The sequence below is a fragment of the Streptomyces sp. NPDC006332 genome, from assembly GCF_040612855.1.
Classification (GTDB): Bacteria; Actinomycetota; Actinomycetes; order Streptomycetales; family Streptomycetaceae; genus Streptomyces.
Window position 1 is genome coordinate 57436 of record NZ_JBEXRA010000018.1, and the last position, 98559, is coordinate 155994.

The 98559-nt window shown below is 69.8% G+C and carries 72 protein-coding genes and 1 pseudogene (1 of these 73 only partly in view); 29 read left to right on the forward strand and 44 right to left on the reverse strand.

Annotation, left to right across the window (positions count from 1 at the left end):
• The 3 genes in view from ABZ027_RS18385 to ABZ027_RS18395 are tightly spaced (at most 52 nt apart) and all read right to left on the reverse strand, a layout consistent with a single transcriptional unit that may run on beyond the window.
• On the reverse strand, positions 1–254 hold the 5' end (the start) of the coding sequence (locus ABZ027_RS18385; protein ID WP_356769436.1) for an amino acid ABC transporter permease. Its footprint begins 397 nt before the window's first position; 254 of the gene's 651 nt are visible here — the first part of the coding sequence; the start codon lies at positions 252–254; its stop codon lies off the left edge, out of view.
• Positions 254–997: an amino acid ABC transporter permease gene (locus ABZ027_RS18390; RefSeq protein ID WP_356769438.1), complete on the reverse strand. Its 744-nt coding sequence runs from the start codon at positions 995–997 to the stop codon at positions 254–256. The genes ABZ027_RS18385 and ABZ027_RS18390 overlap by 1 nt, the downstream gene beginning before the upstream one ends.
• Before the next feature lie 52 nt (positions 998–1049).
• The gene (locus tag ABZ027_RS18395; protein WP_356769440.1) at positions 1050–1838 is read right to left on the reverse strand and encodes a transporter substrate-binding domain-containing protein; all 789 of its coding nucleotides are present in this window, start codon (positions 1836–1838) and stop codon (positions 1050–1052) included.
• Positions 1839–2164: 326 nt separating this feature from the next.
• Here ABZ027_RS18395 and ABZ027_RS18400 point away from each other — a divergent pair, with 326 nt between their 5' ends.
• The 3 genes from ABZ027_RS18400 to add all read left to right on the forward strand — a co-directional run bounded on the left by ABZ027_RS18400 (position 2165) and on the right by add (position 4616).
• On the forward strand, positions 2165–2992 hold the full coding sequence (locus ABZ027_RS18400; protein WP_356769442.1) for an IclR family transcriptional regulator: 828 nt from the start codon (positions 2165–2167) through the stop codon (positions 2990–2992).
• 264 nt (positions 2993–3256) lie between these two features.
• Positions 3257–3577: a hypothetical protein gene (locus ABZ027_RS18405; RefSeq protein ID WP_356769574.1), complete on the forward strand. Its 321-nt coding sequence runs from the start codon at positions 3257–3259 to the stop codon at positions 3575–3577.
• A 1-nt stretch (position 3578) separates the two neighbouring features.
• Positions 3579–4616 carry an adenosine deaminase gene (gene add, locus ABZ027_RS18410; RefSeq protein WP_356769444.1) on the forward strand — a complete coding sequence of 346 codons (1038 nt, stop codon included), beginning with the start codon at positions 3579–3581 and terminating at the stop codon, positions 4614–4616.
• A gap of 138 nt (positions 4617–4754) precedes the next feature.
• Here add and ABZ027_RS18415 read toward each other — a convergent pair whose 3' ends face one another.
• From ABZ027_RS18415 to ABZ027_RS18470, 12 genes are all read right to left on the reverse strand, one after another.
• Positions 4755–7853: an alpha-N-acetylglucosaminidase gene (locus ABZ027_RS18415; RefSeq protein ID WP_356769446.1), complete on the reverse strand. Its 3099-nt coding sequence runs from the start codon at positions 7851–7853 to the stop codon at positions 4755–4757.
• A gap of 20 nt (positions 7854–7873) precedes the next feature.
• Positions 7874–8770: a beta-glucosidase gene (locus ABZ027_RS18420; RefSeq protein ID WP_356769448.1), complete on the reverse strand. Its 897-nt coding sequence runs from the start codon at positions 8768–8770 to the stop codon at positions 7874–7876.
• Positions 8767–9711, reverse strand: coding sequence for a hypothetical protein (locus ABZ027_RS18425; protein ID WP_356769450.1), 945 nt, complete (start codon positions 9709–9711; stop codon positions 8767–8769). Before ABZ027_RS18425 ends, ABZ027_RS18420 begins: the two co-directional genes overlap by 4 nt.
• 5 nt (positions 9712–9716) lie before the next feature.
• Entirely contained in the window at positions 9717–11141 is a 1425-nt protein-coding gene (locus ABZ027_RS18430) for an alpha-L-fucosidase (protein ID WP_356769452.1), read from the reverse strand.
• Positions 11142–11176: 35 nt separating this feature from the next.
• Complete coding sequence (locus ABZ027_RS18435) at positions 11177–13321, reverse strand: GDSL-type esterase/lipase family protein (RefSeq protein WP_356769454.1); 2145 nt, start codon at positions 13319–13321, stop codon at positions 11177–11179.
• Between the two features lie 9 nt (positions 13322–13330).
• Positions 13331–14551, reverse strand: a complete 1221-nt coding sequence (locus ABZ027_RS18440) for an SGNH/GDSL hydrolase family protein (protein WP_356769456.1) — start codon at positions 14549–14551, stop codon at positions 13331–13333.
• Between the two features lie 10 nt (positions 14552–14561).
• Complete coding sequence (locus ABZ027_RS18445; protein WP_356769458.1) at positions 14562–16580, reverse strand: TIM-barrel domain-containing protein; 2019 nt, start codon at positions 16578–16580, stop codon at positions 14562–14564.
• Entirely contained in the window at positions 16580–20335 is a 3756-nt protein-coding gene (locus ABZ027_RS18450; protein WP_356769460.1) for a beta-galactosidase, read from the reverse strand. Before ABZ027_RS18450 ends, ABZ027_RS18445 begins: the two co-directional genes overlap by 1 nt.
• Positions 20332–23937: a beta-galactosidase gene (locus ABZ027_RS18455; RefSeq protein WP_356769462.1), complete on the reverse strand. Its 3606-nt coding sequence runs from the start codon at positions 23935–23937 to the stop codon at positions 20332–20334. The genes ABZ027_RS18450 and ABZ027_RS18455 overlap by 4 nt, the downstream gene beginning before the upstream one ends.
• A gap of 44 nt (positions 23938–23981) precedes the next feature.
• A complete protein-coding gene (locus ABZ027_RS18460; RefSeq protein ID WP_356769464.1) occupies positions 23982–25850 on the reverse strand; it encodes a glycoside hydrolase domain-containing protein in 1869 nt (622 codons plus the stop codon).
• A gap of 156 nt (positions 25851–26006) precedes the next feature.
• Positions 26007–28976, reverse strand: coding sequence for a TIM-barrel domain-containing protein (locus ABZ027_RS18465; protein ID WP_356769576.1), 2970 nt, complete (start codon positions 28974–28976; stop codon positions 26007–26009).
• Between the two features lie 416 nt (positions 28977–29392).
• Positions 29393–30292: an SIS domain-containing protein gene (locus ABZ027_RS18470; RefSeq protein ID WP_356769466.1), complete on the reverse strand. Its 900-nt coding sequence runs from the start codon at positions 30290–30292 to the stop codon at positions 29393–29395.
• A 174-nt stretch (positions 30293–30466) separates the two neighbouring features.
• On the opposite strand from ABZ027_RS18470, the gene ABZ027_RS18475 reads away from it, so the two are divergent.
• The 3 genes from ABZ027_RS18475 to ABZ027_RS18485 are packed head-to-tail and all read left to right on the forward strand — an operon-like array spanning position 30467 to position 33599.
• Positions 30467–31747: an extracellular solute-binding protein gene (locus tag ABZ027_RS18475; protein ID WP_356769468.1), complete on the forward strand. Its 1281-nt coding sequence runs from the start codon at positions 30467–30469 to the stop codon at positions 31745–31747.
• A 5-nt stretch (positions 31748–31752) separates the two neighbouring features.
• Positions 31753–32718, forward strand: coding sequence for a sugar ABC transporter permease (locus tag ABZ027_RS18480; protein ID WP_356769470.1), 966 nt, complete (start codon positions 31753–31755; stop codon positions 32716–32718).
• Positions 32715–33599 carry a carbohydrate ABC transporter permease gene (locus tag ABZ027_RS18485; RefSeq protein WP_356769472.1) on the forward strand — a complete coding sequence of 295 codons (885 nt, stop codon included), beginning with the start codon at positions 32715–32717 and terminating at the stop codon, positions 33597–33599. Before ABZ027_RS18480 ends, ABZ027_RS18485 begins: the two co-directional genes overlap by 4 nt.
• Positions 33600–33655: 56 nt before the next feature.
• On the opposite strand, the gene ABZ027_RS18490 is transcribed toward ABZ027_RS18485, so the two are convergent.
• Entirely contained in the window at positions 33656–34444 is a 789-nt protein-coding gene (locus tag ABZ027_RS18490; protein WP_356769474.1) for a DeoR/GlpR family DNA-binding transcription regulator, read from the reverse strand.
• 200 nt (positions 34445–34644) lie between these two features.
• Between ABZ027_RS18490 and ABZ027_RS18495 the strand changes: the two genes are divergently transcribed.
• Together ABZ027_RS18495 and ABZ027_RS18500 are read left to right on the forward strand one after the other, a co-directional pair.
• Positions 34645–35499 (forward strand): class II fructose-bisphosphate aldolase, encoded by an 855-nt coding sequence (locus tag ABZ027_RS18495; protein WP_356769476.1) that lies wholly within the window; start codon positions 34645–34647, stop codon positions 35497–35499.
• A gap of 420 nt (positions 35500–35919) precedes the next feature.
• Entirely contained in the window at positions 35920–37125 is a 1206-nt protein-coding gene (locus ABZ027_RS18500) for a globin domain-containing protein (protein ID WP_356769478.1), read from the forward strand.
• Positions 37126–37321: 196 nt separating this feature from the next.
• On the opposite strand, the gene ABZ027_RS18505 is transcribed toward ABZ027_RS18500, so the two are convergent.
• Positions 37322–38629: an MFS transporter gene (locus tag ABZ027_RS18505; RefSeq protein ID WP_356769480.1), complete on the reverse strand. Its 1308-nt coding sequence runs from the start codon at positions 38627–38629 to the stop codon at positions 37322–37324.
• Between the two features lie 299 nt (positions 38630–38928).
• Positions 38929–40440 carry an argininosuccinate lyase gene (locus ABZ027_RS18510; protein WP_356769482.1) on the reverse strand — a complete coding sequence of 504 codons (1512 nt, stop codon included), beginning with the start codon at positions 40438–40440 and terminating at the stop codon, positions 38929–38931.
• 153 nt (positions 40441–40593) lie between these two features.
• On the opposite strand from ABZ027_RS18510, the gene ABZ027_RS18515 reads away from it, so the two are divergent.
• The 3 genes and pseudogenes from ABZ027_RS18515 (at position 40594) to ABZ027_RS18525 (ending at position 43227) form a co-directional block, all read left to right on the forward strand.
• Positions 40594–41625: a LacI family DNA-binding transcriptional regulator gene (locus tag ABZ027_RS18515; protein WP_356769484.1), complete on the forward strand. Its 1032-nt coding sequence runs from the start codon at positions 40594–40596 to the stop codon at positions 41623–41625.
• 108 nt (positions 41626–41733) lie between these two features.
• The gene (locus ABZ027_RS18520; RefSeq protein ID WP_356769486.1) at positions 41734–42408 is read left to right on the forward strand and encodes a hypothetical protein; all 675 of its coding nucleotides are present in this window, start codon (positions 41734–41736) and stop codon (positions 42406–42408) included.
• Positions 42409–42455: 47 nt separating this feature from the next.
• Positions 42456–43227 (forward strand): annotated as a pseudogene (locus tag ABZ027_RS18525) (aminoglycoside phosphotransferase family protein).
• A gap of 81 nt (positions 43228–43308) precedes the next feature.
• On the opposite strand, the gene ABZ027_RS18530 reads toward ABZ027_RS18525, so the two are convergent.
• The gene (locus tag ABZ027_RS18530; RefSeq protein WP_356769488.1) at positions 43309–43989 is read right to left on the reverse strand and encodes a type III effector protein; all 681 of its coding nucleotides are present in this window, start codon (positions 43987–43989) and stop codon (positions 43309–43311) included.
• Positions 43990–44118: 129 nt separating this feature from the next.
• Between ABZ027_RS18530 and ABZ027_RS18535 the strand changes: the two genes are divergently transcribed.
• From ABZ027_RS18535 to ABZ027_RS18545, 3 genes are all read left to right on the forward strand, one after another.
• Positions 44119–44553, forward strand: coding sequence for an Hsp20/alpha crystallin family protein (locus ABZ027_RS18535; protein WP_356769490.1), 435 nt, complete (start codon positions 44119–44121; stop codon positions 44551–44553).
• 93 nt (positions 44554–44646) lie between these two features.
• Entirely contained in the window at positions 44647–45042 is a 396-nt protein-coding gene (locus tag ABZ027_RS18540) for a DUF2267 domain-containing protein (RefSeq protein ID WP_356769492.1), read from the forward strand.
• A gap of 115 nt (positions 45043–45157) precedes the next feature.
• Complete coding sequence (locus ABZ027_RS18545) at positions 45158–45592, forward strand: DUF2267 domain-containing protein (protein ID WP_356769493.1); 435 nt, start codon at positions 45158–45160, stop codon at positions 45590–45592.
• A 119-nt stretch (positions 45593–45711) separates the two neighbouring features.
• Here the strand turns inward: ABZ027_RS18545 and ABZ027_RS18550 are convergent, their stop codons facing one another.
• The 4 genes from ABZ027_RS18550 to ABZ027_RS18565 all read right to left on the reverse strand — a co-directional run bounded on the left by ABZ027_RS18550 (position 45712) and on the right by ABZ027_RS18565 (position 50726).
• Positions 45712–46494: a polysaccharide deacetylase family protein gene (locus tag ABZ027_RS18550; protein ID WP_356769495.1), complete on the reverse strand. Its 783-nt coding sequence runs from the start codon at positions 46492–46494 to the stop codon at positions 45712–45714.
• Positions 46495–46659: 165 nt separating this feature from the next.
• Complete coding sequence (locus ABZ027_RS18555; RefSeq protein ID WP_356769497.1) at positions 46660–48582, reverse strand: cellulase family glycosylhydrolase; 1923 nt, start codon at positions 48580–48582, stop codon at positions 46660–46662.
• A 175-nt stretch (positions 48583–48757) separates the two neighbouring features.
• A complete protein-coding gene (locus ABZ027_RS18560) occupies positions 48758–49783 on the reverse strand; it encodes an IPT/TIG domain-containing protein (protein WP_356769499.1) in 1026 nt (341 codons plus the stop codon).
• Positions 49784–49979: 196 nt separating this feature from the next.
• Positions 49980–50726, reverse strand: coding sequence for an IPT/TIG domain-containing protein (locus tag ABZ027_RS18565; protein ID WP_356769501.1), 747 nt, complete (start codon positions 50724–50726; stop codon positions 49980–49982).
• 941 nt (positions 50727–51667) lie between these two features.
• Between ABZ027_RS18565 and ABZ027_RS18570 the strand changes: the two genes are divergently transcribed.
• Both ABZ027_RS18570 and ABZ027_RS18575 read left to right on the forward strand, forming a co-directional pair.
• Complete coding sequence (locus ABZ027_RS18570) at positions 51668–52657, forward strand: right-handed parallel beta-helix repeat-containing protein (protein WP_356769503.1); 990 nt, start codon at positions 51668–51670, stop codon at positions 52655–52657.
• 36 nt (positions 52658–52693) lie between these two features.
• Complete coding sequence (locus ABZ027_RS18575) at positions 52694–53230, forward strand: hypothetical protein (RefSeq protein WP_356769505.1); 537 nt, start codon at positions 52694–52696, stop codon at positions 53228–53230.
• A 91-nt stretch (positions 53231–53321) separates the two neighbouring features.
• On the opposite strand, the gene ABZ027_RS18580 is transcribed toward ABZ027_RS18575, so the two are convergent.
• Positions 53322–54557 (reverse strand): acyl-CoA dehydrogenase family protein, encoded by a 1236-nt coding sequence (locus tag ABZ027_RS18580; RefSeq protein ID WP_356769507.1) that lies wholly within the window; start codon positions 54555–54557, stop codon positions 53322–53324.
• A gap of 762 nt (positions 54558–55319) precedes the next feature.
• On the opposite strand from ABZ027_RS18580, the gene ABZ027_RS18585 reads away from it, so the two are divergent.
• A complete protein-coding gene (locus ABZ027_RS18585) occupies positions 55320–56456 on the forward strand; it encodes an LLM class flavin-dependent oxidoreductase (RefSeq protein ID WP_356769509.1) in 1137 nt (378 codons plus the stop codon).
• A 231-nt stretch (positions 56457–56687) separates the two neighbouring features.
• On the opposite strand, the gene ABZ027_RS18590 is transcribed toward ABZ027_RS18585, so the two are convergent.
• Positions 56688–58688, reverse strand: coding sequence for a heavy metal translocating P-type ATPase (locus ABZ027_RS18590; protein ID WP_356769511.1), 2001 nt, complete (start codon positions 58686–58688; stop codon positions 56688–56690).
• Between the two features lie 96 nt (positions 58689–58784).
• Here ABZ027_RS18590 and ABZ027_RS18595 point away from each other — a divergent pair, with 96 nt between their 5' ends.
• From ABZ027_RS18595 to infA, 3 genes are all read left to right on the forward strand, one after another.
• Complete coding sequence (locus ABZ027_RS18595; RefSeq protein ID WP_356769513.1) at positions 58785–59165, forward strand: metalloregulator ArsR/SmtB family transcription factor; 381 nt, start codon at positions 58785–58787, stop codon at positions 59163–59165.
• Between the two features lie 269 nt (positions 59166–59434).
• A complete protein-coding gene (locus tag ABZ027_RS18600; RefSeq protein ID WP_356769514.1) occupies positions 59435–60226 on the forward strand; it encodes a GNAT family N-acetyltransferase in 792 nt (263 codons plus the stop codon).
• Positions 60223–60447 (forward strand): translation initiation factor IF-1, encoded by a 225-nt coding sequence (infA, locus tag ABZ027_RS18605; RefSeq protein WP_356769516.1) that lies wholly within the window; start codon positions 60223–60225, stop codon positions 60445–60447. Before ABZ027_RS18600 ends, infA begins: the two co-directional genes overlap by 4 nt.
• Before the next feature lie 153 nt (positions 60448–60600).
• Here infA and ABZ027_RS18610 read toward each other — a convergent pair whose 3' ends face one another.
• The 9 genes from ABZ027_RS18610 to ABZ027_RS18650 all read right to left on the reverse strand — a co-directional run bounded on the left by ABZ027_RS18610 (position 60601) and on the right by ABZ027_RS18650 (position 69300).
• Positions 60601–61188 carry a GNAT family N-acetyltransferase gene (locus ABZ027_RS18610; protein ID WP_356769518.1) on the reverse strand — a complete coding sequence of 196 codons (588 nt, stop codon included), beginning with the start codon at positions 61186–61188 and terminating at the stop codon, positions 60601–60603.
• Between the two features lie 72 nt (positions 61189–61260).
• Positions 61261–61890, reverse strand: coding sequence for a TetR/AcrR family transcriptional regulator (locus tag ABZ027_RS18615; protein WP_356769520.1), 630 nt, complete (start codon positions 61888–61890; stop codon positions 61261–61263).
• A gap of 216 nt (positions 61891–62106) precedes the next feature.
• Positions 62107–63045 carry an intradiol ring-cleavage dioxygenase gene (locus tag ABZ027_RS18620; protein WP_356769522.1) on the reverse strand — a complete coding sequence of 313 codons (939 nt, stop codon included), beginning with the start codon at positions 63043–63045 and terminating at the stop codon, positions 62107–62109.
• Between the two features lie 11 nt (positions 63046–63056).
• Positions 63057–64112, reverse strand: coding sequence for a maleylacetate reductase (locus ABZ027_RS18625; RefSeq protein WP_356769524.1), 1056 nt, complete (start codon positions 64110–64112; stop codon positions 63057–63059).
• A 51-nt stretch (positions 64113–64163) separates the two neighbouring features.
• Positions 64164–64760 carry a nuclear transport factor 2 family protein gene (locus ABZ027_RS18630; protein WP_356769526.1) on the reverse strand — a complete coding sequence of 199 codons (597 nt, stop codon included), beginning with the start codon at positions 64758–64760 and terminating at the stop codon, positions 64164–64166.
• 235 nt (positions 64761–64995) lie between these two features.
• On the reverse strand, positions 64996–66486 hold the full coding sequence (locus tag ABZ027_RS18635; RefSeq protein WP_356769528.1) for an aldehyde dehydrogenase: 1491 nt from the start codon (positions 66484–66486) through the stop codon (positions 64996–64998).
• 142 nt (positions 66487–66628) lie between these two features.
• Positions 66629–67033, reverse strand: coding sequence for a nuclear transport factor 2 family protein (locus tag ABZ027_RS18640; protein ID WP_356769530.1), 405 nt, complete (start codon positions 67031–67033; stop codon positions 66629–66631).
• Positions 67030–67992: a PDR/VanB family oxidoreductase gene (locus ABZ027_RS18645; RefSeq protein ID WP_356769532.1), complete on the reverse strand. Its 963-nt coding sequence runs from the start codon at positions 67990–67992 to the stop codon at positions 67030–67032. The genes ABZ027_RS18640 and ABZ027_RS18645 overlap by 4 nt, the downstream gene beginning before the upstream one ends.
• 9 nt (positions 67993–68001) lie before the next feature.
• Complete coding sequence (locus tag ABZ027_RS18650; RefSeq protein ID WP_356769534.1) at positions 68002–69300, reverse strand: Rieske 2Fe-2S domain-containing protein; 1299 nt, start codon at positions 69298–69300, stop codon at positions 68002–68004.
• A gap of 339 nt (positions 69301–69639) precedes the next feature.
• Here ABZ027_RS18650 and ABZ027_RS18655 point away from each other — a divergent pair, with 339 nt between their 5' ends.
• From ABZ027_RS18655 to ABZ027_RS18675, 5 genes are all read left to right on the forward strand, one after another.
• A complete protein-coding gene (locus ABZ027_RS18655) occupies positions 69640–70281 on the forward strand; it encodes a TetR/AcrR family transcriptional regulator (RefSeq protein WP_356769536.1) in 642 nt (213 codons plus the stop codon).
• Between the two features lie 131 nt (positions 70282–70412).
• Positions 70413–70835, forward strand: a complete 423-nt coding sequence (locus tag ABZ027_RS18660; protein WP_356769538.1) for a heme-binding protein — start codon at positions 70413–70415, stop codon at positions 70833–70835.
• Between the two features lie 196 nt (positions 70836–71031).
• Positions 71032–71847, forward strand: a complete 816-nt coding sequence (locus ABZ027_RS18665; protein ID WP_356769540.1) for a DUF899 domain-containing protein — start codon at positions 71032–71034, stop codon at positions 71845–71847.
• Positions 71848–72375: 528 nt separating this feature from the next.
• Positions 72376–77070, forward strand: coding sequence for an Ig-like domain repeat protein (locus ABZ027_RS18670; protein WP_356769542.1), 4695 nt, complete (start codon positions 72376–72378; stop codon positions 77068–77070).
• Positions 77071–77129: 59 nt separating this feature from the next.
• Entirely contained in the window at positions 77130–78011 is an 882-nt protein-coding gene (locus tag ABZ027_RS18675) for an endonuclease/exonuclease/phosphatase family protein (RefSeq protein WP_356769544.1), read from the forward strand.
• Positions 78012–78023: 12 nt separating this feature from the next.
• Here ABZ027_RS18675 and ABZ027_RS18680 read toward each other — a convergent pair whose 3' ends face one another.
• Together ABZ027_RS18680 and ABZ027_RS18685 are read right to left on the reverse strand one after the other, a co-directional pair.
• Positions 78024–79403: an MFS transporter gene (locus ABZ027_RS18680; RefSeq protein ID WP_356769578.1), complete on the reverse strand. Its 1380-nt coding sequence runs from the start codon at positions 79401–79403 to the stop codon at positions 78024–78026.
• A 266-nt stretch (positions 79404–79669) separates the two neighbouring features.
• Positions 79670–81091 (reverse strand): PE-PGRS family protein, encoded by a 1422-nt coding sequence (locus ABZ027_RS18685; protein WP_356769546.1) that lies wholly within the window; start codon positions 81089–81091, stop codon positions 79670–79672.
• 280 nt (positions 81092–81371) lie between these two features.
• Between ABZ027_RS18685 and ABZ027_RS18690 the strand changes: the two genes are divergently transcribed.
• Both ABZ027_RS18690 and ABZ027_RS18695 read left to right on the forward strand, forming a co-directional pair.
• Positions 81372–82664 carry a hypothetical protein gene (locus ABZ027_RS18690; RefSeq protein ID WP_356769547.1) on the forward strand — a complete coding sequence of 431 codons (1293 nt, stop codon included), beginning with the start codon at positions 81372–81374 and terminating at the stop codon, positions 82662–82664.
• Complete coding sequence (locus tag ABZ027_RS18695; protein ID WP_356769548.1) at positions 82661–82930, forward strand: hypothetical protein; 270 nt, start codon at positions 82661–82663, stop codon at positions 82928–82930. The genes ABZ027_RS18690 and ABZ027_RS18695 overlap by 4 nt, the downstream gene beginning before the upstream one ends.
• 35 nt (positions 82931–82965) lie before the next feature.
• Here ABZ027_RS18695 and ABZ027_RS18700 read toward each other — a convergent pair whose 3' ends face one another.
• Positions 82966–86085 (reverse strand): BTAD domain-containing putative transcriptional regulator, encoded by a 3120-nt coding sequence (locus ABZ027_RS18700; protein WP_356769550.1) that lies wholly within the window; start codon positions 86083–86085, stop codon positions 82966–82968.
• Between the two features lie 238 nt (positions 86086–86323).
• Here ABZ027_RS18700 and ABZ027_RS18705 point away from each other — a divergent pair, with 238 nt between their 5' ends.
• Positions 86324–86770 (forward strand): hypothetical protein, encoded by a 447-nt coding sequence (locus tag ABZ027_RS18705; protein WP_356769552.1) that lies wholly within the window; start codon positions 86324–86326, stop codon positions 86768–86770.
• Positions 86771–86797: 27 nt separating this feature from the next.
• On the opposite strand, the gene araD is transcribed toward ABZ027_RS18705, so the two are convergent.
• From araD to ABZ027_RS18740, 7 genes are all read right to left on the reverse strand, one after another.
• Positions 86798–87556 (reverse strand): L-ribulose-5-phosphate 4-epimerase AraD, encoded by a 759-nt coding sequence (araD, locus tag ABZ027_RS18710; RefSeq protein ID WP_356769554.1) that lies wholly within the window; start codon positions 87554–87556, stop codon positions 86798–86800.
• A gap of 29 nt (positions 87557–87585) precedes the next feature.
• Positions 87586–89103: an L-arabinose isomerase gene (gene araA, locus ABZ027_RS18715; protein ID WP_356769556.1), complete on the reverse strand. Its 1518-nt coding sequence runs from the start codon at positions 89101–89103 to the stop codon at positions 87586–87588.
• A gap of 78 nt (positions 89104–89181) precedes the next feature.
• The gene (araB, locus tag ABZ027_RS18720; protein ID WP_356769558.1) at positions 89182–90864 is read right to left on the reverse strand and encodes a ribulokinase; all 1683 of its coding nucleotides are present in this window, start codon (positions 90862–90864) and stop codon (positions 89182–89184) included.
• Positions 90865–90951: 87 nt separating this feature from the next.
• Positions 90952–91971 carry an ABC transporter permease gene (locus tag ABZ027_RS18725; protein WP_356769560.1) on the reverse strand — a complete coding sequence of 340 codons (1020 nt, stop codon included), beginning with the start codon at positions 91969–91971 and terminating at the stop codon, positions 90952–90954.
• Complete coding sequence (locus ABZ027_RS18730; RefSeq protein ID WP_356769562.1) at positions 91968–93608, reverse strand: sugar ABC transporter ATP-binding protein; 1641 nt, start codon at positions 93606–93608, stop codon at positions 91968–91970. Before ABZ027_RS18730 ends, ABZ027_RS18725 begins: the two co-directional genes overlap by 4 nt.
• Before the next feature lie 2 nt (positions 93609–93610).
• Entirely contained in the window at positions 93611–94756 is a 1146-nt protein-coding gene (locus ABZ027_RS18735; RefSeq protein WP_356769564.1) for a substrate-binding domain-containing protein, read from the reverse strand.
• A 599-nt stretch (positions 94757–95355) separates the two neighbouring features.
• The gene (locus ABZ027_RS18740) at positions 95356–96387 is read right to left on the reverse strand and encodes a substrate-binding domain-containing protein (protein ID WP_356769566.1); all 1032 of its coding nucleotides are present in this window, start codon (positions 96385–96387) and stop codon (positions 95356–95358) included.
• A gap of 550 nt (positions 96388–96937) precedes the next feature.
• Here ABZ027_RS18740 and ABZ027_RS18745 point away from each other — a divergent pair.
• Positions 96938–98437 (forward strand): arabinofuranosidase catalytic domain-containing protein, encoded by a 1500-nt coding sequence (locus ABZ027_RS18745; protein ID WP_356769568.1) that lies wholly within the window; start codon positions 96938–96940, stop codon positions 98435–98437.
• The last annotated feature ends 122 nt before the right edge of the window (positions 98438–98559 follow it).

A 98559-nucleotide genomic window follows, 5' to 3' on the forward strand; every position in this document is an offset into this window, starting at 1 on the left:
GTGATGCCGACGAGGCCCAGGTAGGCCGCGCCGAAGTAGAGGAAGAGCATCTGGATCAGCAGCGGAGTGCCGCGGAAGACCTCCAGGTAACCGCGGGCGAGTTGGGCCACCACCGGGATGCGGCTGGTGCGCAGGGCCGCGACGACCAGCCCGAGCAGTGTTCCGGTGGCGATCGCCGCGATCGACAGCAGTACGGTGGCCCACAGGCCGGAGACGTACAGTTCACGGTTCGACCAGATGACCGACCAGTCCATCAGGCCTCCTTCTGGACGGGACGCGCGGAACGGACCGGCAGCAGACGGCGTACGGCGCTCAGGGGACGGGGCCGTTCGGAAGGACGCAGCGGAGGCTTGAACGCGACGCGTCCGATGAGCCCGGCGACCAGGACGACCGCGTTGGTGAGGATCAGGTAGAGCACCGCGGCGATACCGAAGACCTGCACGGTCAGCAGGGTGCGGGAGTTGATGACCATGGCCGTGCCGGTCAGCTCGGGGACGGAGATCGCGGACAGCAGCGACGAGCCCAGGATGATCTGGACCAGTTGGTTCACCACGGCGGGGTAGACGTTGCGCAGGGCCTGCGGGAGCACCACGTACAGGAAGGTGCGCGGCGGGCTCAGGGCCAGCACCCGGGCTGCCTCGCTCTGACCGCGCGGGACGGCCTGGATGCCGGCCCGGAAGATCTCGGTGAGGTACGCGCCCACGTTCACGCCGAGGGCGAGCACTCCCGCCTGCACCGGGCTCAGCCGCAGGCCCGCTGAGGGAAGGGCGAAGTAGGCCACGAACATCTGCAGCAGCACGGGGGTGTTGCGCATGACCTCGACGTAGACGGCGGCGGGCGCGCGCAGGACCGCGTAGCGGGATCTGCGGGCGAGCGCGCCGAGCAGGCCGAGGGCGAAGGCGAGCGCGAAGGCCTCGAGCGACAGTTTCAGGGACAGCCAGGCCGCGTCGAGATAGGTGGCCCAGTCCCGGAGGGCGTAGGTCCAGTCAACGAACATGGGACTCCTCCATGGGGCGGCGGCCAAGGGGTGGCCGCCGCCCGGCCGGGACTCAGTAGGACGGGTTGAGCGGGTAGACGCGGTCCACGCCGAACCACTTCTTGTAGAGGGCGTTGGCCTGCCCCGAGGTGTTGAACTCCCGCAGCCATGTGTTGACCCACTGCAGCCAGGTGGCGTCGCCCAGCGGAACGCCGATGCCGTTGTACTCCAGCGGTACGACGGAGTCCTTGGTGACCTTCAGCGAGGGGTCGGTCTTGGCCTGGAAGTTGAGGAAGTTGGAGTCCTCGACCATGGCGTCGGCCTGACCCTGCTTGACGGCGAGCACGGCGGCGGAGGAGGTGTCGTACTCCTGGATCTTCGCCTTGGGGTTGCCGGCCTTGACGGCGTCGCCGTTGGTGGATCCCTTGGTCACCGCGACCGTCTTGCCGGTGAGGTCCTGCAGAGCGGAGATGCCGCTGGACTTCTTCACCAGCATCACCTCACCCGCGACGATGTAGGGGTCGCTGAAGGCGACCTGCTTGGCGCGCTCCGCGGTGGTGGTGAAATTGCAGACCACCGCGTCGACCTTCTTGGTCTGCAGGTTGGGAATGCGGTTTGCGGACGTGGTGTCCACGATCTTGACCTTGACGCCGAGGGCGGTGGCCATGGCGGTGGCGACGTCGACGTCAAAGCCCTGCGGCTTGTTGTTCTTGTCCATCGAGCCGAACGGCGGGAACGTCAGGCAGCTGGCGACGTTGAGGGTGCCCCGCTTGATGACGTCCTGGAGCGTCGAGGCCTGCTGGTTCGCGGCCGAGGTGCCGCTGCCGGCGCTGCAGGCGGCCAGTGATGCGACAGCGGTCACACCGATACAAATCGTCATCAGAGGGCGGGTACGGTGACGAAGTCTCATCACATGCATTCCCTTCCGGGGAGGGTTTGAGGGGGAGCCTGAGCGGCCGGAGAAGGGGGTGATCGCCATCGATCGTCAGTTACGTTCTGCTATGCAAAATCACGTTTCGCATAACGTTGGGGAGAAGCTAGCCGGGTGCCCCACGGTCGTCAACGGTCGATTTCAATATGTGACATTCAGTTTTGCTATGCAGTACGGTAAGGTGCCGTCGGGTCCCCCGCCCGGGACCGGCGGGGGCTGCACGCCCTCGCACCGCATCCTGCGCAGGAGGAACCGGCGTGGCTTCGCTCGACAGCGCGAATCAGACCCCTGACAGTCCTGGGGCTCCTCGCAACGCCTCATCGTCCTTGCGGCGTGCGCTGAGCATCCTGATGTACCTGGCCGAGGACGACGGCCATCCGCACGGCACCTCACTCACCGACCTCGCCACCGGGCTCCAGATGAGCAAGAGCACCGTGCTGCGGCTCGTCGGCCCGCTGCGGGAAGAACGACTGGTGGATCAGGATCCGGAGAGCGGCCACTATCGGCTCGGGCCGCAGAACGCCCTGCTCGGGCAGCTCTACCTGGAGCGCCTCGACATCCGGCGCACCGCGTCGCCGTTGCTGCACCAACTCGCCCAGGACGTGCGCGAAGCGGTGCACCTGGTCAGCTTTGACCCCCCGGAGATCGTCTACATCGACAAGGTCGAGAGCCCTCAGGCCGTACGCATGCACTCCAGGGTCGGCGGACGCCAGCCCGCCTACTGCACAGCCACCGGCAAGGCGTTCCTCGCACACGCCGGGGACGACGTGCTCGACAAGGTGGTGGCGGCCGGCATGCCCGCCCGCACGCCGGCCACCATCACCTCGCCCGAGCAACTGCACGCCGAACTCGCCCGCATCCGTGAGCGCGGGTACGCCGTCGACGACGTGGAGAACGAACTCGACATCCGCTGCGTGGCCGCACCCGCCTTCAACCACAGCGGGGCCGTCGTCACGGCGGTCAGCATCTCCGGCCCGGCCTCCCGGGTGACACACGACCGCCTCGCGGAGATCGGACGGCGGGTCGTCGAGGCATCCCAGGCGCTCACCGGCCGCTTGGGCGGGATCGCTCCGACACCTCGGTGAACGTCCACACGTATATCGCGTTGTGGGGCTGCGGGTGGCGACCCTAGTGCCGTGGCAGGCAACGTTTGCCCGTTGAGGAGCGGCGTCCGGTGCGTGCTCTCGGTGTGCCGGCCGGAAGCCCTCGTACTGGATGTACTTGGGCTTTCGGCCGGTGCGGCGAGAGGGCGTGCCGGACGTCGCGACGGGGTGAACGTTGCCTGTCGCGGCACTAGGCTCACCGGCATGTCTTTGCGTCTTCGTATGCGTCAGGCGCTGCCGGAAGCCATGCGCGCCCGTGACAAGGCGGCGGTGAGCGCCTTGCGCACCACACTTGCCGCACTGGACAACGCCGAGGCGGTGCCCGTGGACGAAGCGGAGCTCCGCGGCTCGGCCCTTGAGCAGTCGCCGGTCGGTGTCGGCGTCACCGAAGCGGCGCGACGTGAGCTGAGCGAGCGCGGTGTGGTGGAGGTCGTGTGTGCCGAGGCCGCCGAACGACTGGAGACGGCAGCGCGGATGACCGCGCCCGCGCAAGCTGACCGAGCCGCGCGCCTCCGCGCGGAGGCCGCCGTGCTGTTTCGTCTCCTCGAAGGTCGAGGTACCGCGTAGCATGCGAAGCTTGGCCCGGCTGCCGAAGGCCCATCTCCACCTCCATCTCGAAGGCGCGATGCGCCCCGCCACGCTCGCGGAGCTGGCGGACGAGCGCGGTGAACAGATCCCGGACTCAAGCCGTGGCAGGTCGTTCGAGGACTTCACGTCCTCGTATCGTGTCGCCGCGCGGCTGGTGCGTGAGGGCCCGCGGGAGAACCTTCTGCGGCTGGTGCGGGAAGTGGTCGAGGATGCCGCCGCAGACGGAGCGGTATGGGTCGAGCCGCACTTCAACCCCCTGACCTACGAGACCGATCCGGACGCCGCGCTGGACGTGATGGACCTGGTGATCGACGAGGGCCGCCGTACCGCTGCCGGGCTGGGTATCGGCTTCGGCCTCCTGGTGTTCGCCCGGCGTAACGCGGACCCGGCGGAGGGCGTCGAGGCCGCCCGCCTCGCGGCCCGGCGTGCGGGGACCGGCGTGGTCGCCTTCGGCCTTGCCGGGGACGAGGCCCGAAACGCCCCTGAGCCCTTCGCCGAGACGTTCGCCATAGCCAGGGGCGCCGGGCTGATCTCCGCTCCGCACGCGGGGGAACTCGCCGGTCCTGACAGCGTGCGCGCCGCACTCGACGTGCTCGGTGCCCGGCGGATCGCCCACGGTGCGCGGGCGGTTGAGGACCCCGATCTCCTGGTCCGCCTCGCCGCGGAGGGCGTGGTCCTCGACGTCTGCCCCACCTCCAACGTCGCCCTCGGCGTGGTGAAATCCCTGTCCGCGCACCCTCTCCCGCTTCTGCTGAACGCCGGAGTCAGGTGCACCCTCAACGCCGACGACCCCCTCCTGTTCGGCCCGGGCGTGCTGGAGGAGTACGAGACAGCCCGCACGGTCTTCTCCCTCACCGACCCTCAACTCGCCGCCATGGCCCGAACCTCGGTCGAAGCCTCTGGTGCCCCGCGCGCACTGGTGGAGGAGGCGATCACCGACATCGGCGACTGGCTGGACACCTCTGACCGAGCAACCACGCCTCCGGTCCAAGGGGCCTCGCGGCTGCCGCACACGTAGGCAGCCCCAGCCCTGAGAACAGGCGCCTCCTCTCAGGGCTGTCGGCCAGAGGAATGCCGCACGTCGAACACCATCTGGTCCACTGGCGGCTCGCTTCCGCCTGGTCGTGCCGACCGCCGGCGTCGCGGTCACGCCGGATCAGGTCACCGTGAATCCCTCGAACGTGGCGATGCCCCGCGCGCCGTTCCAGCCGTTGGCCGCGGTCATGAAGACCCCGACGTCCTGGGTGGCGGCCGCACCTCCCGGCGTGGCCGTGCCCACCGTCGCCCAGGTGACGCCGTCCGTGCTGGCCTCGCCGGTGTACGAGGCGCCGGACCTGGTCAGCCGCAGCCGCACCGGCGCGGTGAAGGAGCCCGCCAGTTCGATCGAGTCGAAACGGCCGTCGCCGTCGGCGTCCCAGCTCAGCGCGCAGCCGTTGGACGGTGTGATCGCCAGGTTCACATAACCCGCGCTCCCCTGAGTACCCAGGTCGTTGCGGACGATGAGGCCCGCCCGGGCCCAGCCCCCGGACGCGTCCTGGGACGTGACCGTGACCTGGGCCACCGTCCCGTCCTTGTACCCGCCCGCCCGGTACACCGCCCCGAACTCGTTGGTGCCGCCCCACAGGTCGGCCCCCGCGCCCTCGATGGCGATCTCGTCGCCGGCCTGTCCGAACACCGCGTCGTTGTAGGAGGCGGTGCGGTACGGGTCGCCGACCCCGGCCGCAGCCATCAGCCGTACCGGCGCCACCACCTTTCCGCCACCCGCGTACGCCGCCGCCGCGACCACTCGGCCGACCAGTTCTGTAGGCGCACCCGCCAGCGAGACCTCGAAGCGAGCGGCGAACGTTTCTCCGGATGCCACCGACGCCTTGCCCACCGGATCGAGCGGCTTCACCGCCAAGCCCTCGGGGGCGGTGACGGAAAGGGTCACGCCGCGTGCCGCCGTGAACCCGTTCCTGTTGGTGAAGGTGACCGTCACCGTGGCGGGGGTGCCCTCGGCCACCGCTCCCCGGTCGGCACTCGCTGTGAGGGTCGCCTGGTAGGGAGTGGAGGCGAGCAGGTCGCGCACGCTGCGGGCCAGGGCGTACGAGGAGCCGTGGGGATCGGTCGGGTGTGTCTCGTGTGCGTGCGACCAGCGGTCCTCCAGGGCGAACCAGTCGATCGTCGCCGGGTCCTTTCCCGTGGCGAGCGCGTCGAAGTACGTCTGCCAGCGGGTGCGGTACAGGCCGCCGACCAGCCCGGACCACTCCCGGTTCGCATAGTCGTGCAGGCCCTCCTCGCTGCTGGCGCGTCCGCCCCAGGTGGTGATGAGGGAGCGGACGTCGTACTCCAGGCGGTCCTTCTCGGCCCGGTCGGCGCCCCAGGAGCGTGCGTCGGCGAGCCACCTCCCGAGCAGGTGCGGGCCGGAGGTCGCCAGCAGGTCGTCGAGGAGGTCCATCCAGCTCAGCCAGGTCTTGGTCAGCTTGCCGAACAGGGCCTTGTCCCCGGCATCGTGGGCGGCCTTGATCTGCGGCAGCAGGACCCGGCTGCGGTTGGACAGGACCTGTCGGGCCACGTCGACGACGTCGTACCGGTAGGCCGAGCTGCTCCTCAACCCCGTTTGTACCGCGAGGAGTTCGGTGAGCGCGGCGTCGAAGGCCGTGGTGTCGTAGCGGTCCTTCTCCGGGCCCCAGGCGGCGGCCTTGTTCGCCGCCAGACTCGGGCGGGCGCCGAACAGGCCGTCGGGTGCCTCGCTCCAGGAGTCCGCGCGGGACATGCCGTACGCGGTGTCGCGGATCGTCTGCCAGGCCGCGGCCGCATGCCGGTCGGGGCCGCCGTAGCGGGAGAGGGCGTACGCGGCGAACCAGTCGTCCAGGTCCACGGTGCCGGGCGTCCAGGCCAGGTCGGTGAGGAGGGCGAGGGCGGGCGCGTTGTTGTCGGCGGCCTCCGGCATCGCCGCGATACCCGCGAGCGAACTTCCCGCCTTGTCACGCCACTTGGGGTACTGCTCCACCCAGTCCGGGGCGTTGGCGCCGATCGGGGTGTGGCCGCCGAAGTTCCAGATGCTGCCGAAGGCGTACGGGGTGCCGCCCCAGTCGCTCTCCCGGTCGGTGACGGTGGTGTAGCGGTCCGACAGACCGTCCACGATCAGCATCCGGCTCTTGTCGACGCCGTCGAGGAGCGCCTTGGACGGGTTGGTCTGCCAGCCGAGGATCGCCCAGACGGCCCCCGGGTGGGCCTTCTGCAGTGCCGACTCGACGGCCTTGGCGGCCTCGCCCACCGGCACGTCACCTGCGTTGCCGCCCTCGTGCAGCAGGTCCATCTTGTACATCGTGCTCTCGCCGAACCGTTCCTTCTGGGCCCGGTAGAACGTGGCGGCCACGTCCTCGAAGGCTGTCGTGCGCGGGTCGAGCCAGTCGGGGCGTTTGAAGGCGCCCCAGGTGCCCTGCGCCACCACCGCCGCGTCGCCGCCGTGCTTGGCGGGGAAGTCGTCCGGGACGCTGCCGTAGTAGCCCGGCAGAACCGGCGTCATGCCCAGGTCACGTACCCGGTCGATGATCTTCTCGGCGAGCGCGGCACGCTTCTCGATGAGCTGCCGGGAGATGGGCCCGCCGAAGCCCGACATGTTCTGCAGCAGCCACCACGGCTGTCGGGCGGGGGCCGGGATCCAGGCGCGCATCTCGGCGTCGGTGTAGTTGAACTGACGGAATGTGTCGTAGTAGACGGCGTCGCCGCCGATGTAGACGAGGACCCGGTTGACTCCGTGCACGGCCAGCACGTCCAACTCGTACTGCCAGGCGTCCCAGTCGCGGTAGGCGCCGGTGTACCCCTCGTTGGTGTCGTTGAAGGCGAAGCGGTGCGGCACATTGGCCGTTCCGGTTATCTCCGCGGCGGGCGCGGGGAGGGTGCGCGGCAGGTTCAGCTGCTCGCCGGTCCAGGAGACGGAGGCGTGCGCGGTCCGCCGCAGATAGGTGTGGAGGCCTGCGAGCAGCACGGCGGGGCTGGTGCCCTCGACCGTGATGTGCCCGGCCCGGCCGGTGACCCGGAAGCGGTCGGTGTCGTCGTTGACGGCCCGCAGGGTGAGCTGCTGGTAGTGGTCGGGAAGCAGCCGCTTCAGCGCTGCCGCCGCGGGCGCGGTGTCGAACAGGGTGCCGCCCGCCGCGTACGCGCCCTGCGGACGGGCCAGCAGCGCGGCGCCGCCCAGCGCGACCGCGCCCGTGAGGATCCGTCTGCGGGTGACACCTGTGAGGTCGAGGTCGCCTCGGTTGTCGTGCATGAACGTCCTTCCGACAGAGCTCAGTTGATCGTCATGGCGAAGATGTGCAGCGCGGGAACGCCCGACTGGAGGCCGTCGCTGACCTTGGGCAGGACCAGGGAACGCAGTTCCTTGCCGGCCACCAGATCGACGCCGAAGGTGAACAGGCTGACGGGGTTGTCGTCCCGGCCGGTGGTGATGTGGCGGTAGGGCAGCACCACGGCGGCGGAGGAGTTCGTCCCGTACCAGTCGGGGACGGCGACCGAGAACGCCTGCTCGGTCCCGTCGGCGTAGGCGACCTTGCCGTCGCCCTTGCCCTCGCCCCAGGTGCTGGTGCCGAGGAAGGACAGCCGGGAACCGGAGCCGGACAGCAGCACGGTCTGGCCGGAGGAGACGACGTTGTCCTTGCTGCCGGGCCGGGTGTCCGGCCAGGTGAAGGGCACCCCGTCGTAGGTGACCGTGGCGCCCGGAGTGAGCCCCACCGACGCCAGCGCCTGCGCGGAGAGACTGGAGTTCGAGCCGTCGATGTTCGCGACGGTGAGGGCGTCGTCGGAGGCGATCCCCGCGTTGTCGAAGGCCCCGGGCAGCGAGCGGTACGGCAGCGTGACGGAGGACGTGGCACGGGTGCAGTCGGACCCGTGGGGGTGGACGTCGAAGAGGGCGTGCGCGGTGAACACGATCCGGCCCTCCGCGTCGTCGGCGAGGCGGGTTCGCCAGGTGCGGGTCACCGACCGTCCGGGGGCGAGGTCGCCCAGGCCGTCCTGTTCGGCGGAGTCGTCCACGGCGAGGTAGAGCACGGTGCCGCGCAGCGTGATCGTGGCGGTGTTGGTGAGGGTGGCCGTCAAGGTCACGGACTTGCCGGCCTCGGGTGCGGACGGGGCGACGGTGAGCGAGACGGGCGGCGAGAGGAAGTCCTCCTCGGGACGGTAGACGGTCACGAATCCTCCACGCTGAAGTGGTCGAACACGGCCTGGACCGTCGTGCCGGGGTAGTTGAGGTTCACGGCGCTCGCCACCACGCCCGCGTCCAGGGCGCCGCTCGCGGAGGGAACGGTCGCGCTCGCGGTCTCGTTCCAGGAGAGGCCGTTGTTGGTACTCGTGTACGCGGTGTAGGTGGTGCCGGAGCGGACCAGGCGCAGCCAGGCGGGGTGGACGGAAGCGCCGCCGCCGGCCCAGGTGTCGAGGTGCCCGTCGCCGTCGCTGTCGGTCATGAACTCCACGCCGTACGACTTCGACATGGTGAGTACGGCGTAGCCGCCCTTCTCCGGCGCGGTCAGCTCGTTCGCGACGGCGATCCCGTACTTGGCGGTGGGGTTGTCGCTCCCGGTGAGGCTGACCGTCTCGACCTGCACCACGCTCGACTCGGCGGCGGAACCGGGAAGGAGGATGCCCCCCTTCTCGTCGGTGCCGCCGGAGAGGTCGCGGCCACCCGCCCAGATCACCAACTGACTGCCGTACTGGCCGAACTTCGCGTCGTCGGTGGTGGCGAACGTCCGGTACGGGGCCGGCACCTCATTGGGCTCGTAGGGCACGGTGAACGTCTTCGCGGACCGCGCGCAGTCGCTGCTGTGCTCGTCGACGTCGAAGACCAGGTGCGCGGTGAACGACACGTTCCCTGCCATGTCGGCCGGGAGCGTCGTCTCCCAGCGCCGGGTTGTCTTCGCGCCGGGCCGCAGGTCGCCGAGCGGGATGGTCTTCGCCGCCGTGGTGGCTCGGGGGTTGATCAGATGGAGCACGGCGTTGAGGAGGGGGAAGGGACAGCCGTTGGTGAGGACCGCGGTGGCGGTGACCGCGTCACCGCCGGCCGGCTCCGCCGGCTGCGTGGTGACGGTGAGAGTGGGGCCCAGGGTGTCGAACTGGGTACCGTTGCTGATTCCCATGCCGCTCACCGGGCCCAGTCGACGGTGAAGACGTTGGCGATGTCGCTGGGCAGGGAGGACGGAACGGTGATGTTGATCTTTCCGTCGCCGCGGGTCCACCTCAGACTGCCGCTCGTGCCGAGCAGCCGGACCCGGGACGTGGCGCTGATGGGGATGTCGCCGGGCACCGAGAGGGTGCCGCTGGGCTTGCCCAGCACGATGATGTTGAACTTGCCGGGGGAGACGGTGTAGCGGATGCCGGGCGAACTGCCCTCCTCCTCCGCCCGCACCCAGGGCGTCGAACCGTAGATCGCGGGGCCGTTGACCTTCAGCCAGGCGCCGATGTCCGTCAGCCGCTCCTGCATGATCTCGGGGATCGTGCCGTCCGGCTTGGGGCCGATGTTGAGCAGCAGGTTGCCGTTCTTGCTGGTGACGTCGGCGAGCAGGTGAACGAGGAACTCGGAGGTCTTGTAGTCCTCCTCGACCTCGAACTTGTTGTAGCCCCAGGAGTAGCCCATCGTGATGCAGCACTCCCACTTCTGGGGGTCCATCGTGGGGTTGGTGCGCTGTTCGTAGGTGGCGAAGTCGAAGTGCGTGTCGAAGCGGTCGTTGACCACGACACCTTTCGGCGTTCTCCGGTTCTTGGCCTGGTTGTAGTAGTGGGCGAGGGCCTCCTCGCTGCGCCACGGCGGCTCGCCGGTGGGCCGGAACCACTGGCCGTCCGCCCACAGCAGTTCCGGGTCGTAGCGGTCGATGATCTCGTACAGCTGCTTCAGTTCGTAGTCGCCGATGTAGTCGTCGACCGGCCTGTATCCCGTCATCGGGACCTCTTGACCGGTGTAGAAGTTCTTCATCGGCCGGCCGATCGACGGGTTGAAGAACTCGCCGAGCGAGTAGTACAGGCCGGGCCGTACGGTGCCGCGCCTGCGGGCGGCCGTCATCAGCTCGCCGACCAGGTCGCGCTTCGGGCCGTACTTTCCGGCATGACGGTCCGTCACCTCGCTGGGCCACAGGGCGAATCCGTCGTGGTGCTTGCTGGTCAGCGCGAAGTACTCGGCACCCGCCTGCTCGAACAGCCGCACCCAGGCGTCCGGGTCGTAGTTCTCGGCGGTGAACCGCGGGATGAAGTCGTCGTAGAGGAAGTCCTGGCCGTAGGTGTCGCGGTGGTACTTCCAGGTGGGATCGTTCTCGAAGCTCTGGTACCAGAGGTACCACTCGGCGGCCATCTGCCGGGCGGAACCGGCGGGGACCGAGTAGACACCCCAGTGCACGAAGATGCCGAACTTGGCGTCCTTGTACCAGCGCGGCACCGGGTGGGTGTCGAGGGATGCCTTGGTGGGCTGGTAGTCGGGGATGCCCGGGGCTCCGGACGTGGTACCCGAGGTGAGCGCCTGGGCGGTGCCGGGCGGGGCGAGCAGCACCGCGCCGCCGAGGGCGGCAGCGGTGGTCATGAAGTGTCTGCGGCTGACTGGCATCAACATGCCTCTCACTGGGTGGAGAAGGAGTCAAAAAGGGCGGTCGTGATCTGACCGGGGTAGTTGAGGTTGACCGCGCTCGCGACCAGACCTGCGTCGCCGGTTCCGCTCGCGGAGGGAACGGTGGCGGTGGCGACCTGCTGCCAGGCGGTGCCGTCGGAACTGGCGTACGCGGTGTACGCGGTGCCGTCGCGGACGATCTTCAGCCAGGCCGGGTGGTACGAACTGCCGCCCCCGGCCCAGGTGTCGAGCTTTCCGTCACCGTCGCTGTCGGTCAGGAACTCCAGGCCGTACTGCGCGGACATGGTGAGCACCGCGTACCCGCCGGCCTCGGGCGCGGTGAGGTCGTTGGCCACGGCGATCCCCGCCTTGGCGGACGGGCCGCTGCCGGTCTGACCGACGACCCGGGCGGTCACGGTGCCGGACGACGGCGCGGCGTCGGCGAGGTAGATGGCCGCCTTCTCGTCCTTCCAGCCGGACAGGTCCTGGCCGCCCGCCCAGATGGCGAACTGGTCGCCGTTCTGGGCGTATTGGGCCTTCTCGGTGGTGGTGGCGGCCGTCAGATACGGCGCCCGCACCTCGGACGGAGCGGGGGTCACCGTGGCGTCCACACTGTCGGAGTCGCGCCGTGTCCGGCCGTCCTGGACGAAGGAGGTGCGTACGCCGATCTGGTGGGTGCCCCAGGCCGCGTCGGCCGCGGGGGTCACCGTCCAGGTTACGGCGACGCTGTCGCCCGGAGCGAGGGAGCTGGTCCTCGTGCTGCCGGCCGGTGCGGCGGACCAGCCGTCGGGGAGGTCGAGGCGCGTGCTGATCTCGGTGACCGCTTTGGTGCCGGTGTTGGTGACGGTCGACGTGATCTTCGTGCCGTCGCCGCCGGCTTGCAGGGTCGGCCGGTAGGGGGTGAGCCGGACGCGGGCCGACGGGCAGTCGCGGCCCGCCCCGAGAGTGGTGAGGTCGACGGCGTCGGCGAAGGCCTTCATCCCGACGTCGTTGGGGTGCAGATGGTCACCGGAGTCGAACGCGGCGGCGTAGCGGGTGGGGTCGTCGGGGTCCCGTACGGCCTTGTCGAAGTCGGCGTAGCCGTCGAGGACGCCGCCGTCGCGCACGAACGTGTTGACCTTCTGCCGGTCGGCCTCCTTGGCCTCCGTCCACCAGTCGCCCCAGCCGCGATACGGCACGACCGTCGCGCCGATCACGCGCAGCCCGCGTTCGTGGGCGCGGCGCACGATCTCCTTCATGCCGTCGATCACCTGATCACCGGTGGCGCCGCCCCAGCTGAGGTCGTTGACGCCCTCGAAGAGGACCACCGTCCGGGCGCCCGGCTGCGACAGCACGTCGCGCTCCAGCCGGTCCAGCGCCGACGGGTTGCCGTCCACGCCGGCCGTGATCCGGTTGCCGCTGATGCCCTCGTTCAGCACCCCGGCGGTGGACGAACAGGCCGACAGCCGGCCCGCGAGATAGTCGGGCCAGCGCCGGTTGGCGTTCGAGGTGGAGGCCGCGCCGTCGGTGATGGAGTCGCCGAGCGCCACCACGGCGCCCGCCGCGTTGCCGCCCTGTACGTCGACACCGGTCAGGAACGGGAAGGTGGAGTCGGTCTTGGTGAAGGCGTCCCCGTCGGCGTCCGAGGCGTGGTCGCCGCCGCCGTCGGGCGTCCAGTAGACGGTCTGCAGGCCCATCCAGTGCTGGCTGATGTGGGTGAGCCGGCCGGGGAAGTACAGGCTGACGACCAGGTCGCTGCGGGCGGGCACGGTGAGCTGGGTCTGGTCGCTGGCGGCCTGCCCACCGGCCGCGATCGTCACCTCGCTCTTCCCGCCGAACCGCAGCTTCTGCGGCTTGCTGACGGCGGAACCGCCATCCCGAAGTCCGACCGTCGCGTGTCCGATCGTCACCGGCTCGGTGGTGAAGTCGTTGGTCAGGCGGATGCGTACGCTCGACCCGCCGGCGCTCACCCGCACCGGTATCCGAACCGTCACCTCCGAGGTGCCGGGGTCGTACGCGGCGTGCTGGGCGGTCGCCCACGTCCCCGTCCACCCCTGCGCTGTGGTCTCGGCCGCGGCCGGCGCCACCGGAAGCAGAGCTGCCACCATGGCCGCCAACGCTGTGGCCAGGAGCGCGAAGCTTCGACGCCCCCGCAGGTGTTCAAGCCGTCTGGACACGGTTCCTCCTCAGGAACAGCCGCGGCCGAGGCCGAGCGACGTCAGGTCGATGGAGTCGGCGAATGCCTTCATGCCGGCGTCATTGGGGTGCAGATGGTCTCCGGAGTCGTACGCCGCGCCCAGCCGTCGCGGATCCGCCGGGTCCCGGACGGCCAGGTCGAAGTCGGCGTAGTCGTCGAAGACCTTGCCGGAGCCCCGGACGAACGCGTTGACCTGTTGTCGCCGCGCTTCCGTCTCCTCGCTCCAACCGCCCCAGGTGAAGTCCTTGTACGGGGTGATCGTGGCGCCGACGACCCGCATTCCGCGCTGATGCGCCCGGGCGGCGATCTCCGTCATCCCGGCGATGATCTGCTCGGCACTCGCCCCGCCGAGATCGTTGATCCCCTCGAAGAGGATCAGAGTCCTGGCGCCCGGCTGGGAGAGCACGTCCCGGTCGAGCCGGTCGAGCGCCGAGGGATTCGTCGCGGTCCCGGCGGTGATCCGGTTGCTGGTGATGCCCGCGTTCAGCACCCCCGTGCCGGGCAGGCAGGCGTTCAGCCGGGCCGACAGCAGGTCGGGCCAGCGCTGGTTCGTGTCGGGCGTCGAGTAGGACCCGTCGGTGATCGAGTCGCCGAGCGCCACCACCGCCCCGGCCCTCGGCGCGGTCACGTCGACGCCGCTGAGGAAGGGCCAGCTCGTGGTGGTCCAGGTGTAGGCGGCGCCGGAGGTGTCGGCGGCGTGGTCGCCCGCCCCGTAGTCCGTCCAGTACACGGTCTGCTGCGCCCACCAGTGATCGGTGATGTGCGTGACCTGACCGGGCAGATGGAGACTGACGACCAGATCGGTCAGGGCCGGCACGGCGAGTCCGACCGGGTCGCTCACCGCCTGGCCGCCCGCCGGGATGGTGACCGCGCGCTTCCCGCCGAACCGCACGTCGTACGGGCGCGCCACTGCGGAACCGCCGTCGCGCAGGCCCACGGTCGCGTGCCCGATCGTCACCGGGTCGGTGGCGTAGGCGTTGGTCAGCCGGATGCGTACGGAGGAACCGCCGACACTGGTGTGCACCGGCATCCGTACCGTCGCCTCGGACATCCCCGAGACCTCGTAGTGCTCGCTGGCCGCCGCCGCCCAGGTGCCCGTCCAGGCGGGCCGACCGGCTTGCTGACCGGCCTCAGCGGGTGCCACCGTCCCGGCCACGACGGCCGAGACCGCCAGGAGCAACGCCGCGAGCCTGCCGCGTATCCCATGCATCTGACGCCCCTTACTGTTCCGCTTGCTGTTCAACGCCGGTGCGCGCAAGCGCCTGGTACGCCTTGGTGGCGCCCTCGGCCCTGAGGTTCACGAACGCCGGGGTCACCCCGAGCGGCGCCGCGTATCCCCTGAGCGTCACTGGACCGCGGACGACCTTGCCGTTGGTGACGTCCCGCCACGTTCCGGTGGGCAGGAAGACATCCCGGGTGGTGCCTTCGTCGAGCTTCGGCGCGGCCAGCACGGCCGGGCCGAGCATCCACTCGTCGGCGACCGTGTAACTCGCCTCGTCCTTCGGGAAGTCGAAGAACAGCGGCCGCATGATCGGATCGCCGGTCCTCAGGGTGCTCCGCACCTGGTCCCAGATATAGGGGGCGAGCTTCCCGTGTGTCTTGATCGCCTGCCGGTAGAGGTCGACCGTCTCGCGGTCGTAACCGACCCACTCGCCGGTCGTCGCGTCCCGTACGCCCGTGGGCGAGGCCGAGGCGTACATCAGCGGCATCAGGGAGGCCGCCTGCGCCCAGCGGGTCAGGACCTGCTTGGTGGGCGGCGGGTAGCCGAGCGAGCCGCCGATCATGTCGGTCTCGACGAACGGGTAACCGATCGTGGAGACCGCCAGATTGGCCGAGACCGCGGCATGCAACCCCGCGAAGGTGGTCGGTTTGTCGGCCGTGCGCGTGGCGAAGCCCTGGGGCTGCGCGGCGTTCCAGGCAACCCTCAGCCCGGCTCCTTGCTGGTCGAACTCGTCGGCCAGCTCGGTGCCGTACTTCACGTAGTCGGCGCGGGTGGCACCCGGGTAGGGGGCGCACCGATCGTCGAAGAAGGCGGTGTCGAACTTGAAGCCGGCCACCCCCAACTCGTCTGTCTGGGCCTTGAGATCGTCGGTGTACCACTGCCGGGCGGCCGGGTTCGCCAGGTCGATCAGCCCGGTCCGGCGGCCGTTCCACCAGGTGAACAAACACGGCTTGGACGGGTCGGCCGGGTCCTTCAGCAGATAGCCGTTGTCGACGGCTTCGGAGAAGCTGGCGGCCGTCTCGGGCATGTACAGGCCTGTCCACATACCGAGGTCGAAACCGAGGGCGCCGAGTTGCTTGGACAGGGCGGGCAGATCGGGGAAGCGTTCGCCGAAGTCCGAGGCGATCACGCTCTCCTCGATCTGCACCGCGTGCCCGCCGAGCCCGGCGCCGGCCAGCGCACGGGCCCAGGCGAGGACGTTCTCCTGGGTCTGCTCGCCGTAGAGCTGCGCCCAGGAGTTCCAGAGCGGGGTGACGTACTGCTCGTAGGGGGTGTCGGAGCGTTCGGGTTTGCCGACCAGCGCGATGTGGTCGCGGTACACCTCGGCGGGGGTGTCCTCGACGAACACCGTGGAGGCGGCGGGCCGGTCTCCGGTGACGGTGAACTCGCCGAGCCCGTTGCCGCCGGAGTTGATCCGCACGTCCATCGGGTCGCTCGTGTCCGCCCACAGTCCGGTGGAGCTGGAGGTGAACCAGAAAGGGGAAACCACCTGGTAGGACGCCGGGCTGAACCCGGTGTCCACCAGTTGCCCGGAGTCCAGCGGCCACGGCTGGACCGTCTGGTCGCTGTTCTCGCCGTGCCCGTACCAGTGCCCGGCGCTGCTCAGGTCGTACGCCGTGCTCAGCGCGTCGGCCTGTGCGCCCGACAGGGACCAGTTCATGTCGTACCGGTCCAAGCGCAGGGTGATCCGCAGATCGACGGTGACGCCCGGCAGGTCGGTGGCGGCGGTGACGCGCAGGGTGTTGCCGGTACGGGTGCTGCCGGTGACCTCCCGGACGATGTGCCAGTCGGCGCCGATCCGGAACCGGAACGCCGCGGGCGCGGTGGCCAGCACGATCCGGCCCCCCTTCACGGTGGTGACGGTCAACCGGTCCGTGGCGACGCGCAGTTCGTAGGCGGGTGCCGTGAAGGTGATCGGCCCGGAATCGGCGGCGACCGGTGCCGTGCCGAGCAGCGGGGCGGCCAGGGTCAGCGCCGCCGCGCCGCAACGTACGGTCCGTCTCGCCGTGGGCGGCATCAGGCACCGCCGCCGCACGTCAGCTTGGCGTCGGCCCAGTCGGCGTGGTCGAGTGCGTTGCCGTCCCCGGCGTCCGAGACGACGAGTTCGAGCCGCCGCGCACCTGCCACGTCGACGTCGATCTCCTTCGTCGCGGTGTCCCGGTCGACGGTGCCGCTCTCGTAGACGGGCGTCCCGTCGGCGAGGACGGTGTAGGTGACGGTGGCCGGGCCGTCGGAGCGGCCGTAGGTCTCCTGGTCGAGTCCGAGCGCGGCGTAGAACGTGGTGCAGGTGCCGCCGAGCCACACCTGGACGCTGCTGGCGGCGTGCGTGCCGAGGCCCTTGTCGTAGACGGTGTCGTGGAGAGTGAGCGGCAGGCCGTCGCCCTCGGCGTTCTCGCCGACGGACTGGTCGCGTTCGACCGGGCCCCAGCCGTTGCTGCTGGAGACGAACTGCAGATCGCTGACATAGTGTTCGCCGGCCGTGAGCGGCGGTGGCTGCGCCGCCATGACCTGTTCCCCGGTCACCGAACCGGGCTTGCCGGCCCGGGTGAAGCCGGCGGTGGCGCGGAGGACGGCGACGGTGCCGTTCTTCTGGTCGGCGGGCACAGTGACGGTCCACTGCGCTTTCGCCGAGGCACCCGGTTCGAGGGTGCCGAGTTTCACCGGGTCAGCCGGGGCCGCGGTCCAGCCGTCGGGAAGCTTCGGGCTCAGGGTGAGGTCGCTGAGCGTCTTGCCGTTGCCCGGTACCGAGGCCGTCGCCGTGACCTGGTAGCTCTTGCCGGGCTCGACGCTGTCGGGGGCGTCGACGGTCACCCGCGCCGGGGTGGCCGGGTCGGCGTAGGTGGCGGCGTCGTAGGCCGGGGCGGCCACATCGGCGACCCGCAGCGAGGAGGTGACATTGCCGAGCGTGGTGAGACCGACCTTCCCGAGGCCGCCGCTCTTGGCGTCCTCGCTCCACGAGGCGATGGCGATGGTGTTCTTGCCGTCGGCGCGCAGGATGCCGTCCGGAATGGGGAACGTGTGCTGCGGACCGGTGTCGTTGACGTACTGGCCCATCAGCCAACCGTTGACGTAGAGGAGGGCGCGGTAGTTGCGGTCGGGGTTGTCGGTGATGGTGACGCCGACGGAGACGTCCTGGCCCGCGGGCAGCTGAGGGGTGAAGGTGGTGCGGTACCAGGCGATTCCGGGGGTGGTGTCACTGGTCGGCAGCGTGGCGTTGTCCCAGGACCGGTCGGGGAATCCGGGCAGGGTCCAGCCCGAACGCTCCCCGTACAGGCCGCCGTTGTTCATGTGCCCGCGTACGGTGTCGACGGGCTGCTCACCGCCCCGGGCGCCCTGGACGCGCCAGGTGATCTGCGCGTCGGACCCCGCGAGATACGCCGTGGTCAGGCCGCGCGGCTGCTTGTGGTCGTCGCTGTTCCAGGTGAAGTCCTCGTTGTGGCCCATGGTGCCGACCAGGACGGAGATCACGTTCTCCTTGCCCTTGTGCAGCAGACCGTCGGCGATGGGGAAGGTCTTGCGGCCGGTCTGACTCGTCCCGGCGAACTTCCCGTTGATCCACACCGAGTACGCGCCCACCGCGGCGGAGCCGGTGTCCGGGTTGGTGGCGTAGGCGGTCAGGGAGAGGGACTTCTCGGTGCCGGTGGCCTTGAAGCGGCCCCGGTACCAGACGTAGCCGTAGTGGTAGCCGTACTCGTCCTGGTAGAGCACCGGCAGAGTCCCGGGCTTGGTCGGGTTGTCGGTGGTCAGCTTGTCGGCGTACGTCCAGGACGAGTCGTCGAAGCCGGGGGCGGCCTCGGGGGTTTCGGCGGACGTCTTCCAGCCGGTCAGGGAGGGGAGCCTGACGTCCTTCGGGCCAGGAACGGTGCCCGACAGGCTGCCGGACGAGGTCCGTTTCACGCTCAGGGGTACGCCGTTCCAGGTGACGTTCCGTACGCCGGACGGGGCGAAGACCTCCAGCGGGCCCGCTTTCTTCGCATCGCCGGTGAGGGAGAGCGTCGTTCCCAGGCCGGTGACGGACGCCGTGCGGACCAGTTCGGTGCCGCGTTCCAGGACCGGACCGGCTGCCGTGTCCTGCCGCCAGAAGTCGGCGGCCTGGTCGTCGGTGCCGATGAGCAGCAGCAGATCGGGGCGGCCGGCGCTCTGGACGAGGATTCGGGTCAGGCCGGAGTGGGTGTAGTCCAGCTTCAGGTCGCCGCGCTCGGCGTCCCAGGTGGCGTCCGCCTTGCCGTCCAGCACGGTGACCTTGGGCTTGGCGGAGTAGCGGAGCATCGTCTGCCCGGTGTCGCCCTCGCCGCCGTACAGCACGGTTTGTGTGCGGTCACCCGTCCGCGCGCTGGTGAGCAGCTCGCTGGTGGAGTAGACGAGCCGCTGGCCGCCGCCGAGGTCGTGGCCGGCGAGGAGGATCTTGCCGGTCTTGCCGTTGAGCCGTGCGGTGACCGGATAGGTGCCGTCCGGGGTCTTCCAGTCGAAGGTGGTGGTGGCGTCGGCATCGGCCATCGGGTCGCCGTGCCGGAGATAGAGGAACTGGGTGTGGGTGTCCGGGTTGGCACGCGCCTCGACGTGCACGGCGTCGTTGGAGGAAGCGGGGGCGTCGGCCGGATCGGTGGCCGTGAGCGGGGCCGTGGTGGTGTAGAAGAGGCCCTGTCGCTTCATCTCGTCGTAGTCGGCGCCGGTCTGGCGGGGCTCGCTGATCGGTGCGCCGTAGTCGTACGAGGTGTAGACCTGGCGCGGGTCGGCGAGCCAGCCCCAGTTGGTGCCGCCGTAGGTCATGTACAGGTTCTCGATGGTGGTGCCCTGCATGACCTCGTGCTTGTTGACGATCTTCTGGTAGGCGGGGCCCATCTTCTCGGGGCACTTCTCGTAGCCGGTGTCGCCCCAGGTCTGGAACCAGCCGGTGCCCGCCTCGAAGATCGACAGCGGTGCGTCGTCCTGCTGCCGCTTGAGGGTGGGCAGCCACCACTCGCCCTTGCAGAAGGAGTTGTACTGGTCCAGCTCACCGACGAAGTCCAGGCCCTCGCCGCCGGCGTACTGCGGCATCGGTTCGTTGCCGACGAGGGGCACGGTGATGCCGTCGGCCCGGACCTGCTTGGAGAGGTCGACGATGTAGTCGCGGCCTTGCGGGTCGTACAGCTCGTTCTCGACCTGGTAGAGCAGCACCGGACCGGTGCCGTTCGTGACCTGGTGGCGGACGAGGATCTTGTCGATCTCCTTGAGCCACTCGCGGGCGGCGCCGAGGTATTCGGGGTCGGTGGAGCGGGCCTGTCCCTTCTGCGTCATCAGCCAGCCGGGGAAACCTCCGCCGTCCGTCTCGGCGTTGATGTACGGGCCGGGCCGGGCGATGACGTAGAGCCCGGCCTCCTCGGCCATGTCGAGGAGCTTGTCGACGTCACGGATCCCGGTGAAGTCGTAACGGCCCTTCGCGGGGGAGTGGTAGCCCCAGTCGAAGTAGATCGATACGGCGTTCATGCCGCTCGCCTTGATCTTCTGGAGCACGTCGCGCCACAGGTCGGGGCTGGGCAACCGCCAGTAGTGGAACTCCCCGGACCAGACGAAGAGCCGTTTGCCGTCGACCTTGACGGAGTATTTGTCGTAACTGACCGTGTGGGGCGTGGGCTTGGCGGCTGTGCCTGTGGCCGCGCCTGTGGTTGAGGCCGCGGTGTCGGCCGGGACCATGGCGTGGGCGGGCACCGCGGCGGCGAGGACGGCGAGCAGCGCGGCGGCCAGTGCTGCGGCCAGGAGGGTACGCAGGTGTCCGGCTCGGGTAAGGATCACGAGGAGCCTCCCGAGCAGGTCACCTTGGCGTCAGCCCAGTCGGAATGGTCCGAGGAGACATCGCCGGCACCGTCGACCAACAGGTCCAGCCAACGGGCGTTCGTCACATCCACGTCGATGGCGGTGCCCGCGTCGGAGCCCCGCACCACCGGCGTCGTGGTGAGTGAGCGGCCGTCGGCGATCACCTGGAAGGAGACGCTGCCGCCGTCGCCGACCTCGTCGTCCACCCCGGCGGTGGCGGTGAAGCGGGTGCATCCGCCGCCGAGATACACCCGGACCTGGCTGTTCGCGTGGACGCCGAGGCCCTTGGTGTAGGTGGTGCCGCCGATGCTCAGCGGACGACCGTCACCCGCCGCGTCCTCCCCGTTGGAGGAGTCCTTCTCCACAGGCCCCCAGCCGTTGACCGCCTTGACCAGGGTCAGGTCGCTCACATAGGCGTCGGCTGACAGCGCGGGCGGTGGCACCTGCACAGCCCGCACACCGGTGACCGTTCCCGGACGGCCGGGCTGGGTGAGCTTGGCCGTCGCGGACAGGACGGCGTAGAGGACCGGGTCGCCCGGCGGGGTGACGGTGTAGTCCGCGGTCACGGTGCCGCCGGGCCGGACCTGGTCGAAGCGGGTCCTGTCGTCGGTGGTCGCGGTCCAGCCGTCCGGCACCTTCAGAGCCAGCTCGACGTTCGAGGCCGTCGGCGCGTCCTTCGGCACGCTGAGGGTGACGGGGACCTTGGTCGCGGTGCCGGTGGCCAGGAACGGCTCGGCGTCCACCGTGACGTGAGCGCCCGCGGCCGGCATGGCATAGGTCTTGGCGTCGTACGAGGGCGCCGCCACCGTACCGACCTTGATCCCGCCCGCCGAGGCACCGAGGTCGACGAGCTTCACCGAACCCGGGCCCGCACCGGCCTCGGTGGACCACACGGCCAGGGCGATGGTGTTGCTGCCCTGCTCACGCAGGAGACCCTTGGGAATGACGAACCGTGTCTGCGGTCCGGTGCTCGGCAGGTAGCGGCCGATCAGCCAGCCGTTGACGAAGATCTGGGCGCGGTAGCCGGTCTTGCCCCCGGCTTCGGCGAGATCCAGTGCGAGCGCGTTGTCCTGGCCCTGCGGCAGGTCGAGCGGGGCGGAGGTGCGGTACCAGCGCACCCCGGGCCCGGTCTTCCCGGTCTGCTGGGAGAGGGTGGTGCCCTTCCAGCTGCCGTCGGAGTATCCAGGCAGCGACCAGCCGGCCCGCTCTCCGTACAGCCCGCCGTTGTTGTACGGCCCCCGGGCGGTGTCCACCGGGTCCTCGCCGCCCCGGTCGCCCTGGATCTTCCAGGTGAGGGTGGAGGCCCCGCCGATCACCTCGGCACTGAGCAGACCGCGCGGCTCCTTGGAGTAGTCGTGGCCCCATTCCTCGTTGTGGCCCGCGTTCTCCACGAGGACGGAGAGGACGTTGTCCCCGCCGTCTCCACCGGCTTTCAGCGTGCCCGCCGGGATGTCGAAGGTGTGCGCGCCGTCGCCGGAGCTGCCGAGGTAGCGGCCGTTGAGCCACACCGCGTACTGGCCGGTGTTGCCGGTCTTGGCGTCGAGGGCGAGCGCGGTCGCCCCGCCGGTGGTCTTGAACCGGCCGCGGTACCAGACGTCGCCGTGGTGGAAGCCGTACTCGTCCATCGCCAGAACCGGCAGCGACCCGGCCAGCGCCGCGTTGTTGGCGGTGAGGTGGTCGGGGGTGGTCCAGGTGGAGTCGTCGAAGCCGGGAGCGGCCTCCGGTGCCTCCTCCTTGTACTTCCACGTCGTCAGCGCGGGCAGCGCGACCGGGAGCGGCGCCTGGGTGACGGCGACAGCGCGGCCGTTCCAGGTCACCTTCTGGGCGTCCGCGATGACCTCGATCTTCGCGGCCTTGGTGGAGTCGCCGGTCAGTTTCAGTGTGCCGTCCGCCTGTTCGGCCGTACGGACCAGGGACGGTCCGCGTACCAGTACCGGGCCCGCGGCGGTGTCCTGCCGCCACCAGTGGGCTGTCTCGGCGGTGTCGGCGATCAGCAGTTCCATGCCGTTCACCAGCACGCGGGCCAGGCCCTTGTGCGTGTAGTTCAGGCGGAGGTCGCCGCGTGCGGCGTCCCAGGTGGTGGTGACGTCGCCGCTGAGGACCTTGACCTGGGGGCGCTCGGTGTACCGCAGCACGGTCTCGCCGGCTTCGCCCGCACGCCCGTACAGCAGTGCCACCTCCCGGTCGCCGATCCGGGCATGCGTCATGATCTCCGAGGTGGAGTAGACGAGCCGCTGCTTCTCGCCCAGGTCGTAGCCCGCGACGAGGAGTTTGGCGTCCCGGCCGTCGACGGTGATCGTTCCCTGCTGGGGTACGCGCGGGTAGTCGCCGTCCTTGCCCGAGAGGGAGAGGGTGGTCTCGTCCTTGTCCTTCACGCGGGTGTCGGCGTGCCGCACGGTGAAGAACTGGGTGCCGTCGTCGGGGTTGACGCGCCGGTCGATGCGCAGGGCGTCGTCGGTCGGGGTCGGGGCTTCGGCCTTGTCGGTGCGCGCCAGCGAGGTGACGGAGTTGACCATGTAGCCGAGGCGCTTGAACTCCTGGTACTTGTCGGTCAGTTGGCGGGACTCGTTGATCGGGGCACCGTAGTCGTACGACGTGTAGACCGCGTTGGGGTCGGCGAGCCAGCCCCAGTTGGTACCGCCGTACGTCATGTAGAAGGACTGGCCGCTCACCCCGGCGGCGATGTTCATCTTGCTGAACACCCGGGTGAAGTCGGTGCCGGTGAGCTTCGCGCAGTCCTGGTATCCGGTGCCGCCCCAGGGGTCGAAGGCGCCTCCCTGTGCCTCCGGGATGATCAGCGGGGACTCGGGCTTCCACTCGTTGACGTACGAGTAGTCGGGGAGGTTCTTCCAGGTGTCGGGGTCCTTGCAGTCGAAGCCCTGCGGGTAGGCGTCGAAGCCGTAGATGTCCGGGGCGCCCTTGCCGCTGACCCAGTTCTGGTTGGCGCCGCCGTCGTTGACGAAGGTGGGCACATCGATGCCGTCCTCCTTCGCCCAGTCGATGAGGGTCTGCATGTAGTCGGCGTCGTGGCGACCGCCCTGGTACTCGTTCTCGATCTGGTACAGGATCACCGAACCGGTGCCACGGGTGAGTTGGTGGCGCGCGATGATCGGGTTGATCCGGCTCATCCACTCCCGGGCCGCCTTCATGTACTCCGGCTCGGAGGTACGGTTCACGCCGGCCTGTGTCGACCGCCAGGCAGGCATGCCGCCGCCGGAGACCTCCGCGTTGATGTACGGGCCCGGTCGGGCGATCACATACAGGCCCGCGCGCTCGGCCTCGTCGAGCAGCCGCTCCACGTCACGGGTGCCGGTGAAGTCGTACGAGCCCGGCTTGGAGGAGTGGTAGCCCCAGTCGAAATACAGCGAGACCGCGTTGAATCCGCCCGCCTTGATCTTCTGCAGGACGTCGCGCCACGCGTCGGGGCTGGGCAGCCGGAAGTAGTGGAACTCGGCGCCCCAGATGTACAGGGGCTTTCCGTCGACCCGCACGGAGTACTGGTCGTAGGTGACGGTGTGCCGCGCCGGGGTCTGCTGATCCGCCTGGGCCGATGTCACGACACCCGCGCCGGACAGGGACATGGCAGTCAGCGCTCCGGCAAGAAGCAGAGATCTCCACTTGCCCCTCATGACGTCAGCCCCTTCACGACTGCCGCCCGCGCGGTCTCGATGTCGCCCACGTCCTTTGTCCGGCCGTCGAGGTTCCGGGTCGCGGTGGTGAGCGCCTCGGTCAACGCGTCGCTGTCGGTGCCGCCGTCCTTCTTCCGCAGCTGGGCGACGAGTTCGTAGTCCTCGATGCCCTCCTTCAGCTGCTCCCAGCGGATGCTGGACATCGGGCCGTCCTTGCCCGGGTAGACCAGGTACTCGTCGCCCTGCGTGAAGATGTACACAGGCTGCTTGAAGGGATCGCTGGTCCAGCTGTTGTACGACCAGCGCAGGAAGCCGTCCATGTCCCGCTGGGCGGAGATCCAGGGCAGCATCCGCGACTCGACGGCGGGCGAGTAGGACAGCGTGTTCGGGTGGGCCGGCGAGCCGTACACGTAGAAGGTCGTGATCTTTCCGGCCTTGCGCCGTTCCTCCACCTTCTCCTTCGTCATCGCGTCGATGCCGCCCCAGTCGACCGACAGGTTGGACGCGACACCTTCGGTGTTGATCGAACCTGCCACGGAGATGCGGTCGTCGAAGGCCGGCGCGACCTCGTGGACGAAGTTCTTGACGACCGTCATGGTGTCGATGGGCCGCTCGTCGAAGGACAGGTAGGTGTCGTTCAGCCAGCCCTTGGCCCTCAGGTGCTTCTCGAAGGCCGGAAGGAAGGTACCCCACGCCTGACGCCAGCGGTCGCCGCCCAGGTCGACGTTCTCGTAGACGGTCTTGCCGGTGCTGGTGTCGGTGTAGGTGAGGTGCTCCTGGTCCTGGAAGGCCAGCATGGAGAAGGCGCCGATGTCTGGCCCGAGACCGGCACGTCTGGCGGTCTCGACGTACTTGTCCCAGCGGCTGAAGTCGAAGGAGAACGTCTTACCGTTCCAGGCCCAGCCCACCATGCTGGTGTACGGCGTGGCGGTCTGCGACTGTCGGGTGCCGAGCGACCACTGGTGGTGCCACGGGTTGTCGACGATGGTGGTGTTGATGACCTTCTGGCCGCGCGAGGCCAGATCGCGGTTGTACTTCTCGATCAGCTTCCAGTGCTCGTCGGACCAGAGCTTGACGCCGTAGTTCTTGGCGATCGTCTCCGGCTGTGCCCATACGTCGAGGAAGAAGCTGTAGTCCTTCGGGTCGGGCACGCTCGCGTCCGCGACCTCGATGGTCAGCGGGTACGTGCTCTGGGTACGGCCGTCGGCGTTGACCTTCACCGTGCCGGTGTAGGTGCCGGGCCTGGCCCCCTTGGGGATGTGGAAGGTGAACCACAGTGGCTGCGCCGCGTACGCGGGCACGTCCACCGAGGATCTCTCCTCCAGTGGGTCGCCGACCACATCGGGATTGCGGTCGCCGGACACCTCCTTGCCGGAGCTGACCTGGTCGATGGTGGCGGACCAGTCGACCTCGCTCTTGGAACGCTGCACGGGCACGTACTTCACGAACCGGACCTGGGTGTCGGCACCGGACAGCTTCGCACCGCCGGGCCCGGTGAGGTCGCCGACCACGGCATTGACGTCGTCGAGGTCCTGGCCGGAGGCGATCGCCAGCTGCGCCGAGACCTGCTCGTTGCGCACGGCGGAGAGCTTCAGCTCCTTGGTGTCCTTGCCCTGGACGGGAGTCATCGGGTAGCGCGGGACCCGCTCCTCCGCGGAGCCGGCGAAGGAGCCGGTGGGAACCCAGGTGATGGTGTCCCTGGTGCCCATGGCGTCGGCGACCTTGACGGTCAGCCAGGTGGTGGTGGCCTTGGAGTTGGGGTCGGTGCTGGTGGTCGCCGTACCGGTGACGGCGATCGCGGTGGTGCTCGCGGCCACGACGACGCCTGCGACAAAGCCGGCGGCGAGTGAGGACGTACGTGCCATGGGACTGGGTTCCCTCTCTCACGGAGGTGCGGGGAGTGGTCCCCGGCGGAACCCCGGGGCGGGAGGACTGTCGGGAAGCGGGGATGGTCCCCGGCAGGCCCTAAGGGGGAGGGGGCCTGCCTGGAGACCGGGGGTGGTGCTGGTGATACCGGTGTGTCAGGAGGTGACGGAGAATCCGCTGAAGACCGCTTCGATGTTCTCGCCGGGGTAGTTGACGTTGGCCGCGCTGGCGACCATCCCGGCGTCTTCGGTGCCGGCGGCCGACGGCACCTGGGCGGTGCCGACCTGCGACCAGGTCTGGCCGTCCTTGCTGGCGTACGCCGTGTAGGTGGTGCCGTCCCGGGTCAGCTTGAGGTACGCCGGGTGATAGGTGGAGCCACCGCCCGCCCAGGTGTCGAGCTTCCCGTCGCCGTCGCTGTCCGTCATGAACTCCAGGCCGTAACTCTGGGTCATGACCAGCACCGCGTAACCGCCCTTCTCGGGTGCGGTCAGGTCGTTGGCGAGCGCGATGCCCGCCTTGCCGACCGGTGAGGCGCTGTTCTGGGAGACCAACTGGGCCTGCACGGTGGACTTCTCGCCGGCCGCCTCGTCGCGGTAGATGACGCCCTTCTCGTCCTTCCAGCCGGACAGGTCCTGGCCGCCCGCCCAGATGGCGAACTGGTCACCGGCCTGGGCGTACTGGGGATCCTCGGAGGTGGTGTCGGTCGTCAGATAGGGCGGCTGCACGCTGCCCGGGGCGGCCTTCACCTGCGCCTGCACGGTGTCCGACACCTTCTGCGATCCGTTGGATCCGTTGTAGGTGGCGGTGCCGGTGAGGTCGTGGCTGCCCCAGCGGGCGTCCGCGGCGGGGGTCACCGTCCATGTGGTGGTGAGTGTGGCGCCGTTCTTGAGGGAGCTCGCGGTGGTCGGGCCGGCCGCCTTGGCGTTCCAGCCGTCGGGCAGACCGAGGGCCGCCTTGACGCTCGTGAGGGTCCCGGTGCTCCAGTTGGTCACGTCGGTGGTCACCTCGAACGGCTTGCCGGCGTCGGTGGCCGGGGCGTCCGGGGTGATCAGGACGGAGGCGGCCGGCGCGTCGGCGCGCTTGAGCGCCTTGATGGCCTTGTCCGCGCCCTGGGCCTTGAGGTTGACGAAGGCCGGGGTGACGCCGAGCGGCGCCGCGTACCCCTTGAGAGTCTGGGGACCGCGGATCACGGTGCCCTGGTTCACGTCGTACCAGGTGCCCGGCGGCAGATGGACGGAGCGGGTGGCACCGGTGCTCAGCTTCGGCGCGGCCAGCACGGCCGGGCCGAGCATCCACTCGTCGGCGACCGTGTAACTCGCCTCGTCCTTCGGGAAGTCGAAGAACAGCGGCCGCATGATCGGATCGCCGGTCTTCAGGGTGCTCTGCACCTGGTCCCAGATATAGGGGGCGAGCTTCTCGTGCGTTGTGATCGCCTGCCGGTAGAGGTCGACCGTCTCCTGGTCGTAGTCGACCTTCTGCCCGGTGGTGGTGTCGTTGGTGTCGACCGGCGAGGTCGAGGCGTACATCAGTGGCATCAGCGAGGCGGATTGCGCCCACCGCACCAGTACGTCCTTCGTCGGTGCGGGCTGGCCGCCGGAACCGCCGATCATGTCGGACTCGACGAACGGGTAGCCGATGGTGGAGATGGCCAGGTTCTGGGAGGCGGAGGCGCGCAGGGAGTCCCAGCCGGTGCCCTTGTCGACCTGACGGGTGACGAAGCCGGCCTCGTGGGCCGTCTTGTTCCAGTGCACCCGGATACCTGCGCCCTGGAGGTCGAACTCGTCGGCGAGCTGTGTGCCGAGTTTCTGGTAGTCCGTGGCCTCGGAGCCCTCGCGCGGCGCGCACTTCTCGTCGAAGAAGCGGGTGTCGAACTTCAGCCCGTCGATGTCGTACGTGTCCATGAGGGACTTGAGGTTGCCCTCGTACCAGGCCTTGGCCTCGGGGTTGGCCAGGTCGATGATCCCTGCCTCGCCGTTCCACCAGGTCACGTCACACGGCTTGGTCTTGTCCTTGGCGTCCATGAGCAGATAGCCGTGGTCGACCGCGTACTGGTAGTTGGCGGAGTCCAGGTTGATCCACAGGGTGACCCAGACACCGAAGTCGAACCCCATGTCGTGGATCTTCTTGGAGAGGCCCTTGGGGTCCGGGAACGTCTTGGGATCCCAGGTCAGATTGCCGTAGTTCGACTCCCACTTGTCGTCGAGCTGGATGGTGTGCCCGTCCAGACCGTTGTCGTGGAGGTCGGTGGCGTAGTCGAGCAGTTTCTCCTGGTCGACCTTGGTGTAGAACTGCGCCCAGGAATTCCACAGCGGCTTGGCGTACTGCTCGTACGGGGCGTCGGACTTGGTGGGTTTGCCGACGATGCCGATGTAGTCGCGGTAGACGTCCCGCGGGGTCGACTCGACGAACACGGTGGCCTTGTAGGTGTCGGGCGACTCGACGATGAAGGTGCCGAGGCCGTCCTTGCCCTTGTTGAGCGCCACGTCCATGACGTTCCCGGTGTCGACGCGCAGACCGGTCGACTTGGAGGTGTACCAGAACGGGTCGATCATGTTGTACGACGCCGGGCCGAAGGCCTTGTGGTCGACCTCGCCGGCCTCGAGCGGCCAGGGCTGGTTGACGCCGGGGCCGCCTTGCGGGGTCTCCGCCTCGCCGTGGCCGTACCAGTGACCGGCCGATGACAGGTCGTAGGTGAGGCCCAGCTGCGTCGGTGAGCCGCCGTGGACGTCCCAGTCGAGCTGGTAGCGGTCGGCGCCGGGGGTGATCCGGGCCTGAACCGTGGCGCCGTCGAGCGTGCTGTCGGCGGTGACGGTCAGGACGCCGTTCTTCCACGTCCAGTCGGTGACACCGGTCGCGTGCTGCCAGGTGCCGTCGGCCGTGGTGAAGCGCAGGGCACCGGTGTCGCCGGATGTGGTGGCGAGCACCGTCTTCCCGGCGCGGCGCGTGGTCAGGGCGAGTTCGTCGGTGGCCACGTCGAGGGTGTAGCCGGGGGCGCCGGCCGAGGCCGGCACGGAGACCGTGACGGCGTTCGCGGTGCGGGCCACCTTCGGCCCGTCGATGGCGGTGCCGGTGGGGTCGGCGGCCGTGGCCGCGGCGGTGGAGCCGGTGAGGGGCGCCATCAGCATGGCGGCGGTCAGTGCGGCAGCGAGCAACAGGCCGCCGGGACTGCTCAGTCGGGCGTGCACTCGTGTCCTCCTGTCGGACAGGACGGTGGCTCAGGAGCGGCGGTGCGTGGTGCCGGGTGGCGTGCGGAGCGCACGGTCACTGAAAAGCGCGGTGCCCGCCAGGGCTGCGGTCTGCTTGATACTGCGTGCAGATGCAAGATTCCAAGCGATTTCGCACATGCTCTTGCGAGAACCACCACCTGTCAACATGTGGGGAACGTGGCGCTCCGAGTGCCCCAAGGGGTGTCGTCGAGCTGCTGTTGTCCCTGGTGGCGGTCGGTTCCGGGTCCCGCTGACCGGCCTCGGCGGGCCCGGAAACCGTTCGTAACAGACGGGTAAATTCTGCGTGCCCCGAGATCCTTCCGGTGGACGCCCGGTCAGGCCAGGATCACGGAACGGGTCAGATGGCGGGGATTGTCCGGGTCCAGCCCACGCGTCGAGGCGAGGGCGGCGGCCAGCCGGTGCACCACGACGAGATCTGCCAGCGGGTCCCGGCCGAGCGCCACCAACTGACCGCCGGTGCGCGCGATCTCGTCGGCGAGACCGAGCGGCAGGGCGGCCGGGTCCCCGAACCACCACGCCACCCGGCCGGGTGCGGTGACGCTGATCGGGCCGTGCCGGTACTCCATCACCGGGTAGGCCTCGGTCCAGGCGCCCGCCGCCTCGCGCATCTTCAGCGCCGCCTCCTGGGCGATCCCGTACGCCCAGCCCTGCCCCAGGAAGGTGAACTGCTCGGCCTCCAGCACCCCGTCCGGCAGCGGTTCGTCCAGCGCCGAGTCCCCCTGCTCCGGCAGATTCCCGAGGTCCTCGCCCAAGTGCGCCCGCAGAACCACCAGTTCGGTGCTGGCGAACCGGGTCTGGACCACCGAGGTCTCGTCGGCGAAGTCGAGCACGAGGACGGCGTCCGCCGGCCCCGTCACAGGCGACCGCGGCACCGCGGTCACCGCGGTCGTGGGGGTGCGCCCGCGCAGTCGGCCGAGCAGCTCCAGCACTTCGGTCGTGGTGCCGGACCGGGTCAGTGCGACCACCCGGTCGTAGTTCCGCCCGTCCGGCATCTCGGAGGCGGGGAAGGCATCGGTCTCGCCGTGGCCGCCCGACTCCCGCAGTGCCGCGTACGCCTGGGCGATGAACCACGACGTCCCGCATCCGACGACGGCCACCCGCTCGCCGGGCCTGGGCAGCGAGGCGGAGACGGGGCCGTCGGGGCTCCCGGCCAGTGCCACGGCCTGCCGCCAGCAGTCGGGCTGGGTGGCGATCTCGATGTCGGTCTGACTCATCGGGGGACTCCCCTCTCGGCGCACGGTGTGACCGATACGTGATGTGACGGCCCTTGACACCGTGCGCGTTTCATTAAGCATCATGTCGTTAGATGATTGATAGCACTAAGAATCGAGCATAAACAAGCAAGCGAGCACGCAATCAGGCGAGCACGCGCTTGAACCAAGCACGCCATGCGTGCGGAGAGGTACTCCGTGAAACGGCACCTCGCGGGCCTCGCCGGGGGGCTGGCCCTGGCACTGGCCCTCAGCGGTTGTGGCAAAGGCAGCTCCTCGGACAGCGGCGGATCCGACGGCAAGACGATCAGGTTCGTCGCGGCGAAGTACGACGACGACACCCAGGCCTACTGGACTGCGCTGATCAAGGACTTCGAAAAGGCGAACCCCGGCTACCGGGTGAACCTCGAAGTCGTCGACTGGGAGCAGATGGACTCCAAGGTCAAGACGTACGTCCAGACCAAGCAGGAACCGGACATCCTCAACTACAACAAGTTCTCCGACTTCGCCCGCGACGGCCTGGTCCACAGGGCGCAGGACGTCGTCTCCCCCAAGGTGCTGGCCGACTTCCTCCCGCTGTTCCGGCAGAAGGCCCAGTTCAAGGGGGCCCAGTACGGCCTGCCCTTCATCTCCAGCGCGCGCCTGTTCTTCTACAACAAGGACATCTTCGCCAAGGCGGGCATATCCCAGCCGCCGTCCACCTGGGCCGAGGTCGAGGCCGACGCCAAGAAGATCAAGCAGGCCGGCTACATCGGCCTCGGGCTGCCCCTGGGCCCCGAGGAGGCCCAGGCCGAGTTCCAGATCTGGGCGATGAACAACGGCGGCGGCTGGACCGACGCCTCGGGCAAGTGGGCGATCGACCAGCAGGCCAACGTCGACACGCTCAGCTATCTGCGGAAACTGACGAAGGAGAAGGTCACCCAGCCCAACCCGGAGGCCACCAACCGCAAGGACGTCTTCAACCAGTTCGCTCAGGGCAAGATCGGCATGCTCAACGGGGCGGTCTTCATGCGGAAGGGCTTCATCGACCCGGTCAACGCCAAACTGAACTACGGCGTCGCGGCCCTGCCCAGCAAGGACGGCAGCACCCACAAGACGCTCGGCGTGCAGGACTACCTCGTCGCGTTCAAGAAGAGCGACGGGTCGAACAAGGCGGCGGTCAAGAAGTTCCTCGACTTCTTCTACCAGAAGGAGAACGCCGCCAAGTTCGTCTCCACCGAGGGGTTCCTGTCGGTCACCGACTCGGCCGGTGCGGTGCTCAGTTCCGACAGCAAGAACGCCGCCTACTACAAGCCGTTCGTCGACGCCCTCTCCAGCGCCGAGTTCGCCCCCACCGACGACCCGGCGTGGGCCGCGGTCGACGGCGCCGTGAAACAGCGCATCGGCACGGGGGTGGCGGGCGGCGACCCGGCGAAGGTCCTGGGCGAGATCCAGAAGACCGCACAGAAGGGCGACTGACTTCGGTGGCCGTACACGATGTCACCGCAAGCGCCACCGGGGCCGAACAACCGGCCCCGGTGGCGACGGCGCCGCCCCCGCCGCGCCGCCGTCGCAGGACATGGCGCGCGCTGGAACCCCTGTTGTGGCTCGGTCCCGCGGTCCTTCTCATCCTGACCATGGTCGTCTGGCCGATCATCGAGATGATCCGCACGTCCCTGACGCGGGTGAGCTCCACCGGACTGTCCCAGGGGTTCGCCGGAGTCGACAACTACACCGACCTGTTCGCCGAGAGTGACCTGCCCGGAGTACTGCTGCGCACCCTCGTGTGGGTCGTCGGAGTCGTCACCGTCACGATCCTGGTCTCTCTCGGCCTTGCCCAACTGATGAACGCCAACTTCCCCGGGCGCCGGCTCGTGCGGTGGGCGATGATCGTGCCCTGGGCGTCGTCCGTGCTGATGACGGCGCTCATCTGGCGCTGGATGCTCAACAACTTCTACGGCGTCATCAACCGGGTGCTCATGGACCTCGGCGTGCTGGACGCCCCGATCAACTGGCTGGCACATCCGGGGCAGGCACTGGCCGCGATGATGGGCGTGGCGGTCTTCGTCTCGCTGCCGTTCACCTCGTTCGTCCTGCTGGCCGGTCTGCAGAGCATCCCCGCCGAGGTGTACGAGGCGGCGCGGGTGGACGGCGCCGGCCCGGTCCGCGGCTACCTGGGCATCACCCTGCCGTTGCTGCGGCCCTCGTTGGTGGTCGCCGCGATCATCAACGTCATCAACGTCTTCAACTCGTTCCCCATCATCTGGGCCATGACGCGCGGCGGCCCCGGCTTCACCACCGACACGACCACCACTTACCTGTACAAACTCGCCTTCGACAACCAGTCGGTGGGGGAGTCGGCCGCCATGGCCGTCGTCAACTTCGGGCTGGTGATGGCTGTGGTGCTGGTCTATCTGCGCGTCGTCCGCCGACAGGAGGACACCGCGTGAGCAGAACCGACGTCATCACCCGCAAAGCCGCGCCGCGCAGGGTGCGGCCACCGATGAAGTTGCGTACGGTCCTGCTCACCGCCGCCGGGTGGCTGGTCGCGCTCGCGTTCCTCGCGCCCTACGCGGAAATGCTGCTCACGGCGCTCAAACCGACGCCCGAACTGATGGAGTCGCCGCCGTCCTATCTGCCCTCCCACTGGCAGTGGTCGAACTTCACCCACATCTGGTCGCTCACCGACCCGCGCGTCGCGGACGCACTGCTGTTCTCTCTGTACATCGCCGGGGCGGCGACGCTGCTCACCCTCGCGGTCGGGCTGCCCGCCGCGTACTACACCGCCCGGCACCGCTTCCGCGGGCGCGGCGCCTTCCTGCTGCTCGTCCTGGTCACGCAGATGTTCGCGCCCACCGCGCTGCTGGTCGGCATCTACCGGGAGATGGTCAGCCTCGACCTGACCGACACCGCCGAGGGCCTCATCCTGGTGAACGCGGCGTTCAACCTGCCGTTCTGCGTGTGGATCCTCAACGCTTACTTCGCCAGCATCCCCAAGGAACTGGAAGAGGCGGCCTGGCTCGACGGCACCGGGCGGTTCGGTGCCCTGACCCGTGTCGTCCTGCCGCTCGCGATGCCCGGTGTGGTGACCGCGCTCGTCTACACCTTCATCGGCGCCTGGAACGAGTACGTGGTGGCCCTCACGATCACCTCGTCCAGCAACCGGATGACGCTGACCAGGGCCATTCCCGGCTTCGTCACCTCGTACCACGAGCAGTGGCAGTACCTGTTCGCCACGTCGATCGTCGCGATCGTGCCCGTGGTGGTGCTGTTCGTCTTCGTGGAGCGCCACCTGGTCTCCGGCCTGACCGCGGGCGGCGTCCGGGGATGACGCCGGGATCGACATCGGAGCCAGGGCCGTGGCCGGCAGGGGAGAGGCACGCGCCGTCAGGCGCGGATGACCTCCACGCCGGCCGCCGCGAACGACTCGGTCAGTTCGTCCGAGGCGGCCTTGTCGGTCACCAGGACGTCGATGTCCTCCACCGGGCAGATGCGGGCGAAGGCCCGTCGGTCAAGCTTGGAGGAGTCGGCGACCGCGACGACCTGCTGCGCGCGGCGGGCCAGTGCCCGGTTGATGCTGGCCTCGCCCTCGTGGTGGGCGGTCGCCCCGTGAGCCACGTCGATGGCGTCCACTCCGATGAAGACCTGGTCCAGTGCGATCTCCGCGAGCAGTTCGGTGGCGAGCGGCCCGATCAGCTCGTAGGACGCCGGCCGGGCCACCCCGCCGGTCACCACGAGCTTGACGTGTCGCCGTACGACCAGCTCGTTGGCGATGTTCAGGGCGTTGGTCACCACGGTGACCGCCGTCTCCGCGCCGCCGGAACTCAGGTCGGCGCGGGTGGCCAGCGCCCGTGCCACCTCGGTGGTCGTGGTGCCGCCGTTCAGGCCCACCACGGCGCCGGCCTTCACCAGCCCGGCGGCCGCGTGCGCGATCCGCTCCTTCTCCGGGGCGTTGCGCGCGGCCTTGTAGCGCAGCGGCAGGTCGTAGGCGATCGCGTTGAGGACCGCTCCGCCGTGCGTGCGGGTGACCATCTGCTGGCGCGCCAGCTCGTCGAGATCGCGCCTGATCGTCGCGGCGGAGACCCGCAACTCCTCGGCAGCCGGCTCGACTTCGATCCGCCCGTCGCGCGTCAGCATCTCCAGCAGCGCGCTCCACCGGGCCTGCGGTGCCGCCATGTCACATCTCCCCGTCCGTGGTGTGCGCCACGATGTGCGCACCTCCATGAAACCACAGCGCTTGATTGGGTCTTTATGGTCGCCAAACGAGCAAAACCCTGCACTGCTCGCAAGCCCCTACCGCTGTCCTTGCCTCTATCGCTGCCGCTGTCGTTGTCCTCGTGTGCCGCGAACCTGGCCAGTCGTTCCGGAGGTCGTCCGTGCCGCTGACTTCCACCGCCGACGTGGTGAACTCCGCGTGCCAGGACAAGCGGGCCGTGGGCGCGTTCAACGTGATCACCCTGGAGCACGCGGAGGCCGTGGTCAACGGGGCGGAGGCCGTGGGCTGCCCGGTCATCTGCCAGATCAGCGAGAACGCCGTGCGGTTTCACGGCGGCCGGCTCGCCCCGATAGCCCGCGCCACCGCCGCGCTCGCCGAGGCGGCCGCCGTGCCGGTGGCCCTGCACCTCGACCACGTCACGGACGAAGCGCTGCTGCGCCGCGCCGCGGACTGCGGCTTCGGGTCCGTCATGTTCGACGCGTCCGCACTGCCGCACGCCGAGAACGTGGCCGCCACGCGCGCCGCGGTGCGGTGGGCGCACGCCCAGGGCCTGTGGCTGGAGGCGGAGCTCGGCGAGATCGGCGGCAAGGACGGAGTGCACGCACCCTCGGCACGTACCGACCCCGATCAGGCCCGTGACTTCGTGTCCGCCACCGGGGTCGACGCACTGGCCGTCGCGGTCGGCAGCTCCCACGCGATGACCACGCGCACCGCCCGCCTGGACCACGGTCTCATCGCCCGCCTCGCCAAGACGGTCCCCGTGCCGCTGGTCCTGCACGGCTCGACGGGGGTGCCCGACGCGGAACTACGGCAGGCGGTGGCGGCCGGCATGGTCAAGGTCAACATCGGTACGGCACTGAACGCCGCCTTCACCGGCGCGATCCGCGACACCCTCGCCGAGGCCCCGACGGCTGTCGACCCCCGGCCGGCCCTCACCGCGGCGCGCCGGGCGATGGCCGACGCCGTGACCTCGGCGCTGCGGACCCTCTCGGGCGGCGGATACGGGACGGGATGAACCGACCGGCGCCCCGCCGGGCGCGGTGGCGACCTGAAGCGCTCCGGGGCCCCGGCGGGTCCTGAATCGCTCCGGGGCCCGGCGGGTCCCGAAACGCTCCGGGGCCCGGCTGCCATCCGCGCGGAGGACCAGTCCGGTGCTACGAAGCGACTGTGCTGATCGCCCGTCGGTGTGTTTGGACTTCCGGTCGCTGGTGACCGGTCAGTGAACAAATGCCGACACTGTGAGGTGACTGTTGGCGGAGCCGCGCGGGGTAACTCCCGTGCGGTGACCGGGCCGACGGTCCCGGCCTCCGAGTGCCCGGCTGGATTCGAACAGACGGTGCCATCGCCAAGGCTGACGGTCGATCTGCGACACGGGCGGAGCCCGGCCGCGGTGATGCGCCGCGTTTCCCGCGTACACCCGATGTCGAGGAGATCCATGCTTTCGCCCGAGTCGGCACCTGTCGTCCGTGCCACCCTGCCCGCCGTCGGCGGAGCGCTGGACGAGATCACGGCGCGGTTCTACGACACCATGTTCGCCGAGCGACCCGAACTCCTGGACGGACTGTTCAACCGTGGCAACCAGGCCAACGGCGACCAACGTCGCGCTCTCGCCGGGTCCATCGCCGCCTTCGCCCAGGCCCTGCTCGCCGAGCCCGACACCCGCCCCGACGCGCTGTTGTCCCGGATCGCCCACAAGCACGCCGCACTTGGCGTGACCGAGGACCAGTACACGATCGTCCACACGTACCTGTTCCGCGCCATCGTGGAGGTGCTCGGCGACGCGGTCACGCCGCAGGTCGCCGCCGCCTGGGACGAGGTGTACTGGCTCATGGCCGGCGCGCTCATCGCCCAGGAGGCCCGCCTGTACCAGGAGGCGCAGGTCGACCCCCGGCGACCGTGGCGGCAGTGGACGGTGGTGGAGCGACGGGACGAAACACCCGACGCGGTCTCCTTCCTGCTGCGCCCGGCCGACGACGCGCCGGTGCCGCCCGCCCGCGCCGGCCAGCACGTCAGCGTCCGGGTGAAGATGCCCGACGGCGTCCACCAGTTGCGCCAGTACAGCCTGTCCAACGCCCCCGGCGACAAGCTGCGTCGCATCACCGTCAAACGGGTCGCGAGCGTGGCGGACGCTCCCGAGGGCGAGGTGTCCAACCAACTGCACCGAACCGTGTCGACCGGCGACGAACTGACCCTGTCCGCACCGTTCGGCGATGTGGTGCTTGACGAAGCCGACAGCCCGCTGCTGCTGATATCGGCCGGTATCGGCGGCACCCCGATGGTCGGCATGCTCGAACACCTCGCAGCCTCCAGCGCCGCTCGTCCGGTCACGGTGCTGCACGCCGACCGCTCACCGGCCGACCACGCCCTGCTCGCGGACACCCGCCGCCTCGTCGGCGAACTCCCGGACGCCCGAGCCCGGTTCTGGTACGAGCAGGACGCTGCCGGCGAAGCGGACGCCCGCCCCGGCCTGATGGACCTCGCCGACGTGGATCTGCCTTCGGACGCGGACGTCTACCTGTGCGGCTCGCTGCCGTTCATGCGCGCCGTACGAGCCCAGTTGCTCAAGGCCGGCATCCCCGCCCGGCGCATCCGCTACGAGGTTTTCGGCCCGGACCTGTGGCTGGCCCACACGGAAGGCTGAGTGCCGGGGCCCGCGGCGGTTAGCGGTGCAGGCCGTCATGGACGGCTGCACCGCTGCCTCAGCCGGGCGACGACGGTCGGCATCCGCAGGCCGCACCCGCGCGGATCAGGAACGTGTCGCGCCCGCGACCCGAGCCCGGTCGGCGTCCCCCTACGAGTGGGCCCGCCGCCGACGCTCTCACCGCCCGGGCCTTTGATCACCGGGTGGACTTGACGAACGCCACGGCGATGGCGCCCAGAAGCGCGAATCCCGCGGCGCTGAGGTAGAGGGCCGCGTAGTTGGAACCGCCGCCACCGATGGCGAGGAACAGGGGCGCGATGGCGGGGGCGACGCTCTGCGGGAGGGCGTTGGCGATGTTGAACAGTCCCATGCCCTTCGCGGCGTCGGTCTCGCTGTTGGGCAGGACGGAGACCACCAGCGCGTAGTCGACGCCCACGTAGATGCCCTGTCCGACACTCGCGACGGCGATACCGACGACGAAACCCGTCACGCTGGAGGAGAGGGCGATCAGAACCATGCCGGCGCCGAACACCAGGGACGCCACCGCGATGAAGATCTTGCGGCGCTGAAGCCTGTCGGACAGCCATCCGCTGACGTTGCTGCCGACGACGACGCCGATGGCCAGGACGAGCATGGCCCAGCTCAGGATGGACGCGGCCTCGTCCGCCGTGTAGCCGAGGTGGTCCATCAGGAAGTACGTCTTGTAGGTGAGCAGCAGTGCCTTGCCGGTCCACACGAGGAACCGGCTGACGAACGCCCACGCGAAGTCACGGTGGCGCAGCGGATTGATCCACATGCTGCGCGGGATCTCCCGCCACGAGATGGGCGCCACCTCGTCCTTGGCGCGAGGGATCTCCCGCAGGTAGAAGACGAAGACGCCGACCAGGACCAGCCCGAGGAGGGAGGGCACGACGAACATGCTCAGCCCCTGGGTGCCGGTGGCGGTGACCAGGAAGGTGCCGCCGACCGTGGCGACCTGGTTGGTCATGCCCATCAGGCCGGAGACGGTACCGCGGCGCTCCTCGGGTACGCGGTCGGGCAGGACGGCGATGAGCGCGGCCATCGCGGCGTTCAGCGCGACCTGGGTCATGCACCAGCCGACGAGCACGACCGGAAGGCTGGGCGCCAGGCCGATGACGACCAGGGACGCGCCGCCCACGACGGCGCCGGTGACGATGAACGGCCGCCGTCGGCCCCAGCGTGAGGTACAGCGGTCGCTGAAGTGCCCGAAGACCGGGTTGGCGATCATGGCGAATATCGCGCCGACGCCCGCCACCAGAGCCAGGGAGGAGGCCTTGTTGTCGGGGTCGAGGTCCGCGATGCGCAGGGACAGCGTGACCGAGGCCGGGGTGAGCAGGGCGATCCAGACGCCGATGATGGCGAGGATGTACAGGGTGGTGAAGCCACCGCCCACACGCTGGCCGGTGAGCCGGGCCGAGCGTTCGGGGGCGGTTTCGCCACTGTCGGGCGCTGCGGGCGCGGCATGAGGTGCGGATGCGGGCACGGGGGACTCCTTTGTCGAGCGTGATGGAACGGCCCTGGGGACGCAAGAGGCGAACCGACCGAAGGGCTCACGGGACCGAGGTGCGCACGGGTCGAACGGTGCGCGCCCTCGGCCGAACGGGCCGAGCAGGCCGAGCGGAAGACGCTCATGGCCGACCGGGCGCCGTGACAGGGGATCGGCGAGAGCGCCGATGGGGGCGGGACAGTTCCGCCGGGGAGGAGAGGAGAAGGAGAGGTACGAGGAGGGAAGGGGAGCGGACGGGGAAGGTGGACGGGGGAGGGGGACCGGCGTCAGCTCAACTAGGCTCCGGCGGCGGCGGGTTGGCGGGTCGGTTGTCGGCCGAGGAGGCTCACGGCGTCGCGCACGAGGCGGGCCCCGGCCTGTTCCACCGAGTCGGCCAGCGACGTGATCGTGTCCTTGTGGGACGTGAGATCACCGGCGGCCTCGGCGGCCAGTTCCGCCCGCCGGGCCGGGCTCGTTCCGCCGTCGCTGCGGCGGCTGTCGACGAAGCTCTGTACGTCGAGGATTTCGCGCAGACGTTCCGGGCTGTAGTCACGCAAGGGGCCGTCGGCGAGATCGGGACGGATCGTCGCGTCGGTCGCGCCGACCGCTTCGTGAGCGGAGATGAACCGGGCGACCGTCTCGTGCGCGGCGCGGAAGCTCATCCCTCGGGAGCGCACCAGGTCGTCGGCCAGGGCGCTGGCTGTCGACCAGTGCCGTCCGGCGGACGCGCGCAGCCGTTGGACGTCGATCTCCAAGGTGGACACCGCGTGCGCCAGCAACCGGACGGCGCCCGCCGTCTCGCGGCAGTACCCGGGCAGGCGGTTGTGGACGTAACCCTGGTCGGCGTCGGTGGACGTCGAGAAGTGCAGGACCCCCAGCTGGCTCGCGCCCCACCCCGCCGCGTCCCCGGCCAGGCCCCGGATGCGTTCCAGCACGATCGGGTTGCGCTTCTGCGGCATCATGCTCGACGTTCCGCACAGCGACGCGTGCAGTCGTACGAGAGCGACCTCCGAGGACGACCAGTAGAACAGGTCGGACGCGCACCTGCTGACCCCGGACAGGGTCAGGCCGAGGACCGAGGCGAGTTCGGCGCCGGCGTCCAACGCGGACAGCCCCGCGTCCCTGGCGTTGCGCACCGGGCGGGCGAAACCGAGGTAGGCGGCCGTGGTGTGCCGGTCGATGGGCCAGTCGGTGCCGCTGTGCGCGGCTCCGCCCAGCGGGCACTCGTTCAGCCGTGCGAACAGCTGCGCCATGCGCGCCAGGTTCCGCGACACCGACCAGTACTGTGCGTTGAAGTAGTGGCCCAGCGTCGTGGGCTGGGCGTGCTGGAGATGCGTGTAACCGGGGGCGATCACCGCGTCGTGCTCGGCGGCCGCCTCCAGCAGGACCTCTCCCAGGTGCAGCAGTTCGCTCATGACCTGCAGCAGGGCAGCGCGGTCGGCCATGCGCACCCCGGTGGCCTTCTGGTCGATGCGGCTGCGCGCCCGTTGGATGTCCAGGCCCTGCGGACCGCACTGCTCCTCCAGGTACTGCTCCAGCTGCAGGGCGATCGTGCCGATCGCCGCGTCGCCGGCCAGTGCCCGCGCCGCGTCCCCCTCCAGCAGGCGCAACAGCGCCCCGACCAGCTTGCGGCCCTGCTCAGGACCGAACACCTGCTGCTGGGTCAGCATCAGGGCGTGCGCCAGGTCGATACGGACGAAGTGCTCCGCGGCGGCCACCTCGTCTTCCAGTTCGACGGCGTTGACATGGTCGACCAGCGCCTTGGCCGGGCTCGCACCCAGGCGCCCGTCGGTGAGTAGGGGCTTCATGAATCTCCTGAACGATCAATTACTTTCAGCCATGTAAACGTCAACATGGCTATGTAAACGTCAACACGGCCCTCAGTGTTAAGGTCGCCCTCGGAGCATGTCAACGGTTACATCGCGGTGAATCTGCTCAGAATTCACATCCGAGGGGGCACGATGCCGAGCAGGGCGGAACAACGGGTCACTCTGCGTGACGTCGCGACGGCGGCCGGCGTGAGCACCGCCACCGTGACCCGGACGCTGCAGAACTCCCCCCGGGTGGAGCCCGACACCCGTCGGCGGGTCATGGAACAGGTCCGGCGCCTGGGCTACTCGCCCAACCCCATCGCACGCGACCTGCGCTACGGACGCCGTGAGGCAGCCGTGGGACTGGTCACCGCCGGCTTCACCAACCTCTTCCAGGCCGGCGTCGCCTCCGGCGCCGAACGGGAACTGCGCCGGGCGGACCTGCAGCTGATCATCGGCTCCACCGACGACACCCCCGAGCGGGAACCGGAACTGGCCCGGGCCATGATCGATCGCCGCGTCAGCGCGCTGCTGATGATGCCGGACGGCGACCACCGCGACTTCCTGGCCCCCGAGCACACCTACGGCACCCCCGTCGTCCTGGTGGGTCGTCCCGCGGCCGGCCTTGCCGCCGACGTCGTGATGACCGACGACGACCAGGCCGTCCAGCAGGCCACCGAGCACCTCATCGGGCTCGGACACCGCCGTATCGCCGCGCTCGTCGGCCGCCTGGACAACTTCCGCTCCGCACAGCGCCTCATCGGCCATCGCGCCGCCCTCGCACAGCATCGGCTCCCCGATGCCCCGGACCTGACCGTCGGCGGCCTGACCACTCCGGAACAGGCCCGCGACGCGCTCACACGGCTGTTGCGCGCGCCCTCACCGCCGACCGCCGTCCTCGGTCTGAACCTCGGCATCAGCACCGGCATCCTCATCGAACGCCTCGCCGGACACCACACCTTCGCCTTCATCGGTCTCGACGAGAGCGAGCTCTCCAAGGGCCTCGGCGTCTCCGCCGTCGTCCGCGACCCGCAGGAGGTCGGCCGCCAGGCAGCGCGCCTGGCCATCGACCGCATCGCCGACCCCGACCGGCCACCACGTACCGTCACCGTCCCCAGCACCCTGATCCATCGCGGCACCGGCGAAGCGAAACCCGCGGGCCCCTCAGGGCACTTCGCCTAGAAGGCTCTGGGGTTCTGACCCTGCGAACACCGTTGGCTGTGCTGCCCGGCGACCCTAGGCTCGGCAGCCATGACGGTTGTGATCGCGGTGTGGGGAGCGGCTCCAGGGGTGGGCAAGTCGACGGTGTCCGCGGGGTTGTCCCGATGGCTTGCGGACACGGGGCTGCGGGTGGACCACTTCCGTGAGGAAGAGATCTTGGACCGGCCGCAGTTCGCCGCGGTGGCTGAGGAGTTCCGGACGACGGGTACGGTCGGCCTCGGGACGCTGATCGCGGCGACGGCGCGGTTCGTCGACGCGGTTGTGGCGAGCGAGGACGACGTGGTGATCGCCGATGCACTGGTGCCGTTCATACCGACGCTGCTTGCCATGGGGCATGGCGAAGAAGCGATCGACGCCTTCATGAACGACCTCACGGAAGCGCTGGCCCCGCTCTGCCCTGTCATGGTCTTTCTCGACGGGAGCGCCGAGGCGGCTCTGTCCCGAGCAGCGAGGAGAGAAGGGGAGGGGTGGCTGGACTGGTACGTCGGAAAACTCGCCGGATACCAGGTCAGCCCGCCGGTGACTGATGTCGCGTCAGCCGTGACGTACCTGCGGCGCGAGCGGGCGGTCACCCTTGACTCGGTCCGCCGGAAGGACTGGGGACTCGTGGTGGTCGAAGGAGCCGATGAACTACCCCCGGACGAGGTGCTGCAGGTCGCGCGGCGGGAGCTGGGGCCATGGCTGGCCAAGCATGACGGTCGGTGGAGAAATCCGGTCGACAGGCCGGCCCGCGACGCACTGTGATGGCTCAGACCGCCCGACACGTGGAGCGGGCCGACAGGGAGCTGCTCTTGGCAAGCGAGGACACCGCGGACACCCGTCCGGCGATCGATGTGCACCTGGTCATGCGCCTGCTCGAAGCGCAGTTCCCGCAGTGGGCCGCGTTGCCTCTCGAACTGCTCGACCCGGCCGGTTCGGACCATGTGATCTACCGGCTGGGCGAGGAACTCTCCGTCCGACTGCCCCGCCATGCCGGCGCGATCGGTCAGGCCAGGAAGGAGTCCGAGTGGCTGCCCCGGCTCGCCCCACACCTGCCGCTGGCCATCCCGGAACCGGTGGGGGTGGGGGAGCCTGACTTCGGCTATCCATGGCCGTGGGCGGTGTCCCGCTGGTTGGACGGGGAGGTCGCGACCGTCGAGGCATTGGCTTCCTCGTACGGGACCGCCGTCGAGCGTCGACGGCCCATTCGACACCGCGGCCATGACCGAGCTGTGGGACGCGGCGCTCGGCGCCCCCGGATGGGACCGCTCCCCGGTCTGGTTCCACGGCGACTTCCACACCGGCAACCTGCTGACCGTCGACGGCCGCCTCAGTGCGGTCCTCGACTTCGGCGGGCTCGGCATCGGCGACCCGGCCTGCGACCTGACCATCGCGTTCGCCCTGATGTCGGCCGACAGCCGGGCTGCCTTCCGGGAGGCGCTCGGCGTGGACGACGCCACGTGGACCCGGGGCCGCGGCTGGGCCCTGACCACCGCCCTGAACGCCTACACCTCCTACGCCGCCATAAATCCCCGGGTCGCCGCGCAGACCACCCGGCAGATCACCGAGGCGCTGATCGGCTGAGCAACCGAGCCATCACCGTCCCAGGCGCTGATCGGCTGAGCACCCGCGCCATAACCGTGCCGACCTGTCCAGGCGCCGTGATCACGCTCCGTTCCGGCGCTGGTCCCCGCTGTGCCGGCGGAGCCGGTCGGTGTGGCGGGCGACGCCGTCGACGCGCGCCGCGAGGTCGGGGTGGTCGGCAGCGAGATACGTGTGCGTAGCCGTCAGGGGGCCGAGGAGGGCGGCGGCGTCGTTGTCGGCGAGGGCAGCCGTTAGTTCGGCGAGTGGAGTGCGGGCGGCGGCGGGGAGGTCGGTGAGCGCGGTGATCTGGCCGACGAGCTGGCGCAGGTCCGCGGCGTTGGCGCGGGCCCAGGCCGTCACGGTGCGGTCGGCGGCCCGGCGGTCCCGGGTGGCCCGTACCCGTTGCTCGCCCGTGGATCCCGGGTTGCCTGGGCGCACGCGCAGGTAGCGGCGTTCGGCGGCCTGACGGCTCGAGACGCCGAGGGGGTGGGCGAGGTCGGCCCAGTTGGCGCCCGCTTCACGGGCCGCTTCGATCAGGCCCGGTTCCCACTCGGCGAGTTGATCGCGTACTTCACGCAGCAGCAGGAGCGTCGCGAGTGCCTGCTCCGTGCTGGTCCGGCCGGGCTCGGGGTGATCCCCGTCGTGCGGCGTGCGGGCCGTGCGCAGGGCCTCGTCGATCGTGCTCAGCGCTGTCGCGGCCGCGAGGAAGGACGTGGGGGTGGGAACGCGGGCGTGGGAACTGGGTCGATCGTCCGTGGTCACGGGGCCTCCAAAAGTCTGTCGCCCTTCCGATGACATTCAACTTGTCATCGCTTGGACGACATGTTACAACGAAGGCAGGTGAACCGCATTGGCAGCAAGTGCCTGGCCTGAACACTGGAGGTGTTTCACATGTTGATGCGCACCGACCCGTTCCGTGAGCTCGATCGACTCACCCAGCAGCTCCTGAACACCACCGGCACCTGGTCGCGGCCGTCGGCGATGCCGATGGACGCCTACCGCGAGGGCGAGGAGTACGTGATCGCCCTCGACCTGCCCGGCGTCTCCAAGGACGCGATCGACATCGACGTCGAGCGGAACATGCTGACGGTCAAGGCCGAGCGGCGGCCCGTCGCCAAGGCGGACGACGTGCAGATGGAGCTCTCCGAGCGTCCTCTGGGCGTCTTCTCCCGCCAGGTCGTGCTGGCCGACACCCTGGACACCGAGCACATCAAGGCGGACTACGACGCGGGTGTGCTGACCCTGCGGATCCCGATCGCCGAGCGCGCCAAGCCCCGCAAGATCGCCATCGGTGGCGGCTCCGCGCACAAGGAGATCAGCGGCTGAGCCCCCTCCCAGCCGCGCCGGATGCGGGAGGACGGCCTTCCCCCCGGTCGTCCTCCGCTCTCCACTCGCCGCACTACACACAAGGGAGCAGCGATGGGCATGCGATGGGAGGCGTTCCTGGACCAGGTCAAGGAACGCGGCGAGTACAAGACCGTCGAGGAGGCCGAGCGGGCGGCCCGCACGGTGCTGGCGCTGCTGGGCGCGCACCTGGTGGGCGAGGTGCGAGCGGAACTCGCGACCCGGCTCCCGGAGGAACTGGCCCTCCTCCTGCTCAATCCGCTCCAGGCACACGAGCCACTCTCCCCGGAGCGGTTCGTGCGGGCCACCGCGGCGTGGATCGAAGGAGCGACCGAACGGACCGCGGCCTGGGACGTGGGCGCTGTGCTCAGCGTGGCCGCGGACGCCGCGGGCGAAGAGCTCACCCACCGGGTGCTGCTCCAACTCCCGGCGGGCTACGACCTGCTGTTCGGCTTTCCCCAGCGCGTATAGCCCGCGGTCAGCGACCACCCTCCCCCTGACCGAGTGACGTCGGCGGCCGACGGGCAAGCCCCCGCGGTCACCGACGTCATGACCACACAAGACGAGAAAGGCAACCGCGTCACCCATGATTTCCCTGCAGGAGCCGTGCCGGTCCACCACGGGCATGACGTTCGAGCAGATGCTTCAAAGGGTGCGGTACGAAGGCGCCTACCCCACCCGAGCACGGGCCGAGGAGACGCTGCGCGCCGTGCTGGCCGCGTTCGGGCGCCAACTCACGGGCGATGAGCGGGTGGAGCTCGCGGCCAGACTGCCGCACGAGGCCGCCGTCACCTTCACCTCCGAGATCCCGAGCACCGCCCCCCTCACCGGCTGGGGTTTCGTCAAGGACCTGGCGTCCCGCACCGGCGGCACGGCGGCCACCACCCGCTGGGACACCGGAACCGTCCTGCGCGTCGTGGCCCAGCTCGCCGGCGAGGATCTCGTCACCCGCATCCTCGCCCAACTCCCCTCCGGCTACGCCCTGCTGTTCGGCCGAGCCGAGCTCACCCAGGCGGCCTGACGCGAGGGAGGCCGTGGCGCCCCTGGAAGTGGCCGAGCCCTTGCCTCGTACGGGGCCGATCTCCTCCCCCGGCGGCAGTCAACGAGCGGTTCCGCAGCCTGATGGGGGAGGAGCGGTGCTCAGCGCACCGGGAAGCCGAAGGAGTACCCCTGCTGCTTCAGCCACGGCAGGACCTCGCGCAGGGCGGCCACGGTCTGCGAGCGCTCCCCGCCGGCGTCGTGGAAGAGGACGGTCGGGCCGTTGGACATCTCGTTCTTGACGGTGGAGATGATGGCGTCGGCGCCAGGGCGCTCGAAGTCCTTGGAGTCGACGTTCCAGCCCAGCGGCCGCATCCCCCGGGACGCGGCGAGGTGCCGGCTGTAGGGGGTGAAGGCACCGCCCGGCGCCCGGTAGTACAGCGGCCGGACGCCCCCGGAGGCTTTGGTGATCATGCGTTCGGCGTCCAGGATCTCCCGCGACTGGGCGGAGTCGGGCTTGGCGTCCATGGTGGTGTCGTGCGAGACCGAGTGGTCGCACAGTCGGTGCCCGCCCGCCACCACCGCCTTCACCAGGTCCGGGTGGGCCTGCGCCTGCGTGCCCACCATGCAGAAGGTCGCCTTCACGCCGTTGTCCCGCAGCACTCGCAGCACCTGCGGGGTCCAGGCCGGGTCCGGCCCGTCGTCGATGGTGATGTTGACGCCCCGGGCGCCGTGGTCCGAGGCGTGGACGATGTCCGCGGACACCGGAGCCCCGCCGCTGCCGGCCGGTGCGGAGGGCCGCGCGGAGACGCCCGAGCCTGCCTGCCGTCCCTCAACGGGACCGGCCTGCGCGGTCCACACGGAGGTGGCGGCGGCCATCGCCGTCACCCCGACCGCCGCCGCGAATACCCGGCCGTACCATCCCCGCCCGCCATGCCGCCCCATGTCCGCCCTGCTCCTTCGTCCTGGTGGATCCCCCTGCACCAGTGAGGACGGAAAAAGGGCGCCCCGGGATCCCTCTGTTACGGATCAAGGACAATTGGGCGGAGGTTCTGAGACGCGTGGTGGCGGCGCGCCTCCTGATCCGGTCCGCCCTGCGGTGGGCGCGGGTCAGGGGCGCAGTGGGGCGCACAACAGGGCCGCGGGGCCAGGCGTGCTGCCCAGCCGGGTGGTGAATGCGATACCGGCGGCGTACTCGTCGGCGGCGCATTGGCCCTTGTAGCGGCCCTCGGCGAAGTCGCCGCCGGTGCCATCTGCGGGCCGGTTGTCGGAACGGTCGAACCAGACGGTCCGTCCGCTGAGGCCCGGTGAGGTGCGGGCGGTCGCGCACAGGGCCGCCGACACCCGGTCACCGCGACGGCTGTAGCCGATGAGGAACTGCCGGGCGGGGCACTGGAGTTTGGTGTAGCCGCCGGCCCAGTCACCGCCTGGAGGGACATGCCGTTCGTCGGTGACGACCGTCTGGGCGTCGTCCGCGGCGCGCAGGTCGCCCGCGGTCGTGTCGGTGCACAGGCCGCGGCCGCCGGTGTGGCTGAGGCCGATCAGCCGCAGGCCGTCCGGGCAGGCGGCCTTGTACGCCCCGGGATCCCAGTCGCCTCCGGCCCGCACCCGCAGGGACCGCACGTGGTCGCCGTGGTCGGTGGTGAGCATGCGCCAGACGGGCGCCGGCGCGATGTACCCGGTACGGGTCGCGGACGTCATGAGGTGATCCCAGGCGGTGCGGCGCCAGTCGCCGGGGTCGAGGAGGCCGTACCGGTGCCCGGCGGCGTCGTAGCGCAGCAGGGCCCAGTCGTCGTGGCCCTCCCATCCGACGAGGGGCCAGTAGGCGAAGTCGGCGTCACGGTCGGCGAAGTAGTCGGTGAGATTGCCGAACCAGGCACGGGCGGCGGCCCCGGTCTCCTTGGCTCCGATGCCGAATTCGCTGATCCACACGGGCGCGGTGTAGTGCTTTCCTTCCGTGGTGACGAAGAAGGCCTGGTCGGTGAGGACTTGGGACAGCTGGTCGCGGGTCAGGTCCTGGTAGCGGGGATCGTGCGTCTCGCCGATTCCGGTGGCGCCACTGTGCCGGGGGCCGGTGTAGCCGTAGAAGTGGGCCGAGTAGACCAGCTTGTGGGCGTTCAGGAGGGTGTGCGAGAGCGTGCGTACGGGAGTGAGGGTGGGGCGGTCGTGCGGCAGCCCGTCGACGGGCAGGCCGGTCCAGTTGATGCCCTCGATGACGATGAGCAGTTCGGGGCCGGCCTCGGTGAGGATGCGGTCCGCGGCGAGTTGGGCCGCGGCGTACCAGTCGTGGCTGTCTCCGCCGCCCCAGTTGGGGTCGTCCAGTACGTCACGGCGTACTTCGTTGTACAGATCAGCCGCTATGACACGGGAGTTGGTGGCGTACCGGCGGGCCATGAAGACCCAGTCGTCGGTCCACTGTTGGGTGGTCTGACCGCTGTTCCACCGTTCGTTGCCGTCCACGCCGCAACACCAACGGGAGCTGTTCGTATGGTTGTTGAGGATGACCGCGATGCCGTCCTGGGTGAGCGCGGCCACCACCGCGTCGTAGATCTGCAGGGGCGTCTTGTCGCGCAGCCGAGGGTTGGCGGCGACGGCGGCGTCCGGCACGGGAGCCGTCGCACGGATCATCTCGTTGGAGAACGGCAACCGGATGCTGTTGATGCCGAGCTCGTGGATGTCGGCGAGCAGCTCGGGCAGCGCGACGCGGTCCAGGCCGAGGGGTATGCCGTAGGAGTTCTGGCCCGCGTGGTGGTTGGCGGGATCGGCGGTGTTGCCGCTTCCTGTCCAGGAGCCCTGTGCGCCGTCCCAGTTGGCCGACTTCAGACGGAACCGTAGCCCCTGGGCATCGACGATGTACCGGCCACGGGTGGACAACGGCGGCTGCCAGCTGTCCGCCGCCGGGCGAACGGTCTGGGCGTGGGCCGCGGCGGCGGCGGGCTTCGGGGTGGTGGCGAGTGCGGTCGGCGTCGTGGTCAGCGGCGCGAGAACCATGGCCACTGCTGTCAGGTACTGGACAAGTCTGACGGTCGGCATCCGGGTCCTCTGAGGGCGCGTGGTGGGGGAGGGCGGGCGAGCAGTGGCTGCCAGCGTACGAAGGAACACCGGCCAGGTCGACGTCAGTTCTCGCCACCGTGCTGCCTCCTGCCGTCGCAACGGCCGGGGCCGGGCGGAGTCGGGAACCCGCCGCCCGGCCCCCGGGAGCCGCTGATCAGATGCCGGGAGAGGGAATTCGGGTGTAGGTGAGGGGACTACTGGTACCGGCGCCGGTTGTGATGGTGACGCCGACCGGCCCGTCGGCGCCCACTGGAGCCACGACGGTGACCTGGGTCGGGGAGACGACCGTGAACGCCGCCGGGGTGGAACCGAAACGGACTTCGGTCGTGGTGGTGAGGTCGGTGCCGGTCACGGTGACCACGGTGCCCGCGTGGGCCGGTCCCTGGTCGGGGACGAGGGAGAGCAGGGTGGGCAGCGTCAGGTAGACGTAACCGGCTGGGTTGCTGGTGCCGCCGGGGGTGGTCACGGTGACGGCCACGGCGCCGGTCGCGTGGGGTGGGGTGACCGCGGTGATCTGGCTGGCCGAGTTGACCGTGAAGGACGTCGCGGCCACCCCACCGAAGCTCACCGCCGTCGCGCCGAGCAGGTCGTTGCCGGTCAGTGCGACTGTGGCGCCGCCCGCTGTGCTTCCGGACGCGGGGGTGACGGTGGCGAGCGAGGGAGAAGCGGCGTAGAAGAAGTACGCGCTGGGACTGTCGGGGTTGCTGGTGCCGCCCGGCGTGGTCACGGTGACGGCCGCGGCGCCGCCCGTGTGGGGTGGGGTGACGGCGGTGATCTGGGTGGCCGAGTTGACGGTGAAGGACGTCGCGGGGACGCCGCCGAGGGTCACCGTTGTCGCGCCGGTGAAGCCCGTGCCCGTGAGGGTGACGGTGGTGCCGCCGGAGACCGGTCCCTGGGTGGGTGTCAGATGGGTGAGGGACGGTGAAGTGACATAGGTGAAGGGCACCTGCTGGATGCTGGTGCCCTGACTGGTGGTGACGGTGAGGTTCACCGAACCGGCGCCCGACGGACTGACCGCCGTGATCTGGGTGCTGCTGTCGACGGTGAACGAGGTGGCGGGTTTGGCGCCGAACCGGACGGTTGTCGCTCCGGTGAAGCCGGTACCGGTCACGGTGACGGTGGTGCCGCCGGGGGCCGGTCCCTGGCTGGGACTGACCGAAGCGACCACAGGGGCAGCCATGGCTGTCCTCCTTCGGTAGGACGCGCTCGTGATGCGAATCGGGGCACTTGGGGCCTGCTGAGGGAGCTCCGCGACGCCGCGGAGATCCTCAGCAGGGGCCTTGGGGGCGGGGAACGGCCCGTCGCCCGGGCGGCGTGAGGGGTACGCCGCCCGGGCGCGGTTCAACGCCTCCGTCGCGCGGAGGCTGCCGGATGGATCAGATGCCTGGTCCTGCGATGTAGGTGAAACCGTCGACTTCGGTGGCCGACCCCGCGGGGTTGGTCACCACCACGTCGACCGCGCCCGCGGTGCCCGGCGGGGTGACCGCCGACAGCGTGGTGGCGCTGATCACCGAGAACGGCGCGGCGACGCCGTCGAAGGTGACCGACTCGGTGCTGCTGAGGTTGGTCCCGGTGATGGTGACCGCCGCGCCGCCTGAGGTCGGGCCCGAGGTCGGGCTGATGGTGGTGATGGTCGGGGCGTCGATGTACGTGTACGTCAGGCCGTTGTTGGTGCCTCCGGCGGTGGTCACACTGACCCCCGCCGGCCCGGCCGCGGCGCCCGCCGGAACCACGACGGAGAGCTGGCTGTCGCTGACCACGGTCGGGGTCGCGGTCGCAGCGCCGAAGGAGACGCTGGTGGCCGTCGACAGGCCGGTGCCGTTGATGGTGATGGTGTTGCCGCCGGCCAGCGGCCCGGAGGTGGCTCCGAGGGCACTCTTGAACGGGGCGCCGACATAGAAGAACGACACCGGGTTGCTGGTTCCTCCGGGCGTGGTCACGGTGACGCCCACCGTGCCGGTCCCGGAGGGGGAGACGGCGGTGACCTGCGTCGGTGAGACCTGGGTGATGTTGGTCGCCGACTTGCTGCCGAACTTCACGGCACTGGTGTTGGACAGGTTCGTCCCCGTGATGGTCACCAGCGTTCCGCCGCCGGTGGAACCCTGATTCGGAGAAATGGGCATGGGGCACTCCTCGCTGGATGGTGGAGACTTGCGAGGAACCGGCAAAGGGGTCCCCGGTCACCGGTTGCCGCGTCTGCGGACCAACCCTGCCGACAGGCAGGCCTGCTGCTCTCATCCCGGGCGATCGAGGAGCAGTCGGTGTCACCGGGCACGGGGCGAGGGAAGAGGCGGCTGCTTCCGCACCCAGGGTGGGAGGTACAGCAGCGTTCGGGCATCCCCGGGCAAAGAGATAACCAGCAAGAGCTGCCCTTCTCAACCATGCCCCGGCACGGGATGGGCAGCCCGCCGGTTCGCACTCTCAGTGACTCATAGGTCCGATCGAGTGACAAGGGCGGTCAACTCGCCTCACTCGAAAGAGGGATGAATCGCCTGCTTGTCCTATTCGATGATGGATGCCGAAGGGTGATGGATCCCGAAGGGCTCGGCTTCACGGTGCGATCCGGGGGCCGTGTCAGCCGGTGCCGCGGACGGCACCGGCTGAACGGGATCCGGGTTCCCCACCGGGGGTGCCCATCGCGGTATGCCGGCCTGGTCACCCGGACTCTTCCGGAGAGCGCCGCGGGTGGATCGACCGACTGCCGCATCCCCCGGCGAGGACGGGCAGCCCACCGGTCGGATCTGCTCCAGTTATTCATCGCGGCTATGCCAGCAGCAAGCCCCTCCTGACGCGCTCACACGAACGGCCCAACGCATCTTTCGTGACCGCTTGTCGGCGAGCGGCACGTACGGGGGGAAAGGCGACCGATTGGCACGCACAGACGTGCGGGCTGCCGCGGAGGCGCTGCCCGCCGAGCCGGCCCGAGCCGTGCCCTCACCCGTCCGGATCCCACTGGGTGCGCACGGTCCACGCGCGCGATCACAGTGGACTGCTGACGACGACCCACGGGGCCGGGAGCGCCCGTCCGACGAAGTGAGGACAACCAGTGCTGACCGTGAAGACCATGCGCGGCCTTGCCTTGGCCGTGCTGCTGAGCACATCGGTGCCGGGCCTGGCCGCACCCGCCGCCGCCGAGAGTCGCTCGGCGGGTCGAGCGGCCACGGTGCCGTGCGGAGACGTCACCGAGCTGATCAGACAGGTCAACCAGGCCAACACCGTCGGCGCCGGAGTGATCACGCTCGCGCCCGGCTGCACCTACACGCTCACCGCTCCCGCCGAGACATCCGGGCCCGAGGGGGCCAACGGACTTCCCACCGTCACGGGACAGCTGATCATCTACGGCAGTGCCGCGACCATCACACGCGACTCGGCCACACCGTTCCGCATCGCCGAAGTCGCCACCCAGGGTTCCCTGAGACTCCAGGGGATCACCGTGTCCGGGGGCAGCGCCACCGCGGATCCCGGCACCGACGGCGGCGGCATCCTGGCCCGCGGACGACTCACCCTGGTCGCCTCCGCCGTCACCGGCAACACCGCTTCGCATCTCGGCGGCGGTATCGCGGTGACGTCCGGCGCCACCGCGCAGTTGACCGCCACCACCGTGTCCGGCAACCAGGCCTCCGACGGCGGTGGAATCCACGTCGACACCACGGGCCGACTGACCGTCACCAGCGGATCAGTCAAGTACAACAACGCGACCTACACCGGCGGGGGGCTGGCCAACTTCGGCTCCACGGTGCTCAGTGGCAGCACGATCCGCGACAACACGACCGAATACTTCGAGGGCGGCGGCATCTACACGGCAACCGGGCCCCTTACGGTCACCGGCGGCAGCATCGCGTGGAACACGGCCACCACGTACGGCGGAGGCATCGCGAACTACGGCAGCACCGTCCTGCTGGTGGGCACATCCGTGCGGGACAACACCGCCGGAGAGTCAGGCGGGGGCGTGTTCCAGGGAATGGGCACGTTCCGCCTGGTCGGCAGCCCGGTCATCGGCAACACGCCCGACCAGTGTGCCCCTCCCGGCACCGTCCCCGGCTGCCCGCAGTGACCGGACTAAGTCCCCTCCCCGCACCGAGGCGATGCGATGCCCGACCGTGCCGACCCTGTCCGCCCTGAGGATGTCCCACCACGGTGGATCGCGCAGCACCGGCCGCCGGAGCAGGCACTGTTCAGTGGCATCTACGGACTGGTGCTGGCCAGCGCTCTGGCGGCCGCGCTGGACGCGACGGGCGAGAAGGCCGATCCCGGCCCGGACGCCTTGTGGGTCCTGCTCACCGCGCTGGCCTCGGGCGCCGCTCATGGGTACGCGCACGTCATCGCCCAGCGTGCGTCCGCCGACAGGGCGGCAACGACGAGCAGACGGCAGTTGGTGTTCGCCGAGTGGCCCCTGGTCGCCGCCGTGCTGCCCACCGTGGCGATGCTGCTCGCCGCGGTGGCCGGGTGGTGGGCGGAGTCCACGGCTGTGGACGTGGCTCTGGTGTTCAACACCGTAGCCCTGTTCGGCTGGGGCACCTGGGCCGCCCGCAGCGCCGGACACTCACGGCCGTCCTCGTGCCTGGCAGGGGGCCTGGACATGGTGATCGGCCTCGTGATCATTGTCGCGAATGCCCTGATCAAGTAGGCAGGCGGCGGGGTGCTCTTCGCCGAGCCGGTCCATACGCCTGCCCTGGCCCGCGCGCCGTGTCGCCGATCCGGCGTTGCGAGGTTTTCGTTCAGACAGGCAGACCGAATGGCGGGTGCGCACCGTTGAGGAAATAGTCCCCGACGTCGCGGAGGCGGTGGGCGACGGGCTCCTGCAAGGTGTGGGTCCGCACGTTGCGCCAGAAGCGGTCGAAGCCCAGCCGCGAGGAGGCGGAGCGGGCACCGACGATGTCGAGGGCGCGAGTGGTGGATTCCTGCGCTGCCCTGGAGGCGGCGGCTTCGGCCACGGACACGAGGACCGAGATGTCCGCGTACTCGTCGTAGGTGAGCGCTTCGCCGCATGCCAGCCCGCGCTGCACGGCTTGCAACGCCTGCTCGGTGAGTGCGGAGGCGGAGCGGGCGAGGACGGTGAGTTCTCCGTAGGCGGTCAGTACCTGCGGGTCCTGGTGAGAGCTGTCCGGCCAGGATGGATGCCGGGGTGAGTGGCCCGCCCTGCTGTACTCACGGGCTTCGGCGAGCACCCCCTCAGTCATGCCGAGAAGGAGCTGGACGGAGAGGAGACGCCCGACCGGTGACGCGAGAGCGGCCCGGGGTGACAGGACCTCCTCGTCCGCGGACAGGGAGCAGAGTACGTCCTCGGCGGCGACCGGTACGGCGTCGAACTCCACGCTGCCGCCCGCGGCGAGCCGCTGGCCGAAGGTGTCGGCGTCACCCTCGACCCGCACGCCGTGACGGGCGGGATCGACGACCACGGCCAGCGGTTCACCGGTGTCCGCCCGCTCGGCCCGCACGGCGAGACGGTCGGCGACCAGGACCCCCGTGGCGTAGCTCTGCCGACCGTCGAGCACATGGCCACCGGCTTTCCTGGCCAGCGTCAGAGGCAAAGGCATGTCCTGAGGGGCCAAAGCCCCACCCCAACACCACTGTTCGGTCGCGGACCGCCGCTCGACGTGAGCGGCGAGAGCGGGCTCGGCGTAGTGCCGGGCGCTCCACGACAGGAAGTAGTGATGGCCGAGGAGTTGACCGATCGCGCCGTCGGCGGCGGCTATCTCCCGGACGACGGCGTACGCCGTGAGCCAGTCATCGCCGCCGCCCCCCAGCTCGGCCGGTATGAGGAGCGTGAGCAGTCCCGCCTCCCGCAGGCCGGACACCTCGCCGAACGGGACCTTGCCCGCCTGCTCCCTGGCCACCGCGTCCGTGGCGAGGTCTTCCGCCGTCTCGCGGGCCACGCGCAGCCAGTGCGCACGGCCGGGCCCCGTCCGGTCGAATTCCGAGGCGGGTTCGGACGGCGCGGTGGCAACGCCCATGGCGGAGTTCTCCTCAAGCTCGATGGCAGGCCGCGGGGTTGAGGCCCGTTTGCGGGTCGGGCACGTACTTGTAGCCCACGCGCCGGGTGGTTCGCCTGATCACCTGGGGTGAGAGAGAAGGCACGGAGTGGCACACGCGCCGTATGGGTGGTGTGCCCTACACGCGACGGCAGGCGGCGCTGACGACGTGACCAAAGTCGACATGCCGACGACGAACGAGTCGTTGCTGCGTGCGAGCCATGTGCTCCATCCTGCGCACCCGTTGGGGTGCACGTCAATGCTTCCCTAGTAAATCGATAGGAAATGTAGGGAAGAGGGAGAGGGTGTCATCCGGCCCGTAGTTGACGTGAAGCGAGATGTGCTGCTGAATTGATCGCATGAACGCGGAGCAGCACCTGGTCACCCGTGACCACATCGACTTCGGTCGGGTGTGGTCCGCCGCGTGTTGCGCCTGATGCCGCAGCGCGCCGTCTGACCGGCCCTTCCGTCCGTCGGCGACCTCCGTCGGGCAGGGTGCCTTTCTTTCCGCCGCCGTCGCGAGCATGCGCTCAACCGGTGCTGAATCCGCGAACGGACCAGGTCCTACGCGACACACACGCGCTGCCGTCTCCCCCCGCCCGAGCCCCGGCGTCGTCACACCAGCTCACCACTTGATCGTCGGCACCTTGAAGCGCCGACACACCGGCCGCAACGAGGGCCGCCCCGCCGTGCCCCGTGCTGCCCACCGCACGGCCCCAGAGAACTTGAGGAAGGTCATCACTCATGCCAGTGGAGTTCCTCGGCATCGCCGCCACCAACGACGGCTCCGAAACGACCCCGCGTGCCGGCGCCTCCTTCGACAAGGAGTACACCCTCCGGCTCGCCCGGGCGCATGAGGACCAAGGCTGGGACAGGGTGCTGTTCGCCTACGGTTCCGGGTCGCCGGATCCCGCACCGGCCGCCGCGTACATCGCGAGCAGACTGGATCGCCTCCAGATCCTGCTCGCCCACCGGCCCAACGTCTCGTATCCGACCTTCGCCGCGAAGACCTTCGCCACCCTCGACCAGATCAGCGACGGCCGGCTGACCGTGCACTTCATCACCGGCGGAAACGACCGCGAGCAGGGCCGCGAGGGCGACACCCTCACCAAGGACGAGCGTTACGCCCGCACCCGCGAGTACATCCGGATCGTCAAGAAGATCTGGACCACCCACGAGCCCTTCGACCACGAGGGCGAGCACTACCGCTTCCACGACTTCGTCAGCGACGTCTTCCCGGCCCAGCAGCCGCGCCCGAACGTGTCCTTCGGTGGGTCGTCGCCCGCCGCGTACGCCGCGGGAGGCGCCGAGGCCGACATCTACGCCCTGTGGGGCGAGCCTCTGGAGAGGACCGCCGAGCAGATCGAGGCCGTGAAGGCCGCCGCGAAGGCCGCGGGCCGCACTGACCTTCCCCGCATCCAGGTGGCGTTCCGCCCGATCATCGCCCCGACCGAGGAACTGGCCTGGGAGAAGGCGCATCGCACGGTCGGCGCCATCAAGGCCCGCAAGGAGAGGGGCGAGGCCATCACCAAGCGCCACAACGGGCATGCTCAGCCGCAGAACGACGGTTCCCAGCGGCTCATCGCCATCGCCGAGGCGGGGGAGCGGTACGACCGCGCCCTGTGGACCCCGACAGCCGCCGCGACCGGGGGCGCGGGCAACTCCAACGCCCTGGTCGGAACCCCTGAGACGGTCGCCCAGGCGCTCCTTGACTACTACGACCTCGGCGTCGACATCCTCTCCGCCCGCGGCTACGACCTGCTGGGCGACGCGATCGACTTCGGCAGGCACGTGATCCCGATCGTCCGCGAGGAGGTCGCCAAGCGCGACGCCGAGCGGGCGGTGCGCGGCACGCACAACCTCGCGGCGGTGCATGGATGACGTCCGTCGGACGGTAGGCGCGACACCATCGCCGACGCGGTCGAGTCGACGGCACACGTTGGACCGTGGCGCCCCGGGCACCCCTGCCAGTGAGGCGCGCGGGTCGGTGAGCCGGGCGCGGTTGTCCAGGCGTAGGACGGTGGCCGAGGTGCCGCGCCAGCAGCACTGCAACACCGGTGACGATGGGCAGGGCCGCGCCCTCCACGGGGGCGGCCCTCGTGCCGCTGCGGCTCAGGCGCTGATCCGGTCCGGCGTGGCGGCGCGGTTCCAGGCGGCGTCACGCAGCAGACGCAGGCCGTTGAGGCCGACGATGACCGTGGAACCCTCGTGGCCGAGAACGCCGAGCGGCAGCGGGAGATCGCCGACCAGATCCCAGATGACCAGACCGGAGATGAACACCCCGGCGATGACCAGGTTCTGCACCACCAGCCTGTGGGCCGCCCGGGACAGGGCCACCACTGCGGGGACGGTGGCGAGCTCGTCGCGGACGATGACCGCATCGGCGGTCTCCAGGGCGAGGTCGGAGCCCGCCCGGCCCATCGCGATCCCGCTGTGGGCGGCCGCCAGCGCCGGCGCGTCGTTGACGCCGTCCCCGACGACCAGCACCTTGCGTCCGCGAGCCTCCAGGCGGCGTACCGCCTCGACCTTGTCCTGGGGCAGCAGGCCCGCGTGGACGTCGTCGGCGACGATGCCGACCTCAGCGGCCAGACGCGCGGCGGCGCGCGGGTTGTCGCCTGTCACCAGCACCGGCGGGCTGCCGGTCATCGTCGTGAGGGCGGCGACGGTCGCCGCGGCGTCGGGACGCAGGCGGTCGGCGATGCCCAGCACGCCGACGGGGGAGCCGTCGCGCTGAACGAGGACCGCGGTGTGACCGCTGTCCTCCAACTCGCCCGCCACCGTGGCTGCTTGAGCGGAGACCGGGTCGGCGGCGGCCCGCAGCAACCGATCCGGAGAGCCGACCGCGATCTTGCGGCCGCCGACGGTGGCCGTGACCCCGATGCCGGGGGCGGAGGAGAAATCCTCGGCGAGGGGCAGGTCCAGCAGGCGTTCGCGGGCCGCGTCGACGACAGCACGGGCCAGGGGGTGCTCGCTCGGCTGCTCGGCCGCAGCCGCAAGCGCCAGCAGCGCATCCCCGGTCAGGCCGGTATCGGTCAGCGTGCGGATCTCGGTGACGCGGGGGGTGCCTTCGGTCAGGGTGCCGGTCTTGTCCAGGGCGACCGCGTCGACCTGCCCGAGGCGTTCCATGACGACGGCGGACTTGACCAGCACGCCGTGGCGCCCGGCGTTGGCGATCGCGGACAGGAGCGGCGGCATGGTCGCCAGCACCACCGCGCACGGCGAGGCGACGATCATGAAGGTCATCGCCCGCAGCAGCGAGTCGGTCAACTCCGCACCGAAGACGATCGGGGTCGCGAAGACGGCGAGCGTGGCGGCGACCATGCCGAGGCTGTATCGCTGTTCCACCTTCTCCACGAACAGCTGGGTCGGCGCTTTGGTCTCGGAGGCTTCCTCGACCATCGCGACGATACGGGCGATCACCGAGTCCGACGCATCGCGTTCGACCCTCACCCGCAGGGCGCCGGTGCCGTTCAGCGTGCCGGCGAACACCGCGTCCCCGGCCGCCTTGGCCACCGGGAGGGGCTCACCGGTGATGGTGGCCTGGTCGACCTCGCCGGCACCGGCAAGGACCCGGCCGTCGGCGCCGACCCGCTCACCGGGGCGGACCAGGATGGTGTCTCCGACGGTCAGTTCGGCGGTACTCACCGTCTCCTCCCGGCCATCCCCGACCAGGCGGGTGGCGGTGGGGGGTGCGAGGTCGAGCAGGCCGCGCACCGCATCCTGGGTGCGGGCGGTGGCCAGTGCCTCCAAGGCCCCGGAGGTCGCGAAGATGACGATCAGCAGCGCGCCGTCCATCACCTGTCCGATCGCCGCCGCGCCGACCGCGGCCACGACCATCAGCAGGTCCACGTCCAATGTCCTGTCCTTGAGGGCCTTCAGGCCCTCCCAGCCCGGCTCCCAGCCCCCGGTGATGTAGGTGAGCGCGTACAGCGGCCCCCACAGCCAGCCCGGGGCGCCGGTCAGTTGGAGTGGCAACGCGATCAGGAACAGCACCAGGGCCGTTGCGGCCCAGCGGGCCTCGACCAGCGCGAACACCCGCGTACGGCGCCGGGGCGCCGTCACCGCAGCGGTCGGCGCAGCCCTTTCGGAGCTCTGGAGCAAGGCAGGAGGCATGACAGAACAACCCTTCACGGGCGGGAGACGGCAACTGTGCCCACCGTACAGGAACATATGAACAGGTATTCATGCATGCCCGCTAGGATGGGCAGTATGGGCCACGGAACGGACGCCAAGAGCACAGCCACCACCCGCGAACGCCTGGACGCCGTCGGGACCGCCGACGTCGCCGCCACCCTCCAGGCCCTCGCCACGCCCTCCCGGCTGAGGATCCTCGCCCGCCTCCAAGAGGGCCCCTGCGCCGTCGGTGACCTCGCCGAAGCCGTCGACATGGAAGCGTCCGCCTGCTCCCACCAGCTTCGCCTGCTGCGCAACCTCGGCCTGGTCACCGGCGAACGCCACGGCCGCTCCATCGTCTACAGCCTCTACGACAACCACGTCGCCGAACTCCTGGAACAGGCCCTGTACCACGTGGAGCACTTGCGGCTCGGCCTCCACGACGTCCCGGCCGAAGCGGCGACGGTGGCCGGCTGACGGCCCGCCGTCGGCGCGAACGAGGTTGAACGGCGGCGGGGCGGCGCAGACCCTCTCCCTGGGGCGCCAGTCGTCAGTTCAGGAAAAGGCTTTGAGTCAGGCAGCGGCCCGCTGCTACGGTCCTGATGGACCGTGAAGTCGTCGTATGGAGGTGAGACCCGTGAACACAGTTACCCATGGGTGCTCCCTCAACCCGTCACGGTCCGGCGGCTGACGTTCGGTGTCGCCAGGAGCGCCTGAGATCGAGGCACTCCTGGAGGGAGACTCCGATGAACACAAAGCCTTTTACATCTGGCCTGAGCGAGAACGCGGTGATGATCACGCGCGTCGCGGACAGGCAATGGCATGCGCTGGATGACGACCTGGTGGTCGGCCGCGGGCATGCGCAGCACCGGCCCGACGGACGCTTGTTCGTCAGCATCGACGCCTGGCACGAGACCACCTTCGACCGGCTCGCCGAGGTGATGCTGGCGGAACTGCCGGCGCCGCTGTACACGGTGGTCGACGAAGCCGACGTCGAGCTGACGGCCGGTTGGCGGCGGGCCGGTTTCACGGTGCGGCGCCGCGAGTGGGAGTACGTCGTGCCGACCGACCCGCGTGACACCGGGCTCGAAGCGGTACTGCCACCTCCGGGCGTGACGATCGTGCCCGCCGGTCAGGTGGACGAGAGTCTGCTGCGGGCAGTGGACCGCGCGATCCGTGACGAGGTCGAGGCGACCGTCGGGTGGCGGTCGATGCCCGCGGAGGTGATCGCCCGCCCCGAAGGCGACACCATCGTCGACCCGTCGAAGTACGCGGTGGCCGCGACGCCGGACCGCTACCTGGGGTTGATCCGGGTGGTGATCCCGATCCGGCCGCGCATCGGGCTGCTCGCGGTCCGGGCCGACGAGCAGCGCCGCGGCATCGCGCGGGCGTTGCTGGCCCACGCGCTGGGGACGCTGCACCGCTCCGGGTTCGCCGAGGCCTGGACCGAGGTCCAGGAGTCCAACCAAGCAGCCACGGCGCTGTTCGAGGGCATCGGCGCCCGACCGATGAGCAGCAACCTGGAGCTGGTGCGATGACGAAGAACAGGAACGTCATCGAGGTCGAGGGCAGGGTCGTCGAGTGCCTGCGCAGCGCCATGTTCACCGTGGAGCTCGAGAACGGCCACCAGGTGCTGGCGCACATCAGCGGGAAGATCCGCAAGAACTACATCAAGATCATGCTGGAGGACCGGGTGCTGGTGGAGCTCCCGCCGTACGACCTGACGCGCGGCCGGATCGTGTTCCGGTACCGGAACTAGCGGTGGTCGGCGGCTGCGGCGGCAGCTGATCCTGGGGCCCCGGTCACGGCGTCTTTCGTGACCGGGGCCCCGACGACGGCTCGGACCGAACCCTTGCTCCGGTGGCGGCAGTTGCCAGGCGATGTCGTCGTGCGGCACGTCAACAAGATCGTGTCACGAGCCCACAGAGGCATCGGCCTGTACGCCCGGGGAACGCGGCTCCACCGGAGGTGTTCCGTGCTCCTGGCCGACCCGCAGGCTCTTCTCGAGGAGTGTGAACGACTTGGGTTCACCGCCCGGCTGCGGCTTGCCCGCCTTGTGGCCGACGACCCGGTAGCCCTCGTCCAAGTAGTACGTGTTCAGGCGCGCGTTGTTCGCCAGACAGTCCAGACGCACGAACGTACGCCCCGCCGCGGCCACGCGTTGCTCCGCGGCTCGCAACAGCAGACGCCCCGTCCCCGGCCGGACGCTGCCGTGGTCCACCATCAGCCGGTGCACGTACCCGGCCACCGGCGTTCGCGGCCCCCAGGCGTCCTCGTCCTCCCACCACAGTTCCCAGGCCCCGGCCAGACGGCCGTCGACCTCGGCGAGCCAGACCTCGCCGTCGGCCATGATCCGTCGGAAGTGGTCCTCGTCCAGCTCGCCGGGCTGCCACTGGCCGGTGATGCCCCGGGCCAGCATCCAGCGGGCAGCGTCGTCGCGCAGGCGAACGAGAGCGGCGAGGTCGGAATCGTCGGCGAGGCGGAAACGTAAATCATTCACGCCGCGATCCTCGCACGGTCCAGCACGGTCCGGACCGGAGCTCGAGGCTCCACTCGCCGGCTGATCGGGACGTCACTTACCTGCGCGGCGCTGAGGCGACGGGTCGTCGTCGTGGTCGAACAGCAGGCGGACGAAGTCGGTGACGGGCCCGACGACGTCGAGGTCCTGGTTCAACACCCACTGCAACTGGAGCCCGTTGAGTACGGCATGGAACAGGATCGCCGCGCTCTCGGGGCTGACGCCCTCGCGCAGCGAACCGCGGACCTCCTTGCGATGGAATCCCTCGGCGAACTGGGTGCGGCCGCGTTCGTATCGTTCGACGAAGTACGGGTGGGCGGGATGATCCGGCCGTGAAGCCGCCGCGGCGAGCTCGATCCACAGGCGCATCAGCTCGGGAGCGCTCTGGTGGTGGCGGATGAGTTCGGCGAGGTAGGGCGCGAGCTGGTCGGGGGTGTCGACCTGTTCCAGGCCATGCTGCCATTCCTCGGCATCCCGGTCGGCGAGCACCTCGGCGAGGAGTTCCTCCTTGTTGCGGAAGTGATGCAGGAGGCCGGCGTGGGTGATGCCGGCCCGCTCCGCGATGTCGCGCAGGGAGGCTTTGGCGTAGCCGTTCTCGGCGAAGCTGTCGCGTGCGGCCCGTACGATCTCCGCTCGGCGGGCCGGTGTCTTGGCGTACGGCCCACGCGCTCTTGCTTGACCCACGGGTGCGCTCACTCTCCTCGAGGAAGTCGGTCCGACGCGGAAGCTGAGCCTCAAAACCTACCAGTGGTTGGTGTTCACGGCTTCAGGGCCACCACCCGGCAGGCCTACCCGGCTACTTGGCTCAGCGGCGCGTGACGAACGTCCTGAACGGCGGAGCTCCGGTCGGCGGCGTCGAGATCGACGCCTGAGCCACCACCGCGAGGCAGACGGGCGCGGTCACACGCCCGCGGGCGCGAGGACGATGTCGAAGCGCACCCGGCTCCAGGTGCCGTCGATGACGCGACCGTCGGGCGTCGGAGTGCCGGCGGGCTGCCGCTCGAACCGTTTGATCAGTGAGTCCTTCACACCGAAGACGGTGTCCTTGCGGCCGATCGGATCCCCCTCGGGGAAGATGTGGGTCACCAGCGTGCGGGCCCCCTCGTGGGACACCATGAAGTGCAGGTGGCTGGCGCGCAGCGGTGAGCGGCCGACCGCTTCGAGCATCTTGCCGACGGGGCCGTCGTCGGGGATGGGGTACGGCGTCGGGGTGAGCCCCCAGAAGCGGTAGCCGCCGTCGGCCGCGGACAGGAAGTGCGCCCGGCCGGCGCGCTTGCCGGCGTCGTACTGCACGTCGTAGAGCCCGTCCTCGTCGGCCTCCCAGACCTCGATCCGCGCACCGGCGAGCGGTGTGCCGTCGGTGTCGGTGACCGTGCCCTCGACCCAGCAGGGCTCACCGGGGGCACCGAAGGCCATGTCATCGCCGAGTTCGATCGCGGGGGAGTCCTCGACGAAGAACGGCCCGAAGACGGTCGCCTCGGTGGCGCCCTGGTAGGACTGGTTGTTGACGTTGATGGTCTGCATGCTGGCGCCGAGGGTGTCGGACAGCAGGATGAACTCCTGCCGGACGTCGTCGGTGATGTGGCCGGCCCTGGTGAGGAAATCGATCGCCGTCCCCCACTCCTCCTCGGTCAGTCGGACCTCGCGGACGAACGAGTGCAGGTGCTTGACCAGACTGACCATGATTTCCTTCAGCCGGGGGTCCTCGCAGGCGTCGAAGGAGGCCACGACATCGTCGACGAGCCGCTGTTCGACGGCCTGCTGCTCAGGCGACACCGCGCGGTGGATCGTGCCGTGGGCACCGGCCTGGGCCGAGCCGGGGTTGACGTAGGTAGCCATGACGGCCTCCTTCAGTTGATCGGGTCGCCCGCCCACGCGGCCTGCAGCAGCGCGGTCAGGTTCTCGTCGGTGACGGGGGCGGGGTTACCGGCCGGGATCGCCTTCCTGATCGGCCCCAGCGCCTTGACGATGCCCTCCTCGGGCATGCCGTAGTCACGCAGGGCCCTGGGCGCGTCCAGCACCCGGCGCAGGTCGGCCAGGCCGGCGCTCGCCGCACGGGTGCCGAAGGCCTGGGCGACACGTGCCTCCGCCTCGGGGGCGTGCGGGGCGTTGAAGGCGAGCACGTAGGGCAGCACGACGGCGTGGGTCTGAGCGTGCGGGAGGTTGAACATGCCGCCGAGGACATGGCAGATCTTGTGATGCATCCCCGAGCCGGCCGAGGCGAACGCGACCGCGGAGAGGTAGGCGCCGTACAGCGTCTGTTCGATGCCCGCCACGCTCGTCGAGTCGTCGGCCACCGTCGGCAGGCCGGTCGCCAGCGCGCGGATGCCCTCCTGCGCCAGCGCCCGGTCGATCGGGTCGGCACGTGGCGCCCACATCGAATCCACGCAGTGCGCCATCGCGTTCAGGCCACTGGCCACGGTCATCCGGCCGGGCAGCGTGGTCAGCAGACCGGCGTCGTACACGACCGACGCGGGCAGCACCCTGTCGTCCACACCGGTGGTCTTCGTCTCCCCCTCCGTCAGGCCCCACACATTGGTCGCCTCGGAACCGGCGTACGTGGTGGGCACCGCGACGATCGGCAGCCCGGTGGTCATCGCCACCGCCTTGGCCAGTCCGGTGGTCGAGCCGCCGCCGACGCTGACCAGGACGTCCGCGCCCGCGTCGGCCGCCGCCTGACGGGCTCGCCGCGCCACCTCGACCGGCACGTGCATCACAACCTCCTCGTGACGCACCACGGCCGGGATCTTGGCGGCGATCGGGTCGGCCAGCTCCCTCTCGCGGTCCGACGCGATCAGCATCACCCTGGAACCGCCGAGCGTCTCGACCTCCGCCGCCACGGCGACCGGTGACTCCCCGGCCGCGAACACCACCCTCTGGGGAAGGGTTTCGTGTGTGAACCTCATCGCTTGCTCTTTCGGTCGTTCGGATCGGCGGCCCGCGGGTGACGGCTCACGTCAGGACCCGGCCAGCCATTGCGTACCTTCCCAGTACAGCCGCTCGACTGCCGCGCCGGTGAGGCCGGGCAGCCCGTCCTTCACAGTGAAGCCCGCTTTGGTCTGCAGGTAGGCCAAGTGCCGGTATCCGGTCGGGAACCGATCCAGAAGCTCGTGATCCAACCTCAGTGAGAGAGCCGGGTCGACGACGTCGAGCCGGTCCTTCTCGTAGATCGGCTGCCGGCGCACGAGGACCCAGCGCCCCTCGTGGCGGGAGAGGAAGTCGTAGAAGCGGCCGGTGCAGACGACGTCGACCTCGACGCCGTCGATGCTCGCGCGCTGGTTGATAGTCATCTTCGTCTGGGCGATCGCTCGGTCACCGACGATGTCCGCGGTGTGACCGCCCAGGAAGTGGAGGATGCTGACCCCGTTCTCGAAGCCCTCACGGCTGGCCTTGATGAACTCGGTGGCGCTTCCCTGGAACCAGGTGGCGCTCATCCAGCCGTCGCGCGGATGCCAGACCGTGGCGAAGCGGCTCCACAGCCCGGCGTCGCGCCACAGCGCCCAGTTCTCGACGAGCTGCCGGATCTCATGGTGGTCGTGGTCGGCCTGCGACATGGTCAACTCCTTGGAGGGGTGGTGACCCCTGGTAGAGGGCATCGTCAGACCGACCGGAAGAACTCCTCCAGCTCCCGGTCGAGTCGCTGCGAGGCCGCTGTCTCGCGGGCGTCCGCGAACCATGCAGCTGCCACCGCCGGGCTGAAGGCCGCGGCAAGACACCACAGCCAGGAGAGCACAGCACGGGGGCGCGGCGCACGCCGTGTCACGTGCGCCGTGCGACCGCGTCGCATCGTCAGATGGGGTAGTGACGGGATCCGGACTGGATGGTGATCCAGCGCAACTCGGTGAACTCCTCCAGCGCGGCGCGGGAACCGAACCGGCCCCAGCCGCTGGCGCCGACACCACCGAAGGGCATCTGCGGCTCGTCGTGCACGGTGGCGCTGTTGATGTGGCAGACGCCGGACTTGATCCGGCGAGCCACGTCGAGCGCCGCGGCCGCGTCCTTGCCGAAGACCGCGGCCGACAGCCCGTACTCGGTGTCGTTGGCGACCGCGACGGCTTCGTCGGTGGAATCCACCTCGATGATCGAGACCACCGGTCCGAAGGACTCCTCGCGGTAGATGCGCATCTCCGGCGTGACCCCGCGCAGCACGGTGGGCTGCACGAACAGGCCGTCGGCCGTGCCACCGGTGAGGACCTGCGCACCCTTGGCGCGGGCGTCCTCGATCAGCGCGATCACCTGGTCGCGGGCACCGGCGTGGACCAGCGGACCGATCTGTGAGGCGGGGTCGTTCGGCGGCCCGACGACCAGCTTGGCGGCCCGCTCGGCCAGGCGGGAGGAGAAGTCGTCGGCGACGACTCTGTCGACGATGACGCGCTCGGTCGACATGCAGATCTCGCCCTGGTTCATGAAGGCACCGAAGTTGGCCGCGGCGGCTGCCTCCTCCAGATCCGCGTCAGGAAGCACCAGGAAGGGCGCCTTGCCCCCGAGTTCGAGGACCACACGGGTCAGGTGGCGACCGCCGAGTTCGCCGATGATACGGCCGACCTTGCTGGACCCGGTGAAGTTCACGCGGGTCACGGCCGGGTGGGCGATCAGCGCCTCGACGACCTCCGGACCGTCCTCGGGCGCGTTGCTGATGAGGTTGACCGCTCCGGCGGGCACGCCGGCGTCGTGCAGCACCTGGGCGATGGCGGCCTGGGTGAGCGGCGTCTGTTCGGAGGACTTCAGCACCACAGTGTTGCCCCACACCAGCGGCCACACGATGGCGCGGACGCCGAGGATCAGCGGGGCGTTCCACGGTGCGATGCCGACGACGACGCCCACCGGCTGACGCACGCCGAGGGCGGTGAGGCCAGGCACGTCCGACGGGATGACCTCGCCGACGGCCGAGTAGGCCTGGGCCGCCGCCTCGACGAGCATGCCCTTCGCGACGTGCACGTTGAAGCCGCACCAGGGGAGAGTGGCGCCCATCTCGCGGCTCATCGTGGCGACGATCTCGTCGGTGCGCTCGCCGAGCAGGACCACGGCCCGCTCCAGCACCGCCCGTCGGGCGGCCGGCGGAAGGCTCGACCACTCCGGCAGGGCGGCCGCCGCCGCGTCCACCGCGAGGTTGACATCCTCGACCGAGGCAGCCGCGACCCTTGCTATCGGTTCGCCGGTGAGGGCCTCCGTCGTCTGGAAGTAACGGCCGTCCTTGGCCGCGACAAACTCGCCCGCGATGAGGAGGTCGCTGGTCCGGACAGCGCCGGACGTGGGTGCCTCGATCTCTGTGGCTGACATGTGTTGCCTCACCTCCACAACAGCGGCGATCGCCGCCGCACGAACCTTGGGTCGAACTCTGCGCGGCCGGCGTCGCAGCCTGAACCCGCTTGTTCATTCATCGAACAGTGACGTGATGTCTCATGGGCCGACGTCGAGGGCGTCAGGCCGGCGGCATGCGCTTGGACTGGTGCATGTGCGCCAGGCGCCAGCCCTCCTCGGTCTCCTCCCAGACCCGGGTCACCGCCTCCTGGACCGGGAACGGCGGGAGATTCTCGTCGAAGTAGATGTGCATCTCCTGGAGGCATGTGGTGATCGCGGTGTTGCCGCGTACCGTGATGCTGAGTTCCTCGGCCTTCGCGAAAGCCATGCGGCGGCGGGTCCAGGTGAAATGGACGAAGGTCTCCCGGTCGTCGATCTTGCCGACCGGCCCGTGGACGGCCCGGCCGTCCTCGAGCATCAGAGCGCTCATCGCCTCTTCGCCCTCGGTGAGAGCCACCAGCCAGGCGGCCTCGGCCTGCTCGATCGCGCGGACGGACGCGGTGGTCGAGGTGAACGTGGTCGTCATAGGTCCAGCTCCAGAACGGGTGAGTGTGCTCGCGACGAGCACGTGGTGAACAGGCCGTCGGCGCGCTCACGATCGGTCAGGATGTCATCGCGGTGGTCAGGTTCCCCGGCGAGTACACGCACGACGCACTCACCGCAGATTCCCTGTTGGCAGGAGTAAGGGGCGTCGACGCCGCCTGCCAGCAGTACGTCGAGGATGTTCTCGCCTTCCTTGATCTCGTACTCGCCACCGCTCTTGGCGAGCCGCACCGTGAACGTCCCGTCGGCCGCGTGCGCGGCGGTGTCCTGCACGGGCGTGAAGCGCTCCTTGTGGATCGCTTCCGGGGGCCATCCCGCTTCGTGTGCGCGGGAGATCACGAAGTCCATGAAGCCCCCGGGACCACACACGTAGAGCGCTGTTCCGGGGTCGGGCCGGCCGATGTCGGTGGCAGCGTCGAATCGCTGGTCGTCCGGGCCGTCGTCGAAGTGCAGCCGAACGTGGGGGTTGTGCTCCAGCTCTTCCGCGAACGCCGAATCAGCCCGGCTCCGAGCGCAGTAGTGCAACTCGTAGTGCGCACCGCCGGCTTCGAGCGCGTGCGCCATGGCCAACAGGGGAGTGACACCGATGCCGCCGGCCACCAGCAGATGGCGGCGTGCCTCGTCCGAGAGCTTGAACCTGTTGCGCGGACGGGAGATCCGCAGCCGGTCGCCCTTGCGGAGCCGATGCATCCCCAGCGAGCCGCCGCGCGACGCCGTCTCGGCCAGCACGGCCAGCCGATATCGGGTGCGGTCGTGCGGCGGCCCGCACAGGGAGTACTGGCGCACCAACCCGGCGACACCGTCCACGAGTACGTCGACATGGGCGCCGGCGGCGAACTCCGGGAGTTCGACGGCGTCGGAACCGACCAGGTCGAGCACCACGATCCGGCTGGTTGCTTCGTGCCGGGCGTCCACGACGGTGTCGAGCCATTCGTTGCTCATGGTTACCGCTCAGATGCCGGCGGTGGCCGGGGCGTCGGTGGGTTCGTCCGCCGGGCGCTTCTTGCCGAGGGTGAAGAGGCCGGTCTCGACGTGGTGGACCTCCGACGTGTCGCGGATGATGTTGATGGGGTCGCGCCCCGCCTCGACATCGTCGGCCATCGTCAAAAGCATGCGCCGCAGCATGACAACGCCGCGGTCCCCGGTGGCCAGGGTCTCCTCGGAGTCCAGGGTGATCGCTCCCTGCGAGCCCTGGGCCTCCGTGTCGCCCGGGAACTTCTGGCGCTCCTCGTCGGTGAGTTCGTGGTTCTGCCTGCCGTCCTGCGTGATGCCGATGACGAAGCGGACCATGCGCTCAGGGTCGTTCGTGCGGATCGAGAAGAAGACCCGGTGGCTGGTGTCGTCGGAGGGCACGACCCACAGCAACTGGTCCGACCGCCCGTCGGGGGTCATCTTCACGTAGTCGGGCAGGCCGAAGACGTTGGGCAGGTGCTGGTCGACCGCGAAGCCGTACTCGGTCGTCTCGCCGCCCTCGCCCTCGACCTCGAACCGCTGGGTGTACTTCACGCCGTGGTCGGTGCGCTCGTACGTCAGGCGCTCGGCGATGGTGGCCGGGTCGAAGAAGTTCTCGGGGTAGCCGAAGGTGCCGGTGCCCAGCATCTGGTAGCCGCTGTGCGTGGAGTGGAGCCAGGTGACGTGCGTCGGGTCGGCGGAGTTCTCGTAGATGTTGAGCCAGCTGAAGTCCGCCGGCATGCCGAGGACAGCTGCGTGCGGGACCGGCCAGCTGGCGAAGTACCTCTCGTCCTCGGCGGGGTTCTCCAGCGCGTCGTAGCGGGGGAGTTCCGGCTTGAGCTCGGGCGGACCCATGTAGACGAAGACCAGGCCGTAGCGCTCCGCGACGGGATACCACGGCTGGCGGGCGGCGTCGCGCCTGCGCCCGAGACCCGGCTCGCACGCCTGCTCGACGCAGTGACCCTGGACGTCGAACTTCCAGCCGTGGTAGCAGCAGCGGATGCCGTCGTCCTCGACCCGGCCGTAGAAGAGGCTGGCGCCACGGTGGGTGCAGCGCTCGAACACGACACCGGGGTTGCCCTGCCCGTCCCGGAAGACGACCAGGTCCTCGCCCAGTACACGGGTCTTCTGCGGCAGGGCGCCCGCGACGAGGGTGTCCGAGCTGGCGATCGGGTGCCAGTAGCGACGCAGCGCCTCGCCCATGGGTGTACCGGGCCCGACCTCGCGCAGACGGGCGTTGTAGGAGGGCTTCGGGCGACCGTAGCCCGTGCCGGTGTCGACCTCTGAAGTGGTGGTCATCGTGCTGTGTCTCCCGTGCGGCTCGGGTGCACAGACGGTGGCGGGCGCAGGGCTGTGGAAGGTCACCTGCGAGAGCACCGTCCTGTGCGACCCTTTAATAGGATTGTGGATTCACATTCGCATTTCGGGGGTGGTGCGTCAAGGGTCACTTCCAGGTGCTCTGCATCGCGGGGGCCGCGTCGGCCGGGCATGCGCCGCGCTCGATGGGGGAGTGCCCTGTCCGGCGGGTGGCCTCGGTCGCGAGCTGGTCTCGCCGCTACCCATGCCCCGGGTGTGCGACGGCAGTTGTCCGGTCCCGGGGCCGCCGGCCCGGATGTCGACGGTGTATACGCTGTGGCGGTGAGTACCGAACCGACACTTGATCTGCCGCCGGCGCAACAGGCGCGCAGCCGGCTGACCCAGCAGCGGATCCTGGAGGCAGGGACGACCCTCCTGGAAGAGGGTGGCGCCGAGGCGCTCACGGTCGCGGCCGTCGCTTCTCGGGCGGGCGTCTCGGTGGGCAGCGTCTACCGGCGGTTCGGCGACAAGGATCGCCTGATCGCGGCGCTGCAGCGCGACATGATCGATCAGTTTCGCGACGACATCATCCACCGCTTCGCTCCGCTGCGCGCGGATCCGTCCGCGCTGGTCGCCTCGGCGGTCGCGGGGCTCACCGAGACGTTCGAAGCGCACGAGCGCTTGATGCGCGTCTTCATCGTCGCGGGTACCACCGATCCGGCGGTGGCTCGAGTCGGGTCCGAGGCCAGCGTCGATGCGGGCCGTGTGTTCCGGCAGTTCCTGGAGCCGGTCGTGCCGGTGATCGACGGCCCGGAGCCCGAGTTGCGCCTGGATGTCGTCTACCGCCTGGTGTACGGAGCCTGCATGAACCGCATCCTGCACGGCGAACGGTTCGAGTCCGGCCGACCGTTGACTTGGCGTCAGCTCACCGAGGAGCTAGTGACCGTTTCGTGCCTCTACCTGCTCGGAGTGTCGGCGCGGTGAGCCCTGAAGCCGCGAGCTGATGTGAATGCGATTCACGCTTCACATTCGCGTCGGGCGGCGACATACTGGGCGGGCTCCACGGAAGTCGTCCGGTTGACCGTTCGGTCGACAAGGGAAGGAAGAACCTCTCGATGCGAGAGCCGCTCAGCTACGAGATCGCGCACGGCGCCGCAGTCGCCGCTCTGGAAGCAGGAAGGGCCGGCGGGCACCGGGTGTGCGCCGTCGTGGTCAACCGGAGTGGCGTCACCAAGGTTCTGCTCAGCGACGACGGTGTTGGCCTTCTCGGCGTGGAGACCGCGCGACGCAAGGCCTACACCTCGGCCGTGAGCGGTGTCCCCACGGCCCAGTTCGCGGCCTTCGCCGCGTCCCCCCAGATGCAGGTGGCGCCTCCCCACCTGGTCGATTCCAACCTTCTGCCGGTCGCCGGCGGCGTACCGATCGTGACGGCCGAGGGGGAGGTCATCGGCGCCATCGGCGTGGGTGGGGCGGACGACACCACTGACGACCGCGTCGCGAACCAGGCTCGCGATTCCGTCGCGAAGATCGTCGGGTAGAGCTTCCTCCTGGTAGACCCTCCTCCTGGTCATCGTCGCGAAGATCTTTCCCCATGGTGTCAGGCCGACGGGCCCGTGCGGCTCGGCCGAGGTGCCCCTGCCGCGATGAGTTTCCGCCGGGTCTGGAGTCTGTGTCTGTGACCGTCGTAGGGCGTCGTATGACGCTGCCCGGCATGAGACACCCATGGAGGACACCATGACGACCACACCGGACGACCCGACCACCGCGCTGCCCGGCCGCCCGCCCGTCGTCGACCTGGCCACCTGGCAGACCGCCCGCGACGAGCTGTTGGTCCGGGAGAAGGCCCACACCCATGAGGGCGACGCCATCGCCGCGGCCCGTCGCCGGCTGCCGATGGTGGAAATCGACGGGACGGTCGAAGTCGTCGGACCGGATGGCTCGGTCCCGTTCCTGGACCTGTTCCAGGGCCGCGACGAGCTCGTCGTCTACCAGCACATGTGGTACGACGGCGCGCCGCACCAGGGGCAGTGCGAGGGCTGCACCACCACGGCCTGGCATGTGAAGGACGCCGTCTACCTCAACGCCCGCGGCGTCTCGTTCGCCGTCCTGACCACCGGCCCGTGGGACGAGGTGTCCTCCTACGTCGAGTTCATGGGGTACACCCAGCCCTGGTACTCGGTGCGGGGCGTGGGAGCGCCGGTCGGCGGAGAAATGGGCTACCTCGCCTGTTTCCTGCGCGACGGTGACCGCGTGTTCCTCACCTACTCCACGACGGGCCGTGGCAACGAACCCGTCAACGGGTCCCTCGCCCTGCTCGACATGACGCCCTACGGCCGCGGCGAGGCGTGGGAGGACAACCCCGAAGGTTGGCCCGTGATCGGCGATGTCCGCACGGGGTACCCGTCCGAGGGCGGCCAGGCGTGCTGGTACTGGCGCTCGGACGCCGACGGCGTCGCCACCTGGGGCCCGACCAGCCGGCCCGTGCCGCAGTGGACCCGCCCCGGCGCGACCCCCGTGGAGACCCTCGGCCGGCACGGCCACCACCACTGACCCGGAGACGTAGGCGTCACCCGATCGGCGTGTTCGGCCGCGTCGGCGAGCCGGCCTGCTTTGAAGCGCGGCCTGAAGCAGGTGGTACCTCGTTCGGGTGATTGAGGCGGGTGCGTTCTTGTCACCCGATGGGCCGTGTGGGGTACTGAGAGGGTGAACCGGCGGGCTGCCCATCCCCGTGCCGGGGGACGTTGAGACGGGCAGTTGTTGCCGGTTTTCTCTTTGCCCACAGGAGGCGCCGGGGTGCTGCTGTGCGCTCGGCCGTGTCCGCGGCCGCGCATTGCCTCTGTTCCTCTTCCTCAGCCGGGCAGCGTTGACCGCGTGATGGTCATGTCCCTGTGAGTCCGCCGGGTCGGACACGGCGGTCGGCGCGTTCACGTACGTCGCCGGCCCGGCATCTGATCCTCCCTCCGGCGACAGGCCCACGTGCCACCGCGAGGTGGGCGTGTGGCCCTTCAGAAACCTGCCCGACGTGATGAGCGGGCGCCCCGGTTCGAAGTCCCGTCCCACAGGAGGAGGGAGTTGCCCGTGTCCATCGAACTGTTGCATGCGCGGCTGCGTGCTGTGAGCGTCATGGTTACCGCTGACCCGATCGCCACCATCCCGGTGGGCGACAGCCCCACCGGTATCGCCATCGCCCGCCTGGGGCGGGCCGGTTATGTCACGAACTTCGGCTCGGGCACGGTCAGCGCCCTGGACACCGTCTCCCGGTCTGTCACCGCCACTGTCCCGGTGGGGGTCGGCCCGTGGGGAGTTGCGGTCAATCCGGCCGGGACGCAGGCCTATGCCGGCAACTCCGTTTCCGGGACGGTCAGCGTGATCGACACCGCGATGAACGCCGTCACCGCGACGATCGGCGGCATCTCCGCACCGGCGGGCCTCGGCTTTTCCCCGGACGGCACCCGTGCCTACGTGGTCAGCCAGGACACCGACAGCCTGGTGGTGCTGGACACCGCCACGCGGGCGGTCGTCACAAGTGTGGCGGTGGGCAGCACTCCGTACGAGATCGCGTTCTCCCCGGACGCCCCTTACGCGTACGTCAGCAACTTCGGCGACGGCACGATCACCGTCGTCGACACCGATACGAACACGGCCGTCGCCGGCATCGGGGGATTCGCGCAGCCGTGGGGTCTTGCCGTCACCCCGGACGGGCAGCGGCTGTACGTCGCCGACCACGGCAGCGGCCTGGTCAGCGTCGTGGACACCACCACGTACCGAGTGGCCACCACGATCAGCGGCTTCGACGCTCCCGTCTCCCTGGCCGTCGGCTCCCGTGGCGCGCTGGCTTATGTCACCGAAAGCGGCTCCGGCTCGGTCACGGCGATCAACCTGGCCACCAACGCCCGGGCCGCCACCGTCAGCGGGCTCAGCGCGCCCAGGGGGCTCGCCGTCACTCGCGACAGCCGCCACATCTACGTGGCCGACAGCGGTGCCGACACGGTCACCGTGCTGAACATTCCGGTGCCCGTCTCACCCGACCAGGGGGCCAACGGTGGTGGTACCACGGTCATCCTCAGCGGACGCGGCTTCACCGGTGCCACCCAGTTACGGTTCGAAGGCCGGCCGGCCGTTTCGTTCTCGGTGGTGGACGATTTCACCATCGCTGCCGTCACCCCCGCCGGCACTGGTGCGGTCCCGGTCACCGTGACCCTCGCGGGCGTCGCCTACATGATCGGGACGTTCTTCTACCTGCAGCCCCCACGGATCCGGGCGGTCTCCCCCACCACCGGGCCGAACGAGGGCGGCAACACCGTCACCGTCACCGGCATCGGCCTGTACACCACCCAGGAAGTACGGATCGGGACCATCAGCGTGTACCCGACCGTGGTCTCCGACGCCCAACTCGTCCTCACCGCGCCCCCCGCGCCCCCCGCCCCGCCAGGGCGCACCATCAGTGTTCCGGTACTCGTGACCACCTTGGGCGGCACCGCCATCGGCCCCGACTACACCTACCTCGACCCGCCGACGACCACCACACTGAGTTCCTCCTTGGAACTGCCCGTCGTCGGTGAACCGGTCATCTTCACCGCGGCCGTCGCTCCGGCACCTCCCGTGGTCGGCATGCCCACGGGCACCGTCTGGTTCGACTTCGGTGACGACACCGTCCCGGTCACGCCACTGGTGGTGGATGGACTGGCGACGGCGACGCACACCTACACCACCACTGCCGGCAGCCCGTACACGGTCACCGCCGCCTACAGCGGGGACGACGACTTCGCCCCGTCGTCGGACACCGCGGAGCAGACCGTGGCGCAGGCGGTGACGGCGACGACCGTCCTGTCCTCCCCGGAGCCCTCCAACCCCGACACACCGGCGACGGTCACCACGCGGGTCATCGTGGTCGCCCCCGGCGCCGGGCAGCCCACGGGCACGGTGACCGTCGAATTCGGCGACGGCACTCCGGCCGTCGTTGAGACCCTGGTGAACGGTCTGGCCACGGTCACCCACACGTACCCCGCCACCGAGGCCACGTACACGATCACCGCTTCCTACAGTGGCGACACCGACTTCGCCCCTTCCGGCGACGTCCGCACCCACCGGGTGCGCTCCGATGTCCAGGCCAGCACCACGACCGTGGTCTCCGCACCGGAGCCGTCGACGACCTGGCAGTCGGTGACCTTCACCGCCACGGTCGCACCAGCCGACGGGGCCGGTACCCCCACCGGCGCCGTCACCTTCGACTTCGGCGACGGCACGCCGTCCGTGCAGGCACCCGTGTCCGGCGGGATCGCCGCCGTCAGCCACACCTACACTTCCGCAACCGGCAGCCCCTACCCGGTCATCGCCCTCTACACCAGCGACGACGGAGCGTTCAGCTCCTCCGCGGGGAACGACCTCCAGACGGTGAACGCGGCCCCCACGTCCACCACGCTCAGCTCCTCACCCGAGCCGTCCGTGACGGGCCAGCCGGTCACCTTCACCGCGATCGTCACCGCGGACACCGCGCAGGCCGACGTCCCCACGGGCACAGTGATCTTCGACTTCGGGGACGGTACGGCGGCGGCCGCAGCCCCTGTCGACGACGGCACCGCCGTGATCGCTCACGCTTACGCCACCGCGACCGGCGGCCCGTACACGGTCACCGCCACCTACGACGACGGCGAGAACTTCGCCGGCTCCACCACGACGGCCACCCACACCGTGGACCAGGCGCCGACGGGCATCGCGGTGGCCTCCGCACCGGATCCGTCCGTCGTGGGGGAGCCGGTCACCTTCACCCTCACCGTCACAGTCGAAGACCCCGGGGCGGGCACCCCCACTGGCAGCGTCACCCTCGACTTCGGCGATGGCAGCGACCCCGTCACTCTGCCGCTCACCGAGGCCTCGGCCTCGACCACCCACACCTACACGAGCGCCGCCGTCAGCGCGTATCCGCTCACCGCGACCTACGACGGCGACGCGGACTTCACCGGCTCCACCGCGACAGACACTCACAGGGTGCGCCGGGCACTGACCCTCACCACCGTCACCTCGTCGCCGGACCCATCGGTGGTCGGCGACAGTGTCACCTTCACCGCGACGGTCGCAGCTCTGGCCCCAGGAGAGGGCACCCCCACCGGCACGATGGCGTTCGACTTCGGGGACGGCACCGCCCCGGTCGCAGCCACCCTGACCGGCGGCACCGCCACCGTCACCCACGTCTTCGCCAACAGGGCCGGCAGCCCGTATGCGGTCACCGCCACCTACAGCGGTGACACGGACTTCGTCCCCTCCAGCGGCACGGAGACGCACACCGTGAATCGGGCGCCGACGAGCACGACGGTGGGTTCGTCGCCGGATCCCACGGTGGTGGGCCAGCCGGTGACCTTCACCGCCACGGTCGCGCCCGTCGCCCCCGGGGCGGGCACCCCCACTGGCACCGTCACCTTCAACTTCGGCGACGGCACCACCCCGGTCACCGCTCCGTTGACCGGCGACACCGCCACCGTCACACGTGCTTACACCGACCGGAGAGACGTCCCCGCAACGGTCACCGCCACGTACAGCGGTGACACGGACTTCGTCTCCTCCAGCGGCACGGAGACGCACACCGTGAATCGGGCGTCGACGAGCACGACGGTGGGTTCGTCGCCGGATCCGTCGGTGGTGGGCCAGCCGGTGACGTTCACCGCCACGGTCACGCCCGTCGCCCCCGGGGCGGGCGCCCCCACCGGCACCGTCACCTTGAACTTCGGCGACGGAACCCCCCAGATCACCGTCACCCTGACAAATGGCACCGCCACCGCCACCCACGCCCATACCGCCAGGGCCGGCAGCCCCTACACGGTCACCGCCACCTACGACGAGACATCAGCGTTCGCCGCCTCGAGCGGCACGGACACGCACACGGTGAACCGGGCGTCGACGAGCACGATGGTGGGTTCGTCGCCGGATCCGTCGGTGGTGGGTCAGCCGGTGACGTTCACCGCCACCGTCGCGCCCGTCGCTCCCGGGGCGGGTACTCCCACCGGCACGATCGCGTTCGACTTCGGGGACGGCACCGCCCCCGTCACCACTCCCTTGACCGGCGGCACCGCCACCGCCACCCGTCTCTACGCGAACAGAGCCGGCAGCCCGTACACGGTCACGGCGACCTACAGCGCAAGCGCCGACTTCGCCGGCTCGAGCGGCACGGACACGCACACCGTGAACCGGGCGTCGACGATCACGGCGGTGGGTTCGTCGCCGGATCCGTCGGTAGTGGGTCAGCCGGTGACGTTCACCGCCACCGTCGCGCCCGTCGCTCCCGGAGCGGGCACCCCCACCGGCACGATCGCGTTCGACTTCGGGGACGGCACCGCCCCCGTCACCGCCACCCTGACCGGCGGCACCGCCACCGCCACCCGCCCCTACACCGCAAGGTCCAACGGCCTGTTCACCGTCACTGCCACCTACACCGGCAGCAACAGCTTCGCCGGGTCCAGCGGAACCGACCCGCACACCGTGGACCGGGCACTGTCAGCCACCACGGTCGTCTCCTCCCCGGACCCGTCGCGCCCGGGACAGGATGCAACCGTGACAGCGACCGTCACAGCCGTCGCGCCGGGAGCGGGCACCCCCACCGGCTCTGTCACCTTCACCATCGGCAAACGCTCACCCGTCACCCTCCCTCTCGTGAACGGGACCGCCGGCACAGCCATCGGCACCCTGAACGTTGGCACCCACCCCGTCACCGTCGCCTACACCGGCAGCGCGGACTTCGCCAGTTCCAGCGGCACCGACACGCATACCGTCGCGCCCTGACTTGGCGCCCATCACGCGGAAGCGTGTGTCGCTGCCAACTCCGTCCCATAACCTCGTGCATGGAGACGTCAGATGCCATGTGCATCCACAACGAGGAGGCGATGGTGTTCGCAAGGGGTACGCGATTGCTCGCGGCCGCCATGACCGTGGTCTGCGTCGTGCTCCTGGGCCCCAGCGCACCGAGCAGTGCCCTCTTCGTCAGGTCGCTGCCCGTCGACGCCGTCACGGATGTCGTACCGAACCGGGTCATGACGTGGAACCTCTGCAACCCCTGCGAGGTGAGCAACGTGGACCGGGCAGCGGAGATCGCCACGTACGCGCCCCAGGTCATCGGGATGCAGGAAGCGTGCGTTCGCGACGTCGAGAGGATCCGGGACTATCTGAAGCGCTTCTACGGTCTGGTGTACCACGTCGAGTACGGGTCGGCTCTTCGGAGTTGGGGCCGCTGCGGGGGAGCGCCGTGGAACCCGGGAGGCTTCGGCCAGGCGCTCCTCACGGCCGCCCCGATGACAGACCGCGTCGAGGTGGAATACCCCGACGGTGGATCCGAGGACCGCGGATACATGGCAGTCACCACCATGGTGGGTGGCCGGTCCGTCCGGGTCTTCAACACACACCTCGCCCAACGGCGTCAAGAATCCGTCCGAGCACAGCAGATTGGCGTACTCGCCGCAGAAGTCGCCCGGCATGAGCGCGCGATCGTTCTCGGCGACTTCAACGCCGTGCCGGACGCTCCCGAACTCACCCCCATGTGGGAACTGGCCGCGGACACAGACCCGCAGTGTCATCCCTCGCCCGTCGGCACCTGCGAGCCGACCACCGACTGGCAGAGCAAGTTCGACTACGTCTTCCTGCGAGGCATCGCCCCGCTCGAGCACCGTGTGCGACCCACCCCGTACTCGGACCACCACCTGCTGTACACCGACCTGAATCCGACGTGAAGCGCTCGCGATTCAACGGGGCCTGGCGCCGCGCAGACCGAAGGCGGAGACGGCCGCTCCGAGCAGCACCATGACCACCGGGACGACAAGCGCCGTGCGGTAGGCGTCCAGCACCGAGCCCGGTGACCCGTCGGCGCCCGACGCGGCGACGCCGTACACCGCGGTCACCGCGGAGATCCCGACCGCGGAGCCGAACTGGGTGCACGTGTACAGCAGCCCGCCGGCCAGGCCCTGTTCCTCCTCGGTCACGCTGTCGGTCGCCGTGATGGTGAGTGGACCGTAGGCGAGAGCGAAGGCGACGCCCGCGATGATCAGGCTCGGGAACATCGCCGCGTACGACCAGTCCATCTCGACGGGCAGGAAGAGCCCGTAGGCCACGATCGCCAGCAGGAAGCCGCCGAAGATCACCCGGCCATTGCCGTAGCGGTTCACCAGGCGTGGGGTGAGAGTGGGCGCCAGCACGGCGTCGCAGCCCATGGCGATCAGAGCGATCGCGGCCTGCAGGGAGGACCAGCCGCGCAACTCCTGCAAGTAGAGCGTGACGATGAACTGGAAGCCGAAGAACGCGCCCAGGAAGAGCAGCGCGGCCAGGTCGGCCCGCACCATCGCGGTCTTGCGGAAGATCCCCAGCCGGACGAGCGGTGCCGCGGCGCGCCGTTCGACCGCGATGAACGTCGCCACCAGCGCCAGCCCGGCGGCGAACGCGCCAAGAGCCGGCCCGAGCCCTTCCCCGCGGTGTTCGAGCCGGATGATGCCGTAGGCGAGCAGCAGCATCGCGGCGGCGGCGGTGGCCGCGCCGAGCAGGTCGTAGCCGCGCTGTGCGGGCTCGGGGCGGGCCTCGGCCGGCAGCAGCCTGAGCGCCGCGAGCAGGATGGCCCCGGTCAGGAACACCGGGGCGAAGAACACCCAGCGCCAGCCGAGTTCGGTCAGCAGCCCCCCGATGACGAGGCCCAGCGAGAAGCCGCCGGCGCCGACGCCGGCGAAGACCAGCAGAGCCTTGTCCCGCTGCGGCCCCTCCGGATACGACGTCGTGATGATCGACATGGCGGCGGGGGTCATGAAGGCCGCCGCCACGCCGGTGACGAACCGGGCCACGACCAGCATCCAGCCGTCGGTCGCGAAGCCACCCAGCACGGAGAAGACCAGGAAGACACCCAGCCAGGTGAGGAACATCCGCCGCCTGCCCAGCAGATCGGCCGCGCGGCCTCCGAGCAGGGTGAAACCGGCGTAGCCGAGCACATAGCCACTCATCACCCAGGCCGCGGTGCCCGTGGTCAGGCCGAGGTCGGCTCGGATGGTGGGGAGGGCAACGGCCAGCATCGCGACGTCGCTGCCCTCAAGGAAGATCGTTCCGCACAGGACGAGCAGCAGGGCCCAGGCTCGTCCACTCATGCGGCCCTCGGGGATGGTGGAGACCCGTGCGCTCTTCATGCGGTGAACGGCTCGGTCATCTGCGGCTCAGCACGAACGGACGCCGTCCGTCGCACACACCGCGCACGCCCCACCACATCACCCGCGTCCGAACGTCGAACCAACCATCCCCAAGCCCCCACGATCACCATGGCCGCGACCGTACCGAGCAGCAAACAGCCCGGGCCACACCTTTTCTTTGGCCGGTCCGCCCCCGAGCTTCGTGACGAGCGCGTCGCCGAGCGCTGTCAGCGAGAACCAGTGCTGCTCCGTTTACCGATCAGGTCCCGGTACAGAGCCGCGCGTTCCTCAGGAGTCTTCGCTTTGGCCCATTCGTTCTTCCAGGCCTTCTCCAGGTCTTTCAGCTTCTGTACCCAGTCGCCGAACTCCTTCAGGTCGACATGGCGCTGGCTGGCACTGAGCGGGGCTTTGGAGCCGAGCTTGTCGTCTTTGTGGCCGCCGAACTGGCTCACGGGGTTGTTGTTCTTCTCGCTGCTCGTCACGCCGTGTTGGTAGCCGTCGGGGGTTTTGCCCCCTGGCCCGGCGGTCTCGATACCGACCTGAAGTGCCCCGTCGCGCTTGTGGGTCGGGGGCTTGTAGCCCATGAACACATGCCCGTACGACTCGTTCGGAAGGATGGTGTCGCCGTGGAAGTCCTTGTTCCCCATGCCTCCGATGGCCACCGGCAGGCCGTAGAGGTGGCTGTGGGGATCGAGCCAGTTCTGAAAGGTGGCTCCGATCTCGCCCTTCTCCACGAACTCGCCCCGCTTTCCGTCCTTTTCGTTGTCGGTGATCTCCATGTGGTGCGTGCCGAACCCGCGCCGGTACACCGGATTCGCGGGCGTTGATCTGGGCTCCCAGGGCTTCCGGTCGTCCTTGGTGATGTGGAGCCACTGGGGCAGTTCGTAGCCGTGCTGGCCGTCGGCCAGTTGCGGAATGCGGATGTTGACGCGCCCGCCATAGGCCAGGGCGTGGGCGACATCGCCCTCGAAATCCTCGTGAACGCCCGCCTCCGGATTGAAGACCTTCAGCCCTTCCTTCAGGATCAGGAAGATCTTGGTCAGCAGTTCGGTGCCGCGCTCGACCCGCTCCCGGTGCTTGTCGGCGTGCGGTACCTCGTCGCTGATGCCGGGTGGGAGGAGGGTCTTGACGAAGGTCTGGAAGATCTGCTCGTTCCGTTCCCCCGTCAGCTGATCCTTCTCGGACTGCGGGCTTTCGTCGGCATGCATCGCCATGTGGCGCCCGAGCTGGTAGTCCGACCGGCTGGGTTTGGCCGGTGGCTTCCCCTCGCCGCGATCCTCGACGTCCTGCTGCCAACGCAGGGTCGCCACGAGGAGGCGTTTTCCCTCTGGCTGCTTCAGCCAGCTGTGGAAATCGCCCGCCTTGATGTACGCCTCCGCTTCGGCGTGGGAGCAGATGCCCACGCTCTGCAGCCACTTGGGGTTCTCGGACTCCACTGCTTTGATCGCCTGAAGCTCCGCGTCCGTGAACCTCGGGCCACCACGCACGCGCTTGTGGATGACTGCCCGTATCTCCTTGGTTCCCGTCCCCACGTTGCCGCCGGCGAGCAGCTCCGCCAGACGGGCTGTGGCCGAGGGCGCCACGCTCCGCTCGGCGCCGCGCCCCTCGGGTTCGCTCTGCTGCGCCGCGGGGCGCTGCTCGTCCCGCACCCGCTGGACCGCACGGGTCACCGCGGCGTTCCCGGCGGCCCGTTGGAGAGCGACGAGCGGGGGCGGGGCGGCGGTCGGCCGGGACGCGGGACGTTGGCCGGCGCGGTCAACGCTCGAGCGTTTCGGTGCCTGGATACGCATACGGGGTTCCTCTTCGTTCGACGAGCGCCCTTCCCTCTTACCCGACCGGCGCCCGGAGCAGGGAGGTCCACGAGGGCACAACCAGGGGCAGACTTATCGCTGAGGGCAACCTTCGGGGCCTCTCGCGCATCACATGTGCATGAAATCCACGTGCAGGGTGTACGGGGCGGTGGTGGCGGCCATGGTGCTCGCCCTGTCGCCCGCTGCGGCCGCCGTGGCCGACGATCCGTCCGCCGCACCGTCCCCCTTGCCGACGCAGGCATACGCGACGATCGAGGCGAAAAAGCAGCTCAACGTGGGGTCGGCGGCGCAGTCGGTCGATGTGAGCTGGATGTTCTGGGACGGTGGAGCGCAGGTCCCCGCGCCCAGGAACGAGACGCTCGTCATCGACGCGCATGACCTGGCGGGCATCGCGAGCGTCGCCGTCGACGACCCGCGCTGCAAGCGCGACGGGCAGGTCGTCACCTGCGTCAACAGGGATTCCTCGCAGCAGCGTTCGGTCGCCTTCACGCTGCGCGCGGACCGGGGCGCCGCCCCCGGCGCCAGCGGCCCGATCACCTACACCATCAGGGCGGACCATGCCACCGGTACCACCGCGAAGGCGACGGTGGTCGCCGGCATCCCGAAGCTGATCGTCGGCACGGTGCCGGATGTGACCCACGCTCGGATCGGGTCCCGCATCGATGTCCCGCTCCGGCTCCGCAACACCGGGGATCTGGCCACTGACCGACGTGTCATGCTGCGCTGGGAATCCCTGGGAGGCCTGGTCTTCGACCGGAAGTACTCCAACTGCGCCTACGGTGAAGGCGACGAGCCCGGCGAACCCGACAGCCGGACATCCGTCACCTGCGTCTTCCCGACGGGACCGGACTCCGTGCCCGCGGGGACCACCGTGAAGCTCGGCAGCCCCCTGACAGCCCGGGTCGGCAGGCACGTCCTGACCGCTGTGACCGACTACTCGGTCGAACTGCTGGAACCCGGTGAAAAGCCCGGCGGTGGCAGCCACCAGGGCAGCGGGCCGCCGCTCACCCTGGTGCGCGCGTCCGGAGCGGGAGGCAAATTCGAGAACGGCACCGAGGGCCGGTTCACGGTCGGGGCCGACAACTCCGCCGATCTCGCGGCCGAGGTCACGGCGAAGCCGGGCCGCCGGGCGGGCGGGTGGACCCTGGACATCAACGCCGTGAACCACGGCCCGGCCTCCGCGTACGGGACCGACGACAACCCGTCGCCGTTGTCGATGTCGTCCTGCCCAGGGGCACGGTCGCGACCGGCAACGCTCACATGGAAGAGGAGGACAGCCCGTACGGCCCGTGCCTTCTCCGGGACAACAGCAGCTCGACGGCACCTTTTGAGGCGGGGCACCGGCACTACGTGTGCACCGTGCCGTTCGGCGTCCCGGCAGGCAAGAGCCAGCTGTTCGAACTGTGGGTGAAGACCGCCAAGGGATACGTCGGTGCCAAGGGCACGGCGACCGTCCGTCCCGGGCCGGCCGGCATCCCCCTCCACGACCCGGTCGCCTCCAACGACAGCGTCACCTTCGCCTTCGGTACGCCGGCCACACCGACGGGGACGAAACCGTCCGGCGACACCCTGACCGCGGGCGGGGTCCGGACGACGCTCATCGTCACGGGGGCGGGCTGCGCCGGTCTGCTGGGTGGCGTTGTCCTGATCCGCCACCGCCGCAGGCGTTCCCACTGAGACGCCGGACGATCAGAACCATCGCGCGATGAGGTTCAGCCAGGACGACCCGGTCGAGGTGAAGCGCAAGGATCGTCCGGGGCCTTCCGCGCTGCTGAGGCCTCGTCCCGGACACGGGCCGCCGCTACCGGATCACCGGCCATGGTGTGGGCCTTGGCCAGGGTGTCGAGGCCCTCAGCCAGCCAGGTCCGGGACCCGATCTGGCGCCACAGCCTGACGGCGGCCTCGGCGCGTCGCCGGGCGGGCACCGGCCGGCCCGCGGCGAGTTGCGCCTCCGCGAGTGCGTAGAGCGTCGCCGCCTCGCCCCACAGATTGCCGAACTCCCGGTACGTCCACAGGGTGCCGGCCAGCAGGCGGCGTCCCTCCGCATGAGCGCCCTGCCGCACCAGAACATCCCCCAGCCAGCATGTGGCGTGTGCGGTGGTGAGGCGGTCGCCCAGACTCCGGCTGATGGCGGCGGCCTGCCGGAAACAGTCGGCGGCGGCCGGGTAGGCGCCCAGAGCTCGGTGGCTCTGTCCCAGGCACCTCAGGGCTTGGGCCTCTCCGGGCCGGTAGCCGGCTTCCCGGCTCACCCGCAGGCACTGCGTGAACCGCTCCACGGCCGCTTCCACACGACCCTGCTCGAGATGGATGACACCGATGCCGTTGGTGGCGTAGACGAGGCAGTTGACGTTCTCCGCCGTCCGGGCCAACTCGGCCGCCTCTTCGAAATGACGTACGGCCGAGGCGTATCGGCCCAGTAGACGGTGTACGTAGGCCAGCCCGGCGGTGGCGCCCGCCCGGTAGGCCGGACCTTCACCGTCGGCGAGCAGCAGCGCCTGCTCGAAGTGGTGCAGAGCTTCCGGATACCGGTCGAGGATGGTGGTGAGTTCTCCCAGGCAGCGGTGGAGCTGGGTGGCGCTGCGTTTGTCGCCGTTGCCCAGGGCCGCCTTGAGTGCCCGGTGCTGGGTTCGTTCCCAGTCATCGAAGTGGCTGCCGATCTGGAAGAGCGTCGTCAGTGTGGTGGCGAGCCCGGCGGCCTGCGCGACCTCGGCCCTGTCGAGCGCCTGGTCCACCACGGCGATGAGGAGCCGACGTTCGTCGGTGAACCACGCCAACGGGTCCGCGAGGATCTGGCCGGTGTCCTTCGGGGTGGGCCGCCAGGTCGCCAGGTGGGTCTGCGAGGTGCCCTGGAAGTCGACGCTGAGGATGTCCGCGGCCCGGTCGGCGAGGTGCAGGCTCGCGCCGAGCAGTCGCGTCAGCGCGGCCCTGCGCTCCGGCTCAGGGACTTCTCGTTCCGCCTGCTCCCGGCCCATCAGCCGTACCAGGTCGTGCAGTTGGTAGCGCGTCGCGGCGGTGCCGGTCGATGCGGCCTCCACCACATGCACCTCCACCAGTTCGTCGAGCACCGACTCCGCGAGGCCCATATCCGTGTCCAGCAGGGCGGCCAGTGCCCAGACGGCGAAGTCGGGTCCGGGAAGCAGCGCGAGCATCCGCAGGGCGTGCCGGACCAACGGGGCCATGCCCCGGCAGGTCAGCTCCAGGCTGGTCCGCACCGCGATGTGACCGACGGCGAGCTCGTCGAGCTTGCGCTGCTCGTCGGCCAGCGCACGGGCGACCTTGGCCAGCGGCCAGTGCGGGCGAGCGGCCAGGCGCGCCCCGGTGACCCATACAGCGAGGGGGAGACCACCGCAGGTCTCCACGATGGACCGGGCCGAGTCGATCTCCGCGGCGGTCCGTTCCGTGCCCACCATTTCCCGCAGCAGGGCCAGCCCCGTTGTGGGGTCCAGGACTCCCAGGGGAAGCCGCGCACCACCGAGGCTCGCCAGCGTCGTCCGGCTGGTGACGATGGCGGCGCAGTGTTCTCCGCTGGGCAGCAGGGCGTCCACCATGAGCGCGTCGGCCGCGTTGTCCAGCACGACGAGTGTCCTGCGCTGAGCCAGCAAGGTGCGGTACAGGTTGATTCGCCCGGTCGCGTCCGGTGGCATCGCACCGCCCTGCACGCCGAGTGCCCGCAGGAAGGCACCCAGGACCGTGAACGGGTCGGCCGGGTCGTCGCCGAACCCACGTAAGTCCGTGTAGAGCTGACCGTCCGGGAACCGGGAGGCCACCGCCTGCCCCGTGCGCACGGCGAAGGCTGTTTTGCCGACCCCTGCCGGGCCGGTGACCAGCAAGGTCAACGGACCGGGCCTCTTCTGGCCGAGCAGCCTGCGGGCCGCCGCCGACTCCTCCTGCCGACCCACGAACAGCGACGGGGCAGGCGGCAGCAGGTGGGGGCGCGATTGCTGTGGTGTCGGCCGGGCCCGGTCGGGATCAGCGCCTCGGTCGGCGTCTTTGGGCCGGTCCGCAACCGGCGCGTGAGATCCCGCCTCCGACGAGGCGGACCGGAGTGCCGCCTCGCGTACCGGCGTGGCACTGGTCGGGGAGCGCCGGGAGGGCGGGTCGAGCGCCGGGTCGCAGGTGAGTATCCGTTGGTGCAGCTGGCGCAAGGCGTTGCCGGGGTCGATCCCCAACTCCTCGGCCAGTCGCTCCCGGACGCGCTGGTAGTGGGCCAGGGCGTCGGCGGGGCGGCCGTCGAGGTGCAGGGCGAGCAGGTACTGGCCGGCCACCCGCTCGTCCAGGGGGTGCGTGGCAGTTCGTGCCGACAGATCGGTTACGCACGCGCCGTGGTGGCCGGTGCGCAGCATGACGTCGGTCCGGTCGAGTTCCGCCGCCCAGCGCTCGGTAAGCAGTTGTTCGCGTACGGCGTCCAGCCACGGGGAGTCGAGGCCGGCCAGCGGTTCGCCCCGCCACAGCCCGAGCGCTTCCTCGAACAGGTCCAGGGCGGACCCGTCGTCGGGGGCCTGCCTGGCCCGCGTGAGCAGGTCGCGGAAGCGGTGCAGGTCCACCATGGTCGCGTCGATGTCGAGCACATAGCCGCTGGACCGGCGTCTGAGAGGGATGCCGTGCGGGCTCAGCTCACGGCGCAGACGAGAGATGTAGGTGTACAGCGTCTCCCGGGCTCGGAGGGGCACATGATCGCCCCATGCGCGCTGGAGCAGCCGGTCGGCCGGCACCGGGCGGTCCACGTCGATCAGCAGCACCGCGAGAACGCACTGCTGCCGGGCGTGCCCCAGGAACACCGGCTCACCGCCGACCCGTACTTCCAGAGCGCTCAGCAACCGAAGCTCGACCATGTCGCGCTCATCCCTTCACGCCGATACAGCCGGGAAGTACCACTGTGACCTGCCCCTCAAGTTTTCCCGCAAGGTTCGCTCCAGGTCGGCCGTACATGGTTGTCGACGTGTCCAGAACAGGGCGGTACAGCGCCCCGAACGGCGCGAGCGGTGTACTCGGGCGTCCCGTCGGCAGACGCGGGACGTGCCGGGCACAGACCTCGCGGTTCTCATCCGTGTCGACTGAAGGGTTCGCCAGATGAACACACGCACACGCATGCGGCGCCGCGCCCAGAGTGCGATCGCCGGACTGGGGGCGATGGTCGCGGTCTTCCTGATGCCCGGACAGGCCCACGCGGCTCTCGTCTCCTGGGACCTCGAGGGCACTGGTTCCGGTGTGGTCGGTGCGCACGCCTGGGGCTCACTCAGCCTCGGCTCCGACGGCCGCTACTACCTGACCGCCAATATCAAGGACACCGCGGCCGACGGCCACGGCGCTCGACTCGAAGTCATGGCGTACTACAACGACGGCTGGGACAGCCGGTACGAGAACCTCAACGCCACCGGCAACCAGGCGACGAACAGCTACACCTGGAACTTCGCTTCGGACATGGACTACGTCGACGCCCGTGAGTGCCTCACCGAGCAGGGCGAGGAATATCGCTGCGCGAGCAAGTGGTACGTGATCTACCGGGCGCACCCCTGACGCCGTTGCCCGGGCTCCACCGCGCACTCATGGTGCGTCCGGCCGCGTGAGGTGGGGGAGTTGGGGGACCGCTCGCACGTCCGGGTTGCCGTAGTAGGCGTCGGGGCCGTGCTTGCGGGTGTAGTGGCGGTCGAGAAGGTGGCGGGGCGGCGGGGAGGCCGGGGCCAGGGAGAGGGTGTGGAGGGCGATGTCGGCGACCGCCTCGCAGATGATCGCGTGTTCCAGGGACGTGCGGGCTGAGCCGCCCCAGGTGAAGGGGCCGTGGTTGGCGACGAGGGCGGCCGGGACTTCGGTCGCCCGGTCATCGTCACCGTCGAGCATCTCCACGATGACGCGGCCGGTGTTGTACTCGTAGTCCTTGGCGCACTGCTCGGGGGTGAGGTCGGGGGTGCAGGGGATGGGGCCGTTGAAGGTGTCGGCGTGGGTGGTGCCGAGGACGGGGACGTCGCGGCGGGCCTGGGCGAAGGCCACCGCGTGGGTGGAGTGGGTGTGGGTGACGCCGCCCACGGACGGGAACGCCAGGTAGAGGCATCGGTGGGTCTCGGTGTCGGTGGAGGGGCGTAGGTCTCCGTCGACGACGGCGCCGTCGGAAAGACGGACCGTCACCAGGTGGTCGAGGGTGAGGTCCTCGTAGCGGACCCCGGAGGGCTTGATGACGAAGACCCCAGCCTCACGGTCCACTCCGCTCACGTTTCCCCAGGTCAAGGTCGCGAGGCCGACCTGGGGGATCGCGAGGTTCGCGTCCAGTACCTCCTGCCGCAGGCCGTCGCCGAGTCGCACGGTCATCGGTCGTCTCCTTCCGTGGTGATCATGCGTCAGAGGGCCTGGGCGAGTCGGTGGTAGGCGGCGTTCCAGCGGATCTCCTTCGCGAACTGCTCGGTGGTGGTGTTCTCGTCGATGATCAGCAGTTCGACGCCGGTCATCGCCGCGAAGTCCGCGAGTGTCTCCCTGCCGACGGCCGAGCTGAGCACGGTGTGGTGCGGAGCCCCGGACAGCAGCCAGCTCTCGGCGGACTCCGCCAGGGACGGGCGCGGCTCCCACACCGCCCGGGCCACGGGCAGGCGGGGGAGTGGCTGGCTGGGGGCGACCATGTCGACGGCGTTGGCGGTCAGGCGGAAGCGGTCACCGAGGTCCGCCAGGCCGACGACCAGGGCGGGGCCGGGGGCGGCGTCGAAGACCAGGCGGACGGGGTCCTCGCGACCGCCGATGGAGAGGGGGTGGATCTCGCAGCGGGGGCGGGCGGCGGCCACCGAGGGGCAGACCTCCAGCATGTGGGCGCCCAGGATGCGGGGGGTGCCGGGGCCGAGGTGGTAGGTGTAGTCCTCCATGAAGGTGGTGCCCCCGGGCTGCCCCAGGCCCATGACCTTCATGACGCGCAGCAGGGCGGAGGTCTTCCAGTCGCCCTCGCCGCCGAAGCCGTAGCCGTCGGCCATCAGACGCTGGACGGCCAGGCCGGGCAGCTGGCGCAGGCCGCCGAGGTCCTCGAAGTTGGTGGTGAAGGCGGTGAAACCGCCCTCCGTGAGGAACGCGCGCAGGCCGAGTTCCTGGCGGGCCGCGTACAGCAGCGCGTCGTGGCGGATGCCGCCGGGGCGCAGGGCGGGAACGACGTCGTACGACTCGACGTACTCGTCGGCGAGTTCGGCAGCCGCCTTGTCCTCGACCTCGTCCACCACCGCCACCAGGTCGTTGACGGCGTAGGTGTTGACGGAGAACCCGAACCGCAGCTGCGCCTCGACCTTGTCGCCCTCGGTCACCGCGACGTCGCGCATGTTGTCGCCGAACCGCGCCAGGCGCAGGGTGCGCGAGGCCTGACGGCCGGCGGCGGCACGGGCCCAGTCCGCGACGCGTCCCACCACCCGTGGGTCCGTGGCGTGACCGGCGACGATCTTGCGGTCGACGCCGAGCCGTGCCTCGATGTGCGCGAACTCGCGGTCGCCGTGGGCGGCCTGGTTGAGGTTCATGAAGTCCATGTCGATGCTGGACCAGGGCAGTGACAGGTTGTACTGGGTGTGCAGATGCAGCACCGGCCGGTCCAGCGAACTCAACCCCGCGATCCACATTTTCGCCGGTGAGAAGGTGTGCATCCATACGATCACCCCCACGCAGTCGTCGGAGACGGTGGCCTCCTGGCACAGTCGGCGGATCGCGTCGGTGTCGGTGAGGACGGGCTTCCACACGACCCGGAGCGGCACGTGTTCGGCCGCGTCGAGTCTCTCGGCGATCTGCCGGGACTGATGGGCGACCTGGTGCAGCACGTCGTCGCCGTACAGACCCTGACTACCGGTGAGAAACCAGATCTCCTGGCTGGTGGACGCCGTTGCGGGAGTGGCCATGACGGGGATTCCTTTCGAGTGGAGCATTGGAGCAGTGGATCAGCGGAGCGGGTCGGGGGCAGGAGGAGCGGGGGCCGCTCAGGTGGATGCCTCGGCGCGGAGGCGGCGCAGACGGTGCATGACGTCGTTGGTGCCCCGGCCGAAGTAGTCGTGCAGGAGCCGGTACTCGGCGTACAGGCGGTCGTAGGCCGCGGCCCGTTCCGCGTCCGGCCGGTACACGCCCCGGTCGGCCTTGCCCATGCGTCGGGCCGCCGCCTCGATGCCGGGGTACGCCCCGGCTGCCACCGCGGCGTGCATGGCCGCGCCGAGAGCCGGGCCCTGGGCGGAGCCGATGACGCCGAGGGGACGGCGGGTGACGTCCGCGTAGATCTGCATCAGCAGCGCGTTCTTCGTCAGACCACCCGCGACGATCAGTTCCCGCACCGGCACGCCCGCGGTTTCGAACGCCTCGATGATGGTGCGGGTACCGAAGGCCGTGGCTTCAAGGAGCGCCCGGTAGACGTCCTCGGGGCGGGTGGCCAGGGTCAGGCCGACCAGCAGTCCGCTCAGGTCGTGATCGACCAGGACGGAACGGTTGCCGCTGTGCCAGTCCAGGGCGATCAGGCCGTGCTCGCCGACGCCCTGCTCGGCGGCGAGGGCGGTGAGGTGTTCGTGCGGATCGCGACCGAGTACGGAGGCCTCTTCCGCGTACGACGCGGGGAAACCGTTGCGTACGAACCAGCCGAAGATGTCGCCGACACCGCTCTGCCCGGCCTCGTAACCCCACAGGCCCGGCAGGATGCCGCCGTCGACGACACCGCACATGCCAGGCACCGCGCCCTGCTGGTCGGAGCTCATCACATGACAGGTCGAGGTACCCATGATGGCCACCATCTGCCCCGGCTCCACCGCCCCCGCCGCGGGCGCCGTCACATGCGCGTCGACGTTGCCGACACAGACCGCGATGCCTTCCGGCAGACCGGTCCACGCCGCGGCCTCGGCCGTCAACTGTCCGGCCTTCGCGCCCAGTTCACCGATCGGCTGCCGCAGTTTCTCCGTCACGAAGTCCGCGAAGCCGGGATCGAGCGCCTCCAGGTAGGCACGGGAGGGATAGGCCCCGTCCTGGAACTGGCCCTTGTAGCCGGCGGTGCAGGCATTGCGGACGTACCTGCCGCACAGCCGCCACACGATCCAGTCCGCGGCCTCCACCCACCGCTCGGTGCGGTGGTAGATCTCAGGATCCTCCTCCAGCACCTGAAGCGCCTTGGCGAACTCCCACTCCGAGGAGATCTTCCCGCCGTACCGCTCCAGCCACGGCTCCTTGCGCTCCGCTGCGAGCGTGGTGATCCGGTCGGCCTGCGCCTGGGCCGCGTGGTGGCGCCATAGTTTGACGTAGGCGTGCGGGCGGCCGGTCAGGCCGGGCAGTTCACACAGCGGTGTGCCGTCGGCGAGCACCGGCAGCACCGTGCAGGCGGTGAAGTCGGTGCCGATGCCGATGACCTGCTCGGGCGGCACGCCGGCGGCGGCGAGCGCCGCCGGCACCGCGTGCCGCAACACATCGACGTAGTCCGACGGCACCTGAAGCGCCCAGTCCGGGGACAGTTGGGTACCGTCCGGCAACTCCCGGTCCAGGACCGCGTGCCGGTACTCGTGCACGGCGGTCCCCAACTCGGCGCCGTCCCGCACCCGGACCACCAGCGCCCGTCCGGACAGCGTCCCGAAGTCGACTCCCACGACGCAGGGTTCCGGATTCCCCGCCCTCTCGTCTCCGGTGTTCACCATCAGCCTCCTCCACGATGAGGTTTTCGATATGTCGATCACAGTTCGATTTTCTGAAGGCGCCGCGACGGCACCGTTCCGGTCGCAGATCTAGCTGCGGCTCCTGCCGAAGTAGCGGGCCCGTGCCCGGTCGAGCAGGATGGCGACGCCCAGGACCGCGCCCTGCACCACTTGCTGGTCGTACGGGCTGACCTTGAGGGCGAGCAGGCCGTTGGTGATGAACTCCAGCAGGATCGCGCCGGCCGCGATGCCGGCGATCCGGCCCTCGCCGCCGGAGAGCGACATCCCGCCGACCACCGCCGCGGCGATCGCGGTCAGTTCCCAGCCCGCGCCGACCGAGGGGTCGGCCACGTTCATCCGGCCGATCACCAGGACGCCGACCAGACCGGCGAGGACGGCGCTGGCGACGTAGGTGGAGGTGATGCGGCGGGCGGTCGGTATACCGGCGAGCCGGGCGGCCTCCCTGTTGCCGCCGACCGCGTAGATCTGGCGGCCGACGTAGGTCCGTTCCAGCACGAACCAGGCAACGGCGGCCGCGGCGACGAAGAACAGGGCGGGGACCGGCACTTCGCCGATGTAGTACTGGCTGAGGTTGCTGAACAGCGGGTCGAGGTTGTTGATGGGGGAGCCGCTGGTGATCGCCAGCGCGGTGCCTTGGGCGACGGTGTAGGTGACCAGGGTGATCACGAAGGGCGGCACGTTCAGGCGGGTGACCATGATGCCGTGCCAGAGACCGACCCCGCCGCAGATCACCAGCGTCCCCAGGATCGCGAGGGGCGCGGGGAGGCCCTCGTTCACGTTCATCCAGGCGGCCAGGATGCCGGCCAGACCGGCCAGCGCACCCACCGACAGGTCGATCCCACCGGTCAGGATGACCAGCGACTCGCCGATCGCCAGGATGCCGACCTGCGACAGGTCACGGCCCATCACCTGGAGGTTGCCCACCGCGGTGTACGTGTCCGCGTTGGCCGCGATCCCGACGAACACCAGCACACACGCGATGATCACGCCGGCTTCCGGGGAGGCGGCGAGCTTGCGGGCGAGGCCCGACACGGCCGAACGGGAATCGGGCGTGACCTCGGCGGGGGCGAGCGTGCTCTGCGCGCTCATGCTGTGGCTCCGTTCGTCAGTTGTTCCTGGTCGGGCGTTGTGCGGGGAGGTGTTCCCTGATCGGAGTCGTCCCGCTCGGACTTGTCCTGATCGACGGCGGACGTTCCGACGGCGGACGTTCCGGCGGCAGCCGTCATGATCCGCTCCTTGGTGGCGTCGGCCCGGTCGATGACCGTGACGACCCGCCCGTGGTTCATCACCGCGATGCGATGGCAGATCCACAGCAGCTCCTCCAGTTCGGAGGAGGCGACCACCAGCGCCATGCCCTGCTCCGCCGCCCGGTCGATCAGCTTGTAGATCTCCGCCTTCGCGCCCACGTCCACGCCACGGGTCGGTTCGTCGAGCAGCAGCAGGCGCGGTTCGGCCGCGAACGCCCTGCCGAAGATGGCGCGTTGCTGGTTTCCGCCGGACAACGAGCCGATCGGCTGTTCCACCGACCGCATCCGCACGTCGACGTTCTCGGTGATCTTCCGTGCCTCGGAGCGTTCACGGCCCGGGCCGAGCAGGCCCCGGGTGCTGATCCGCTTGAGCACGGAGACGACGACGTTGGACCGGATCGAGGCGAACAGCACCAGCGACTGCTCCTTGCGGTCCTCGGGGATCAGAGCGATCCCGGCCGCTACGCCGTCACCGGCGCCGCGCGGCTGGTAGGGCTCGCCGCCCAGCCGCATCCGGCCACCCGTCGAGGGCTGCGCGCCGGCGATCGAATGGACCAGGCGGCTGCGACCCGAGCCCATCAGCCCGGCCACGCCCAGGATCTCGCCCTCGCGCACCTCCAGGTCGACCGGGCCGAGACCGTCCGCGGTCAGGCCCTCGACCTGCAGCAGGACGGGGCTCGTGGCCGGCGGCGCCTTCGGCTCGCCCTGCGCAACCTCGCCGCCGACCATCTCCCGGATCAGTCGTTCCTCGGTGGCCTCCTCCGGTTCGAGGTCGGCGACCAGGCGACCGTTGCGCAGCACCAGGACGCGGTCGCTGATGTCACGCACCTCATCGAGTCGGTGCCCGATGAACAGCACGGTGCCGCCGCGTTCGGCCAGCTGCCGGGCCAGTCCCAGCACCATCTCGGCCTCGACCGGGCCCAGCGAGGAGGTCGGCTCGTCCAGGATCAGCAGTCTGGGTTCGCGGCCCCAGGCCTTGGCGATCTCGATCATCTGCCGGGTCGGCACCGGAAGGGTGCGCACCTCGCGGCTGACCGGGATCGTCTCGGCGGACAGGCCGATCTCCGCCAGCATCGCCTCCGCCTCGGCCCGCTGGGCGGAACGGTCCACCAGGAACCGTCGCCTCGACTTCCGGGGGCGGCGGCCCAGCAGCAGGTTCTCCGCCACCGAGAGCTGCCCGACCAGAGGGAACTCCTGGGAGACCATGGCGACGCCGAGCTGTCCGGCCGCCTCGGTGGACCCGGCGACGAGCGACTCGCCGCCGATCAGGATCTCCCCGCCGTCCCGGTGGACGGAGCCGGCCAGGGTGCCCATCAGGGTGGACTTGCCCGCGCCGTTCTCGCCGACCACGCCGACGACCTGGCCGCCGTAGAGGTCGAGTTCGGGCAGGTCGAGGACGCGCACCGGACCGTAGGACTTGTGCACGCCCCGCAGCCGTGCGGTCACCGCGGGACCCGGGGCGTTCTTCGTGGACGTCATGCTCAGCTGATCCCGAGCTTCGTCTCGAGGGACTGGTACGCACTCAGGTCGGACTTGGTGACCAGGCCCACGCCCGAGCTCAGGGTCGAGCCGTCCTTCTCCAGGTAGTGCTTGACGATCGCCATCGTCTTGGCCTTCCCCAGCACCTTCTCCGCCGCCAGGAGGTAGGCCCCCGTGTAGCCCTGCTGGTACGGCATCTGCACCACCGTGCCGGAGATGACCCCGGACTCGATGAACTTCAGGGTCTGGGCGTCGGAGTCGTCGGACACGATGTGCACCGAAGCGGTCTTGCCGGCCGAGGTCACCGCCTGCGCCAGGGCGGGCCCGTCGTAGGAGTAGACGCCGTACAGGCCGGTGACGTCGGGGTTGTTGGCGAGAATGGTCTCGGCGTCGGAGGTCGCGGTGCTGGCCTGGAGGTTGTCGTTGACCTTCTGGGCGACCGTGATCTTGGTGCCCTTGAGCGCGGCCTCGAAGCCGGCGATGCGCTGGGTGGCGTTCGACGCGGTGAGGGAACCGACCAGGATGGCCACCTTGCCCTTGCCGCCGAGTACCTGCTTCATCGCGGTGCCCGCCTGGAAGCCGGCGGTGTAGTTCGGGGTGCCCAGGTAGAGCGAGGCGGCGTCGGTGCCCGGCAGTGGCGAGTCGATCGCCAGGACGCCGATGCCCTTCTGGACGTCGGTGTGGATGGTCCCCGCGGCCGAGGTGGGGTCGATCGCCGAGATCGAGTAGCCGGTGACGCCCTGCGAGCGCAAGGTCTCCAGCTCCGAGTTCTGCTCGGTCAACTTGCCGTTGGGCGGGGCGAAGTAGGTGCACTTGCTCTTCGCGATGCCGAGGTCGGAGCAGCCCTTGAGGAACCCGACCTGACCGGCCTTCCAGTAGTCGGCGGCGACGTTCACGACCATCGCGATGTCGACCTTGGACAGGTCCTTGCCGGCCAGGGCGGACTTCAGTGCCGCGTCGAGCTTGGCGAGGTTCGTCTGGTTGAAGGTGACCGAACCGGCCAGCGCGACGGGGGCCGGGGCGGCGCTCGGGTCGGAGCCGGCCGAGGTGGAGGAGCCGCCGCCACTCTTGGAGCAGCCGGCCGCGGCGAGCGAGAGGAGCACCGCGGTCGCGGCGGCCACCGTGCGGGACCTTCTGGTACGCATCATCGTTGATCAGCGCCTTTCCTGGCGTCTGGGGTGCGGGGGGACCCACGACCGTTCGCGGATGTGGGCAGGACGGGTTGCACGGATCGTGGTCCCGTCCGCCGGCCCGGCCGAGGGCCATGTCGGGGCCTCGGAGGGGCGGGGACGGGCAGATGGCGATCCGCTCGGGAGCGTTGACGGGCGGACGGGCGGAGGGTGGACGGGCGGTCGAGCGGTCGGCCGGGCGTCGGCAGATCACGCGGACGACTGGCGACTGGCGATTGGCGACTGGCGAGTGAGGCGGGAGGCTGTCGCCGGTTGGGAGCCGACAGTGATGACCGCGGCAAGGTGGTGGTGGTGTCGTTCTGCGACTGCCTGACAGCGCGTCAGGCCGGCGAGGCGCGTCATCGAGTCGGAGGCGGATCACTCCGCCGGTGTCCCGAACCCAAGTGGTATGGAAACTGCGGGCGTTCGGCATAAGGAACGCAAGGGAGCGGCTCCCGGCGGTCGGGGGTGGTTCCCCCCGCCGGGTGGCCGGTGCGCTCACGCTAACGCGAAGCGGTCCATGTCAGACTTCCGTTTCTCCGGGCAGGGTGGTGGTGCGATCGAGGCGCCGGCGCTGGTCAGTGCCGGGGGCGGGTCGCCGAGGTACGCACCACAAGACTGGGTGGGATGACGATGTGGGGTGTCTCCTCGGAGGGGGGTATCCCCACGTCGGGGTCGCCGACCATCTCGATCAGCGCGTGCAGGGCACGCCGGCCGAGTTCGTCGAAGTCCTGACGGACGCTGGTCAGTGACGGCCCGAAGTACTCGGTTTCCGGCATGTCGTCGAAACCCACGACACTGATGTCCTCCGGTACCCGGCGCCCTGCCTGTTGCAGGGCCCGCAGCAGTCCGAGGGCCATGTGGTCGTTGGCGCAGAACACCGCGGTGACCTCGGGGTCGGCGGCTGCCCGCCGCCCGAGCTCGTATCCGGTACGGGCCGTCCAGTCGCCGCCGACCAGAGGTTCGGTCACCGGAGCGCCCCGCTTCTCCAGGGCGCCGCGCCATCCGGCCTCGCGCTCCTGCGCGTCGAGCCAGGAACGCGGCCCGACCAGGTGGTGCACCGTGCGATGGCCGAGGTCCAGCAGGTAGGAGGTGGCGAGCTCGGCTCCCCTCTCGTTGTCCACGGCGACCGAGGCCAGCGCGGTGTGGGCGCCGCAGCCGACCGCGACCAGAGCCACGTCCGGCGGCACGTTCGCCAGGGCACTGACCGCGGCGGTCTGCGGCGCGATCACGATGATTCCCTCGACACCCTGAGCCCGAAGCCGGTCGACGGCGTCCAGTACCGAACGCCGGTCGAGCGTGCCGATCGCGGCCACGGTGACGAAGTAGTCGTGCTGCCGGGCCGCCTGCTCGATGCCGTAGAGCATGCAAGCCGGGCCGTAGAGCGTGGTGTTGAAGCTGATCACACCCAGGGTTCGGGTGCGGCGGGTCGCCAGGGTGCGGGCGGCGGCATTGGGGCGGTAGCCGAGTTCACGGACGGCGGCGAGCACCCGGTCCCGGGTGGCGGGGCGCACGTTCGGGTGGTCGTTGAGGACGCGTGAGACGGTCTGGTGAGAGACGCCTGCGACCCGGGCCACGTCCGCCATCACGGGGGCGCGATCCCCGTCCATACGCCACCTCCCCACGTGCCATCAGGTTTCCGGCCAGTTTCCCTCGCCGAGCGGATTCGGCGAGTCGTGGAGAATTGTTAGCGCACACATTCCGGAGGGGTCAAGCCTCCCCAACCACTCGCATCGGACATTTTCCGACAGCTTTGTCAGCCCAGAGGAACCCTCTGACCTGGTACTCCGCCGACGGTGCAGCACCGTTCCGGCGTGACCGGGAACCAGGGTCAAGGAAACGCATGCCTTTGTTTCCGCATTCTTGACCTTTCAACAGTGTTGACCCGCTGTTCACGCCAGCGTAAAAAGGCGGGGTCGCGGCCCGGTCGATCACCACCGACTGCACGAGAACGGCACAGGCATCGCCCCTGGTCAGCTCCGACAGAGCCGCCGACCAAGCGGCCGCAACCCCCCGTCCCCCTAGAGCTCGGATGAGTGGTGACATCCGAGCGCCTCGATTGTTAGCGCTCACATTCCGTCCGCTGAGCGGGCGGACGTCCCCCTGCCCCGCGCGTCCGACGCCGGGCCAGAGAAGAACGCACGACGGAAGAGGTTCACAGTGATAGCCAGACACCTGAGAGCGCTCCGGCTGAGGGTGGTGGGCGCGGTCCTCGCACTGCTCGCCGGCCTCCTGGCCGGAGTCATCGGCACCGCGGGCACGGCCCAGGCCGCCTCGTCCCTGCCGTGCGACGTCTACGCCTCCGCGGGCACGCCCTGCGCCGCGGCACACAGCACCACGCGGGCGCTCTACGCCTCTTACAACGGCCCTCTGTACCAGGTCAAGCGCGCCTCGGACTCGGCCACCACCAACATCGGCCTCCTCAGCACCGGGGGCTACGCCAACGCGGCGGCGCAGGACTCCTTCTGCTCGGGTACGACCTGCGTCATCACCAAGATCTACGACCAGAGCTCGAACCACAACGACCTGACCATCGAGGGGCCGGGCGGCAACGGCGGACAGGATGTCGGCGCGATCGCCAACGCCCTGCCGGTCACGGTCGGCGGCCACGCGGCGTACGGCGTCTTCGTCTCCGCCGGCGTCGGCTACCGGGACAACAACACCACGGGCATCGCCACCGGCAGCTCCCCGGAGGGCGCCTACATGGTGACCAGCGGCCACCACGTCAACAACCGCTGCTGCTTCGACTACGGCAACGCCGAGACGTCCGGCAACGACACCGGCAACGGCCACATGGACGCCATCAACTTCGGTACGGAGTGCTGGTTCTCGTGTTCCGGCACCGGATCCGGCCCCTGGGTCGAGGCGGACCTGGAGAACGGGCTGTTCTTCGGAGCGAACGGCGCCTACTCGGGCAACACCGGGATCTCCAGCGAGTACGTCACCGCCATGGAGAAGAACAACGGCACGACGACCTACGCGATCAAGGGCGGCAACTCCCAGTCGGGCTCTTTGAGTACCTTCTACAACGGGGCCCTTCCCAACCTCGGCGGATACACCCCGATGCACCTGGAGGGCGCCATCGTCCTCGGCACCGGCGGTGACAACAGCAACGGCTCGGACGGTTCCTTCTTCGAAGGCGTCATGACCTCCGGCTACCCGAGCGACGCCACCGACAATGCGGTGCAGGCCAACATCACCTCCGTCGGCTACACCACCCCGACCGCCACCTTCCCCGTCGCCGGCACCGCCTACCGGCTGACCAACACCAACTCCGGCAAGGTCCTGGACGCGGTGAACTGCGGTACCGCCAACGGGACGTCGATCGACCTGTGGTCCTCCCTCGGCAACACCTGCCAGCAGTGGAAGTTCGCCGCCGCCGGCAACGGCCACTACACCGTCACCAACGTCAACAGCGGCACGGTCCTGGACGACAAGAACTGCGGGCAGTCCAACGGCACGGCCGTCCAGCTGTGGGCCTCGCTCGGCAACACCTGCCAGCAGTGGGACGTCACCAAGGTCGGCAGCCACTACACCCTCACCAACGTGAACACCGGCATGGCACTGGACGTCGCCAACTGCGGAACAGCCAACGGCACCGCGGTCCGCCAGTGGCAGCAACTCGACAACACCTGCCAGCAGTGGAACATCGCCCCCTGACCTAGGGCCTGTCGTTTGGATCACGCTGCAGACGCGGGGTCTGGCACGCACATCTGCCGCGTTGTCGTCGGTTGCCGATGCTCCGCATCGACGCCCTCCTCCGCCTTGCAGCTGCACGCGCC

What these genes read in the sequence shown, in the direction of transcription:
- ABZ027_RS18510 (WP_356769482.1), bottom strand. Translation starts at nt 40,440, where the DNA reads ATGAAGCCCCTACTCACCGACGGGCGCCTGGGTGCGAGCCCGGCCAAG.
- ABZ027_RS18660 (WP_356769538.1), top strand. Translation starts at nt 70,413, where the DNA reads ATGCGAGAGCCGCTCAGCTACGAGATCGCGCACGGCGCCGCAGTCGCC.
- ABZ027_RS18555 (WP_356769497.1), bottom strand. Translation starts at nt 48,582, where the DNA reads ATGCCGACCGTCAGACTTGTCCAGTACCTGACAGCAGTGGCCATGGTT.
- ABZ027_RS18675 (WP_356769544.1), top strand. Translation starts at nt 77,130, where the DNA reads ATGGAGACGTCAGATGCCATGTGCATCCACAACGAGGAGGCGATGGTG.
- ABZ027_RS18515 (WP_356769484.1), top strand. Translation starts at nt 40,594, where the DNA reads ATGCCGAGCAGGGCGGAACAACGGGTCACTCTGCGTGACGTCGCGACG.
- ABZ027_RS18390 (WP_356769438.1), bottom strand. Translation starts at nt 997, where the DNA reads ATGTTCGTTGACTGGACCTACGCCCTCCGGGACTGGGCCACCTATCTC.
- ABZ027_RS18600 (WP_356769514.1), top strand. Translation starts at nt 59,435, where the DNA reads ATGAACACAAAGCCTTTTACATCTGGCCTGAGCGAGAACGCGGTGATG.
- ABZ027_RS18645 (WP_356769532.1), bottom strand. Translation starts at nt 67,992, where the DNA reads ATGAGCAACGAATGGCTCGACACCGTCGTGGACGCCCGGCACGAAGCA.
- ABZ027_RS18575 (WP_356769505.1), top strand. Translation starts at nt 52,694, where the DNA reads ATGCCCGACCGTGCCGACCCTGTCCGCCCTGAGGATGTCCCACCACGG.
- ABZ027_RS18475 (WP_356769468.1), top strand. Translation starts at nt 30,467, where the DNA reads ATGCGTGCGGAGAGGTACTCCGTGAAACGGCACCTCGCGGGCCTCGCC.
- infA (WP_356769516.1), top strand. Translation starts at nt 60,223, where the DNA reads ATGACGAAGAACAGGAACGTCATCGAGGTCGAGGGCAGGGTCGTCGAG.
- ABZ027_RS18735 (WP_356769564.1), bottom strand. Translation starts at nt 94,756, where the DNA reads ATGATGCGTACCAGAAGGTCCCGCACGGTGGCCGCCGCGACCGCGGTG.
- ABZ027_RS18545 (WP_356769493.1), top strand. Translation starts at nt 45,158, where the DNA reads ATGATTTCCCTGCAGGAGCCGTGCCGGTCCACCACGGGCATGACGTTC.
- ABZ027_RS18455 (WP_356769462.1), bottom strand. Translation starts at nt 23,937, where the DNA reads ATGTCCCTGTCCGGCGCGGGTGTCGTGACATCGGCCCAGGCGGATCAG.
- add (WP_356769444.1), top strand. Translation starts at nt 3,579, where the DNA reads ATGCGAAGCTTGGCCCGGCTGCCGAAGGCCCATCTCCACCTCCATCTC.
- ABZ027_RS18565 (WP_356769501.1), bottom strand. Translation starts at nt 50,726, where the DNA reads ATGCCCATTTCTCCGAATCAGGGTTCCACCGGCGGCGGAACGCTGGTG.
- ABZ027_RS18440 (WP_356769456.1), bottom strand. Translation starts at nt 14,551, where the DNA reads ATGCATGGGATACGCGGCAGGCTCGCGGCGTTGCTCCTGGCGGTCTCG.
- ABZ027_RS18740 (WP_356769566.1), bottom strand. Translation starts at nt 96,387, where the DNA reads ATGGACGGGGATCGCGCCCCCGTGATGGCGGACGTGGCCCGGGTCGCA.
- araA (WP_356769556.1), bottom strand. Translation starts at nt 89,103, where the DNA reads ATGGCCACTCCCGCAACGGCGTCCACCAGCCAGGAGATCTGGTTTCTC.
- ABZ027_RS18625 (WP_356769524.1), bottom strand. Translation starts at nt 64,112, where the DNA reads ATGAGGTTCACACACGAAACCCTTCCCCAGAGGGTGGTGTTCGCGGCC.
- ABZ027_RS18705 (WP_356769552.1), top strand. Translation starts at nt 86,324, where the DNA reads ATGAACACACGCACACGCATGCGGCGCCGCGCCCAGAGTGCGATCGCC.
- ABZ027_RS18540 (WP_356769492.1), top strand. Translation starts at nt 44,647, where the DNA reads ATGGGCATGCGATGGGAGGCGTTCCTGGACCAGGTCAAGGAACGCGGC.
- ABZ027_RS18635 (WP_356769528.1), bottom strand. Translation starts at nt 66,486, where the DNA reads ATGTCAGCCACAGAGATCGAGGCACCCACGTCCGGCGCTGTCCGGACC.
- ABZ027_RS18650 (WP_356769534.1), bottom strand. Translation starts at nt 69,300, where the DNA reads ATGACCACCACTTCAGAGGTCGACACCGGCACGGGCTACGGTCGCCCG.
- ABZ027_RS18595 (WP_356769513.1), top strand. Translation starts at nt 58,785, where the DNA reads ATGGGCCACGGAACGGACGCCAAGAGCACAGCCACCACCCGCGAACGC.
- ABZ027_RS18460 (WP_356769464.1), bottom strand. Translation starts at nt 25,850, where the DNA reads ATGGCACGTACGTCCTCACTCGCCGCCGGCTTTGTCGCAGGCGTCGTC.
- ABZ027_RS18470 (WP_356769466.1), bottom strand. Translation starts at nt 30,292, where the DNA reads ATGAGTCAGACCGACATCGAGATCGCCACCCAGCCCGACTGCTGGCGG.
- ABZ027_RS18585 (WP_356769509.1), top strand. Translation starts at nt 55,320, where the DNA reads ATGCCAGTGGAGTTCCTCGGCATCGCCGCCACCAACGACGGCTCCGAA.
- ABZ027_RS18405 (WP_356769574.1), top strand. Translation starts at nt 3,257, where the DNA reads ATGCGCGCCCGTGACAAGGCGGCGGTGAGCGCCTTGCGCACCACACTT.
- ABZ027_RS18430 (WP_356769452.1), bottom strand. Translation starts at nt 11,141, where the DNA reads ATGACCACCGCTGCCGCCCTCGGCGGCGCGGTGCTGCTCGCCCCGCCC.
- ABZ027_RS18730 (WP_356769562.1), bottom strand. Translation starts at nt 93,608, where the DNA reads ATGACGTCCACGAAGAACGCCCCGGGTCCCGCGGTGACCGCACGGCTG.
- ABZ027_RS18590 (WP_356769511.1), bottom strand. Translation starts at nt 58,688, where the DNA reads ATGCCTCCTGCCTTGCTCCAGAGCTCCGAAAGGGCTGCGCCGACCGCT.
- ABZ027_RS18620 (WP_356769522.1), bottom strand. Translation starts at nt 63,045, where the DNA reads ATGGCTACCTACGTCAACCCCGGCTCGGCCCAGGCCGGTGCCCACGGC.
- ABZ027_RS18465 (WP_356769576.1), bottom strand. Translation starts at nt 28,976, where the DNA reads ATGCTGATGGCGCCCCTCACCGGCTCCACCGCCGCGGCCACGGCCGCC.
- ABZ027_RS18680 (WP_356769578.1), bottom strand. Translation starts at nt 79,403, where the DNA reads ATGAGTGGACGAGCCTGGGCCCTGCTGCTCGTCCTGTGCGGAACGATC.
- araD (WP_356769554.1), bottom strand. Translation starts at nt 87,556, where the DNA reads ATGACCGTGCGACTCGGCGACGGCCTGCGGCAGGAGGTACTGGACGCG.
- ABZ027_RS18630 (WP_356769526.1), bottom strand. Translation starts at nt 64,760, where the DNA reads ATGTCGCAGGCCGACCACGACCACCATGAGATCCGGCAGCTCGTCGAG.
- ABZ027_RS18425 (WP_356769450.1), bottom strand. Translation starts at nt 9,711, where the DNA reads ATGGGAATCAGCAACGGTACCCAGTTCGACACCCTGGGCCCCACTCTC.
- ABZ027_RS18665 (WP_356769540.1), top strand. Translation starts at nt 71,032, where the DNA reads ATGACGACCACACCGGACGACCCGACCACCGCGCTGCCCGGCCGCCCG.
- ABZ027_RS18560 (WP_356769499.1), bottom strand. Translation starts at nt 49,783, where the DNA reads ATGGCTGCCCCTGTGGTCGCTTCGGTCAGTCCCAGCCAGGGACCGGCC.
- ABZ027_RS18700 (WP_356769550.1), bottom strand. Translation starts at nt 86,085, where the DNA reads ATGGTCGAGCTTCGGTTGCTGAGCGCTCTGGAAGTACGGGTCGGCGGT.
- ABZ027_RS18550 (WP_356769495.1), bottom strand. Translation starts at nt 46,494, where the DNA reads ATGGGGCGGCATGGCGGGCGGGGATGGTACGGCCGGGTATTCGCGGCG.
- araB (WP_356769558.1), bottom strand. Translation starts at nt 90,864, where the DNA reads ATGGTGAACACCGGAGACGAGAGGGCGGGGAATCCGGAACCCTGCGTC.
- ABZ027_RS18725 (WP_356769560.1), bottom strand. Translation starts at nt 91,971, where the DNA reads ATGAGCGCGCAGAGCACGCTCGCCCCCGCCGAGGTCACGCCCGATTCC.
- ABZ027_RS18490 (WP_356769474.1), bottom strand. Translation starts at nt 34,444, where the DNA reads ATGGCGGCACCGCAGGCCCGGTGGAGCGCGCTGCTGGAGATGCTGACG.
- ABZ027_RS18570 (WP_356769503.1), top strand. Translation starts at nt 51,668, where the DNA reads ATGCGCGGCCTTGCCTTGGCCGTGCTGCTGAGCACATCGGTGCCGGGC.
- ABZ027_RS18500 (WP_356769478.1), top strand. Translation starts at nt 35,920, where the DNA reads ATGCTTTCGCCCGAGTCGGCACCTGTCGTCCGTGCCACCCTGCCCGCC.
- ABZ027_RS18580 (WP_356769507.1), bottom strand. Translation starts at nt 54,557, where the DNA reads ATGGGCGTTGCCACCGCGCCGTCCGAACCCGCCTCGGAATTCGACCGG.
- ABZ027_RS18445 (WP_356769458.1), bottom strand. Translation starts at nt 16,580, where the DNA reads ATGCCGCCCACGGCGAGACGGACCGTACGTTGCGGCGCGGCGGCGCTG.
- ABZ027_RS18415 (WP_356769446.1), bottom strand. Translation starts at nt 7,853, where the DNA reads ATGCACGACAACCGAGGCGACCTCGACCTCACAGGTGTCACCCGCAGA.
- ABZ027_RS18640 (WP_356769530.1), bottom strand. Translation starts at nt 67,033, where the DNA reads ATGACGACCACGTTCACCTCGACCACCGCGTCCGTCCGCGCGATCGAG.
- ABZ027_RS18535 (WP_356769490.1), top strand. Translation starts at nt 44,119, where the DNA reads ATGTTGATGCGCACCGACCCGTTCCGTGAGCTCGATCGACTCACCCAG.
- ABZ027_RS18690 (WP_356769547.1), top strand. Translation starts at nt 81,372, where the DNA reads ATGAAATCCACGTGCAGGGTGTACGGGGCGGTGGTGGCGGCCATGGTG.